Source organism: Saccharopolyspora sp. NFXS83 (assembly GCF_026241095.1).
Classification (GTDB): Bacteria; Actinomycetota; Actinomycetes; order Mycobacteriales; family Pseudonocardiaceae; genus Saccharopolyspora_C.
The window spans coordinates 1-113,219 of record NZ_JAPFGB010000012.1 but is presented as its reverse complement, the minus strand read 5'-3'; the positions used below and the strand labels follow the sequence as shown (position 1 = coordinate 113,219).

Genomic DNA, 113,219 nt, shown 5'->3' with positions numbered 1-113,219 from the left:
CTGGACGGCATGGACTACCTGTCGGAGAGCCGCGTCGAACTGCGCTACACGCTGCCGTTGGCCGAGATCGTGTTCGACTTCTTCGACCACCTCAAGTCCCGCACCCGCGGCTACGCCTCGATGGACTACGAGGAGTCGGGCACTCAGAGCTCGCAGCTGGTCAAGGTCGACATCCTGATGCAGGGCGAACCGGTCGACGCGTTCAGCGCGATCGTGCACAAGGACGCCGCTTACGGCTACGGCACGAAGATGACCTCGAAGCTGCGCGAGCTGATTCCGCGCCAGCAGTTCGAGGTGCCGATCCAGGCCGCCATCGGTTCGCGGATCATCGCGCGGGAGACGGTCCGCGCCATCCGCAAGGACGTGCTCGCCAAGTGCTACGGCGGTGACATCAGCCGGAAGCGCAAGCTGCTGGAGAAGCAGAAGGAGGGCAAGAAGCGGATGAAGACCATCGGCCGGGTCGAAGTGCCGCCGGAGGCTTTCGTCGCGGCGCTGTCCACGGACGACTCGGCGGGCAAGGACGACAAGTCCAAGCCGAAGAAGTGACCTGCCGCGGTCCTGCCCAGCGGCTCCGGCGTTGAACGAACAGTCGGCGAGGTGCGCGCCATAGGCGGCGGCTATGGCGCGCATCGTGAATCGGTCTTCCCGTCATCGGGACGTGTGATCACCAGGCGCGATGTCGGCCGGATGTGTCGTGGACCTCGCTGACCAGCGGTGTCCGGCTCGTGGGAACCCTTGCTCCCGGCGGCTCGCCGACTAGCATTCGGTCGGCATCGTGGAGACCCGGAATTCGTTGCGCCGCTTGCGGTTTCGTCTCCCGTGCTCGTTCACCGCATCGCACAGGAGGTAGCACATGGGAGCATCCGACGTATCGCGTGAACACCTGCCGATCCCGGACGCCCCGCCCGCTTCAGCCACCTCGCTCGACGTACGAGACCAGGACCCCGCCTTCACCCCGGTTCAGCCGCTGAACGCTCCGGCCGGTGCGCCCAACGTCGTGATGGTCCTGATCGACGACATGGGTTTCGGCGCGTCCAGCTCGTTCGGCGGGCCGTGCGAGATGCCCGCGGCGCAGCGCCTGGCCGACGGTGGACTGCGCTACTCCCGGTTCCACGTCACCGCCATCTGCTCGCCGACGCGTCAGGCGCTGCTGACGGGCCGCAACCACCACTCGGTCGGCATGGGCGTCACGACCGAGATGTCCAGCGCCGCGCCCGGCTACTGCGGAATCCGCCCGCGCAGCGCCGCCACGATCGGCCAGCTGCTCAACGGGAACGGGTACAACACGGCCGCGTTCGGCAAGTGGCACCAGACCCCCGCGCGGGACGTGAGCCCGGCCGGGCCGTTCGACCGCTGGCCCACCGGTGAGGGCTTCGAGAAGTTCTACGGCTTCCTCTGCGCGGAGATGAACCACTGGTACCCGGTGCTGTTCGACGGCACGAATCCGGTGGAGCCGGACCGCCGCCCGGAGGACGGCTACCACCTCTCCGAGGACCTGGTGGATCACGCGATCGACTGGATGCAGACCCAGCACACGCTGAAACCGGACACGCCGTTCTTCACGTACCTGCCGTTCGGTGCGACCCACGCCCCGTACCACGTGCCGCAGGAGTACCGGGACAAGTACCGCGGCAAGTTCGACCACGGCTGGGACCGGCAGCGCGAGATCACGTTGCAGCGCCAGAAGGAACTGGGCGTGGTGCCGCCGGACACCGAGCTCGCGCCGTGGGCCGAGGGCGTTCCGCACTGGGACGAGCTGTCCGAGGAGGAGCGCCGCGCGGCGGCCTCGTTGATGGAGCTCTACGCCGGTTTCGCCGAGCACACCGATGATCAGGTGGGCCGCCTCGTCGATGCGCTGGACGAGTTGGGCGAGCTCGACAACACGATCTTCATCTACATCCTTGGCGACAACGGTGCTTCGGCCGAAGGCGGCTTGGGCGGCACGTTGAACGAGCACCGCTTCGCCACGGGCATCCCGGACAGCGCCGAGTTCATCAACGCGCACCGCGACGCGCTCGGCGACGCCACGACGCACGCGCACTACCCGGTGGGCTGGGCGTTGGCGATGAACACGCCGTACCAGTGGACCAAGCAGGTCGCCTCGCACCTCGGCGGAACCCGCGACGGCATGATCGTGCACTGGCCGCAGGGCATCGAGGAACGCGGCGGTGTCCGCGACCAGTGGCACCACGTGATCGACGTGGTGCCGACGATCCTGGAGGCCGCGGGCATCCCGCACCCGAGTTCCGTGCAGGGCGTGCCGCAGCAGCCCATCGAGGGCACCAGCATGCTCTACAGCTTCAACGACGCCGAGGCACCGGATCGGCACCGGGTGCAGTACTTCGAGATGGTCGGCAACCGCGGCATCTACCACGACGGGTGGATGGCCGTCACCCGGCACGGGACGCCGTGGGAGATGGTGCAGGACGGCACTCGCCGTTCCTTCGACGACGACCGCTGGGAGCTCTACGACACCAACGTGGACTGGAGCCAGGCGCACGACATCTCCGCCGAGCACCCCGGCAAGCTCCGCGAGCTGCAGCAGTTGTTCTTGGTCGAGGCAGCCAAGCACCAGGTGTTCCCGCTCGACGACCGGATGACGGAGCGGGAGAACCCGAAGGAGGCCGGTCGGCTCGACCTGCTCGGCGACCGCAAGACCATCACCTTCCACCCCGGTGCCAAGCGGCTCACCGAGGAGACCGCGCCGAACATCAAGAACCGCTCGCACGTGATCACCGCGCAGGTCGAGGTGCCGGAGAGCGGTGCCGAAGGCGTGATCGTGGCGCAGGGCGGGCGGTTCGGCGGCTGGTCGTTGTACTTCCACGAGGGCCGCCCCAGCTACGCCTACAACTACTTCGGCACCGACATCTACAAGATCACCGGTGACCGGTTGGAGCCGGGCGTTCACGAGGTGCGGCTCGACTTCGGCTACGACGGTGGTGGTGTCGGCAACGGCGGGACGGCCAGGTTGGAGGTCGACGGCGTGAAGGTCGCCACTGGCCGGGTGGACGCGACCATCCCGTACTACTTCGCTTTCGACGAGACGTTCGACATCGGCGTGGACCGGGCCTCTCCGGTGGTGGACGACTACGAGCCGGTGGACAACGCGTTCACCGGGCGGCTGCGGTCGGTGCGCTTCGACCTGGGCGACGACCTGGCCAGCGATTCGGAGGACGTCGAGGCGAGGGAGCGCTTCCGCGCGGCCCACGACTGATCAGTCGTTCTTCGGCCCGGCGGTCGTCGCCGGGCCGAAGCGCTCGCGCAGACCGTCGTGTCCGGGATGGTTACGGTGACCGGATGTGAGGGGAGGCGGTTGTGGAGCGTCGTGAGGTCGAGTACTTCCTGGCCGTCGCTGAACACGGCAGCTTCACCGGTGCGGCGAAGGCGTTGCACGTCGCGCAGCCGTCGCTGTCGGCGGCGATCGGTCAGCTGGAGAACCGCTTGGGAGGCAAGCTGTTCCACCGCCTCCCGCACGGGGTGCGCCTGACCCCGGCGGGCGAAGCGCTGCTGGAGCCGGGCCGCCAGGTGATGCGGGATTTGACCACGGCCCAGGACTCGGTGCGCCAGGTCCTGGGACTGACCTCCGGTCGGTTGGACATCGTCGCGCAGACCACGCTCGCCATCGATCCGCTCGCGGGGCTGATCGGGAAGTTCCTCCACCACCACCCGCAGGTGGACGTGCGGGTGGTCGATCAGGAGTCGGGGAAGTCGCTGACCGGCATCGTTCGTGCGGGTGAGTGCGAACTGGGCATGGTCGACTCGGGAACCGACCCGGAGGGGATGGACGGGATCCGGTTGCCCGGCCGGGAGATCTACGCCGTGCTGCCGCCCGGTCATCGCACCGCCAAGCGGATCGGGCTGTCCGAGCTGGCCGCCTTGGACTTCGTCACCACGCCGGAGGGAACCGCCACGCGCGGGGTCATCGATGACGTGGTCGCCGCCCGCGACCTGCGGCCGAGGGTGTCGGTGGAGACCGTGCACCTGGCGATGGTCGTACCGCTGGTGCTGGCCGGGGCAGGGGTGACCTTGCTGCCGGAGTCGATGGCTGCTGGGGCCGCGCGGGAGGGGGCGACGGTGTTGCCGTTGCGCCCGAAGGTCGTCCGGGCCGGGCGGTTGTTCTGGCGTCCTGGACCGCTGTCCCCGGCGGCGTCCCGGTTCGTCGACTTCGCGATGGACTCGGCCAAGCCGAAGAACCGCCGTGCCCGATGATCGACCCGCGGTGCACGCTTCGAGCCGGTCGCGGTCATCGAAGCGCCGGAGGGTGAGGTCGCTTCGATGACCGCGGTGAGTTCGTCCTGGTCAGCCGCTCTGCGATCGGGGTTCCTCGGTCGGGGAGAAGGCGTCCGGGGCGGTCCCGATCAGTGGGATTCGAGGAAGGAGTAGACGTCGGCTTCGTCCACGCCGGGGAACGTTCCGGACGGCAATGCTGAGAGCACGTGGGAGTGCGCCCGCGCTGACGGCCAGACCATGCCCTGCCACCGGTTCGAGAGCTCCGTCGGCGGGCGCTGGCAGCACTCGCCGTTGGGGCAGCGCGACTTCGAGTGGTTCGTGGTCTCGCGCCCGCGGAACCAGCGGGACTCGGTGTAGGGCACTCCCAGCGTGATCGCGAAATCGCGGCCCCGGTTCGGGTCCACGTGCGCCACGCACCAGTGAGTTGCTCCTGGCTTGTCGGTGTACTGGTAGTGCGTCGAGTACCGGTCCGGCGACGCGAAGACCGTGCGCCCGGCCCAGTGCCGGCACATCCGCTGGCCCTCGATGGCGCCCGCCGGGTCGGTGGGGAAGACGAGGCCGTCGTTCTCGTACGCCTTGTAGATGATGCCGGTCTCGTCGTTGCGCACGAAGTGGCAGACCAGGTCCAGGTACTGCGTCGCGAGGTTGGTGAACCGGTGCGCGGCCATCTCGTAGGACACCGAGAACACGTCCCGCAGGTCCTCCACCGCCAGGTCGCGATCCGCCTTGGCCTGCTTGAGGTAGCTGACCGCCGTCCGCTCCGGCATCAGCACGGCCGCGGCGAAGTAGTTCGCCTCCACCCGCTGCCGCAGGAAGTCCGCGAAGTCCCGCGGCTGGCTGTGGCCGAGGGTCAGGTGCCCCAGGGTCTGCAGCAGGATGGTGCGCGGGCTGTGCATGCCCAGCGATTCCCGGCGCAGGAAGATCCTGCTGTGGCGCAGGTCGGTGATCGAGCGCACCGACCGCGGCAGGTCGGTGACGAACCGCAGGCCGTAACCCATATGCGTGGCGATGGACTGGATGAGGCCCTCGGAGAGCGCGCCGCCGTGGTAGCCGACCCGGTCGAGGATGCCGGAGGCGGCCTTCTCGATGTCCGGGAAGTAGTTGCCGTGCTCGCGCATCATCCGCCGCAGCTCGGCGTTCGCTTTGCGCGCTTCCTCCGGGGTGGCGACCTGCTTGGTTTCCCGGCGCTTCAGCTCGTCGTAGAGCGCGAGCACGTGCTCCAGCGCCTCCGTAGGCACGCGCTTGCCCACCTTCAGCGGTGGCACGTCCAGCCGCTGGTACAGCGGGTCGAGTTGGGCCTGCTCGACGGCGATCTCGAGCTCCGCGCGACGGTTCGGCGGTTTTTTCGACATCAGTTCGTCCACCGAGCTGCCGAGCGCGTCCGCCAGCCCGCGCAGCAGCGAGAGCTTCGGCTCGCGGTGCCCGTTCTCCAGCAGGGACAGCTGCGAGGGTGCGCGGCCAACGCGTTCGCCCAGCTCAACGAGGGTGAGCCCGGCGGCGCGGCGCAGGTGGCGCAACCGCTGCCCGAAGACCAGAAGGTCTTGGTCGGTGGAAAAATTACGGTCTTCTTCAGAGGCGAACTCGGCCATGTCGTTGATGTTAGCAGAAAAATCTACGAAATTTCCATGGATTTCTTCTCGGAACGGGCTGGTTCTCCGGCAACACTGGGTTCAGCAACGCCGCAACGAACATCCCGGAAGGGGAAGAACCATGAGCCTCCAGCCTGGAACCCGCCAGCAGGCGATCAAGGCCGCCGAAGAACTCCAGCACGACTGGGACACCAACCCCCGCTGGAAGGGAATCGAGCGTACCCACACCGCCGCGGACGTCGTCCGGCTGCGCGGTTCCGTGCAAGAGGAGCAGACCCTGGCCCGGCGCGGTGCCGAGCGGCTCTGGAACCTGCTGCACGAGACCGACTACATCAACTCGCTGGGCGCGATGACCGGTAACCAGGCCGTCCAGCAGGTTCGCGCGGGGCTCAAGGCCATCTACCTCTCCGGCTGGCAGGTCGCCGCCGACGCCAACCTGGCGGGCGAGACCTACCCCGACCAGAGCCTCTACCCGGCGAACTCGGTCCCGCAGGTCGTGCGCCGGATCAACAACGCCCTCAAGCGCGCCGACCAGATCAGCTGGTCCGAGGCGCTGGACCCGGAGGCGGAGGAGACCGAGTCGGAGCCGACGCACTGGATGGCCCCGATCGTCGCCGACGCGGAGGCGGGCTTCGGCGGTGTGCTCAACGCCTACGAGCTGATGAAGGGCATGATCCAGGCCGGTGCGGCCGGCGTGCACTGGGAGGACCAGCTGGCCTCCGAGAAGAAGTGCGGCCACCTGGGCGGCAAGGTGCTCATCCCCACCAGCCAGCACGTCAAGACGCTCAACGCCGCTCGCCTCGCCGCGGACGTCGCGGGCGTGCCGTCGCTGGTCGTCGCTCGCACCGACGCGCAGGCCGCGACGCTGCTGACCAGCGACGTCGACGAGCGCGACCAGCAGTTCGTGACCGGCGAGCGCACCTCCGAGGGCTTCTACAAGGTCCGCAACGGCATCGAGCCCTGCATCACCCGCGGCCTGGCCTACGCGCCGCACGCGGACCTGATCTGGATGGAGACCTCGAAGCCGGACCTGGAAGTGGCCAAGCGGTTCGCCGAGGCCATCAAGGACAAGTACCCGGACCAGATGCTGGCCTACAACTGCTCGCCGTCGTTCAACTGGCGCAAGAACCTGGACGACAGCACCATCGCCAAGTTCCAGCGGGAGCTCGGCCACATGGGCTACAAGTTCCAGTTCATCACGCTGGCCGGCTTCCACGCGCTGAACTACGGCATGTTCGACCTGGCCAAGGGCTACGCGGCGGACGGCATGACGTCCTACGTGGACCTGCAGGAGCGCGAGTTCGCCGCCGAGGCGCAGGGCTACACCGCCACGCGCCACCAGCGCGAGGCGGGCACCGGCTACTTCGACCTGATCAGCACCGCGGTGAGCCCGGACTCGTCGACCACCGCGCTGGCCGGTTCGACCGAGGCCGCGCAGTTCTGATCGCGACGTGATCCGGCGCCTCGGGGGCGTCGGATCGAGCGGGGGAGCGGCGGTTCCGGCCAGCGGCGGCCGGGACCTGCCGCGCCGGGCACCTCGGTGCCCGCCTCCGCACTGCAAAACGGTTGAGCGTTTCGTCGCGGGAGCGCTCACCCCAGACGCACCAGCGGCCCTGTGGCGGGGTGTGAGTGATCGCAATGGTGCGAGTGGGCGGGAATCTCCGATGGGGATTCCCGCCCACTTTTTGCGCTCACACCTTCTGGTGACGGCTGTATCAGATCGGCGGGTTCGTCCCTCTTCATCGCAGACCGGTTCTCGTCGGCGCCCGCGCCGACGGGGCAGCAGGCACCAGCGGAAGGGGTGACGATCATGCGGATCGAATCGGGAGCGGGACGGCCGTTCAGCGTGCACGACCTGGAGGGTTCGCCGGAGGACGGCCGGCGTTACGAGCTGATCGACGGCGACCTGATGGTGAGCGCGGCCCCGGGGTGGCCGCACCAGGCTGCGGTGGTGGAGTTGGCCTCGCAGCTGCACATCGCCTGCACCTCGGAGTACCGGGTGCTCGCCGCGCCGTTCGCGGTGCGGCCGGATCCGTTCACGGAGTTGCGGCCCGACGTCCTGGTGGCGCGCCACGACGATCTCACGCTGCGGAACCTGCCCGCGGCGCCGGAGCTCGCGGTCGAGGTGGTATCGGCGAGCAGCAGGCTCAAGGACACGACGTTGAAGAAGGCGATCTACGCGAAGCTGGGCGTGCGGTTCTTCTGGCTGGTGGACCCTGATCTGGAGGAGCCCGAGATCGCGGCGTGGGAGCTCGTGGGCGGGTCCGGTTATCAGCGGATCGCCCGCGTGCGCAACGACGAGGTGTTCGAGGTGCAGCGCCCGTTCCCCGTCAAGCTCACCGCATCGGACCTGGTGGCGGGGCTACGACCATGAAGGCGGGCCGTTGTTCCCGCGGACGATCGGCGCACGGGAGCGGGGCGGGAATCCGCGCCGGGTTCCCGCCCCGCTCGAGTGGGCCGATCGGTTCACCAGGACGCGCGCGAGGTGCGCCCGCCGGTGCGCCGGATCAGGCTGCCAGGCCCAGCGCGTCCAGCGCCGCGCCGATCGAGGACAGGGTGTCGGCCAGCGTCGCGTCCAGCGCCTCGGCGATCGGCGTCAGTTCCGCGGCGTTCGCCGGGAGCGCGAGGCCGACCATGAGGGTGGGGACTGCGACGGCGGCGAACGCGAAGCGCCGGAGACGCGCGCGGGGCTCGGCGGCGGTGTTCTGCTCGGTGGTCGTGTTCATGTGGATCACCTGTTCTCGATGTGGATTGCCTGATGTGCCAAGAGATTCGCCGCCGCGATGACGAGGGGCAAGGTCGTTTACAGCTCGTTTTCCCGTTCGGTACACGTTCGGTGAACTCGTGTCCCGTGGCACAGACCTTCGGAGGTGGCGCGGTGCGCGTTGACCGAGCCGCTCAACTCGGTCGGCGGGTCGGCGGCACGCGTCGGGTGCTTCGGGTCGTTCGGGGCGCGCGGACCGAAGTCATCGCGCAGATCGGCCGAGCGCGGCGGTGCTGTCCGGGCTCGCCCGGTGTCCGCGGTGCGAGGTCGGCGAACCCGTTCCCGCGTGGGTTCCCTCACGAGCCGGGCAGCGGTGATCGCGCGGCGGCCTCGTGAACACTAGGGTCCGGGCATGATCGAGCGGCGGACTTCTCCGGTGATCGCGGCGCCGATGGCGGGCGGGATCTCCACTCCCGAACTGGTGGCGGCTGTCGGTGGCGCGGGCGGATTCGGTTTCCTGGCGGCGGGCTACCTCGCGGAAGAGGCGCTGGCCGGGCAGATCCGGCGGGTGCGCGAGCTCACCGACGAGCCGTTCGGGGTGAACCTGTTCGTTCCGGGGCGGCGAGCCGACCTCGACCTGGGCGACTACCGGGAGCGGGTCGCGGCCGAGGCCGAGCGCTACGGCGTGCGGGCGGGATCCGGGCACTGGGACGACGATCTGTACCAGGCGAAGGTCGAGCTGGTGATCGCCGAACGGATTCCCGTGGTGTCGTTGACCTTCGGCTGCCCTGAGAAGTCCACCGTGGATCGTCTGCGCGGGGCTGGCGCGCAGGTGATCTGCACGGTCACCACTCCCGCGGAGGCGCGGCGGGCCGCCGCAGCCGGGGTCGACCTGCTGTGCGTGCAGGGTGCCGAGGCGGGCGGACACCGCGCGGTGTTCGACGACGACGCGGATTCCGCGGCCGGTGGGGAGTTGTTCGGCCTGCTCGGTGCACTGCGGGTGATCTCCGGAGCGGTCGATCTCCCGCTGATCGGCGCCGGGGGCATCGTGTCGGGCGCGGACGTGGCCGCGGTGCTCTCGGCCGGTGCGGTGGCGGCGCAGCTCGGTACGGCGTTCCTGCTCTCCGACGAGGCGGGGACCGCGCCCGCGCAGCGCGCGGAGCTCGCGGCCGGAACCAGGGGTACCGCGATCACCCGCGCGTTCAGCGGGCGCCCGGCGCGCGGCTTGGTCAACCGGTTCCTGCAGGAGCACGGTCCGCATGCCCCGGCCGCCTATCCGCAGCTGCACCACCTGACGAAACCGGTGCGGGGTGCGGCGAGCGCAGCCGGGGATCCGGAGGCGATGTCGCTGTGGGCGGGGCAGACCTACGCGCAGGCGACTCCGCTGCCCGCCGCCGAACTGGTTCGGACGCTCGACGAGCAGGCCAAGAACGCGCTCGACGCCGCGCGCACCCGCTTGTCCTGAGAACTTCTTCCCGGCGGGCTCGCGCCGGTGCTCAGCGGAACCTCAGCGGCCTGTTCGCTGCGGGATTCGGCGGAGTGTGGGCGAAATCCGGGTGCGTCGCCAGGCTCGGCGCACATAGGTTGACCCGGTGGGTCATGTGCAGTCAGTGAACGTCGCCGTGCTCCGGACCGGCCAGTGGACCGGCCGCATGGGCAGCACGGGCATCGACAAGCGGCCGGTGCCCGGCCCGATCCGGTTCACCGAGACCGGGGTGGGTGGTGATCGCGTGATCGACACCAAGCACCACGGCGCCTGGTACCAGGCCGCCTACGCCTTCGACGTCGAGGATCTCCGGTTCTGGTCGGTGGAGCTGGGCAAGGAACTCGTGCCCGGCAACGCGGGCGAGAACCTGAGCCTGAGCGGCTGCGACTCCAGCTCCGCGCTGGTCGGAGAACGGTGGCGGGTCGGCGGCGCGGTGCTGCGCGTGACCGGGCCGCGCACCCCGTGCCGGGTCTTCGCCGGGTTCTGGGACGTCGAGGGCTTGGTGAAGCGCTTCGCCGAGGTCGGGCGTCCCGGCGCCTACCTCGCGGTGGAACGGGCCGGTGAGATCACCGCGGACGATCCGGTCGAGGTGCTCAGCAGGCCCGACCACCTGGTCACGGTCGCCGACGTGCTCGCGCTGGGCATGGGAGACCGGGAGCGCAAGGAGCACGTCGCGGCTGCCGCCGCGGATCTGCCGGAGAAGTGGCGGGCGTCGCTCGGGCTCGCGGAACTCAGCGGTCGGGAAGGCATTCGATGATGCCGTGGCCGTCGTCGAGCGGCGTGACGGCGGCGACGAACAGCCCGGCGGCGGCGGTGATCCGCTCCGTCCGGTCCAGATCGCGCATCCGGCCGCCCACGTAGATCATCATCCGCAGGTCCATCTCGGTGAACTCGCCATCCGGGTCGGGCAGCAGCTCGATGATGATCACGCTGCTCTCCGGGCCCGCCGCCTCGGCGCAGCGGGTCAGGATCCGCACGGCGTCCTCGTCCTCCCAGTCGCCGAGGACGTCGCACAGCACGTAGGCGTCGGCACCGGCGGGCAACGGGTCGAAGAAGTTGCCGACCACCACGTCCGCCCGGTTCCGCACGCCGCGGGATTCCAGGTAGTCCTCCGCGGCACGGGCCGGACCGGCCAGGTCCACGACCGTGCCGCGCACCGCGGGATAGCGCTCCAAGATCTCGGCGACGAGCACGCCCTTGCCGCCGCCCACATCGGTGACCTGGTCGAAGCGGTCCCACGCCAGCGACGCAGCCACGGACGGGACGAACTCGCCGGACTTGGTCTCCATCAGGTCGTCGAAGGAGTCCGACAACTGCGGGCTGTGCGCCAGGTCTTCCCAGAACGAGCGCCCGAACGCGGCCCGGTAGGCGGGGTGGCGCCCGCGGACCTGCTCGATGAGCTCCACGAAGGCCAGGTCGGCGCGGCCGACGGCCCCGTCGAGGTCGAGCCACTCCCGGCTCCCGCCCGGCGCGTCGCTCTGCAACGAGCGGGAAGCCTCGTTGGGGCCGAACACGTCCGGTTCGGTCTCGGTGAAGACCCCGCGCCGCACCAGGAATCGCAGCACCCGGCCGAGCGGATCGGCTCGGGTCTCGGACCGCTTCGCGATCTCGTCGAGCGGGACCGGGCCGTCCTGGACGATGTCGGCCACTCGCAGCGTGGCCACGGTCCGCACGGCGAAGGGCGTGACCAGGTCGGCCATCGCCCAGACGTCCACCGGCTCAGAGGCCATGCGGGCAGGATAGGCGCGGCTCCGGCACCTGGCAGGGGGGGCGCCGGTCCCGGTCAGTCCTGCAGAACCGACACGATCCGCTCCGCCGTTTCCCGCATGTGCTCGCGCACGACCTCGCGGGCCTTGGTGGAGTCCCCGGCCTCGATGGCGTCCACGATCGGGGAATGCCGCTGCCAGGCCATGTTGCGCACGGCCAACTCCGGCCCGGAGCGGACGATGGTGGCCCGGGTGAGTCCGGAGATGTGCTGCCAGGACTGCACCAGCGCGGCGTTGCCCGTGAGCTCGCACATCCGCTGGTGGAAGGCCAGGTCGGCTTCGACCAGCGTCGCCATGCTCTGGTCGAGGTCCCGCAGCCGGTCCACCGATTCGCGGAGCTCGGCGACGCTCGCGCTCCGGTCGGGCGCATCGCAGAGCGCCTCCACCGCCAGTGATTCCAAGGCGGCGCGCACGGCGAAGATGTCCCGCACCTCGGCCGTGGTCAGGGCGCGCACGAGCAGCTTGCCGCGTTCGTCGGCGACCACGAGCCCTTCCTGCACCAGGTGCCGCAGGGCTTCGCGCAGCGTTCCCCTGGAGACCGAGAGCGCATCGCTGAGCTCGGTCTCGATCAGCCGCCTGCCGGGTTCGAGCTGGCCGCTGCTGATCGCCTCGCGCAGCTTCCGCAACGACTGCTCGCGCAAGGTCTGCCGGTCGACGCCGCCGAGCGCCGGAACATCCAGGGACACTTGTGCATCGCCTCTCTGCTGGTGGTCGCGCCCATCGTAATCCACCTCCGCCTCGACGAATAACGGTCGACTGTTGACAGTCAACGAGACGCGACGTTAACTGTGCGCTACCTAACGCACGAAGGGGTGAGGCAGATGCCGGAGTTGGGCTGCTCGACGATCTCGTTCCGGCAGCGGCCGGTGAGCGAAGCGCTCGCCGTCATCCGGGAACTCGGCTTCGACGGCATCGACCTCGGCGGCCTTCCCGGCGTCTGCGACCACATACCCACTCCGCTGACCGGGCCCGCGGACGAGCTCGTGGACGTGGTCCGGGCGTCCGGGTTGCGCACCTGGGCGATCAACGTGGACCCCGGCCCGCTGAACGACCCGAGGCTCGGCGAGCACGACCTGCTCGACTCCGGCCGGGCACTGGTCGGGCTCGCCGCGAGCCTGGACGCGGCGATGATCGTGCCGTGCGGGGCCCAGCACCGAGAACCGTTCGTGGACGAGGCCACCGATCTCGACCGGATCGCGCGCGGCTTGCGCCTGCTCGGCGGGCTCGCCGCCGACAGCGGGGTGCGGCTGCTGGTCGAAGGGCTGCACCACTACCGGTTCTGCCACACGGCCGAGCGAGCCGAGGCGCTGCTGGACCGGGTTCCGGCGGCATCGGCGGGCTTCGTCTTCGACGTCAGCCACGTCGTGGCGGGCGGGTTCGACGAGGTCGCCTTCGCGCGGGAGTTCGCCGAACGCATCGAGCACGTGCACTTCCGCGACGCCGAACCCGGCGACATCAACCTCAGCATCGGCCGCGGCCGAGCCGACTTCGCCGGGGTCGTCCGGACGCTGCGCGAGCACGGCTACGACGGCCGCTACGTGCTCGAACTCGAAACCCACGACGTCGCCGAGCAGGACCGGCCCGCCGAGGCCGCGGCGGCACGAGCGGACATCGCCGCGCTGCTGGCCGGCTGACCCGCGCGTCAGTCCCGGCCGCACTCCCAGATTCCGGCGTCAGCGCACGAGCCTGGCGACCGACCGCAGATCCGACCCGCTTTGGAGGACCCGCATGTCCGAATCCGCTCGCACCGCCCTGATCACCGGCGCAGGCTCGGAACGCGGCATCGGTCGGGAGACCGCACGCCAGCTCGCCGCCGCGGGCTTCGACATCGCCGTGCTCGACCTCGACGGCGAGGCCGCGCAGCGCACCGCCGCCCTGGTCGCCGAGGAGCACGGCGTCCGCGCGCTGGGCGTGCAGGCCGACGTCACCGATCAGGCGTCGGTGGACGCCGCGGTCGGCGCGGTCGAAGCCTCGGAGCTTCCCGCGGTCGCCGCCCTGGTCAACAACGCGGGGATCACCCGCCCCACCCGCTTCCTGGACATCGAACCCGCGGAGTGGGACCTGGTGTTCAAGGTCAACGTCACCGGCACCTACCTGGTGACCCAGCGCGTGCTGCCGGGCCTGGTGGAGCGCGGGTACGGCCGCATCGTCAACGTCTCCTCGGTCAGCGCGCAGCGCGGTGGCGGCGTGTTCGGCGGCTCGCACTACTCCGCGGCGAAGGCCGCCGTGCTCGGCCTCACCAAGGCGCTGGCGCGGGAGGTCGGCGCGAACGGGGTCGTGGTCAACGCGGTCACGCCCGGACTCATCGACACCGACATCACCGGCGGCCTGCTGACCGGTGATCGCAAGGAGAAGCTGATCGCCGACGTGCCGGTCGGGCGCAACGGCCGCACCACCGACGTCGCCGCCACCATCGCGTTCCTCGCCGGTGACGCCGTCGGCTACATCACCGGCGCCACCTTCGACATCAACGGCGGCTCGCACATCAACTGATCACCGCACTTCGGGCGCGGCGTGCCGCGTCGCTTCCAGGGGGTGTTGTGACGTGCGAAAACGTGCTCCTGGAAGCTCGACCGGCCGGTGACCGCCCATCCACCGCACCGCCTCAACGACGAGGATCACGGAAAGAACGAGTGGTATGCCCAACTCCCTCATCCTGCTGCACACGGCCATCACCGTGGTCGGCATCGTCACGCTGATCGTGGCGGCACGGCTCAACCCGGTCATCGTGCTGGTGCTGGGTTCGCTCTACCTGGGGCTGGCCACCGGCCTCGGGTTCGAGGAGACGGCGAAGGCCGTCACGGACGGCTTCGGCGGCTTGATGGCCGAAGTCGGCCTCATCATCGGGTTCGGCGTGCTGCTGGGCTCGCTGCTCTCGGCGACCGGGACGTTGCAACGCATCGTCGAGCTGTTCTTGAAGGCATTCGGCAAGTCCCGGTCGCCGTACGCGCTCGGACTGTCCTCCGGCGTGGTGTTCCCGGCGATCTACTTCGACGTGGCGCTGGTGATGCTGGCGCCCATCGCCCGGTCGGTCGCGGCGCGCACCGGGGCGAGCGTCGCCGCCGTCGGCGGGGCGCTGGCCATCGGCTTGGAAGTGGGCCTGCTGATGGTGCTGCCGGGCGCGGCGGCGCTGGCGATCAGCGGCTCGCTCGGCGTCGGGCTCGGCATGATGTTGCTGTGCGGCATCGGGATCGGGGTGCTCTCGATCGTCATCTCGGTGTTCCTGCACGGCAGGCTGATGCGCCGCACGTGGGATCCGGCGAAGGACGAGGTCGCCGCCGACGGCGGTCCGCAGGGCATGCAGGTCGCTCCGGAGGAGGCGCCGCGCCGCGCCTTGCCGCTGATCGTGCTGGTCCTGCCGGTCCTGGTGCCGCTGGCCCTGATCGTGCTGGGCACGGTGACGGAGACGGCGGGTGTGGAGATCGGCTGGATCTCGTTCCTGGCCGATCCGGTGGTGGCGCTGCTGCTCGGCCTGCTCATCGGATGCGCGCTCACGGCGTGGACGTTGTCGCGCGACGCCGTGGAGCGAGCGTTGACCAGGGGTGCTTCGACGAGCGGCACGATCCTGCTGTTCACCGGTGTCGCGGGTTCGCTCGGCGAGGTGATCAGCCGGACCGGGGTGGGCGACATCGTCTCCGGCCTGTTCCACGCGGGCAGCGCTTCACCGCTGCTGCTGGCGTGGGCGGTGGCGGCGTTGCTGCGGCTGGCGCAGGGGTCGGGGTCGGTCGCGGCGATCACCGGCGCGACGCTGCTCGCCCCGGTCGTCGGCGAGCTCGGCACCCCCGCCGTGCTGGTGGCGCTGGCCGCCGCCGCGGGCGCGAGCTTCGGCGGGCACGTCAGCGACAACACGTTCTGGATGTTCCGCACGATGCTCGGTCTGTCCACCCGCGGCGCGTTCCAGGTCTACACCGTCGCCCAGTCGATCATGTCCGTGGTCGCGCTGGCGCTGGTGCTGGCCGCGGACCTGGTGCTGTGAGCCGCTGACGGTCGCGCGTTCACCCGGCGGGGGAGGGCGGGCCGGACGCACCCTGGTTGGTCGACGTGCTGCCCGGACCGGGGGCGCGCTTCGAGAGCGGTGGCGCCGCTGCGCGGGCCGCTTGGTGCGAAGCCGTGGCAGGGTGGGGAAACGATGACGCGCTTGTTCAACGATCCGGCTTCGTTCGCCGAGGACGCGCTCGCCGGTTTCTGCGACCTGCACGCCGCTCGCGTGCGCAGGGTCGAGGGCGGAGTGGTGCGAGCGGTCCCGTCGCCGCAGGGCAGCGTCGCCGTGGTCGTCGGAGGGGGCTCCGGGCACTACCCGGCGTTCCACGGGCTCGTCGGCGCGGGGATGGCGGAGGGCGCGGTGGTGGGCGACGTGTTCACCTCGCCGTCGTCGTGGGCGGCGAGGTCGGTGGCGCGGGCCGCGCATCGCGGGGGTGGCGTGCTGTTCGCCTTCGGCAACCACCCGGACGCCGCCGAGAACTTCGGGGTCGCGCGGGATCGGCTGCTCCGGGACGGCATCGACTGCCGCGCGGTGGCGATCACCGACGACATCGCCTCGGCGGAGGCGCCGTCGCGGCGCGGCGGTGCCACCGGGAACTTCGCGGTGCTCAAGATGGCCGCCGCGGCGGCGGACGAGGGCCTGGTGCTCGACGAGGTGCAGCGGATCGCGGTCCTCGCCAACGAGCGCACCCGCACCCTCGGCGTCGCTGCCGACGGGCGCGCCTCGTCGGGGCGGGACGGGCCGCTGTTCGCGGCGCCGGTCGGCAAGATCGGCCCGGGCGTGCGCGGCGAGCCGGGGTCGTCCGATGCGGACTTCTCGACGGCGGCGGAACTCGCCGACGTCGTCGTCGACGGCGTGCTGGCGGAGTCCCCGGCGGGCGCGGGCGTCCGGGTCGGCGCGGTGCTCAACGGCTTGGGGCGCATCGGGCACGAGGAGCTGTTCGTGCTGTGGTCCCGAATCGCGGCGCGGTTGCGCGGCGCCGGGTTGGAGATCGTGGAACCGGAGTCCGGTGAGCTCGTGACCAGCCTCGACACCGCGGGGGTGTCGCTGACCCTGGTCTGGCTGGACGAGGAGCTGGAGCGGTTCTGGCGCGCCTCGGCCGACGCGCCCGCGTACCGCAAGCGTGCCCGGCCGCGGGCCGCGACGGTGCGGGCCGTGCCGGATCGCGCCCCCGCACGGGTGCGCGTGTACCCCGGCGCCCTCCTCGAATCCCGCCGGGCCGCGACGGCGACGGCCTCGGTGCTGGGCGAGATCCACCGGGTGATCGAGGCGCACGCCGAGGAGATCGGCCGGATCGACGCGGTGGCCGCCGATGGTGGTCACGGCCGCAGCATGGTGCGGGGGACCGGCGCCGCGCACGAGGCCGCGCTGATCGCGGTGCGGGCGGGCGCCGGGGTCCGTTCGGCGTTGGCGGAGGCGGGCGATGCCTGGGCTGCGCGGGCGGGCGGGACTTCGGGCGTGCTGTGGGGCACCGGCGTGCGCGCCTTCGCCGGTGAGCTCTCCGACGGGGAGGCGCCGCGGGCCGCCGAGCTGGCGGCCGGGGTGGCGGCGTTCGCGGAGTCGATCGTGCGCACCGGTGGGGCGCAGCCGGGGGACAAGACGATGGTGGACGCGATCGCACCGTTCGCGGCGGAGATCGCCGGTTCCGGTTCGTGGACGCGCGCGGCCGAGGCGGCCCGGGCGGCGGCCGGGGAGACGGCGTCGTTGCAGCCGAAGGGCGCCCGGACCCGGCCGACGGCGGAGCGCAGCCTCGGTTCGCCCGATCCCGGAGCGATCTCGTTCGCCTTGATCGCCGAGACGATCGCGGCGGCGCTCGAGACCACCGGCTGAACCGGATGCCGCTCGGTTCGCGAGCACGTGCCCGGTGGCCCGCTCGCCGCGTGCGGCGGCACCCGGGCGCCGCGCAGGCCGACGCTCGTGAAATCCGGACCTTCTCGCTGCTCACGGCGGTGCAGGCCGCGCCGGTAGCCGCTTCGGCGGATCGGTCGGACGAGGTCTTCACCCGTTCGAATGCTGTGACGTGCAGCACCTGTAGCGGCCGGATCGACTAGAGTGATGATTGGGTGACCGAAGGTTGGAAGCCCGACTAAATTGCGAACCGGGGAAGGCTTGATCCGGCGAGCGCGGGCGCGTCCGGGATCAACGGTGAGATCGGCGAAAGGTGCGGTGCGGTATGCCCCAGGAGTTGGAGCACTTCATCGGCGGCAAGCGGGTCGCCGGAACCTCCGGGAACTTCGGTGACGTGTTCGACCCGAACACCGGGCGGGTGCAGGCCAAGGTGCCGCTGGCGTCGACCCAGGAGGTCTCCGCCGCGATCGCCAACGCCGCCGAAGCGCAGCCCGCGTGGGCGGCGCAGAACCCGCAGAAGCGCGCCCGGATCATGATGCGCTTCCTGCAGCTGGTCAACGAGGAGATGGACTCGCTGGCCCGGCTGCTCTCCGCCGAGCACGGCAAGACCGTCCCCGACGCCAAGGGCGACATCCAGCGCGGCCTGGAGGTCGCGGAGTTCGCCGTCGGCATCCCGCACCTGCTCAAGGGCGAGTACAGCGAGAACGCGGGCACCGGCATCGACGTCTACTCGATGCGCCAGCCGCTGGGCGTGGTCGCGGGCATCACGCCGTTCAACTTCCCCGCGATGATCCCGCTGTGGAAGGCCGCGCCGGCCATCGCCGCGGGCAACACGTTCGTGCTCAAGCCCTCCGAGCGCGACCCCTCGGTCCCGCTGCGGCTCGCGGAGCTGTTCATCGAGGCCGGGTTGCCGCCGGGCGTGCTCAACGTGGTCAACGGCGACAAGGTCGCGGTGGACGCGGTGCTCACCGATCCGCGCATCGAGGCCGTCGGGTTCGTCGGTTCCTCGGCGATCGCCGAGTACATCTACAGCACCGCCGCCGCCCACGGGAAGCGCGCGCAGTGCTTCGGCGGCGCCAAGAACCACATGATCGTGATGCCGGACGCCGACCTGGACCAGGTGGTGGACGCGCTGGTCGGCGCGGGTTACGGCTCGGCGGGCGAGCGCTGCATGGCGATCTCGGTGGCGGTCCCGGTGGGGCAGGCCACCGCGGACGCGCTGGTGGACAAGCTCACCGAGCGGGTCCGCAAGCTCAAGATCGGCACCAGCTTCGACGAGACCGCGGACTTCGGCCCGCTGGTGACGAAGCAGGCGCTGCAGCGGGTCGACGAGCTCGTCGCCGCCGGGGTCGAGGAAGGTGCGGAGCTGGTCGTCGACGGCCGCGGCTTCTCGCTGGAGGGCCACGAGGACGGGTTCTTCGCGGGGGCCTCGCTGTTCGACCACGTCACGCCGGACATGCGGATCTACCGCGAGGAGATCTTCGGGCCGGTGCTGTCGATCGTGCGCGCCGCCGACTACGAGGAAGCGCTCCGGCTGCCAAGCGAGAACGAGTACGGCAACGGCGTCGCGATCTTCACCAGGGACGGCGACGCCGCCCGCGAGTTCACCAGCCGCGTGAACGCGGGCATGGTCGGCGTGAACGTCCCGATCCCGGTGCCGATCGCCTACCACACCTTCGGCGGCTGGAAGCGCTCCGGATTCGGCGACCTCAACCAGCACGGTCCGGACTCGATCAAGTTCTACACCAAGACGAAGACGGTGACCTCGCGCTGGCCCTCCGGGCTCAAGGAAGGCGCCAGCTTCACCATCCCGACGATGAACTGACTCGGCCGCGGGCAGGGTCGGCCGAGCCACGTCGGCCGGTCCTGCCCGGAAACTCGAAGTTGAGGAGTGAACGTGTCGGTAGCAGCGGTTTCCGGACCTTCCGGCGCGGTGTCGCCGTTCGCACTGACCGAGGACCAGCGGGCGATCCAGCAGCTCGCCCGCGAGTTCGCGGTCGAGCAGCTCGCGCCGCACGCGGTGCAGTGGGACCAGGACAAGCACTTCCCGGTCGACGTGCTGCGGGCCGCCGGTGAGCTCGGCATCGGCGGCATCTACGTCGACGAGGCCTACGGCGGCACCGGGCTGAGCCGGTTCGAGTCGGTGCTCATCTTCGAGGCGCTGGCCTCCGGTGATCCCTCGGTGGCGGCGTACCTGTCGATCCACAACATGGTCGCGGGCATGATCGACCGCTTCGGCGACGCCGAGCAGCGGACGCGCTGGCTGCCGTCGCTGTGCTCGCTGGAGGCCCGCGCCAGCTACTGCCTCACCGAACCCGAGGCCGGGTCGGACGCGGCGGCGTTGCAGACCCGCGCGGTGCGCGACGGGGACGACTACGTGCTGACCGGGGTGAAGCAGTTCATCTCCGGCGGTGGCAGCTCCGACGTGTACGTGGTGATGGCGCGGACCGGCGAGAGCGGTTCGAAGGGCATTTCCACGTTCATCGTCGAAGGCGGCGCCGAGGGGCTCTCGTTCGGGCCGAACGAGAAGAAGATGGGCTGGAACGCGCAGCCCACCCGCCAGGTGATCCTCGACGGCGTGCGGATTCCGGAGAGCCAGCGCCTCGGTCCCGAGGGGATCGGGTTCAAGATCGCCATGGCCGGGCTGGACGGCGGCAGGCTCAGCATCGCCTCCTGCTCGCTGGGCGGTGCGCGGGCCGCGTTGGACCAGAGCCTCGGCTACGTGCGGGAACGCAGCGCCTTCGGCTCGAAGCTCAGCGAGTTCCAGGTGCTGCAGTTCAAGCTCGCCGACATGGCCACCGAGCTGGAGGCCGCGCGGATGCTGCTGTGGCGCGCCGCGTGGGCGCTGGACTCCCGCGACGGGGACGCGACGAGGCTGTGCGCGATGGCCAAGCGGCTGGCCACCGACGTGGGCTTCACCGTGGCGAACGAGGCGCTTCAGATCCACGGTGGATACGGATACCTTGCCGAGTACGGCCTGGAGAAGATCGTGCGCGACCTGCGCGTGCACCAGATCCTCGAGGGCACGAACGAGATCATGCGACTGATCATTTCCCGTGGACTGCTGGAGTCGGCATCATGACAACACCCGCCCCGGAGCAGGTTCTGCTCAGCGTCGAGGGCGCGCTCGGACGCATCACGCTCAACCGCCCCAAAGCGATCAACTCGCTGACCCTGGAGATGGTCCGGGCGATCACCACGGCCCTGCTGCAGTGGAGCTCCGACGACCAGGTACGCGCGGTGCTCATCGAGGGCGCCGGCGAACGCGGCCTGTGCGCGGGCGGCGACATCCGGGCGCTCTACGACGCCGCGAAGGCGCAGGACGACTCGCTGCCGAAGGCGTTCTGGAGCGAGGAGTACCGGCTCAACACGATGCTGGCGCACTACCCGAAGCCGGTGGTGGGGCTGATGGACGGCGTCTGCATGGGCGGCGGGGTCGGCATCTCCGCGCACGGCTCGCACCGGGTCGTGACGGAACGGACGAAGATCGGCATGCCGGAGGTCGGCATCGGCTTCGTGCCCGACGTCGGCGGCACGTTCCTGCTCTCGCAGACCCCCGGCGAGCTCGGCACGCATCTGGCGCTGACCGGGGCGCCCGTCGGCGGCGCGGACGCGGTGGCGCTGGGACTGGCCGACCACTACCTGCCCAGCGACCGCATCGACGACCTCGTCAAGGCCCTGACCGCGGGGGACGCGGACGCGGCGCTGGCCAGGTTCGCCGAGCCCGCGCCGGAGTCCCCGGTGGCGGCGCAGCGGGAGTGGATCGACGCCGCCTACGCGGGCGACGACGTGGCGGAGATCCTCGCGCGGCTGCGCGCCCGGCCGGAGGAGGCCGCGGCGAAGGCCGCGGACGCGATCGAGGTGAAGTCCCCGACCTCGCTGAAGCTGACGCTGCGCGCCTTGCGCAGCCGCCCCGAGACGCTGGAGATCGCGCTCGACCAGGAGTTCCGGATCGCGCTGCGCTGCCTCACCGCGGGCGACTTCGTGGAGGGCGTGCGCGCCACCCTGGTCGACAAGGACCGCGACCCGAAGTGGTCGCCGAACCGGCTGGACGACGTGGGCGAGGACCAGGTGCAGCGGTTCTTCGCCTCGCTCGGCGCGGACGAACTGGGCCTGTCCGGCTGAGCACCCGGGCCGCGCGCCCGGATCGAATCACCGCACCCGCAGAAGGGAACATGACAATGGCTGTCATCGGTTTCATCGGGCTGGGCCACATGGGCGGCCCGATGTCGGCGAACCTGGTCAGGGCCGGGCACACCGTGCGCGGGTTCGACCTGGTCCCCGCGGCGCTGGACGCGGCGCGGGCGAGCGGGGTGACCGTGGCCGCCTCGGCCGCCGAGGCCGTGGCCGGCGCCGAAGCGGTGATCACGATGCTGCCCAGCGGCAAGCACCTGCTGGACTGCTACGAGCAGGTGCTGCCCGCGGCGGAGCCGGGTGCGCTGCTCGTCGACTCCTCGACGGTCGACGTCGCCGACGCCAGGGCCGCGCACGAGCTGGCCGAGGCGGAGGGCTTCGGCTCGCTGGACGCGCCGGTCTCCGGCGGCACGGCGGGCGCCGAGGCGGGCACCCTCACGTTCATGGTCGGCGGTGCCGAGGAGCACTTCCAGCGCGCGGAGCCGCTGCTGGAGCCCATGGCCCGCAAGGTGATCCACTGCGGCGGTCCGGGCAACGGCCAGGTCACCAAGATGTGCAACAACCTCATCCTCGGGGCCTCGATGGTCGCGGTCGGCGAGGCCTTCGTGCTGGGCGAGCGGCTGGGCCTGAGCAACCAGGCGCTCTACGACGTGGCGTCGATCTCCACCGGCCAGTGCTGGGCGCTGACCACGAACTGCCCGGTGCCGGACCTGGTGGAGACCAGCCGCGCCAACCACGACTACGAGCCGGGCTTCTCGGCGGCCCTGATGCTCAAGGACCTGAAGCTGGCGGAGTCGGCGGCGCGGCAGAGCGGCACCGACGCGTCGATCGGACGGCTGGCCACGGAGCTGTACCAGCGGTTCAACGAGGAAGGCGGCGGCGGGTACGACTTCGGCGCCATCATCCGCTCCATCCGGGAGCACTCGGAGCGGTCGGCGGAACCGTCCCCCGAGGCCACCGGCACCCCGTGACCGCCACCGCCGCGCGGCACGGCCCGGACGCCGTGCCGCGACCGGGGCGGGATGAGGGCCGGAAGGTCCGGGCGTACGCTGGCGCCTCGTGATGGACTGGCTGTTCGAGTGGTGGGACGGCGTCGAGCTGTGGCTCGTGCAGCTGTGGTACCCGCTGCTGGTGACCTTGGTCCTGGTCGTGCTGCTGCCGGTGTGCTGGTACCTGGCGCGTTTCCTCGACCGGGCCATCGATGGGATCGGCGCGAAGCTGACTCGAGTGCGCGACGCCGAACCGCCGGTGCGGACCCCGCGCGGAACGGACGTGTCGTGAGCAGGATGAGTTCGCGCAAGCGCATCACCATCGCGCTGGTCGGCCTGATCGCACTGGTCGTCATCGGCTGGTTCGTCCAGCAGGGCACGACGGGGCATCGTTCCGCGACGCCGGTTGACGGCGGGGGCACCCTGGTGTGGCAGGCTGTGCCCGTTCTGCCGGATTCAACGGTGTCGGCGGTGCCGTGGCGAGCGTTCGCCCCTCTCGGGCCGTCCGCGTCGCTCGCGTGACCGTGCGGGCTCCGGACCGTGGCGCATCGCCTCGGCATTGCGGTGAACAACACCTGTTCCCGGTTGTTGACGTGTGTGGTTGAGTGGGATGTTTGCGACGAAAAAGCCTCAGGTAATCCGGAAGGAGCCGGCGGTGGGCAAGCTGGAGCAGCCTGGCGTGAGCGCGAAGACGGCGGCTGAGGACGCCGAGCGGCGCGGCGCGTCCGTGCACGTGCTCGACGGCAGCGATCTGATCAGCAAGCGGACCGCGCTGGACGGCATCGCGGCGGTGCTCTCGTTCCCCGAGTGGGCCGGGCGCAACCTGGACGCGCTCTACGACTGCCTGACCGACCTGTCCTGGTTGCCGGAAGGCGAGCACGTGCTCATCTGGTCCGGGGCGCAGAACCTCGCGGAGCACGACCCGAAGGCCTACGCGAAGATCAACACGGTGCTGCAGGACGCCGCCAGCAACACCATCTGCGGGCGCGGCTTCGCTTCGGTCCTCACCCGCGACTGACGAGCCCTCCCGGGACGATCACTCCGGGCGCCGAGGGATCCAGGAGGCCGGGCGCTTCTCGGTGAAGGCGCGGATGCCTTCCTGGCCCTCTTCGGAGGCGAAGTGGCTCGCGGAGAGCTCCAGGACGGCGTCGAAGTCATCACCGATGGTGGCCGCGCGGGGGCGTCGGAGCAGTTCCTTGGTGGCGGCCAGCGCGTTCGGGGCGCCACGGGTGAGCATGTCGGTGTAGCGGGCGACCTCCGCGTCCAGCGACTCGGCGGGGACCGCGGAGTTGAGCAGGCCGATCTCGACGGCGCGAGTCGCGTCGAAGTTCTCCCCGGTCAGGAACAACTCGTGAGCGGCGCGCGGCTGCAGCCGGGGCAGCACGGTCAGCGAGATGACCGCGGGCACCACACCGATGCGGACCTCGGAGAAGCCGAACGTCGCGGTGTCGGCCGCCACGGCGAGGTCGCAGGCCGCGACGATGCCGACACCACCGGCCCGCGCCGGCCCCGCCAGCTTCGCGATGACCGGTTTCGGGCTGGTCCACAGCGTTTCGAGCAGCTCGGGCAGTTCCCGCACCCCTTGCCGGTCCGCGTCGGCGGACCGGGACTCCTTGAGGTCCATCCCGGCGCAGAACACCGGGCCGGTGTGGGCGAGCACGACGACCCGCACCGATTCCTCGGCCAGCGCCGCGGCCAGGTGATCGCGCAGTTCGCGGCGCAACCGCGCGGACAGCGCGTTGCGGTTGTGCGGGGAGTCCAGCGTGATCGTCGCGATGCCCGCGTCGACGGTGCGGTGCACGAGTTCTTCGCCCATGCGCCGCACGTTAGCCGCACCGGTGGGCTCGGAGCCAGGACCGGAACGTCACGTCGGCGGGTAGCGCGTCGTCCAGTCGTCGGTGTCCGGCGGGTGCGGGCCGAACTCCAGGCTCGCGTCGTGGGCGAGCTGTTCGATCACGTCGTGCAGTTCGAGTTCGGTGCGCCAGCGGTCCGGGATCTTCGCCGCGCCCGCCTGCGCGCCGACGAGGCTGCCGCAGACGGCGCCGGTGGTGGCGGAGTTGCCGGAGTGGTTGACCGCCAGGGGCAGCGCGACGTCGATGTCGCCGTCGGCCACCAGCGCGGCGTACAGGCCGATGCCGAGAGCGTCGGCGGCGCTCCATCCGTTGCCGATGCCGGTTTCCAGGTGGGTGGGCGTGGTCTCGGCGGAAGCGGCGTAGCGCACCGCCGCGGCGACCTTGCGGGAGACCTCCTGCTGGCCGCGGTGCCCGCTGAGCTCGTCCAGCGCCTCGTCGACGGCCGTGGCGAGGTCGCAGCCGGTGAGCAGCCGGGACACCAGGAACGCGAGCGTGCCCGCGCTGAGGTAGGCGACGGGGTCGCCGTGGGTGAGCGCGGCTGTGTTCTGCCCGACGCGGAACACCTCGGCCGGGTCGTCGCTCCATAACGCCGCCGGGACGGCCCGCATCACCGCCGTGCTGCCCTGCGAGTCGCTGATCGGGTGGTCCGGGGTGCCCATCGGCTGCTGGCCCTTGGCGAACGCGATGAGCGTGCGCATCATGGTGCGGCCCGGATTCCGGGTCTGGTAAAGGGCGCGGTGCCCGACCAGCCAGCCGTCGGGGGCGGGGGTGTGCTTGAGAAATTCGCCCGCCGCGCGTCCCCAGCTGAGGTGCTGGGTGTGCAGCCAGCGCTGGTAGGCGTGCTGGATGTGCCGGGACGGGTCGGCGACCTCACCGGTGCGGCGGCTCACCCCCGCGCGGATGGTGCCTTCCAGCGAGAACAGCAGCAGCTGGGTGTCGCTGCCGAGCCGTCCCGCCGGGTGCCCGGCGGGCACGTAGTTGCGCAGGCCCTGCGGCCCGTGCCGGTCCTGGATGTCGTCCCAGCCGCTGCCCGCGATGGGCGTGCCGAGCGCTTCACCGATGGCGCATCCCAGCACCGCGCCGAGGAAGCGGTCCCTGGAGGCGGCGAGTCTGGGCACGGCGTGCAGGCTCCTTCTCCGGTCGGGGGCGTGCGCAGGGGCGCCGACGGGGTACCGATGGAGCCACTCGGCGGATTCGTCCGGGTAGGGACCGAATTCGGTGGCGGCGTCCTCGGCGAGCCGTTCCAGCACCGCGAGCGCGGCGGGTTTCTCGGCCCACGGTAGGGGAATCACGGCGGGCCCGTGGGCGGCTCCGAGCAATTGGCCGCACAGCACGGCCGTGGTCCGGGTGTCGCCGCCGTGGTCGGCCGCGGCGGCGACGGCGGTGGCGAAGTCGTCGGGGCAGGCGGCGGCGACGCGCAACGCCACGGCGAGCGCCTCGGTTCCGGTGCGGCCCGCGCCCATCGCGTCGAGCTGGGCGGCGCCGGGGGCGAAACCGACCGGGCTGGTCGATCCGAGGCGCAGCGCGCGGTCCAGCAGCGCGGGCCGGGAGTCGGCGGGTTCCCAGGACGCGACCGCTCGCGACAGGCTCTCGTGCAGCGGAATTCCGCGCAGCAGCAAGGAGATCGCGACGCCGAGCACTCCGGCGGGGCGGTGCCCGTCCGGGTGGCCGTGCGATAGCGCGGCGATGTCCTTGGCGGGGCCGAACACGTCGGTGCCGGACCACAGCGCCGCCACGGCGCCCAGCGGCACGCCCGATGCGCCGGACGCGTGCGCGGAGGCCCTGCCACCGGCGGCGATCCTGGTCAGCGCGGTGAGCAGCGCCGGGTCGTCCACCGAGTCGGCGCGCAGCTCGGGCCGGTCGACCAGCCAGCCGTCCGGTTCCTCCGCCGGATCGGCGACGCAGTCCTGCCAGGGGAGCCCGCGGGTGTGCAGCCACCGCTGGAGTCCATTGAGGACGGATGTGGGGACGTCGGCCGCGCCGTGCACGCGCAGCGCCGTGTGCGCGCGGATCACGCCTTCCAGCGCGAACAGCGCGGACGTGGTGCGTTCGCCGATGCGGCCCGCGACGGTGAACTCGGCGCAGGCGGCGCCCAGCAGCATCCCGGCGAACCGGCTCGCGGCGTCCGCCCGGTAGCCGGAGTCGTCGGCGAGGCCGGTCGCGGGGACCGGCGGCGCCGGATCGGTGCCGATGCGCTGGCGCAGCGCCGCGAACCACGGCGGCCGGGTCAGCGGGCGGTCCCGCCACGAACGCCACTTCTCCAGCAGCAGCCGCTCGTCGGCGTCGGCGGGCTCCGCCGAAGCCGCGGCGGACGAGGCGTCCGGGCCGGTCGCGTCGGATCCCGCGCCCTCGGCGGCACCCGAGCGCGCGGTCGCCGAATCCGGCGTCGCCGAACGGCGCCGCTCCCGGTATGCCGCCAGCAACGCCCGTTCCGCCTCGGTGAGCCCGTCGGAGGCCCTCGCGTCCGTCACCCGTGCAACGTTACTGCCTGTCTTCGATCTTGTTCTGCGTGGCGGGTCGGGTGGCGGAACCTCAGCGGCCCTCTCGCGGCGGGATCGATTTCCGATGCCCGTCCGACGCACGGCGAAATCGCTGTCCTCGCGAGGAGGCCGCGGGGAACCCGCGGCGGTGCCGGTTGGTCGAGCGGTCGCTGCTCAGCGGCTTCGCCGCTGAGACCACGAACCCCGAGCACGCACCGGAGTTCGAGGAGGGGCTCTCATCCCGCGTACCGCTTGGCCCAGTCCGGTGCCGTGCCGTCCGGGACGAGATCGGTCTCGGCGCGGCGTGCGTCCGCGATCAGCTGCTCCACCTGGTCGTGCAGTTCCAGCTGATCGAGCCACTCCGGCGGGATCCCCGCCGCTCCGCGCGCCGCTCCGAGCAGGCCGCCGCAGAGCGCCGCGGTGGCGGCGGAGTCGCCGGAGTGCGTCGCGGCCAGCGCGACGGCGTCCGAGAACGAGTCGGGGTGCGTCAGGGCCGCGGCCACCGCGACGCCGAGGGCGGCCGGGGCGTGCCGTCCCGCGCCGAGCTTCTCCAGCGCGGGCACCGGAACCGGGCCGTGCTCGGCCAGTTCGAGCGCGTCGCGCAGCGAGCGGATCGTGTTCTCGTTGCCTTCCCATGCCTTCAGCTCGTTGAGCGTGGTGTGCACGCTCTCGGCCAAGGTCTGGCCGTCGCGCAGCGCGGCGACCATCGCGGCGACCGCTGCCGCCGGGAGGTAGCCGTCCGGGTGGCCGTGGGTGAGCACTCCGATGGTGATGCCCAGTTCGACGGCCGCGCCGGGCGTGTCGGCGTGCAGTCCGACCACGGCGCCCCGCGCCGCGGCGGCGGCACCGGTGGCCTGGTTCGGCGGGGTGCTCGGCGTGGGGGCGGCGCTCTCGCCGTCCCACCCGGCGAGCGCGGTGAGGGTGGCCTCGTCGGGGAAGCGCTGCACGCGCAGCGCGGACTGCTCGGCGAGCGCGGCGGGCCGCACGGCGGGCTCGATCGGCGCGCCCTGGGTGAGCACCCAGTGCTGCAGGGTGCCGCGGACCAGGTCCACCGGCGAGGTGCCGGGCCGGTTAAGTCCCTTGTGGACGGTGGAGCGGAGCAGGCCGTCCAGCACGAAGACCGACTGCTGGCCCACCGCGGTGGACCGGCCACGGCCGCCGAGGTACTCGGCCGGTTCGCGGACCCCGTCCGGATTGCGGCGCAGGATCGCACGCTGGGACAGGAACGTCCACGGCGCGCCCAGCGCGTCGCCCGCGAGCACGCCCAGGGCGCACCCGGCGAGCCGGTCCAGCCGGTCCAGCGCCGCCGGGACCTCCTCGGCGAGCTCGCCCTCGCCTTCGCCCGCGGCCACCAGCTGCGCGGCGCGTTCCGCGCCGAACGCCTCCTGGAGCAGCTTGTGCAGGCCTTCGGAGAGGTCGTTGGGGGTGTCGTCCTCGCCGTCGCGGAACTTGCGCCACGCGGCGAGCAGCCGCAGCTCCTCGTCGTTGAGGCCGTCACCGGCCTCCTCGTCCGCGGGAGCCTCGGCCGCGGCAGCGTTCTCGGCCGGTGCAGGGGACTCCGCCGCAGCGGGGGCTTCCGGGGTGACGGGAGTCTTCGGCGTGGCCGGGGCTTCCGGCGTGGCGGGAGTCTTCGCCGCCGCAGGAACTTCCGGCGTGGTCGGAGTCTTCGCAGCCGCAGGAACCTCCGGCGTGGCCGGAGACTCGGGCGCCGCGGGAGCCTTGGAGGCCGCAGGAGTCGCGGGCGCCGGGGGAGTCGCGGGTTCGTCGTCGGTGATGGCCGGGATCGGGGCGATCACCGCGGTGGTCTCCGCCGCGGTCTCCGGCACCGCCGTCCGCTGCTTCGGCTCGGCGGGGCGCTCGGGCTTGCGCGGCGCGGTCGCCGCCTTCGCCGTCGGCGCGCTGCCCGCGGGGTAGCGGCGCAGCCACTCCGGAACCGAGGGCGGGTGCTGCCCGAACTCCTCCGTCGCGTCCCGCGCGAGCTGCTCGATGACCTCGCCCAGCTCCACCCGCTGCCGCCACGCGTGCGGGACGGCGCTCGCGGTGTGCGCGGCGCCCATGATGTTCCCGCAGATCGAGGCGGTGGCGTCGCTGTCGCCGGAGTGGTTCGCGGCCAGCACCACGGCGTCGGCGTAGGACGATGGCCGGGCGAGCGCGGCGCACACCGCGATGGCCAGAGCCTGCTCGCCGACCCGGCCCTCACCGAGCCGGTGCTGGATCTGCTCCGGGGTGGGGGTGCCCTCGGTGGCGAGTTCGATCGCCCGGCGCAGCGCGCTCGTGGTCTCCTCGTGACCTTCCCAGCCGGACAGCTCGGTGAGCGCCCGATCCACGCCCTCCGGCAGCGAACGGCCGCTCAGCAGCTGCGCCACGATCACCGCCAACGCCCCGGCGGGCAGGAACCCGCTCGGGTGACCGTGGGTCAGCGCGGCGGTCGCCGCACCCACCCGGAACGTCTCGGTGGGGTCCGCCGACCAGAAACCGGCCGGTGCCGCGCGCATCACGCCGCCGCAGCCCTTGGAGTCGTTGATCCGGTTCGTGAGGGTGCCAAGCCGGCCGCTGGTGGCGTAGGCGTGCAAGGCCTGCACGCAGGTGGCGCCCGGCGCGCGGCGCACGAACAGGCCCTTCTCCCGGATCAGCCAGCCGTCCGGCGGCGCGGAGGCGATCGGGCCGCCCGCTTCCTTCCAGTCGAAGCCCTGGGTGTGCAGCCAGCGCTGGTAGGCGTGCTGGACCTGCGGCGCCGGATCGGTCTCGTCGTAGAGCCTGCGGCGGATCGAGGCGCGGATCAGGCCGTCGGTGGTGAACAGGGTCAGCTGCGTGTCGTCGCTGATCGAGCCGCCGGGGCGGTGCGCGTCGACGAAGTCGACCACGCCAGCGGCACCGTGCTTGGCGCGGATGGCCTCGATCGAGTCGTCCTCGACGGGGTAGCCGAGGGCGTCGCCGACCGCGCCACCGAGCAGGCAGCCGAGGATGCGGGCGCCGCGTTCGGTCGCGGGCTCGCTGAGGGTGCGGGTGGGGCCGCTGTAGGAGGGCTGGGCCGTCGCCGGGCTGGCCACCGGTTGCTTCGTCGCCGGTGCGGTCTGGGTTTTCTCCTGCGGCGGGGCGGTTTCGCCGTTCGCCGGGGAGGAAGTGGGCCAGGAGCCCATGGTGGGCAGCGGCGGGGTGGCGGACTGCTCGGCGTCGGCGGGAGCCTGCGCCGCCTCGTCGTCCGCCGCGGCCTTCTCCTCGGCCAGAGCCGAGGGTTCTTCTTCGGCCTTCGCGGTCTGCTGCGCCACCGCGGGCTCGTCCGCGGACGCCGCTTCCTCGGCGGGAGCGGGTGCGGCGGATTCCTCGGGCCGGTCCGCCGGGACGGCGGCAGCGGTCCGGCCGCCGGGCGCCAGCTCGGCCGCCGAGTCCGAAGTGGACTGCGCGACCGATGCGGACTCGTCCTGCTTCGCCGGCGTCGAACCGCCGGTGGCGTCGGCGGAACCCTTCGCGGCCTCGGTCTTCCCGGCGGAATCGCCCGCCGGAATCGGGAACCGCGCCACCGGATCGGGCTTCCCGGCGGTCTCCGGCGCGCTCGTCGTGGCGGTGTCGTTGCCCGCGTCCGCCTTCGCGGCAGCGGGTGTCGCGGCCTGCTCGCCGCTCGCCGAACCGGTGGCCTTCGCGTCGTCCGGCTCCCGGACCGCGGGCTGCTCCGAGGTCCGCGCCACGGCGTTGTTCCGCACGGTGCGCGGCAGCTCGGAGTCGAAGTCCAGGTCGATGAGGTCCCGCTCGGCGGGGTAGCGCTGCGACCAGGTCTCGTCGGTGCGCGGTTGCGGACCGAACTCCACCAGCGCGTCGGTGGTCAGCTTCTCGATCGTCTCCCGCTGCTTGAGATCGCGCAGCCACACGCCCGGCATCGCGGACACGCCTTCGCGGGCGCCGACGATCGCACCGCAGATCGCGCCCGTCGAGTCGCTGTCGCCGGAGTGGTTCACCGCGGCCATCACGGCCGGGCCGATGCCGTCGTTGCTCAGCGCCGCGCACACGGCGATGGCCAAGGCCTCGTGGCCCGTCCAGCCGCCGCCCAGCAGGTCCTTGATCTGCTCCGCGGTCGGCGCGCCCTGCGCGGCGAGGTCCTCGGCGACCAGCAGCAACCGCTCGGTCTGCTGGTGCCCGTCGCACTCGACCAGCAGGTCGCGGGCCGCGCTCAGCGCGTCCGGCAGCGGCGCGCCGCCCAGCAGGCCGTGCACCAGCACCGCGAGCACCCCGGCGGGCAGGTAGCCGCTGGGCTTCGAGCAGGTCAGCGCGGCCCCGGCCGCGGCGAGCCGGAACACCTCGCGCGGGTCCTCGGACCACAGCGCGAACGGCGCCGCGCGCACCACGCCGGTGTTGTCGTCGGAGTCGTTGATGGGGCGCTGGAACGTGCCCGGCGCGCCGATGGAGGCGAACTCGCGCAGCGCGGTGATGCACTCGCTGTTCGGGGACCGCACGGCGAACAGGTCGCGCTCGGCGATGAGCCAGCCGTCGGGCTCCGGGTGGCGCTCGGCGAACGGTCCCGCGGCCCGCGACCAGGCGTGGCCCTGGGTGTGCAGCCAGCGCTGGTAGCCGAGCTGGACGGCGGGCAGCGGGCCGCCGGTGGCACCGCCGCGAGCCGCGACGTGCCCGCGGATGAGGCCTTCCAGCGTGAACAGGATCAGCTGCGTGTCGTCGGTGAACTCGCCGGGGTGGTCGCCGCCGCGCTCGTAGTCGGTGACGCCGCGTTCGCCGAAGCGGCTGCGGATCTGCTCCACCGGGTACGTCTCGATCGGTGCGCCCAGCGCGTCGCCCGCCGCGGCGGCCAGCACGCTGCCGAGGAAGCGCTGCCCCCGGTCGCTGGTGATGGGGTCCGGGGCCTGCTGCTCGGTGGTCGGCACCTTCGCGGGCTGCGTGACGTCCGGTGCGGGGTTCGCGGGCGCGGGGGACGGGGCGCTGCGGGAACCGGCGGACTTGATCAGGTCCTCGCCCGGGATGCGCGCTTTGACCTGGCTCGTCGGGTTGATCTGCAGGTCCATGCCGGTGGGGTTGCGCTCGACGAGCTGCCTGCCGGTCATGCGCTGCCAGCTCGTCCAGTTCGCCGGGAGGTAGGCCTCCGAGGTGAACAGCTGCAGCTGCCGCCGGCCCGAGTCGTGGTCCATGGTGAACAGGCCGCTGCCCTGCGGCTGCGCGAACAGGATCAGCTCGGCGTCCAGCAGCGCCGCCAGCAAGGTGGGGGCCTGCGCGTAGCCGGTGGTGGTCAGCTGCAGCGCGCGCTCGACGTCGTTGGTCGGCGCGGGCAGCCGCAACGCGACCGGGGAGGGGCGGTAGTTCGGGTTCGGGGAGAAGTCGTCGGTGAGCTCGCCGCGTTCATCGACCCGGTAGCCGCCGATGAAGCCCCAGGGCGGCACTTCCGCGTTCGGGTCGCTGAAGATCGGATCCACCACGTACAGCCAGGTGTTCGGCTGTTTGGCGGCCTGCTCGCGCATGGCCGGCGTGATCACCGGCCGGCTCGGCTGCTGGGTGTTCATCTCCCGCACTCGCCCCCGACTTGTCGTTGCACCTTGATCCTTGCCGCCGAGGTTCACCTGACTCACCCGAAAGTGTGGTTTCGCGCCGCGATACCGCTCGGCTGCGCTGCGACGCACCACCGTCGCGTAGTTGATCCGCACTCTCTCATGGCCACTTGGGGTGAAGTTTAGTGTTCCACAAAAACACCCTGCGTCAGCGAGGGTGATATCCGCCGGAGGTGTGAGGAACCGGGCGGCGCCGGACGAACCGGGCCACCCGGCGGCGACCCGAAGTCGGGGTAACCGGGCCGCCGCCGGGCGTCGGTGCGCCCATGTCGGGGCCGCACGGATCGCATCTTGCCCGGATGGTTGCGCACCTGGGCGAACTTGTCGGAATTCCGCAAGAACGGCCCAATCCGTTGCCCCGCTCGGTGCCGCGCGCTGCGCCGAACGCCGAACCGGAAATCAGGCGATTCGGCCATGCGAGTGGCCGGGTCACGCGACGCCGGTGGCGTCCTCGTCGCGGTCCAGGGCCTGCGCGTGGCGGGTGAGGACGAGCTCGGCGACGGCGGGGGAGTCGGCCATCGGTGCGGCGATCAGCGGGGAATCCCCCACGGCATGGGCCTGTGCGGCGTGGATGACGCGGTCGGTGAGCAGGCCGGGTGCGAGGAACCAGAACGCCACTGCGATCCGGCGGGCACCGCGCTCCCGCAACCGGGAGATCGCGGCGGGAACGTCGGGTTCGGCGGCGGTCGCGAACGCGGCGACCGCGCCCGCCCACGAGGTCCGCTCCTGCCACCGCTCGGCGACCCGCGCGACGAGCCGGTTCGCCGGGGCGTGCGCCGAGCCGACCCCGGCGAGCACCACGCCGAGTTCGGAATCAGCCGTGGTAACACCGGTTTCGCCGAGCCGGTCCAGCGCAGCGGCCTCCAGCAGCGGGTCGGGGCCGAGCACGTCCGCGGTGCGCAGCCGCAGCCCCGGCAGCCGCGCGCCCGCCTCGGCGACGACGGCTGGCAGGTCGACCTTCGCGTGGAAGGCGCTGCCCAGCAGCAGTGGCACGATCACCGCCTCGCGGTGCCCGTCGGCGTGCACCGCGCTGAGCACATCGCCCACCCGCGGCGCGGACAGGTCCAGGAAGGCCGCGCGCACGTCCAGGTCCGGGCGCTCGGCGCGCACCACGTCCAGCAGGGCGTGGACGGTGCGCGCCGAGCGCGGATCCCGGCTGCCGTGCGCGACGGCGATCAGAGCGGGCCGCACCGCGTCAGCTCGCGACGGCCGCCGCGAGCGGCGCCAGCGGCAACCCGATCAGGCCGGCCGCCAGCGTGGTGCCGTCCGCCGGATCGATCACCAGGAACGAGCCGGTGCGCCGGGACTCGGCGTACTCGTCCACCGGCAGCGGTTCGGCGGTGCGCAGCTGCACGCGGCCGATCTCGTTGAGCTGCAACGAATCCGGAGTGTCCACACTGGCCAGTTCCTGTTCGTCGAAGCGCGCGGACAGCTCCGTCACCATGGCCTGCACGGTCCGGGTGCCGTGCTTGACCAGCACCCGTGCGCCCGGCTGCAGCGGCTTCTCGGCCAGCCAGCACACGGTGGCGTCGAGCTCGTCGGTGACCCGCGGCGCGGAGTCCGCCGCGGCGATCAGATCGCCCCTGGACAGGTCCACGTCGTCTTCCAGCAGCAACGTCACCGAACGCCCGGACGCGGCGCGCGGCACCGGCCCGTCCGGAGTGTCCACTTGGGACACGCGAGTGCGGATGCCCGCGGGCAGCACGACGACCTCGTCGCCCTGCGCGATGACGCCCGCCGACACCTGGCCCGCGTAGCCGCGGTAATCCGGGAGCTCGGCCGTGCGCGGCCGGATCACGTACTGCACCGGCATCCGGAACGGCGCGTCGAACGGGTCCGGGGCGACCGGCACCGTCTCCAAGTGCTCCAGCAGCGCGGGCCCGGAGTACCACGGAGTGCGCTCCGACCGCTCCACCACGTTGTCGCCGTGCAGCGCCGACACCGGGATCGTGACCACGGCGTCGTCGGCGTAGCCGAGCGCGCGGGCGTGCCCGGTGAACTCCGCGGCGATGCGCTCGTAGATCGCGCCGTCGTAGTCCACCATGTCGATCTTGTTGACGGCGAGCACCAGCTGCGGCACACCCAGCAGCGCCAGCACCGCCGCGTGCCTGCGGGTCTGCTCGATGACGCCCTTGCGCGCGTCCACCAGCAGGATCGCCAGCTGCGCCGTGGACGCGCCGGTCACCGTGTTGCGGGTGTACTGCACGTGCCCCGGGGTGTCGGCGAGCACGAACGTCCGCTTCGGCGTCGCGAAGTACCGGTAGGCCACGTCGATCGTGATGCCCTGCTCGCGCTCCGCGCGCAGGCCGTCCACCAGCAGCGACAGGTCCGGTGTCTGCAGGCCCCGGTCCGCGCTGGCGCGGTGCACCGCGTCCAGCTGGTCGGCCAGCACCGACTTCGTGTCGTGCAGCAACCGGCCCACCAGCGTCGACTTGCCGTCGTCGACCGAACCGGCCGTGGCCAGCCGCAGCAGGTCGGTGTGCACCGGCAACACCACTTCGGCACCGGAATCCGGTGCGGTGCGGGTCGTGGTCTCGGTCATCAGAAGTAGCCCTCCCGCTTGCGGTCCTCCATCGCGGCCTCCGACATCCGGTCGTCGGCCCGCGTCGCGCCGCGTTCGGTGAGCCGGCTCGCGGCGACCTCGGCGATCACGTCGTCCACGGTGTACGCCTCGGACTCCACGGCGCCGGTGCAGGAGCCGTCGCCGACGGTGCGGTAGCGGACGATCTTCTCCTCGACGGTCTCGCCGTCGCGGGCACCGCCCCACGGACCCGAGGTCAGCCACATCCCGTCGCGCTGGTACACCTCGCGGCGGTGCGCGTAGTAGATGTCCGGCAGTTCGATCTTCTCGCGCTGGATGTAGCGCCAGATGTCGAGTTCCGTCCAGTTCGACAGCGGGAACACCCGCACGTGCTCGCCGGGCCGGTGCCTGCCGTTGTAGAGGTTCCACAGCTCCGGGCGCTGGCGGCGCGGGTCCCACTGGCCGAAGGCGTTGCGCAGGCTGAAGATGCGCTCCTTCGCCCGCGCCCGCTCCTCGTCGCGCCTACCGCCGCCGAAGACCGCGTCGAACTTGTTCTCCGTGATCCCGTCCAGCAGCGGCGTGGTCTGCAGCGGGTTGCGGATGCCGTCGGGGCGCTCGGTGAGCCTGCCGTCGTCGATGTAGTCCTGTACCGAGGCCACCACGAGCCGCAGGTCGTGCTTCGCGACGAGCCGGTCGCGGAACGCGATGACCTCGTCGAAGTTGTGCCCGGTGTCCACGTGCAGTAGCGGGAACGGCACCGCCGCCGGCCGGAACGCCTTGATCGCCAGGTGCGCCAGCACCGTCGAGTCCTTGCCGCCGGAGAACAGGATCACCGGCCGGTCGAACTCCCCGGCCACCTCGCGGAAGATGTGGATGGCCTCGGACTCCAGGGCGTCGAGGTTGTCGACCTGAGGCGGTGCCCCCGTGGACACCGGGTCCTCCGGCAGGTCGAGCTGTGGCTCGGCGGTCATACCCATCCTCTCCGGGTGTGCGTGCTAACAAGTCCTTGCAAAGCGGTCGTTGTTCCGTGGCTCGTCAGCGGCGGAGCCGCTGAGCAGTGACCACGCGCGCAGCCGGACCAGTGCTGAGGTTCCGCTACCTGACCCGCTGCGCGAATCACTCCGCGAAGACTCCGTTCTGATCAGCCGTGCAGGCCGCATTCGGTCTTCGAGGTGCCCGCCCAGCGCCCGCTGCGCGGATCGGCGCCCGGCGCGGGCTTCGCCGTGCACGGCGCGCAGCCGATCGACGGGAAACCCGCGGGCACCAGCGGGTTCACCAGCACGCCGTGCTGCTCGATGTAGGCGTTCATCTCGTCGTCGCTCCACGCCGCGATCGGGTTGATCTTGACGAGGTTGTTGCGGTCGTCCCAGGTCACGATCGGCGTGTTCGCCCGCGTCGGGGCCTCCACCCGGCGCACCCCGGTCACCCAGGCCTCGTAGCGGGCCAGGGTGTCGCGCAGCGGCACGACCTTGCGCAGGAAGCAGCAGCGACCCGGATCGCGGTCGTGCAGCTTCGGGCCCTCCGCCGCGTCCTGCTCGGCCACCGACTGCTCGGCCTGCGCGTTGACGATGTTCACGTCGTAGACCTGCGCCACCGCGTCGCGGGTGCCGATGGTCTCGGCGAAGTGGTAGCCGGTCTCCAGGAACAAGACGTCCACACCCGGCTGCTGCTTCGCCGCCAGGTCGACCAGCGCCGCGTCCTGCATGTTGGAGGCGACGATCAAGCCGTCGCCGAAGGTCTCGGCGGCCCAGCGCAGCGCCTCCTCGGCGCTCGCCCCGGCCAGGCGGGGAGCGGCTTCGTCGACCAGCGCGCGCAGCTCCTCGTCGCTGCGGCGCACGCCGATGCCGGTGGCGGGGATGTCGGTGGTGGTCTCGGCAGTCATGAGTCTCCGTCTCCTCAGCCGCTCGCCAGTCCGACGAGCCGTACGGTGAACACCCGCAGGCAGGCCGCGCATTTCCAGGCGCCCGCCGGTTCCGCCTCCGGGACCAGTTCCTCGTCGCCGCAGTAGGGGCAGTAGAACGGCACCGCCCGGCCTTCCGGGGCGGCGCCGCCTTCCGCGCTCACTTGAGCGAGTCCTCGTCGGCGCGGCCCACCCACTGCGCGAACCGCTCGTCCTGCTCGCGCTGGGCGAGGTAGTTGCGCACCAGGCGCTCCACGTAGTCGCCGAGGTCCGTCGAGGTCACCTTGTGCCCGCGGATCTTGCGGCCGAACCCGGCGTCGAGGCCGAGCCCGCCACCGAGGTGCACCTGGAAGCCCTCGACCTGGTTGCCCTCGTCATCGCGCACCATCTGGCCCTTGAGGCCGATGTCGGCGGTCTGCGTGCGGGCGCAGGCGTTCGGGCAACCGTTGAGGTTGATCGTCACCGGGTCCTGGACGTCGCCCTGGATGTCCTCCAGCCGCTGCTCCAGGTCGTTGATCAGGTCGATGGCGCGCTGCTTCGTCTCGACGATCGCGAGCTTGCAGAACTCGATGCCGGTGCAGGCCATCACGTTGCGCCGCCACGGCGTCGGCGTGCTGTGCAGGCCCAGCTCGGCCAGGTCCGCCACCAGGCCCTCGACCTGCTGCTGCGGCACGTCCAGCACCAGCAGGTTCTGCTCCACCGTCGTGCGCACCCTGGCGGAACCGACGCGCTCGGCGGCCTTCGCGACCTCCACCAGCGTCGAGCCGCTGACCCGACCGGCCTGCGACTTCACGCCGACGTAGAAGTTGCCGTCGCGCTGCGGGTTCACCCCGAGGTGGTCGCGGTGCCCGCCGGGCGTCTCCGGCGCGGGGCCGTCGAGCAGCTTGCGGCCGAGGTACTCGTCCTCGATGACCTGCCGCGTCTTCTCCGCACCCCAGTCGTCGACGAGGAACTTCAACCGCGCCCGGTGCCGCAGCCTGCGGTAGCCGTAGTCGCGGAACAGGGAGGTCACCGCGTGCCACACCTCGGCGGCCTCCTCGATCGGAACCCAGGCGCCCAGCCGCACGGCCAGCTTCGGGTTCGTCGACAGGCCGCCGCCGACCCACAGGTCGAAACCGGGGCCGTGCTCCGGGTGCTCCACGCCGACCAGCGAGATGTCGTTGATCTCCGGCACGGTGTCCCAGCGCGGGGAGCCGCTGATCGCGGTCTTGAACTTGCGGGGCAGGTTCGACAGCGACTTGTCACCGATGTAGCGCTCGGTGATCTCCTTGATCGCAGGGGTGGCGTCGATGATCTCGTCCGCGGCGACCCCCGCGACCGGGGAGCCCAGCAGCACTCGCGGGCAGTCGCCGCAGGCCTCGGTGGTGTAGAGGCCGACCGACTCCAGCTTCTGCCAGATCGTCGGCATGTCCTCGACCCGGATCCAGTGCAGCTGCACGTTCTGCCGGTCGGTGATGTCCGCGGTGTCGCGGGCGTAGGTCTGCGAGATCTCACCCACGACGCGCAGCTGCTCGGTGGTCAGCGCGCCGCCGTCGACGCGGACCCGGAGCATGAAGTAGGAGGCGTCGAGCTCTTCCGGCTCGATCGTGCCGGTGCGGGCTCCGGGGATCCCGGCCGCACGCTGGGTGTAGAGACCCCACCAGCGGAAACGTCCGCGCAGATCGGCGGGGTCGATGGAGTCGAAGCCGCCGTGCGCGTAGATCGTCTCGATGCGGTGGCGGACGTTGAGCGGGTTGTCGTCCTTCTTGGACCGCTCGTTCGCGTTCAGCGGTTCGCGGTAGCCGAGCGCCCACTGGCCCTCACCACGCGTCTTGCCCTTGCGGGCTGGGGCGCGGCGCTCGGTACGGCTTTGAGCTTCCGTCGGGGGGACCATGGCCCGACCTCCGTGGTGGTGGACGAGGCACTCGGGGCGACGCCGCGCGGAGGCCAGTCAGGAGGTCTCGCAGTCAGCGCGTCCCCGGCGCCGACTGGACAGTTCGGAACGCGACGGCGGGTTCAGCCCGTAAGACGGCACAGTGCGCTGGAGACTCGTCGCAGATCCAGGTAGCGACGAGCGACCAACAGCAGCCTTGTTGCGGGCGCACCCATGACGGCCAGCGTGCCACGCGTCCACCCTGTGGTCCAACGTCAACCGGATAGTGAGACGAGGGTCAAACTCCGGCGCGCTCCGGCTGCTCACGCGCACTTTGGGACACTGGGCAGGTGCCTTCGCAGCCACCACCAGGTGAACCGGCTCCGCCGGATGGATCACTGCCCGCGAGCGCCCTGACCGGGCTCGGCGAGCGCCCCTTCGGCGTGTACGTGCACGTCCCGTTCTGCGCCACCCGTTGCGGCTATTGCGACTTCAACACCTACACCGCCGATGAGCTGGGCTCTTCGGGTGGTTTCGCGGACTGGCTGGACGGGTTGCGGGCGGAACTCGACCTCGGCGCCCGGACGCTCGCCGCCGGTGGCGGGACGGTTCCGGCGGCCCGCACCGTGTTCGTCGGTGGCGGCACGCCGTCACTGCTCGGCGCCGAGCGGCTCTCCTCCGTGGTGTCCGCCATCCGGGATTCGTTCGGCCTCACCGCCGACGCGGAGATCACCACAGAGTCCAACCCCGAATCCACGTCACCCGAGTTCTTCGCCGGTCTCCGCGAGGGCGGTTACACGCGGGTGTCGCTGGGCATGCAGTCCGCCGCCGAGCACGTCCTGCGGGTGCTGGAGCGCAACCACACCCCGGGGCGGGCCGTCACCGCGGCGCGCGAGGCGCGGGCGGCGGGCTTCGACCACGTGAACCTGGACCTGATCTACGGCACTCCGGGGGAGACCGACGACGACCTGCGGGCCTCGCTGCGCGCGGTGCTCGACGCGGGCGTGGACCACGTCTCGGCGTACTCGCTGATCGTCGAGGACGGCACCGCGATGGCCCGCAAGGTGCGCCGCGGCGAGCTGCCGATGCCGGACGAGGACGTGCTCGCCGACCGCTACGAGATCATCGACTCGACGCTGGCCGAGGTCGGTCTGCGCTGGTACGAGGTCTCCAACTGGGCCACCGACGACGCCGCGAGGTGCGCGCACAACCTCGGCTACTGGCAGGGCGGCGACTGGTGGGGCGCCGGTCCGGGCGCGCACAGCCACGTGGGCGGCGTGCGCTGGTGGAACGTCAAGCACCCGGCGCGCTACTCCGCGCTGTTGGCGGAGGGGCGTTCGCCCGCGCTGGCCAGGGAGCTGCTCGACGCCGAGGACCAGCGGGTGGAGCGGATCATGCTGGAGCTCCGCGTCGCCGAGGGGTTGGCGCTGTCCGCGCTCACCGCGGACGGGGTCCTGGCCGCGAAGCAGGCCGCCGAGGACGGGCTGCTGCGCCCGGAGGCCCTGAGCGCCGGCCGCTGCGTGCTCACCGACCGGGGCCGCCTCCTCGCCGACGCCGTGGTCCAACGCCTGCTGTGAGCGCCGCGAAGACCGCTCCCCGCGCGCGTTCACGTGGACGGCGGCGTCGCCGACGTCGCCGGTGCCCGAGCAGGATTCCGGCTGAGGGCGTCGGAGCGCGGGTGCGAGCACCGTAAACTTGCCGGGTGGGAGCACCGCAGCGGTGCGTGGCCTGGGGCGATGCGGAGGTGACGTGGTGAACGCCGATCAACGGCGGTTCGAGGTCCTGCGGGCGATCGTGGCCGACTTCGTGTCGACCAACGAGCCGGTCGGATCGAAGGCCCTGGTCGACCGGCACAACCTCGGCGTCTCCAGCGCCACCGTGCGCAACGACATGGCCGCGCTCGAAGAGGAAGGGCTGATCGTCCAGCCGCACACCAGCGCCGGACGAGTGCCCACCGACGCGGGCTACCGGCTGTTCGTCGATCGGCTGCACGAGATCAAGCCGCTCACCACCGCCGAACGCCGGGCCATCGGCGCCTTCCTGGAAGGCGCCCTGGACCTCGACGACGTGATGCGCCGCAGCGTCCGGCTGCTGGCGCAGCTGACCCAGCAGGTCGCGGTGGTGCAGTACCCGACGTTGACGCGGTCGACCGTGCGGCACGTCGAGGTGGTCACGATCACCCCGGCGCGGCTGATGCTGGTGCTCATCACCGACACGGGCCGGGTGGACCAGCGGATGGTCGACCTCGGCGACGTGATCACCGACGACGACGTGGCCCGGCTGCGCAACGTGCTGAACTCGGCGATGACCGAGAAGCGGCTCGCGGACGCCTCGGCGGCCGTGGCGGAACTGCCGGACCAGGCGCCGCCGGAGCTGCGCGACGCCATGACCCGCGTCGCGAGCGTGCTCATCGAATCCCTCGTGGAACATCCCGAGGAACGCATGGTGCTCGGCGGCACGCCCAACCTCACCCGCAACGTCACCGACTTCCCCAACTCGCTGCGCCAAGTGCTCGAAGCGCTCGAAGAGCAGGTCGTGGTGCTGAAACTGCTCGCGGCGGCCCGCGATTCGCGGACCGTCACCGTGCGCATCGGGATGGAGAATGAGGCGGAGGAGATGCAGACGACGTCGGTGGTGTCCACCGGCTACGGCACGCATGGGATGGTGCTGGGTGGCATGGGTGTCGTCGGCCCCACCCGGATGGACTATCCGGGAACGATGGCGGCGGTCCGCGCCGTTGCCGCTTATGTGGGTGAGATCCTGGCAGGCCGTTGACGCCTAGCCGGACGATCACTCGTCCACGTGAACTCGCAGACCTAGCAGAGGAAGATCGCACAGGTGGCCAGGGACTATTACGGGACCCTCGGGGTGGCCAAGGACGCTACGCCGGAGCAGATCAAGCGCGCTTACCGCAAGCTCGCCAGGGAATTGCACCCCGACGTGAACCAGGAGGCCAACGCCCAGGAGCGGTTCCGTGAGGTGACGACCGCCTACGAGGTGCTGTCCGATCCGAAGAAGCGCCAGGTCGTGGATCTCGGCGGCGACCCGCTGTCCCAGGGCGGCGGCGACGGCGGCATGGGCGGTGGTGATCCGTTCGCCGGATTCGGCGGCCTCGGCGACATCATGGACGCCTTCTTCGGCGGCTCCGGCGGCGGTGGAGGTGGCGGGCGCGGCCCGCGCAGCCGCGTGCAGCCGGGCTCCGACGCGCTGCTCCGGCTGGAGCTGACGCTGGAGGAGTGCGCCAGCGGGGTCAACCGGGACATCACCGTGGACACCGCGGTGCTCTGCGACTCCTGCGACGGCGGCGGTTCGCGCGTCGGCAGCGCGCCGTCGACCTGCGACACCTGCGGTGGCCGCGGCGAGGTGCAGTCGGTGCAGCGCTCCTTCTTGGGCCAGGTCATGACGTCGCGCCCCTGCCCGGTGTGCCGCGGCTTCGGCGAGGTCATCACCGATCCGTGCCAGCAGTGCAGCGGCGACGGCCGGGTGCGCGAGCGCCGGACGATCACCGTCAAGATCCCCGCGGGGGTCGGCGACGGCATGCGGGTGCGGCTGGCCGGTGAGGGCGAGGTCGGCCCGGGCGGTGGCCCGGCGGGCGACCTGTTCGTCGAGGTCGAGGAGCAGCCGCACGAGCGGTTCATCCGGGACGGCGCGGACCTGCACTGCAACGTCGAGGTGCCGATGACGGCCGCCGCGCTGGGCACGGTGCTGACGCTGGACACGCTCGACGACACCGAGGAGCTCACCGTGGAGCCGGGCACCCAGCCGGGCACCGAGCACGTGCTCACCGGCCGCGGCCTGCCGAAGCTGCGTTCCAACGGGCGGGTCAGCGGGCACGGCGATCTGCACGTGCACCTCGACGTGCAGGTGCCGACGCGGCTCGACGAGGAGCAGATCGAGCTGCTGCGCCAGCTGGCGACGCTGCGCGGCGAGGAGCAGCCGGAGCCGACGGTGACCGCGAACGGGAACGGCCAGCGGCAGGGGCTCTTCTCCCGCTTCAAGTCCTTCGGGCACCGCTGAGTCCCGATCGTGATCTGGAGGCCGGTCGCCGCCGGTCCTGGTTCCGCTCCGCCTCGGCGAGGCGCCTGACCAGGCCCGGTGGCGACCGCCGTTCGGGTACTTTCGGCGACAATCGCGTCACTGAATCGGAGTAATGGCCACGCGTTCGTGCGTTTTCTAGCGCGCAGGGATGACGCGGGGTTACGGTGGTTCTGATGCCTGAGGGTCACGGGTTCACCGCCTCAGGTAGCTCGCACAGCGAGCCCAACCGGGCGCTCGCCGGACACTCCCCCCTCGGTCCGGCGAGGCCGCGCCGTAGCCGGGCCACCCCCAGCCCCACTACGGCGCGGCACCCGGCTCGGGGAGCTTCCTCGCCGGACCTGCTCGGCGGAACCTCACCGGCTTCCTCGCTGCGGGACCGATGTCACCAGTTGCTCCGCCACGAGGAAACGATGTCCTCGCGCGGGAGCCGCTGAGAAACCGCGGCGGTGCCGGTGTCCGGGGTGGCCGCTCAGCGGCTTCCTCGCTGACAGGCCCGTGCCGCGGAGGCGGTCAAGGCCCGCCCCCGAAGACGGCGGGTGGAAGTCCGGGGCGCCGGGTGCGCGGATAGCCTTCCCGGCATGACCGACAGCGACCTGGATTCCCTGTTCCTGCGCATCATCGCCGGGGAGATCCCCGCGGACGTCGTGCACGACGGCGAGCGGGTGCTCGCGATCCGCGACATCAACCCGCAGGCGACGACCCACGTGCTGGTCGTGCCGAAGACGCGCTACCGCAACGCGGCCGAGCTCGCCGCCGCCGAGCCGGACCTGCTCGCCGAACTCGTGCGCGTCGCCAGTGACATCGCCGAGCGCGAAGGCATCGCCGAGTCCGGATACCGGCTGCTGTTCAACACCAACGCCGACGCCGGCCAGACCATCTTCCACGTGCACCTGCACCTGCTCGGCGGCGAGCCGCTCGGCGGGCTCACGGGCGGCCCGCTGAAGGGTTGACCGGGTGGGGAGGGCAGGAATGGCGACGCGACCGCGTTGCCGGTTGCTCTACCATCGAGAGCAGGAAGAAACGACCGACTTCGCGCGCCGAGCGCAGAAAGCAGGCCCGAACACACGTGGCCGGAATCGCAGCGGGTGGATCCGCCCAGTCCGGACAACAGCAGTCCAGGGACGTTGAGAACCAGCAGGGCAGCGCAACGCCGGACGGGACCGCGCGCAACGGCACGGCGTCGGAGCCGGACCTCTCCGCCCAGCGCCTGTCCGCGCAGCAGAACCGGCCGCAGGACCGGCCCGTCCAGTCGAAGGTCACCGTTCCGGACAGCGCGGTGCTCGCCCTCGTGGGCACCCGCGACGCGAACCTCCGGGCCGTCGAAGAACTCCTCGTGGCCGACGTGCACGTGCGCGGCAACGAGGTCACGTTGACCGGCGACCCCGGCGACGTCGCCTTCGGGGAACGGGTGTTCGCCGAGCTCATCGCGATGGTGGACAAGGGCGGCCAGCCGGGGCCGGACGCCGTGCGCCGCGTGGTGGACATGCTCTCCGCCGACGACGGCGAATCACCCGCCGACGTGCTCAGCCTGGACATCCTGTCCCGGCGCGGTCGCATCATCCGCCCGAAGACGCTGAACCAGAAGCACTACGTCGACGCGATCGACCAGAACACCGTGGTGTTCGGCATCGGGCCGGCGGGCACCGGCAAGACCTACTTGGCGATGGCGAAGGCCGTGCAGGCCTTGCAGTCCAAGCAGGTCAACCGGATCATCCTCACCCGGCCTGCCGTCGAGGCGGGGGAGCGGCTCGGGTACCTGCCGGGCACGCTCTACGAGAAGATCGATCCGTACCTGCGGCCGTTGTACGACGCGCTGCACGACATGATCGACCCCGAGTCGGTGCCGCGGCTCACCCAGGCGGGCACGATCGAGGTGGCCCCGCTGGCGTACATGCGCGGGCGCACCCTCAACGACGCCTTCATCATCCTCGACGAGGCGCAGAACACCACGCCGGAGCAGATGAAGATGTTCCTGACCCGGCTCGGGTTCGGCTCCCGCGTCGTGGTCACCGGCGACGTCACCCAGGTCGACCTGCCCGGTGGGCAGCGCAGCGGCCTGAAGGTCGTGCGCGAGATCCTCGACGGGGTCGACGACGTGCACTTCGCCGTGCTCGACAGCGGGGACGTCGTACGTCACCGGCTGGTCACCGACATTGTCAACGCCTACGATCGCTGGCAGGCCGAGCAGGACGCGGACTCCGAGCAGTTCACGCGCCGCTCCGGTCGCGGCGGTCAGTTCCGGGAACACGCATGAGCATTGAGATCGCCAACGAATCCGGGGTCGAGGTCGACGAGGGAACCATCGTCGCCGTGGCCCGCTACGCGCTGGACCGGATGAGCGTGAGCCAGCTCGCCGAGCTGTCCATCGTCCTGGTCGAGCTGAACGTGATGTCCGACCTGCACGAGCGCTGGATGGACCTGCCCGGTCCGACCGACGTGATGGCCTTCCCGATGGACGAGTACGACTCGTCGCGCCGTCCGGACGCGGTCGGGTCCGGCCCGGCGCTGCTCGGCGACATCGTGCTGTGCCCGGCGTTCGCGAAGGACCAGGCGCGCAAGGCCGGTCACGCCCTGATCGACGAGCTGCACTTGCTCACCGTGCACGGCGTGCTGCACCTGCTCGGCTACGACCACGCCGAGCCGGAGGAGGAGCGCGAGATGTTCGGGCTGCAGAACCGGATCCTCGCCGACTACCGGACGGCCCGGGACGAGGCGGAGCGCGCCGCCGCGCAGCGCGACGCGGACAACCGGGTGCTGGGGGCCGTGGGACTGGATCAGGGCGCCGAGCCCGACGTCCCGCGCGACTGAAGCGGTGCCGCGCGCGAAGGCTCGTGCGCCGCGCACGAGCAGTGCCGCCGTTGAGCGGAACAGGACGACGACGGGCGGGCCGGCCGGGTGCGGGCTTCGCGGGGTGAGAAGGCGGAGATCGTGTTCATGAGTTCGGCCGCACTGGTCGTGTGGGCTGTGCTGCTGGTCCTCGGGGCGGGGGTGTTCGCCGCCGCCGATTCGGCGGTGGGCACGGCATCGAGGGCGCGGGTCGAGGAGCTGCTGCGGGAGAACCGCGGCGGGGCCAGGCAGCTGGCGCTCGTGCTCGACGACCGGCCGCGGCACGTCAACCTGCTCATCCTGCTGCGCCTGGCCTGCGAGCTGGGCGCCACGGTGCTCGTCGCCGTGGCCGTGCAGCGCGGGGTCGAGTCGGACGCGCTGGCGGCGCTGTTCGCGATCCTGATCATGCTCGTGGTGTCGTACGTGCTGGTGGGAGTGGGGCCGCGGACCATCGGCAGGCAGCACCCGTACGGGGTGGGCCTGCTGGTCGCGGCGCCGGTTCGGGTGCTGGCGAGGGTGCTCAACCCGCTCACCCGGCTGCTGATCCTCATCGGCAACGGGCTCACTCCCGGCCGCGGGTTCCGGGAGGGGCCGTTCTCGTCGGAGGTGGAGCTGCGGGAACTCGTCGACCTGGCAGGTGAGCGCGGCGTGGTCGCCGCCGGTGAGCGCGAGATGATCCACTCGGTGTTCGAGTTCGGCGACACCATCGCCCGCGAGGTCATGGTGCCCCGGACCGAGGTCGTCTGGATCGAGCAGACCAAGTCCGCCCGCCAAGCCCTGGCGCTGTGCCTGCGATCCGGTTTCTCCCGCGTGCCGGTGATCGGGGAGAGCGTCGACGACATCGTGGGCGTGGTGACGCTGCGCGAGCTGACCCAGGCCCTCGCCGAGCAGGGCGACCTGAACCAGGCGGGCCCGGAACTCGGCGAGCTGATGCGCCCGGCGAGCTTCGTGCCCGACACGAAGCGGCTCGACGAGCTGCTCAAGGAGATGCAGCTGTCCCGCAGCCACCTGGCCATCGCCGTCGACGAGTACGGCGGCACCGCCGGTCTGCTCACCATCGAAGACGTCATCGAGGAGATCGTCGGCGAGATCACCGACGAGTCCGACCTCGAAGAGCACCGGCCGATCGAGCACCTCGACGACGGCACGGTCCGGGTGTCCTCCCGGCTTCCGGTGGAGGACCTGGGCGCCCTCTACGACGTGGAGCTGGACGGCTCCGAGGTGGAGACCGTCGGCGGGCTGCTCGCCCAGCGCCTCGGCCGGGTCCCGCTGCCGGGAGCCGAAGCCGAGATCGAAGGCCTGCGGCTGCGCGCCGAAGGCGGCAAGGACCACCGCGGCCGGATCCGCATCAACGCGCTGCTCGTGCGCCGCGCGAACGGCGAATCCGCATCGCACCGCGGTGCCGATCAGGAAGGAAGCAGCACCCGTGGCTGAGCAAGTGCAGGAATCCGCGGCACCGCAGGAACTCGACCCGGAGGACGCCAAGATCGTGACGCTGGCCCGCTCGGCCCGCGCGCGCATCGGCGCCGCCGAAGGAGCCGCCGTGCGCGACACCGACGGCCGGACCTACGCGGGCTGCACGGTGGAGCTGGCCTCGCTGCGGCTGACCGCGTTGCAGGTGGCGGTCGCCACCGCGGTCGCCAGCGGCGCCGAAGGTCTGGAGGCCGCCGCGGTGGTCACCGACTCGGCCGAGGTCTCCGCCGACTCCGTCGCCGCCGTGCGCGACCTCGCCCCGTCCGCTCCGGTGCTGCGCGCCGACGCGAGCGGTGCGGTCGCCGGAGTGCTGCGCTGAACAGGGCCGGTTCGTCCGCGGGCGTGCCCGGCGGTGACAATGGGCGGGTGAGCAGCACTCCAGACGCAGGTTCCGCCGATGAGCACCGTTCCGGGTTCGCCTGCTTCGTCGGCCGCCCCAACGCGGGCAAATCCACGCTGACCAACAGCCTCGTCGGCTCGAAGGTGGCGATCACCTCCAGCAAGCCGCAGACCACCCGGCACGCGATCCGCGGCATCGTGCACCGGCCCGACGCGCAGCTGATCATCGTGGACACGCCGGGACTGCACCGGCCGCGCACGCTGCTCGGGCAGCGGCTCAACGACCTGGTCTACGAGACCTGGTCCGAAGTGGACGTGGTCGGTTTCTGCGTGCCCGCGGACCAGAAGGTCGGCCCCGGCGACAAGTTCATCGCCGAGCAGCTCGCCAAGGTCGCCCGCCGCACCCCGGTGCTCGGCGTGATCACCAAGACGGACCTGGCCACCAAGCAGCAGGTCGCCGAGCAGCTGCTCGCGCTGCAGCAGCTGATGGAATTCGCCGACCTGGTGCCGGTTTCCGCGGTCGACTCCTACCAGATGGACACCCTGGGCGACCTGCTCGTGGGACACCTGCCGGAGGGGCCGCAGCTGTACCCGGACGGCGAGCTCACCGATGAGCCCGAGGAGACGCTGATCGCGGAGATGATCCGTGAAGCCGCCTTGGAAGGCGTCCGCGACGAACTCCCGCACTCGCTCGCGGTGAGCATCGAGGAGATGAACCAGCGCGAAGGACGCGACGACCTGGTCGACGTGCACGCGATCGTCTACGTGGAGCGGCAGAGCCAGAAGTCGATCGTGATCGGGCGCAAGGGCGAGCGGCTGCGCGAGGTCGGATCGCAGGCGCGCCAGCACATCCAGCGGCTGCTGGGCAGCAAGATCTACCTGGACTTGCACGTCAAGGTGGCCAAGGACTGGCAGCGCGACCCGCGGCAACTGCGCAAGCTGGGGTTCTGATCACAAGTTCGCCGCGGATTTTCCGGAAACGCCATCGGGGAACGTTCCTCTCGATTACGTTCCTGCTCAGGTCGTCGCGCTAGCCGCGCGACCGACACGACTTTCTGGGAATCGAACTAAGGAACCACCGTGACGAATCCGTACGGCGGCCCGCCCTCGGGGCCGAACCCGCAGCAGCCCCACGGCCAGCAGCCCTATGGTCAGCAGCCTCAGCCGGGCGGGCAGTACCCGCAGTCCGGTCCGCAGCCGGCTCAGCCCTACGGGCAGGCGCCGTACGGTCAGCAGCCTTACGGCCAGCCCGGTTACGGCGCGGGCGGCCCGCCGAACAACAACATCGGCTGGGGCATCGGATCCATCTTCCTGTGCTGGCCGTTCGCGATCCCGTCGCTGATCAAGGCCACCTCGGTCCAGCAGCTGTGGCAGTCGGGCCAGGCCCAGCAGGCGCAGGAAGCCGCCGATGAGGCCAAGAAGTGGGGCAAGATCGGCATCATCGCCGGTGCCAGCCTCTGGGCCGCGCTGATCCTGTTCTACGTCATCATCTTCGTCGTCATCATCGGTGGTGCGGCCAGCACGTCCGGTTACTGAGGTCATGCGGCCTGCCGTCGTTGACGGCAGGCCGTTGCTTCGTTCCTCCATGAAAGGACCCCCGTGACCAACCCCGATCCCGGTGCTTCGGGCCCGATCGGTGACCCGGGGCAGACCGGGCAGCCTGGGGCCGATCCGTACGGTTCCTATCCCGCGCACTCCGATCCGGCGCGAGCGGGCCAGGTCCAGCCGCCGCCGTACCAGCCCGCGGGCTACGGCCAGCCGAACCCCGCTTCGCTGCAAGCCCAGGCCGGTCTGGCACCTGGTGCGCCGATCAACAACAACCTCGGCTGGGCGATCGGTGCGATCATCGCTTGCTGGCCGTTCGGCATCCCCGCGCTGATCAAAGCGCTGAACGTGAACACGCAGTGGATGCAGGGCCGCCCCGACCTCGCGCAGCAGAGCGCGGACGAGGCGAAGAAGTGGGGCAAGATCGGCGTGTTCGTCGCGGCCGGGTTCCTCGGCCTCTACGTCCTGTTCTTCATCGGGTACTTCATCTTCCTGTTCGCCATCGTGGGCGCGGGAGTCGCCGGGTCATGATCAGCGCGCGGTCGCGGGCGATGGTGCTGCCCGCCGCCACCGCGCTCATCGGTGGCGCGGGCCTCGCGGCCGTGTGGTTCGCCGATCCGACCTCGGACGCCGGGTTCCCGCTGCCGCCGTGCCCGGTCAAATGGCTGTTCGGACTCGACTGCCCCGGCTGCGGCTGCGCCCGCATGATCTACAGCCTGTTGCACGGGGACCTGCTCCCCGCGTTGCACTACAACGCGCTCGCGCTGCTGTTCATCCCGTTCTTCGCGTGGTCCTGGACGGGCTGGGCCCTCGGCAGGTGGCGGGGCCGCGAGGTCAAGACGTGGGAGAACTGGCGCTGGTCGCCGCTGACCGCCCTGGTCCTGCTCGGGATCTGGTCCGTCGTGCGCAACCTCCCGTTCGCGCCGTTCACGTCGTTGTACGTCTGATGCCCTGAGCCCGGCCGCGATCCGGCATCGACCGCTCGACACGGCCGGACGTCGGCGAGCACCCTGCGTTCGCGCCAAGCGGCTCACCCGGAGCAGTCGGGTAGCCCGGTAGTGGGACGATGGGCGCGTGAGCCTCTACCGGGATACCGGCGTCGTGCTGCGGGTGCACAAGCTGGGTGAGGCCGATCGGATCATCACCCTGCTCACCCGCCGCTACGGGAAGGTGCGTGCAGTCGCCAAGGGCGTGCGCCGCACCACCTCGCGCTTCGGTGCCCGCGTCGAACCGTTCTGCCACGTCGACGTGCAGCTGCACACCGGGCGCACCCTCGACGTGATCACCCAGGTGCAGACGCTGGACGCGTTCGGCGTGCACATCGTCGACGACTACCAGCGCTACACCGCGGGCTGCGCCGTGCTGGAGACCGTCGACCGGCTCGCCGCTGAAGAAGGCGAACCCGTGCTCCGGCTGTACCTGCTGGTCACCGGCGCGCTGCGGGCGCTGTCCGGGCGGGAGCGGGACCCGTCGCTGGTGCTCGACGCGTTCCTGCTGCGCGCGATGTACTACGCGGGCTGGGCGCCCGCGCTCAGCGAATGCGCCCGCTGCGGCAGCGCCGGGCCGCACGCCGCGTTCAACGTGCAGGGCGGCGGGACGATGTGCGTCGACTGCCGGCCCACCGGCTCCGCGCGCCCCGCACCGCAGACGCTGCCGCTGCTGGAAGCCCTGCTGCACGGCGATTGGGACGGCGCCCAGCAGAGCACCGAGGCGGTGCGCCGCGAGGGCAGCGGGCTCGTCGCCGCGCACCTGCAGTGGCACATGGAGCGGCAACTGCGCTCGCTGCCGCTGGTGGAACGCCAGGAGCACCGCTCGGCCGTGCCCGAGATCATCCGGGAGCGCGCGGCGGTCGTCGACACCACGAGCGCGGAGACGGCGGACGGAGCCACCGGTTGATCGTGCGCAGCTGGCGTCCGCGCGACGCCGAGGCGGTGCACCGGATCTGCGTGGCCACCGGCGACAGCGGCGAACCCGTGCACCACATCCTGCGCGACCCGGACCTGGCCGCCTACGTCTTCGCCGACCCCTACCTGTTGCTGCACCCCGAACTGGCCTTCGTCGTCGAAGGCCGCGGCGCGGTGCTCGGGTACGTCGTGGCGGCGCTGCACACCGAGGAGTTCTACGCGCGCTGGCAGCTCGAATGGGCGCCGCGGTTCGCCGCCAGCCACCCCTCGGCGCGGGTCGTCGACGGCCGCAACGGCGACAGCCAGCTGCGGGCGTTCCTGCACCGCCCGAGGCTGATGCTGCCCGCGAACCTCGACCGCTACCCCTCCCACCTGCACATCAACCTGGTCGCGAGCGCTCGCGGGCAAGGGATGGGCAAGCGGTTGCTGCACGCGGTGTTCCAGCAGCTCGCCAGCGCCGGCTCGCCCGGCGTGCAGCTCGGCGTGAATCCGGGGAACACCAGGGCACAGGCGCTCTACCAGCGAATCGGGATGGTCCGGCTGCCGTCGGACACCCGGCTCGAAGTCCGCTACGGGACACCACTGAACGGGTGACACGCGGGTCCGGGAGAATGGACGACCGGCCGCGAACGAAGGAGAAGGCACAACATGCTGCGACGCCGTGGACGCGGGAGCGACGACCCGAGCGTGAAGGCGCCCGCACCGCACGCCGAGGGAGCCACCCCGCCGGACTTGCCGGCCGAACTGGTCCCGAAGCACGTGGCCATCGTGATGGACGGCAACGGGCGCTGGGCGAACGAACGCGGTCTGCCCAGGGTCGAAGGGCACAAGCGCGGCGAGCAGGTGGTGCTCGAACTAGCCAGGGGCGCCATCGAGATCGGCGTGAAGTGGCTGTCGCTGTACGCCTTCTCCACCGAGAACTGGAAGCGCAGTCCGGACGAGGTGAAATTCCTCATGGGCTTCAACCGGGACGTCATCGCCCGGCGCGTCGACGAGCTCGACGAGCTCGGCGTGCGCGTGCGCTGGGCGGGCCGCAAACCGCGGCTGTGGCGCAGCGTGGTGAACACGTTGCAGGCGGCCGAAGAGCGCACCAGTCGCAACGAAGTCATGAACCTGACCATGTGCGTGAACTATGGTGGCCGGGCCGAGGTGGGGGACGCCGCGCGGGAAATCGCCCGGCTCGCCGCCGCAGGCAAGATCAATCCAGAGAAGGTGGACGAGCGGACAGTGGCCCGGCATCTCTACCAATCGGAGATGCCCGACGTCGACCTGTTCATCCGGCCGTCCGGGGAGCAACGCACCTCCAACTTCCTGCTCTGGCAGTCCGCATACGCCGAGTTGGTGTTCCAAGACACCCTGTTCCCCGACGTGGATCGTCGTCACCTGTGGCGCGCGTGCGAGCAGTACGCACGCCGGGACCGGCGCTTCGGCGGCGCCGTCGATCGTGCCGCGCAGGACGAGAGCACCACCGAAACCGCCCAGGAGGGCATCTCATGACCCAGGAGGCCGCTACTACCGCGGAGCTGTTGACCGCGGCGAAAGAGGCGCTGGAGACCTATCACGAGGTGAACGTCGACGACGACGGAGCGTTGACCTTGCGGCACGGGGACGTGCCGTGCGCGGTCCAGGCGATGCAGCTCGCCGAGGGACTCACCGTGCTCAGCCTGACCTGCGTCGTGGCGTGGGACCTGCCGTTGAACGACAAGCTGGCGCAGTCCGCGGCGGAGCGGGCGGGGCAAGGCCTGTTCGGCACGCTCGGCGTGGTGCGCACCGAACGCGGCATGGACGTGACCTTGCGCTACGCGTTCCCCGCCGAAGGCATGGAGCCGCAGCCGCTGGGCACGTTGCTGATGCTGGTGGTGTCCACCGCTTCGCAGCTGCGCGGCGAACTGCTGACCGAGGTGGAGGAGGACACTCCGGTCGACTGAGCGCCGCCGGGCTACGAGCCTCCTCCGGATTCCGGAGGGGGCTCGCCGCCTGTTCGGACAGGTCGGCCCGGGGCGATCCCGCGCGGTCGGACACGCGTCGGCGTGTCGGAGCGAAGGACGTTCCGGATCACCGGATACGGCGGCGGTGCGGGGATCCGGGATGAACGCGTCCACGACGTGCTCACGGGGCGTGGCGAGTCGCTGGGCGATCCGGGCGACCCGGCTCCTGCACGGGTGGTCGGCGGCGGCTCCTCGCCGGGGGTAGCTGCGAACGATTGCCAGTTGCTGCTGGCACGATGAGGCCCGTGACCACGACCTTGCGCCGCTCCGGCCGTGATCCGGTGCGGCGCCGCCGGGTCACCTCGATGGAAGTGCTGTGCGCGCTGCTGCTGGCGGCGCTGCTGTTCCAGGCGCCGATCAGCGCGCTGCTGGACGCGCCGGGACTGCGCACCGGGTCGACGGTGTTCGTCGCGGTGTGCGTGCAGGCGCTGCCGTTCCTGGTCCTCGGCGTGCTGATCAGCGGTGCCATCGCGGCTTTCGTGCCGCCGAGCGCGCTGCGGCGGCTGCTGCCCGGGCGCCCCGGCGCGGCGGTGCCCGTCGCCGGTCTCGCCGGGGTGGCGTTGCCGGGCTGCGAGTGCGCCTCGGTGCCGGTGGCCCGCCGGTTGATGCAGCAGGGCGTGGCCCCCGCCGCGGCGCTGGCGTTCCTGCTGGCCGCGCCCGCCGTGAACCCGATCGTGCTGGTCTCGACCGCGGTGGCGTTCCCGGGTGATCCGCTGATGGTGCTCGCCCGGTTCCTCGGCTCGCTGCTGACGGCCTGCGCCATGGGCTGGTTGTGGTTGCGCGTCGGCAAGGCCGACTGGATCGCGGAGCGCGCCCTGCGGCGCGTCGAGCAGCGCTCCGCGACGGGCGCTGGCCGCTGGGTGCTGTTCACCGAGACCGCCCGGCACGACCTGGTCGAAGCGGGCGGGTTCCTCGTTCTGGGCGGGCTCACCTCGGCGGTGTTCAACGTCCTGGTGCCCGCGGAGTGGATGAGCTCGCTCGGCGGTCAGCTGGTGCTCGGGGTGCTGGTGATGGCGGTGCTCGCGGTGGTGCTCGCGCTGTGCAGCGAGGCGGACGCGTTCGTGGCGGCCTCCATGGCCGGGCTGCCGCTGATCCCGAAGCTGGTGTTCCTGGTGGTCGGGCCCGCCGTGGACCTCAAGCTCATCGCGTTGCAGGCGGGCACTTTCGGGCGCTCGTTCGCGCTCCGGTTCGCGCCGCTGACGTTCGTCGTCGCCATCACCTGCTCGGTGCTGGTGGGCCTGTTGCTGCTGGGAGGCGCGTGATGCGGCGCGAAACGCAGAACCTGCTGCTGGTGCTGCTCGGCGGCGCCCTGCTCAAGATCGCGTTCACCGGGACGTACCTTCGCTACGTCAAACCCGCGCTGTTCCCGTGGCTGGTGGGCGCGGGTGTGGTGATGATGCTGCTGGCCACCGTCGCCATCGTGCGCGACATCCGGGCGGCGCGGGAGCAGGCACGTGCGGAGGACCCGTTCGCGCCACCTCCCTCGACCGGGCACGACGAGCACGAGCACCAGCACGAGCACCGCACCCGGAGTCCGTGGATGCTGCTGCTGCCGGTGTTCGCGATCTTCCTGATCGCCCCGCCCGCGCTCGGCGCCGATTCGATCGGCCGCGGCGGCCAGCAGGCCGCCGCCCCGGAGCGGCCGGGGGACGACGCGCTGTTCGACGCGCTGCCACCGGGACCAGCTCCGCTGCTGACGGTCTCCGAGTTCATCACCCGCGTGGTCTGGGACGGCAGCGGTTCGCTGGAACGGCGAGCGATCCGCCTGGAAGGTTTCGTGGTGCACCCGGAGGACGATCCGGGGCGCACCCAGCTGGCCCGGATGCGCATTAGCTGCTGCGCGGCGGACGCCGCACCGGTGCTGATCGACCTCGCCGGGCCCGCCGCCGCAGCGCTGGCGGCGACACCGCCCGACACCTGGATCGAGGTGACCGGGACCTTGCGCGCGGGCACCGCGACCCCGGCCAACGGTCAGGTGCCGACCTTCGACATCACCGCGGTGCACGGCATCCCGGCACCTGATGATCCCTACGAGTACTAATCGACGATCATGCTCGCCCCGGATGTTCGCGGGGACGCGCGTGCACCGGGCGGCCGGTCAGGCGGCGCTCATTCGGCGGCGGCGCACTCCGGGCAGACACCGATGATCTCCACGGTGTGCCCGACGTTGGAGAAGCCGTGCTCGCTGGCGATCCGCTCCGCCCACTGCTCCACCGGCGGGTCGGCCACCTCCACGGTCCGCCCGCAGTGCCGGCACACCAGGTGGTGGTGGTGCTCGGTGGAGCAGCGCCGGTAGATCGCCTCGCCGGATTCGGTGCGCAGCACGTCGATCTCGCCCGCGTCGGCCAGCGTCTGCAGGGTGCGGTAGACGGTGGTCAGGCCGATGCCCTCACCGCGGCGCCGCAGCTGCTCGTGCAGGTCCTGCGCCGATCGGAAGTCGTCGACCTCGCTGAGCAGGCGGGACACCGCCGCACGCTGCTTGGTCGCCCGCAGCCCAGGCACGCCGGCCGCGGAACGCTCACCGGTGGTCACGCTGTCTCCGTTTCCTCTGCAGTGTTCTGGGTCGAGCGCGCGCCGCGCCCGCGCGGGCGCGTGCCCGACAGCTCCTCCGCGTGCGTGGCGGCATCGACGACGATGTGAGCGAGGTGCTCGTCGACGAGCCGGTACATGACTTCCCGCCCGTGCCGCTCCCCGTACACGACCCCCGCCGACTTCAGCACCCGCAAGTGCTGGCTGATCAACGGCTGGGTGACGCCGAGCGCGTCGACCAGTTCGTGCACGCACCGCTCGGCCGTGCGCAGCTGGAGCACGATCGCGATGCGCACCGGGGCGGCCAGCGCCCGCAGCAGTTCACCGGCCTCGACCAGGGTCTGCTGGTCGTGCACCGGCACCAGCCGCGGCGCTCCGCGCTCCGGGGAGTGCACGTGTTCTTCGGCGCGGTCCGGGTGACCGTTGCCCGCCTCGGCCACTGGCGACGCGGCCTCGGCCGGGTCGGTACCGGCCGGTTCGCCGAGCGGGTCGGGGCTGACGGCGGGCATGGTGTCCTTTCCAGTGGGCCTGGAGATGTCGGGAGCCGCCTTCGAGTGAGGCGGTGGCTCTCCACCGCCCATCCTACGGGTCGGGCGAAACGCGCAAGCACCTCGCGGGGCCGCCCGATCCGCCGCGGAGCCGATCATGGCAGCGCACATTCCCGCACCGCACCGCGGGCACCACCGGCCGGTCGACGAGATACCGCCCGCGGCGTGGACGAGATCGCCGACGAGATGGGTGGGGCCACCGATGCGGCAGACCTCATCGGTACGCTGGGAAACCCCAGGACGGAACGCGTGCGATGGCATAGCCTGCGCAGCATCGGAGATCGTCGAACCGCCGGACTCCGAGCCTGGACGGCCTTCCGCTCGGGGACCGCCGAGGCGGCGAAGGCCACCGGGAGCACCCGCCCGACACAACCCGGCACCGGGAACCGACGAGCGCAGTCGGGCCCCGGCCGCAGACAACCCCCGTCGAGCACCCGACCACCGCGGTCGAGCCTCGGCCCGAAGCAGATCGTCGAGTCCCTCGACCTGAGATTCCGGAGTGACCGTGCCCGCCGATCAGATCGACACGATCGTCAACCTTTGCAAGCGCCGTGGCTTCGTCTTCCCGTCCGGGGAGATCTACGGCGGTACGAAGTCGGCGTGGGACTACGGGCCGCTCGGCGTCGAGCTCAAGGACAACATCAAGCGCCAGTGGTGGAAGTCGATGGTGCAGGGCCGCGACGACGTCGTCGGCCTCGACTCCTCGGTGATCCTGCCGCGCGACGTGTGGGTCGCCTCCGGCCACGTCGGCGCCTTCCACGACCCGCTGGTCGAGTGCATCTCGTGCCACCACCGGTTCCGCGGCGACCACCTGGTCGAGGAGTTCGCCGAGCGCACCGGCAAGGAGGTCGCCGAGGGAGACCTGTCGCAGATCCCCTGCCCGAACTGCGGCAACCGCGGCCAGTTCACCGAGCCGCGCGAGTTCAACATGATGCTCAAGACGTTCCTCGGCCCGGTCGAGAGCGAAGAGGGCATGCACTACCTGCGCCCCGAGACCGCGCAAGGCATCTTCGTGAACTTCGCGAACGTCATGACCACCGCGCGCAAGAAGCCGCCGTTCGGCATCGGCCAGATCGGCAAGTCGTTCCGCAACGAGATCACGCCCGGCAACTTCGTGTTCCGCACCCGCGAGTTCGAGCAGATGGAGATGGAGTTCTTCGTCGAGCCGGGCGAGGACGAGCAGTGGCACCAGTACTGGATCGACGCCCGCACCGAGTGGTACACGAGCCTCGGCATCGACCGGGACAACCTGCGGCTCTACGAGCACCCCAAGGACAAGCTCTCGCACTACTCGAAGCGCACCGTCGACATCGAGTACCGGTTCCGCTTCGCGGGCAGCGAGTGGGGTGAGCTGGAGGGCGTCGCCAACCGCACCGACTTCGACCTCACCACGCATTCCAACCACTCGGGCGTGGACCTGTCGTACTTCGACCAGGCCAGCAACTCCCGCTACCGCCCGTACGTGATCGAACCCGCCGCGGGCGTGGGCCGACCGATGATGGCGTTCCTGGTGGACGCCTACCACGAGGACGAGGCCCCGAACGCCAAGGGCGGCGTCGACAAGCGCACCGTGCTGAAGCTGGACCGCCGGTTGTCGCCGGTGAAGGCCGCGGTGCTGCCGCTGTCGCGCAACTCCGAGCTGTCGCCGAAGGCGCGGGACCTCGCTGCGCAGCTGCGGCGGAACTGGAACATCGAGTTCGACGACGCGGGCGCCATCGGCCGCCGCTACCGCAGGCACGACGAGATCGGCACTCCGTTCTGCGTGACGGTCGACTTCGATTCGCTCTCCGACCACGCGGTCACCGTGCGCGAGCGCGACACGATGTCCCAGGAACGGGTGGCGATGGACAAGTTGGAGGAGTACCTCGCCGTCCGCCTCATCGGTTGCTGACCCTCCCGAGGAGTCCTCGCCGAGGGGCTCAGTGATCATTCCGCGAGGACTCCTCACCCACCAGGAACGCGTGTCCCATGTCTGAAGTCGGTTCCGCCCACCGCGGCTCCCGGAGCGGTCGGGTGTTGCGCCGCACCGCGCTCGGTGCGGTCCTGATGGTGCTGTTGCTGCTGGGCGGCACCGGATTCCGCGTGTGGCAGGTGGCGCGCACCGACGACCGCCGCCCGGTGGACATGATCGTGGTGCTGGGCGCGGCCCAGTACCACGGCAAGCCGACCCCGGTGCTGCGCGCGCGGCTCGAACAGGCCTTGGAGCTCTACGAGCAGGGCCTGGCCGAGCACGTGGTGACCGTCGGCGGCAGCCAGGAGGGCGACGAGTACACCGAAGCCGAAGCGGGCAAGTTGTGGCTGGCCAAGCACGGCGTGCCCGAGTCGAAGATCAGCATCGAGCCGACCGGCAGCGACACCCTCGGCAGCTTGCGGGCCGTGGGGGCGATGGCGAAGCAGAACAACTGGAACTCCGCGCTGATCGTCAGCGACCCGTGGCACTCGCTGCGGGCGCGGACGATGGCGGGCGACTTCGGGCTCGACGCGTGGGCCTCGCCGACCCGCTCGGGGCCGATGGTGCAGACGCGGTCGACCCAGCTGCACTACATCATCCGGGAGACCGGCGGGCTGCTGTTCTACCGGTTGACCCACGCCCCGGCAGAGGTCGTCGGCGACGGCTTGGGCTGAGGAACCCCTCCGATGCGCGTTCAGCGCGCGTTGGTGGGCGTTTCAGCTGGCGGGGCGTGCTGACACCGTAGGCTGGGCGCGGTGAACGCCTCGTCGCCCGGGTACGGAGAGCACGACCTCGCCCGGTTGTCCGCCGAACCGCCGAAGGCCGCCGCGTTGCCGGGAGCGCACCAGGAGGCCCGCACTCCGTTCGCGAGGGACCGGGCTCGGGTGCTGCATTCGGCGGCGCTGCGCCGGCTGGCGGGCAAGACGCAGGTCATGGGGCCGGAAGAGGGCGACGTCCCGCGCACCCGGTTGACGCATTCGCTCGAAGTGGCGCAGATCGGCCGCGGGATCGCCGTGACGCTGGGCGCGGACGCCGATCTCGTGGACACCGCGGGACTGGCGCACGACATCGGGCATCCGCCGTTCGGGCACAACGGTGAAGAGGCGCTGAACGAGCTCGCCGATTCCTGCGGCGGATTCGAGGGCAACGCGCAGACCCTGCGGATCTTGACGCGCCTGGAGCCGAAGCTGCCGGGCGAACCGGGCGCGGGCAGCGGCCTGAACCTGACCCGCGCCTGCCTGGACGCGGCGACGAAGTACCCGTGGCCGCGCCGTCCCGGCGAGGTGAAGTTCGGCGTCTACCCGGACGACCTCGGGGTGTTCACCTGGATGCGCCAGGGCGCGGTGGGCGATCGCCGCTGCCTGGAGGCGCAGATCATGGACTGGGCCGACGACGTGGCGTACTCGGTGCACGACGTGGAGGACGGGGTGCACTCGGGCCGCATCTCGTTGCGGGAGCTCTCCCGGCCGGGGGAGCGCTCGGAGATCGTGCGGTTGGCGGCGAAGCACTTCTGGGCCGACGGCGACGCCGGTGAGCTGGACGCCGCGGCGGGTGGGCTGGCGGTGCTGCCCGCGGTCGCGGCCGTGGCGGACTACGACGGCACGCTCGGCGCGCAGGTGGCGTTGAAGCGGTTGACCAGCGAACTCGTCGGCCGGTTCACCTCGGCGGCGGTGTCGGGCACTGCCGAGGCGCACGGGCCGGGCCCGTTGACCCGGTACGCGGCGGACGTCGTGGTGCCTCGCCGGGTGGCGGCGGAGGTCGCGGTGCTCAAGGCGGTGGCGGTGCACTTCGTGCTCAGCGATCCGCGTCGGCTGCGGATGCAGGAGCGGCAGCGGGAGCTGCTGGCGGAGCTGGTGGAGGTGCTGGTGCGGCGCGCGCCGGAGGCGCTGGACCCCGCGTTCCGGCCGGATTGGTCGGCGGCGGCGGACGACGCGCGGCGGTTGCGGGTCGTGCTGGACCAGGTGGCGTCCCTGACGGATGCGCAGGCCGTGTCCTGGCATGCACGCCATGTACGCAGCGGAGCCAATTCAGTGTGAAATACGTCTGATCGGGGGGTGTTGAGCCCCAAGTGTCCGGCATAGTGTTCACCCAGCGTGTCGGCCGTTCGGGACCCCCGACCTGAACGGCCGACTGCTGTGCGTGCGGCGCGATCCCCGACCCGTCCCCGTGCCGCAAGGAGATCCCCGATGCCGAACCGGCACTACATCCAGAAGCTCGTCGCCGACGGCGAGCCGTACGTGAACACCGACAACCTCGCAGACTGGGTGACCGACCTGCGCTGGCGCGACCCCGAAGCCCGGCGCGCGGCCGAGTACATCGCCCAGGAACTGCGGCTGATGGGCTTGTCCGACATCGAGGAGTCCCTGCGCTGAGCGCCTGTCCTCGAACTCGTGCCGCGTGGGTGTCCGGGTAGCGGAACCTCAGCGATGTCGCGAGCAGCTCCCTGCTCGGTGGAGTCGCGGCTCTCGCGAGACGGCCGCCGGAGAACCCGCCGGTGGTTCAAGATCGAAGACAGGCTCCGGGCGTGCGGCGGCGCGACGCGCGATCTCGCTCCCGCCGGATCGTGCTGAGCGGATTCCCGAGCGTTCAGGTGGCCCCGCCGGGGCGGTCCGGGTGGCAGACTCGGCGGCAGTCCTGAGTGAGCAGCCGACGCGCTGAACGGAGTCCACGCGGCCGTGACCGAGCATCTCGATTTCAGCCTGGCCCTGCACCACCGACTCGCCCCGGAGGCGAACCGCCCGTTCACCTGGTCGCCGTACTCGGTGGCCAGCGCGCTCGGACTGGCCGCTGCGGCGGCGGGCGGCGACACCCGCGGTGAGCTGCTGTCCGCGCTGCGCGCCGAGAGCCCCGAAGCGGTGCGCGGCTCGTTGTCCCCGGCGGCGGAGCTCCCCAGCGCCGGCTCGGCCGAGCCGCCGGAGCTGGCGGTCGCGAACACGCTGTGGGCGCACGACGAGCTGCCGGTGCACGAGGCGTTCCTGCGGTCGCTGAAGGAGTGGCCGGGCAGCGCCGTGCGCACCGCGCCGTTCCGCACCGCTCCGGACGAGGCCCGCCGCTTGATCAACTCCGATGTCGCGGAGACGACGCGCGACCTGATCCCCGAGCTGCTGGAGCCCGGCACGGTCGATGCCGACACGGTGGCGGCCCTGGTCAACGCCCTGTACCTCAAGGTGTCCTGGCGCGAGGCCTTCGACGCCCACAAGACGACGGACCAGCCGTTCCGAGCCCCGTCGGGGGAGCGGGCGGCGCCGACGATGACCGCGACCCGCCGTCTCGGCTACGCGGCGGCCGGTGGCTGGCAGGCGGTGACCTTGCCCGCGGCGGGCGGTGTGGAAGCCGTGGTCCTGCTACCCGACGAGGACCTGGCCACCGCGGAACCGGCGCTGGGCGCCGCCGAACTCGGCACCCTGCTGGCCTCGGTGCGCGACGAGCGGGTGGAGTTGTTCCTGCCGCGCTTCGACGTCGACTGGGACGCCGAGCTCAACGCCCCGCTCGGCCACCTCGGTGTGCACCGGCTGTTCACGCCCGGCGCCGATTTCAGCCCGCTCGCCGACGCGCCGCTGAAGATCTCGACGATCGTGCACCAGGCGGTGCTGCGGGTCGACGAGTCCGGGTTGGAGGGCGCGGCGGCGACGGCGGCGATGATGCGGCTCACCGCGATCGTGCGCGAACCCGACCCGATCCGGGTGCGGGTGGATCGGCCGTTCCTGTTCCTGGTGCGGCACCGGGAGTCCGGCGCGGTGTACTTCCTGGCTCGCGTCGTCGACCCGTCCTGACCCGCGTCGCTGTCACGTTCCCGGGTGCCATCTCGTCCCGGTGGTGAGTCCCCGCACCGGGCGGGGAACGGCACCCGGGAGTGACCATGCCGCGCATCGACCCCGTTCCGACGCACCGAGCGGGTCCGCTGACCAAGCTCCTCTACCGGTACCTCCGCCGTCGCTTCGGCGCGGTGCCGGAGCCGATGGCGGTGACCGCGCAGCACCCGAAGCTGCTGCTGGCAGCGGGCGTCGGGGAGCTGGCGGTGCAGCGCGCGACCCGCGTCCTGCCCGCGAGCGTCCGCGAGCTCGCCGTGTTCCGGACGGCGACCCGGATCGGCTGCTCGTGGTGCGTGGACTTCGGCACCATGCTGCAGCGCGACGAAGGCCTCGACGTCGAACGGCTCCAGGAGATCGACGACTACCGGACGTCGCCGCGGTTCACCGAGCTGGACCGGCTGGTGATCGACTACGCCGACGCGATGACCGACCTGCCGATGACGGTGACCGATGACCAGGTGGCGGAGCTGGACCGCAGGCTGGGCCACCAGGGCGCGGTCGAGCTGACCTACATGATCGCACTGGAGAACCAGCGCACCCGGTTCAACCACGCCCTCGGCATCACCGCCCAAGGCTTCACCTCGGGAGAAGCCTGCCGGGTCCCCATGCCCTGAGAAGTCGGCGCGGTGGGCCGTGCTCCGGCACGGCCCGTTCCCCGTCAGAGGGCCAGGCCGGTCAGCTTGTCCGGGTTGACCACGTCGTGCAGCTCCGCGATGCGGTCGTCGTCGACGGTGAACACGAGCACTCGCCGCGGCGAGGTGCGGCCGGTGGGATCGGTGGGATCGCCCGGCACGAACATCCCGAGATCGCCGTTGACCAGCACCGGGCGCGCCCCTTCCAGCGCGGTCGTGCCGTACTTGGTGGCGAGGCCGAGCATGAACCGGGCGATCTTGCCGCCGCCGCGGATCGGGCGCCGGGCCGTGGACGCCTTGCCGCCGCTGTCGCCGAACAACGCGGCCTCCGGGTGCAGCAGCCGGGTCAGCTCGGTCAGGTCGCCCGCGTGGACGGCGGCCAAGAACCGCTCCACCACCTCCTGCTGGCGCGGCAGCGGAGCGCGGGGCGGCGTGTCCGCGGCCAGCGCCTTGCGGGCTCGGGACGCGTGCTGGCGCGCGGTGGCGGCCGGGCAGTCGAGAAGCTCGGCGATTTCGGCGAACGGCACCTGGAAGCCGTCGTGCAGCACGAACGCGAACCGCTGCTCGGCGGGCAGCTCGTGCAGCATCCGCAACGCGGCCATCCGCAGGTCGTCGCGCCCCACGACGGCCTCCAGCGGATCCCGCGCGTCGAGCGGCGTCACCACGGGTTCCGGCAGCCACGGCCCCACGTACCGCTCCCGCCGATGCGCTGCCGAACGCGTCCTGTCCAGGCAGATCCGTCCGACCACGGTGCTCAGCCACGCCCCGAGATCGCGGATCTCCGCCGCCTCACCGGCCAGCCGCAGCCACGCCTCCTGCACGGCGTCCTCGGCGTCGGCGAACCGGCCGGTGAGCCGGTAGGCGAGCGCGGTCAGCCGCGGGCGGTGCGCGTCGAACTCGGCGGCTCGCGCCGGACCGGCATTGGTCATGGGCCGATTGTGCTCCCCGCGGGGACACCCGTCGGTGTGTTCTGCGCGACGCCTAGACTGGCGGTGTGGCTGGGAGGATCCGAGATAGCGACGTCGCCGAGGTACGTGATCGCATCCGGATCGACGAGATCGTCGGCGAGTACGTGGCGCTGCGCAACGCCGGCGGGGGCGCGATGAAGGGGCTGTGCCCCTTCCACGACGAGAAGACGCCGTCGTTCAACGTGCGCCCGAGCCACGGCACCTTCCACTGCTTCGGTTGCGGTGAGGGCGGCGACGTCATCGCGTTCCTGATGAAGTCCGAGCACCTCGGTTTCGTCGAATCCGTGGAGCGGCTGGCCGACCGCGCGGGCGTCCAGCTGCACTACGAGGGCGGGGTGCCGAGCGAGAAGCGGGATCGGGGCACCCGAGCGCGGATGGTGGAGGCGCACCGCGTCGCCGCCGAGTTCTACGCGGAGCACCTGCGTTCGCCGGAGGCGTTGCAGGGCCGCGAATACCTCGCGGAGCGGGGTTTCGACGAGGCCGCCGCGATCCGCTTCGGCTGCGGATTCGCCCCGTCCGGGTGGGACAAGCTGACCAAGCACCTGCTGGGCAAGGGCTTCGAGCTCGACGAGCTCTACAAGTGCGGTCTGTCGAAGGAAGGCAGGCGCGGCCCGCTGGACCGGTTCCACCGCAGGTTGCTGTGGCCGTTGAAGGACCTGGCAGGCGACGTGGTCGGGTTCGGCGCGCGCCGCATCTTCGACGACGACCCGATCGAGGCGAAGTACGTCAACACCTCGGCGACGCCGATCTTCAACAAGTCGCAGGTGCTGTTCGGCATCGACCTGGCCAAGCGGGAGATCGCGAAGCGGCACCAGGCGGTCGTCGTCGAGGGCTACACCGATGTCATGGCGATGCACCTGGCCGGTGTCCCGACGGCCATCGCGTCGTGCGGGACCGCGTTCGGCGACGACCACATCTCGGTGCTGCGGCGGCTGATGATGGACGACAACGCGTTCCGCGGCGAGGTCATCTTCACCTTCGACGGCGACGCCGCCGGGCAGAAGGCGGCGTTGAAGGCCTTCGACGGCGAGCAGCAGTTCGCGACGCAGACCTACGTGGCGATCACGCCGGACGGCATGGATCCGTGCGAGCTGCGCCAGGCCAGCGGGGACACCGCGGTGCGGGACCTGGTGGCGCGGCGGAAACCGCTGTTCGAGTTCGCCATCCGAAGCCTGCTCACCGAATACGACCTCGATTCGGTGGACGGCCGAGTGGACGCGCTCAAGCGCACCGTGCCGCTGGTCGCGCAGATCAAGGACTTGGAGCGCCGCGACGGCTACGCGGTGCAGCTGTCCGGCTGGGTCGGCTGGAACGACGAGAACCAGGTGGTGCGCCGGGTCCGCGAGTCGGCGGGCGCCCCGGTCAAGCAGCAGCCGCGACGCCGCGCGCAGCGCAATCCGGATCAGGATTCGCTGGGTGTGGACGTGGAGTTGCCGCGGCGGCCGAGCCGGGACGATCCCCGCTGGTGCCAGCGGGAGACGTTGAAGCTCGCGTTGCAGGTGCCCGCGTTGGCGGGCCCCGTCTACGACTCGTTGCCGGACGAGGCGTTCACCGAGCCGTCCTACTCGCGGCTGCACCAGGCGATCGTCGCGGCGGGCGGCACGATGTCCGGCCTGTCCGGCGCCGGACTGGTGGACGCGGTGGGGCGGGAATGCCCGGACGAGGTGACGCGCCGCCTGCTCACGCTGCTCGCGGTGGAGGCCCCGGACACGAAGTCCGAGGAGGATCCGCGCTACGTGGCCGGGGTGATCGCCCGCTTGCAGGAGATCATGGTCGGCCGCGAGATCGCGGACATCAAGTCGCGGGTGCAGCGGATGTCCCCGACGGAGCAGCCGGAGGAGTACAACTCGCTGTTCGGGGACATGTTGGCGCTGGAGCAGTACCGCCATTCGCTGCTGCACCAGGCTTCGGGAGCGTTGTGATGTCTTGGTTGCGCGGTTTCCTCGCCCGCCTGTCCGGCACGGCCGAACTGCCCGCGGACTTCGCCGGTGAGCTCACCGGCGATGAGCGGGTGCTGGCGGTGGGGCGCTCGGCCGACGGCCCGCTGGTCGCCACGCATCTGGGGCTGTGGCTGCCGTCCGGGCGCCGCCTCGGCTGGCACCTGGTGAGCAAGGCGACCTGGAACGACGGCACGCTGACCTTGATCGAGTCCGCGGAGTCCGGCCCGGCGGGTGAAGCGGTGCTGCTGCGGGACCTGCCGCCGCAGCGCGTCGCGCTCACCGAGCCGGGCAGGGTTCCGGAGGTTGTGCACGAGCGCGTGACCGGATCCATCCGCGGCACGCAGCACCGGGAGTTCCCGTCGGGCGGCGCCCGGTTCGTGCAGCGGAAGGTGCCCGGCCGCAACGGCTTGGTGCTGCAGGTCCGCGCCGACTCCGGCACCGACGAGGCCGCGCTCGCACCGGTGGCCGCCGAGGTGGCGCAGCGGCTGCGCGGCTCGGCGATCTGACGGCTGGACAACCCAACAGTACGACCGTACTGTTTCTCGGGTGTGGGATCCGCAGAAGTACCTGTCGTTCAGCGAGCACCGCGACCGCCCCGCGCACGACCTGATGGCCCGCGTCCCGTCGCGCCGGGCCCGCCGGATCGTCGACCTGGGCTGCGGCGCCGGCAACCTCACGAGGCTGCTCACCGACCGCTGGCCGGACGCCGAGGTCGAGGCCACGGACTCCTCGCCGGAGATGGTCGAGGCCGCGCGGGCCAACGGGATCGACGCGCGTCGCCAGGACGTCCGCGACTGGGAGCCGCGGCCCGACTCCGACGTGGTGCTGTGCAACGCGGTGCTGCAATGGGTTCCCGAGCACGTCGACCTGCTGCGCTCCTGGCTCCCGGCGCTGCCCGCGGGAGCCGCGTTCGCCTTCCAGGTGCCCGGCAACTTCGACTCCCCGTCGCACCGGGAGATCCGCGACCTGCTCGGCGAGCGGGAGGTGCCGGGCCTGCTCGACGCCGACGCGGTGCGCTCGCCCGCGGAGTACGCCGAGATCGTCGCCGACCTGGGTCTGTCGGTCGACGCCTGGGAGACGACCTACGTGCACCGCCTCAACGGCCCGGACCCGGTCCTGGAGTGGATCAGCGGCACCGCGCTGCGGCCGGTGCGGGCGGCGCTGAGCACCGAGGAGTGGGCGTCGTTTCGCGCCGAACTCGGCGCCCGGCTGCGCTCGGCGTACCCGGCTCGGCCGGACGGCACGACGTGGCTGCCCTTCCGGAGGATCTTCGTCATCGCCCACCGTCGTTGAGCGTGATGCTGTGACCTGCGGTGTTCGCGGGCGCAGGGGGGGTGTGAAAAGGGCTTGGGGGATGCGTTAAAGTAGTACACGTCAGCGAGCAAGGGGCTGGCGAGCACAACTGATATTCCTCCATAGCTCAATTGGCAGAGCATTCGGCTGTTAACCGGAGGGTTACTGGTTCGAGTCCAGTTGGAGGAGCAGTTCAGTCTAAAACCCCAGGCCACAGGCCTGGGGTTTTGTGCATGTTCTCCCACGTCAAGGGTGATCCCACTTAAACCCCGCAAAAACGATCGAGGATGCGGCAGCGGGGTCACCCCGTGTCGGCGGTATCCCCCCATCACGTTTTCGAGTGCGGCGACGGTCCGCGGGTCGGCGATCTTGCGCGCGGCGTAGTGCCGTTCGGCGACCCCGCCGGTTGCCGAGCTGATCGGCGACATCGCCGATGGGCGCCCCAGCTTTGTCGAGTGCCGAGCCGACGGTCTTGCGGAACACGTGGCTGGCCGCCCGGTCGTAGTCACATCCGGTGAACGCGCCGCCTGGCCCGGTTGATCACGTTGCCGGGGCGATCCACCCGAGGTTCCAGGAGAGAACCCCGCCCGTAAGCGAGCTCGCGCCGACGCCACATGGGCACCGATCAGTGCGGCACCTGCAGGAGCACCCCGCGTGCGCGGCCGTTGCGATGGCGCACCCGGAGTCCGCGGCCGGTGACGCGGACGAGCCGGTGATCGACCGCGACCACCGGCCCGGCGAGATCGACATCGTCGTCGATCAGGGCGCGGAACTCGCCGATCCGCATTCCGGTCGAGAGCCTCGCTTCCATGACCTCCGGCAGATCGCGCCAGGCCGACGCACGCTTGCCCGAGGGCGCCCGTCGATCGAGACGACCATGGGCCGCCGACGCGCGAGCGCCTGGTCCCACCGCAAGCTCGGGGCTGGGTGAAAATCGATCTACGCGCGCGGTGAGAGCGGCGATGCCGACGGATTCATCGGAGAAGTCGGGAGGCTTTCGGGTCACTTCTTCGCGACTCCGCCCAGGAGGAGCTGTTCGCCGTTGGTGAGCGGTTTCAGGCGCGGGCCGTCCGGCCACCAGTCGAAGAGGAACGACAGACCGGGCTCGACGAGTTCCAGGTCACCGAACAGCGCCTCGATCTCCTCCCGCTGCCGGAAGTAGCAACTGCCCATGAGGGCGTTGAACTTCTCTTCCGCGTCCCGGGCGAGCTTGCTCTGCTCACTGCCGTCCTCCGGAGCGAACAGGTGCGAGATCGCCACGTAGGACCCGGGGGCGAGCCCCTCGATGTAGGACTGCATGATTTCGACGGGCTTCTCGGCGTCCTTCACGTGGTGCAGCGTGTTGCACTGGATCAGGGCGACCGGCCTGGTCAGGTCCAGGTTGTCCGCGACGACGGGGTGCTCGAACAGTTCCTCCGGGTACCGGAAGTCCGCGAAGCCCAAGTGGGTGTGGTCGTTCTCCTCGAGCAGCGCGCGTCCGTGCGCTGCGACCGACGGGTCGTTGTCGATGTAGATCACTTGCGCCGCGGGGTTCAAGCGCTGCGCGACCTGGTGGGTGTTCTCCGCAGTGGGCAGTCCGGAGCCGAGGTCGATGAACTGGTCGATCTCCGCCTGACCGGCGAGGAACCGCACGACGCGGATCAGCCACGCCCGGCACTGTCGGCCGACCTCTGCCGACTCCGGCGCGATTTCCAGGAGATGCCGGTAGACCTCGCGATCGACCTCGAAGTTGTCCTTGCCACCCACGAACGCGTCGTAGACGCGGGCGATGCTGGGCCGGCTGGTGTCGATCTGGGGTACGGCGTCGTCTGTGTGTGACATCAGGCCTATCGATGTTCGGAGGGAAAGGGTCGGCTCGAGCGTATTCAGATGCACGCACGGCGTAAACGATCAGGTGGTCGAAGGTTGTCTTGGCAGCCGCCGTCAGCGATCTCGTGCGCGCCCCGGTACTGCTGATCGGCACCAGAATCCGTGTAGGCGCGGCAGCCGTCGCGGTCGCCCGGTCACGGCGGCCGATCGCGACCGTCAACCGGGTGTCGGCGTCGATGACTGATCACCTGCAAGTTGGTCGGATAGCGGTAGTTGTTCGACGACGCATTCATTCTCCGGTCGTGAGCGGGCACCAAGGTGTCGCCCACGATCGCTTGCGCGTAGCCGGCGACAACGTGAGATGCGGGGCAACAGGGTCCACGGTCGTCCTGGTCGCCGCCTCGGCGCGTGCCCTCCAGGCGGGGCCGGATCGGAGCCGGCTGCGGACGCCGCGGAGAGCCCACTCGCCCGCTACCGCTCGGCGGCGACGGGGGCGTGGTGGTCCTCCGGCTGACCAGGCCGCGCTCACGTGCCTCGCACCGCGGCGCGGTCGTCGGCGGCACTACGGCGCCGCCCGGGCAGTGGCAGCTGCGGCGGCACGTGCGCCACATCGACAGGCGACGACGTTCGGCAACGTAAGGCGGACGTGCTGGCGCACTGCGTCCCCGGGGTCGCGCGCGGCACTTCGTGGAGGTCATCGAGAACTCGCCGTGGCCGGAATGAGCACGCTCCGGCCGCGGTGGGCGGAACTCCGCCACGACGCACGCGGGGCCGGCGCGACGCTCAGGTCGCACCGGCCCCGGTGTTCGGCGGAAGGTCAGTCCGTGCCCACCTCGATGGCGGCGTGGTCGAGCGCCTCGGACTCGACGCCGTCATCGCCGGTGCGAGCAGCGATCGCCGTGGCCCCGCCCGGAGCCAGCTCGCCGACGAGTTCGCCCCACGCGGTGAGCGAGCCGTGGCCGCCGCCCTCGTACAGCTCCAGCATGCTGCGCGAGTCGGCGATGTCCAGGTTGCGCATGGACAGCTGGCCGATGCGGTCGTTCGGGACGAACGCCTGGTCCTTGCTGCGTTCCATGGACAGCTTGTCCGGGTGGTAGCTCAGGCGCGGGCCCTCGGTGTTCAGGACCGTGTAGTCCCAGCCGCGGCGCAGGCGCACGGTGACGCTGCCGGTGATCGGGTAGCCGATCCAGCGCTGCAGGGACTCCCGCAGCATCAGCGCCTGCGGGTCGAACCAGCGGCCCTCGTAGAGCAACCGGCCGAGGCGGCGGCCCTCGGTGTGGTACATCGCCACGGTGTCCTCGTTGTGCACCGCGTTGAGCAGCCGCTCGTAGGTGATGTGCAGCAGCGCCATGCCCGGCGCCTCGTACACGCCACGGCTCTTCGCCTCGATGATCCGGTTCTCGATCTGGTCCGACATGCCGAGGCCGTGCCTGCCGCCGATGGCGTTGGCTTCGTGGACCAGGTCGACGTCGGAGTCGAAGGACTTCCCGTTGATCCGCACCGGGCGGCCGTGCTCGAACTCGACGGTGACGTCCTCGGCCGGGATGTCGACGGCGGAGTCCCAGAAGGGCACGCCCATGATCGGGTCGACGATCTCGAGCGGCGTGTCGAGGTATTCGAGCTTCTTGGCCTCGTGGGTGGCGCCCCAGATGTTGGCGTCGGTGGAGTACGCCTTCTCCGCGGAGTCGCGGTAGGGCAGCTTCCGCTCGACCAGCCAGGCGGACATCTCGTCCCGCCCGCCGAGCTCGCTGACGAAGTCCTCGTCCAGCCAGGGCTTGTAGATGCGCAGGTCCGGGTTGGCCAGCAGGCCGTACCGGTAGAAGCGCTCGATGTCGTTGCCCTTGTAGGTGGAGCCGTCGCCCCAGATGAACACGTCGTCCTCGCGCATCGCGCGCACCAGCAGCGTGCCCACCACCGCGCGACCGAGCGGCGTGGTGTTGAAGTACGCCTGCCCGCCGGAGCGGATGTGGAAGGCGCCGCAGGCCAAGGCGGCGAGGCCTTCCTCGACCAGCGCGGCGCGGCAGTCGATCAGCCGGGCGCGCTCGGCCCCGTAGACGCGCCCGCGTTCGGGCACGTCGGACAGGTCCGGCTCGTCGTACTGGCCGATGTCGGCTGTGTAGGTGTACGGCAGGGCGCCGCGCTCGCGCATCCACGCCACCGCGACCGAGGTGTCCAGCCCGCCGGAGAAGGCGATGCCGACCCGCTCACCCACTGGAAGATTATTCAGGACCTTCGACATGTATTCATCATAACAAGTGCCGCTGGGCTTCTCGAGAAGAGTCCTCGCATCTGGTGCAAGGGGTGCGCGGTCCGGCGTCGGCGCGCCCGGTTCCGGCGGAGATCATCGCGTATAAATATGCAAATCCGAGGTGACGGCTGCATACGAACGGCACAGTCCCGGCGGGCCGAGCGGGTTGGGGGCGCGAGTTCCGGCTGGTCCGAGCGGGAGTGACCTGGATCATCCGCCCGGAAGGTTGAGCGTGCCGCGACGGCCGGGTGTTCGGTCGGAGGCATGACCCCGAACCACTACGCCGAGCCGGCGATCCGGCTGACGAACGCGGACTACGCCCGCGCGGAGATCATGCAAGACCCGTACCGAGCGCGGCGGGTGCCCGGCGGCTCGGTGCAGCCGCGGTGGCTGTCCGGCGGACGCCGCTTCTGGTACCGGGTGGGCGCCCGCCACGTCGTGGTGGACCCGGTCGAGGGCACTCGCCACGACGCGTTCGACCACGACCGGCTGGCCGCGGCGCTGTCGGTGGCGGCGGGCCGCGCCGTCGCGGCGGACGACCTGCCGATCACCTCGATCGACCTCGACGTCCCCGAGCACGAGGCCTGGACGGTGCGGTTCTCGGCGTTCGAGTCCCGCTGGGAGTGGTCCGACAGCGCGGGTTCCTGCGCTCGCGTCGACTACGCCGAGCCGCTGCCCGGCGAGGTCGCGTCGCCGGACAAGGCGTGGATCGCCTTCCGCCGCGACGGCGACATCGTGGTCCGCTCCCGCGACGGGGCCCAGGAGTTCGCGCTCACCGAGGACGCCGAGCCGCACTTCGACTACGGCGGACTGCCCGAAGCGCTGGGCATGCGGGCACTGATGCGCAACCTCGGCCTGCCTGCCCCGCTGGTGGTGTCCTGGTCGCCGGACTCGACCCGCCTCCTGGTGCACCGGCTCGATCAGCGCGACCTGCCCGAGCAGGTGCTCGTGGAGTCCGCGCCCCGCGACGGCGGCAGGCCCGTGGAACACCGGTCCCGCTACCCGATGCCCGGCGATGCGGCGCAGGCGACGATGGAGTGGGCCGTCCTGGACGTCACCACGCGCGACGTCGTGCGCCAGCAGGACGAGCCCTGCGTGATCGTGCATCCGGCGGGCATCGCCTACCAGTGGTGGTCGGGGGAGAAGGGCGACGCGGTGCACTTCCTGCGCCACTCCCGCGACGCCCGCACCTTGGAGCTGCGCCGCCTCGACCCGGCCACCGGCGAGGTGACCACGTTGATCAGCGAGAGCGGCGCGACGCGGATCGATCCGACCCCGCAACTCGGGGAACCGGCGATGGTGCACGTGCTGGACTCCGGCGAGATCCTCTGGTGGTCGCAGCGCGACGGGTGGGGCCACCTCTACCTCTACTCCGCCGACGGTGAGCACGTGGCGCAGGTGACCTCCGGTCAGTGGCTGGTGCGCAAGGTCCTCTGGGTGGACCAGGAGGCGCGGCAGGTGTGGTTCCTGGCTTCCGGGCTCGTCGAGCACGATCCCTACGTCCGCCAGATCTGCCGGGTCGGCTTCGACGGCACCGGTTTCACCCGCCTCACCGACGACGACCTCGACCACGACGCGGTGAGCCCGGCGGAGGGCGGCTACCTCGTCGACCGGGCCTCCACGGTGAGCGCCCCACCCCGCTCAGTCGTGCTGGGCGGTGACGGGCAGGTCCTGGTCGAACTCGAAGCACCGGACGCGGGGCGGCTCGAATCCGTCGGCTGGCGCCCGCCGGAACGGTTCCGCACGACCGCCGCCGACGGGAAGACGTCGATCCACGGACTGCTGTGGCGACCGCACGGCTTCGACCCCGACCACCGCTACCCGGTGATCGACTGCATCTACCCCGGTCCGCAGGTCCACCGGTCCGGGCCCGCGTTCGACAGCGCCGTACCGGGCGAAGCGGAAGCGTTGGCGGCGTTGGGATTCGCGGTCGTCGCCGTCGACGGGCGAGGCACGGCAGGCCGCGGCAAGGCGTTCCACGACCACTCCTACGGCGCTCTCGACGAGGCCGGTTCGCTCGTCGACCACATCGCCGCGATCCGCGAGCTCGGCCACCGGCACCCGTGGCTCGACACCGAGCGGGTCGGGATCACCGGTCACTCCGGCGGCGGCTTCGCCACCGCGCGCGCCATGCTCGCCCACCCCGAGTTCTACTCGGTCGGAGTCGCGCTGGCCGGCAACCACGACATGGGCGTCTACGTTCCGATGTGGCCCGAGCAGTACCACGGGGAGATCAACGACGAGAGCAAGCGCGCGTTGTCGAACCCGGCGTTGGCCGCGAACCTGCAGGGCAAGCTGTTGCTGATCCACGGCGAACTCGACGACAACGTGCTCCCGGCGCACACCCTGCGCCTGGTCGACGCGCTCATCGAGGCCGACAAGGACGTCGACGTGCTGCTGATCCCCGGAGACGAGCACGCGCTGCTGCGCCGCAAGCACTACGTCACGCGCCGCACGTGGGACTACTTCGTGCGCCACCTGCACGGCACCGAACCGCCCGCCCACCGCCTCGCGCCCCACCCGCTCCCGCTCGGCGAGGGATTCTGACCCGAGGCCTGCGGATCGCAGGTGAGCGTTCAGCCGGGTGCACGATCGCGATGTCCGAACAGTCCGCTCCAGTGCGCAACTTCCTGTTGCGCAAAGGGAAAGTGGAGGTCGCGCGATCGGCCGCTGCGGGGCCGGCGACGGTGGCGGCCGGAGCAGGGCGCCGGGGGCTTGCTGGTATGCTGATCGCAGAGTCTGAAGCCGGTTGAACCAGGCAGAATCAGGGTTCGCGAAGGCACGAAGATGTGTCGACATCCCTGGATCGGCCGACATCGAACGGCGCTCGGATCGGTCGGCTAACCAAGGTTTGACGAACCGCGAAGGGGTGCCAATTCGGCACCTTTTTTGATGTTCATGGACCAGTTCCACCCTTTCGGGCGATTCAGTCTCGGGTTGATCAGGGTCGGGTAACGATTCTGATGAGCTCGGCGATCTGATTCGTGCAGCTCGACGACACCCCGCTTCCCCCTGAGGTTTTCCCGCAGGTCACAGCGGGCATGGATGATCAGGATCGGCTCGTGGTCCAGGCCACGCGGCATGAACCAAATCGATTCATGATGCATGAGAACCAACGAAACTCCCACTGCTCTCCGTCCTCGGGGCAGTGGTGCACAAACGGGGACGACAAGAAGGACGGGGGAAGTCGGGATGTCCGCTCCAGGAATCGGTAAGGAAAACCACTTCGCGCTGCCCGATCTGGCCACGGTGGCGCAGCTGCCGAAGCCGATCAGGGCTCTGGTCTATTTGGTCATGCTGTCGCTGCTGACGGTGGCCGGGCTCAGCGCCCTGCTGGCCACCATCGTGATCATCGGTCAGCTGACCGGTGCCTTCAGCATCACGGCGTTCATGTGACGCTGCGACGAGAACGGGCCGGCACCCACGGGGTGCCGGCCCTTTTTGTTGCCACGACCGGATTCGCCGCCACCGGCCCGCATCGCGGGCCAGGCCTCGTGGTTTCGCCCGGTCGTGCGGGCAACCCAACGAGCTTCTCACCGCCCAGCCTCGCTACGATCACCCAGAGGAGCGTTTCATCACGCCATCGGGGGCAGTAGCTCAGTTGGTTAGAGCAGCGGACTCATAATCCGTCAGCCGTGGGTTCAAGTCCCACCTGCCCCACCATCTGACCTGCGGCGGCTTTCGCTTTGAAGATCGAATGGTGCTCGCGTGCGCGGAAACGGGGTGTGAATCCTGTTCCGGCGTGCGGGTGTCGGGCCGGGGGGGGGCCCCGCCGACGTCGGGTCACTTGACCTCGAGGAGTTCCACGTCGAAGTGCAGCGTGGCGTTCGGCGGGATGATCGGCGGGACGCCGCGCTCGCCGTAAGCCATGGCGGGCGGGATCACCAGGGTGCGGGTGCCGCCGACGCGCATGCCGGTGACGCCGCGGTCCCAGCCTTCGATGACCTGGCCGGAACCCAGGGTGAAATTCAAGCCCTCGCCCCGGTCGTGGGACGAGTCGAACTTCGAGCCGTCGCTGAGCGTGCCCGTGTAGTGCAGGGTCACGTCGTTGCCCGGCTGGGCCTCGGCGCCGTCGCCGACCTTGGTGTCCTCGACCTGAAGATCGCTCACATCATCCTCCTCGGTTTGCGGACCGCTCAGTCTGCCTTGCCCGGAACGCCGTGAACGGGGCGGGTCTGCGGTCTCGTGCGGGGAAAAGCGGGACCGAGTTGTTCGCGCCGGAAATGGTCGGCTGCTTTTCCGGTTTCTGGATCGGTGGTGTGGGGTGGTTCATTCTGCCCGCTCGTTGTGCCGGTGCCGGTTGCGTGGTCATCGTGAAAGGGGCGTTCCGATTTCCGGGAAGGGTGGGCGATGAGCAGGTACGCGCGGCTGGCGTTCACCGACGCGGTGCGTAACATGCAGGTGGAGCAGGGGAGTCGTCCGGCGCACCGGAAGGACCTGGGGGCGGCGGTAGGGCTCGAAGCCGATCCGCTGGGTGATCGGGAACGCGAGTTCATCGCGGCGCGCGACGGTTGTTATCTCGCTTCCGTCGGGGAGACCGGATGGCCGTACGTGCAATTCCGCGGTGGTCCCGCCGGATTCGTGCACGTCCTGGATTCCGGCACCCTCGGATACGCCGATGTGCGGGGGAACCGCCAGTACATCACCGATGGGAACGTGCGCGGGGACGATCGGGTGGCGCTGTTCTTCATGGACTACGCGACGCGCACCAGGCTGAAGCTGTTCGGGCACGCCGCGGTGCGCGACGCCGCCGCGGAGCCGGAGCTCGCGGCCCGCTTGGATGACCCGCGCACCGAAGGCCGGGTCGAGCAGCTCGTGCTGATCGCGGTGGAGGGCTACGACTGGAACTGCCCGAAGCACATCCCGCACCGCTACTCGGAGGCCGACCTGGCCAGGGTGCACGCACGCCTGAACAGCGCGGAGAACGAGAACGCAGTGCTCCGCGCCCGCCTCGCCGCCCTCGGCCAGCCCTTGCCGGAGTGAGTGAACGGACCGTTCGCCCAACGAGATCGGACGAACGGTCCGTTCACCCCGCAGCGATGTGGGCTAGGCGTAGGCGCGGCGGAGGGCGTTGAGGTCGAGCTTGCGCATGGTGAGCATTTCCCGCATGACGCGGTTGGAGCGGTCCGGATCGGGGTCGCGCAGCATGTCGGTGAGCTCGCTGGGGACGACCTGCCAGGACAGCCCGTAGCGGTCCTTGACCCAGCCGCACGGACCTTGCTCGCCGCCCGCGACGAGCTGTTCGGTCATCCGATCCACTTCTTCTTGCGAGTTGCAGTCCACGTGCAGCGAGATCGCCTCGGTGAACGAGAACTCCGGGCCGCCGTTGAGACCGAGGAACTGCTGACCGGCCAGTTCGAACGTCACGAGGAGCACCGTGCCGGGCTCACCGGGGCCCGCTTCGCCGTAGTGCTGGATCTCGGTGATCCGCGAGTTCGCGAAGACCGACGTGTAGAACCGCGCCGCCTCTTCCGCCTGGCCGTCGAACCACAGGCACGTGGTGATCTTCTGCATGATGCCCTCCTGGCCTCCGCCGCGGCACGGCGAATCCGCCGCACCTGCACAGGACGACCGTCCTCGCCGGGAGAACTCATCGCAGCCCGAGGGCGGGTAGCGGTGACCTCCCAGGCGTCAGAAGGCCAGGGCGGCCATCGCGAGGAAGAACAGCGCGACCACGGCGATGAACCCGTTCTCGCGAAGCGCGGGCGCCAGCGATGCCACTTCTGCCTGCTGCGGCCGAGCCCGCCGGTAGACGACCGGAACTCGGGCACCGGCGCGCTTGCCGGTGTGACCGCTCGTGAACTGGATCCGGCGGCCGTCGTGGTCGACGAAGTCGACGAGCCAGCGGTTCGAACGGTCGGCCTCGCGGACCACCACGCCCTCCGTGCGGATCCCGGTCCGGCGCAGTCGCACGAGCCGGGTGATCCGCACGACGGGGATCGCCAGCACGAGCAGCGGCACGCCCACCAAGCCGAAGATCATGACCAGCGGTGGCGAGCTCGTGGTGTGAAATCCCCCGGCTGGGATGAACAGCAGGCAGGCCATGAACGCGACGGTCCCGAGGCACATGGCCGCGCCGATTGCGAACGCCGGCGTCGCGCCTTTCCACGGGGTGCCCTCCGACTCCGCCAATCTGGAGGTCTCGGGGTGTTCCGGGAGGTAGAGCACGTCCGCTCGGTCTCCGACGGGCGTGAAGGTGTTGTGGATCCTGCCCGGTTCGAGGGTGAACCGGGCACCGCGGTGATCGGTGTAGCCGTACACCGGCTGATCGAGCGCGGAACCCGGCTTGTGCCTGATCACGGTCGCCGTCGTCCGGACACCGCGGTCCTGCAGGCGTCGAGTGACCCGCACTTCGCGCCCGCCGTGCCACAGGCAGCCCAAGCCGAGGGCGAAGAAGACCGAGCAGATGATCCAGGCGAGGATCGATCCGGGCAGCCCGTCCATCGTGATCATCACCTCCGAGGATCGCGCCGACTCCTACGACGCGATCTCACCAGAGGAGTCACCCGAGCCGCCAGGGACCGTGCCCGAACGGCCGGCCGACCTTGCCCGCCCGGCTCAGCAGCAGCGGGAGCCGGGGTGGGTGTCGCCGCGGTCGACGTGGCGCCGCCAGAACTCGCGCTCGCCCAGCGGCGCGCTGCCGGCGTGGTGTCGGCGGTGGTGCTCCAGGTACCGCTCGTAGGCGGTTTCGCCGACGATGCCGCGGGCGATCTGCCAGGCCTCGCGGGCGGACCGTCCCAGCCGGGACAGCACCGCCCGCGAGGAAGGCGTCCGGGAACTCACGTACCCGCGCCCACTTCCTGGCGGTCCTCCGGTTCGCGGCGTTCCCGCTGGATGCGCCGCTCCTCGGCGGTGGGGATCAGTCCGGCCGGTGCCCACAGCGCCGACTCGGTGTGCGGCGTCTCGGTGTCCTGCAGCGGCCGGGTGCTGCGCAGCGCCTGGGTCCACACCCGGATCGCGTCCACCAGCACGATGAGGATCAGCACCGCGAACAGCACGCTGAGCACACCGCACACCGTGGAGTTCGTGACCACTTGGCGCATCTCGTCGACGGTGCTCGCCGAGCCCTTGCTGGTCTCCCCGGCGTCGATCGCCGCCTGGTACGCGGCGCGCTGGGAGAAGAAGCCCAGCTTCGGGTCCGCGGAGAACACCTTCTGCCAGCTCGCGGTCAGCGTCACGACCGCGTCCCAGACCAGCGGGACGATCGTCACCCAGGCGTACTTCGCGCGCCCGGACTTGATCAGGACCGTGGTGGCCACCGCCAGCGCCACCGCCGCGAGCAGCTGGTTGGCGATGCCGAACAGCGGGAACAGCTGGTTGATGCCGCCCAGCGGGTCGTTCACACCGGTCCACAGGAAGTAGCCCCAGCCGCCGACGATGGCGGCGCTGGAGATCCAGATGCCGGGCTTCCAGGTCACGTCGCCGAAGCGCTTCCACACGTTGCCGACGGTGTCCTGCAGCATGAACCGCCCGACGCGGGTCCCGGCGTCCACCGTGGTGAGGATGAACAGCGCCTCGAACATGACCGCGAAGTGGTACCAGAAGGCCCGCATCGCGTCCCCGCCGAGGACCTGCGAGAACACTTCCGAGAGCCCGAGCGCGAGCGTCGGGGCGCCGCCGCTGCGGCCCACCAGGGTCTCCTCGTCCACGGCGTTGGCCGCGGCGGCGAGCTGTTCGGGAGTGATCTGGAAGCCGATCCCGGCCACGGCTTGCGAGGCGGACTCCAACGTGTCACCGAGCGCCGCGCTGGGCATGTTCATCGCGTAGTACATGCCGGGGTCGATGATGCACGCCGCGGCCAGCGCCATGATCGCCACGAACGACTCGGTGAGCATCCCGCCGTAGCCGATGACGCGGACCTGCGACTCCTTCTCGATCAGCTTCGGCGTGGTCCCCGAGGACACCAGCGCGTGGAAGCCGGAGAGCGCACCGCAGGCGATCTGGATGAACACGAACGGGAACAGCGTGCCCGCGAACACCGGGCCCTGGCCGTTCCAGGCGAACTCGGTGATCGCCTCGGTCTTCATCACCGGCATCGCGATCAGGATCGACACCGCCAGCATGACGATGACGCCGACCTTCATGAACGTGCTCAGGTAGTCCCGCGGCGCCAGCAGCATCCACACCGGCAGCACCGAGGCGATGAAGCCGTACACCACCAGCGCCAGCACGACCTGGTTACCGGAGAGCGTGAACGTCTCGGCCAGCGCCGAGTCGGCGACCCAGCTGCCGCCGATGATGCTCAGCAGCAGCAGGCCGATGCCGATGATCGAGGTCTCGATGATCCGGCCGGGCCGCAAGTAGCGCAGGTAGATGCCCATGAACAGGGCGATCGGGATGGTCATCCCGATGGAGAAGGTGCCCCACGGCGAGTCCTTCAGCGCGCCGACCACGACCAGCGCCAGCACCGCAAGCAGGATGATCATGATGGCGAGCACGGCGATCAGCGCCGCGATGCCGCCGACCGGACCGATCTCCTCGCGGGCCATCTGCCCGAGGCTGCGGCCGTCGCGGCGGGTGGAGAAGAACAGCACCACCATGTCCTGCACGGCGCCGGCGAACACCACGCCGACGATGATCCAGATCGTGCCGGGCAGGTACCCCATCTGCGCGGCCAGCACCGGGCCGACCAGCGGGCCCGCGCCCGCGATGGCGGCGAAGTGGTGCCCGAACAGGACTCTGCGGTCCGTGGGCTGGAAATCCGTGGCGTTGTTCAGCCGTTCCGCCGGTGTCGCGCGGGTGTCGTCCACCCGCAGCACCCGGTAGGCGATGAACCGCGCGTAGAACCGGTATCCGATCGCGTAGGAGGCGAGCGCGGCGAACACCAGCCAGGCGGCGGAGATCTCCTCACCGCGGCCGAGCGCGATGACTCCCCAGGCGATGGCCCCCACCACGGCCACCAGTGCCCACACGACGATCTGCTTCGGACTCCACTTGCGTTGCGGCGACGCCTCGTCCGTCGGCGCCGTCGTCGTCGTGTTCCCCACCGTCCCCGGTCTCCGTTCCGCGATCAAAGCAGTTGTGCATGCAACTTGCTGTTGTGATCGCACCGATCTGCAAAGCAGTCGCAAGGATCTGCCTGCGATGTCCCCCATGTCCAGTGCAAGACCGGGAAGTAACCAGGATGTAAGGGGCCGCCGCCGCACCAGCGGCCCCTCACGGCTCAGCTGTGCTTGGTCACCACGCCGGCGAGCAGGTCGAGCCGCTCCAGCGACTCGTCCCGCGGCTTGGTCGGCAGGTAGAACAGGAGCCGATCCACCCCGGCCTCCGCGTACTCCTCGACCACCGAGTCCTTCGGCGCCGCGTACAGCGACACCGGAACCCGCCAGCCCGCGTGCTCGCGCACCTTCGCGATCAGGTCGCCGAGGTTCTCGGTGTCCGCGCGGGGCAGCCAGCCCCCGCCGTACTCGGCGACCCGGTCGAAGGAGCGCTTGCTCTCGCCGCCGATGTAGATCGGCGGATGCGGCTGCTGCACCGGCTTCGGCCACGAGTAGATCGGGTCGAAGTCCACGTGCTCGCCGTGGAACTCCGCGAGCTCCTTCGTCCAGATCTCCCGCATGGCCCGGATCCGCTCGTCCATCAGCGCGCCGCGCCTGCCCGGATCGGTGCCGTGGTTGCGCATCTCGTCGCGGCTCCAGCCGGCGCCGATGCCGAAGATCACCCGCCCGTTGGAGACGAGGTCGAGGCTGGCGACCTCCTTCGCGGTGGTGATCGGATCGCGCTGGATCATGAGCGCGATCCCGGTGCCCAGCAACAGGTTCTCGGTCACCGCGGCAGCCGCGGTGAGGCTCACGAACGGGTCCAGCGTGCGGTAGTAGATCCGCGGCAGGTCGCCGCCGCCGGGATACGGGGTGTCGCGGCTCGCGGGAACGTGGGTGTGCTCGGCGAGGAAGAGCGAGTCGAAACCGCGGTCCTCCAGCGCGCGCCCGAGCTCCGCGGGGCCGATGCCCTCATCGGTGTTGAACGTCGAGATGCCGAACTTCATGGCCGGTTGAGGCGGCCGGGAGGCCGCCTATCCTCCCATCGGTTGCCGGGTGCGGAACCGTGCTGTCCCGCTGCCGACGGTAGTCGAACGAGCACCCGGCGGCATCGGCTGCCAAAACGGGCGAGTGAGGGTGCCGATGATCGGCTGACCAGCGACGACGGCAAACGGGTGATCTTGTGGTGTGGTGATTCTTACGCGGCGCCGCGGCCCGGGGGTGCGGCCTGCGCGTCCGGTGCGGTCCTTTGTGGAGGAACGCCTGGCCCGGACGGCCAGCGCGCCCGCGCGCGGGCGCGCTGGCCACCCGGACGAGGCGCTCGCGAGCTCCGGCTCGCCCGCCCCGCCCCGCGGTCGGCGGCCGATCCGGACGATCACTCCGCGACCGCACTCGTGGCGGACGGTAAGCTGCGCCTCTCCGCCGGTCGGAGCTTCGATCGGGAAATCTGGTCCGCGTCGGCTGCCAACCGCGAAGGGGGTCTCGGGCGTCATGCAGAGATGTGACGGTTTCGATCGCATTGCCCGTGACCGCCTGGCCGGGCGACGGGCTGGCGGCCATGGATGAACTGACGACCAAACTCACCGAGCTCTACCAGGAGAACTACCGGCAACTGCTGCGGATAGCGGTGCTGCTCGTCGATGACCGGGCTTCGGCCGAGGACATCGTGCAGGACGCGTACGTGCGGGTCTTCGACTCCAGGACGCGGCTGCGCGACCCGGACAAGGCGCTGGCGTTCTTGCGGCAGGCGGTGCTCAACCGGGCTCGGTCGGTGCTGCGCCGCCGCATGGTCGCCAAGCGCTACCAGCCTCGGATCGCCACCGAGGATTCGCGTCCGGACGACACCGGACGCGGCCTGGACCGCGCGGTGCTCGCGGACGCCCTCACCCACCTGCCGCGCAGGCAGCGGGAAGCGGTGGTGCTGCGGTACTACGCCGACTTCAGCGAGGCGCGGACCGCGCAGCTGATGGGCGTGAGTCAGGGTGCGGTCAAGTCGTACTGCTCGCGGGGAGTGGCTCGGCTTTCGGATTTGCTGCGGGAGCGGGTGTGAGGGATCCAGACGACACGCAGGCCGTCGACGAGCTGCGCAGCGGGCTGCACGCGCTGGTGGACGACGTCGAGCCGCGCGGCGACACGCTGCCGCGGCTGCTCGCGGCCCGCCAGCGCCGATCTCGACGCCCGTCCCGGCGCCCGCTGATCGCAGCGGGAGGGGTGGCGGTGGCCGCCTCCGCGGTGTTCCTGGTCGCGCTGGCGGTGGTGCCCGGCACCAGTCCGCGCCAGGCGGAACCGGTGAGCATCGCGCCGAACAGCTACGTCGCGGCACCGAAACCGGGCACGCTCGCCTCGTTCGACGTGCTCACCGGGAAGCAGCACGAGGTGCTCGCCGAGGTCGGAGCACCCGTGCAGGGCGGGCTCGCGGCCGACGGGGACCGCGTCTACGCGACCGTCCCGGCCGCGGGGGGCAGCGACATCGTCGTGCTCGGGCCCGACAGGATCATCAGGCCGGTCGCGCACCGCACCGGAACGGGCACCGCGCTGGCGGCCGGTGGTGGGCGGTTCGCCTACGCCGAGGGCGACGGCGTGGTGGTCGAAGGAACCGGTGGGCCGCGGCGGATCGGCTTGCCCGCGGGAGAGCAGGCGCTCGACCTGGCGGTGGACCACGATGGACGGCTCGCGGTGCTCACGTCCCGGTCCGAGATCCACATCGTGGCTCCCGGCGGCACCGAACTGGGCGCACCGATGCCGACGCCGCCCGCAGGGGCGTGCGCCCCGCAGGCGTTGGCCTGGTCCGACAGCGACGTCGCGGTGCTCACCCCGGCCGAATGCGGCAACCCGCCCGCCGAGCGGATGCGGATCAGCACGCTCGACGGGGACAGCGGCGCCGCAGTCGGTGGCGGCGTCCCGTTCGACACCGGCGGCGCGCTCGGGGCGGAGCAGGTGCAGCTGTCCGTCGACCGGGTCGGGCGGTACCTGGTGTCGGTCGCGGACGGCCGGCAGTGGCTGGTGGACGGCGCGGACGCGCGCCCGGTGGCTCCGGCGTGCGCCGACACCGGGTGCGTCCCCGCGACCTTCTGGGGCTGAGTCGGGGAGCCGGTGGGATCCGCGCTCGGCGGGTTCCACCGGTGCTTCGCGGCGGGCCTACTCCGGCGTGCGCAACCGCAGTCCGCGTTCGGCGAGCACGCGCAGCGAGACGTCGCCCGGATCGGATTTCCCGGAGGCCCAGGCGGCCTGCACGATCCGCACCTGCGAACCGGTCTGCTGCACCGCCTGCGCCGCGCCGTCGAACTCGGTCGGCGGACCGGGCTCGGCGGCCGGGTCGGAGATACCGCCCGAACCAGGTGTGTTCAGCAGCTCCCGCAGGTTCCGCGCCGGGGTCGCGTCGCCCAGGTCCACCACGGCGAGGGAAACGGTGGCCGTCCGGCTCGCGGCTTCGCTGTCGAAGACCTGCCTGGACAGCGCCTCGCACGGATGCCGCTGGAACCAGGCCCGCACGTCGCCGAACGAGGCTTCGGCGCAGTCGCCGCCGAGCTCGGCCGCGGTGCGCTCGAACGAGACCCCGTCCACCTGCTGCGCGGTCATGTCCTGGGCCGAACCCGAACCGCCCGCCCACACCGAGGACAGCACCGCCCCGGTGAGCACGACGGCGGCCACGCCGAGCGCGGTCAGCACCGTGCGCCGCGACAAGCCGCTCAGCCGAGCCCGCAGCGCGTTCGGCGCTGCGGCCGGAACCGGTGCCGGAGCCTCGTCACGCACCTTCGGGATCAGCAGCGTGCTCGCCGACGCGAGGTCGGGGGTCACCGAGTCGGGGAAGCCCTCCGCGGTCAGGTCCGCGACGGAGATCCGGCCGGCGCGCTCGTCGAGGATGCGCAGCACCTTCCGCGCCGGCTCGACCCCGCAGGCGCGTTCGTAGGTGGCGAGTTCGCGGGCGGCGGCGAGCATGCTCGTCGTCGACGGGTACAGCACCCGCACGCCGCGGTACAGGTCGTTCGTCGGCTGGGTGATCTGGGCGACGTAGGGGCCGACGGCGACGATGGCGGCGACGGGCATCGGTTCCGCGTCGCGGGACTGCAATGCGCGGGCCAGCGCGGCGGCCGACTCCAGCGCTTCCAGCGCCGGGTTCATCGCGGCGGTCTGGCGCAGCAGCGGCCAGCCGTCGACCGTCCACGGGGTCTGCACCGGCGCCTCCAAGGTGAGCGCCGACTCCGGGAGATCGGTTCCGACGACGACCACGATGCCTCGCGGCAGCACCAGGACCGCGTCCAGCGTGCGCGGCGCACCCGGCGGTTCGGCGCCGAAGACGGCGACTCCGCCGAAGACACCGCTGCCGGGGCCCCACGCCGCGATGGCCGCCCGGATGTCCGCGCCGATCTTGGTCGGCTCCTTGCCGAGCCGCACCACCCGCATGGTCGTCTCCGTTCCCGCGATCGAGCTCCACTCGCCCGGTCGGTCTACGGCCGCCGGGTCCGGCAGGCATTGTCGCCTACTGCGCGTGCTCCCCCATTCGAGTGGTATCTGACACTCATCCGCACCTGCGGGATTGGGCCGTCCGAGGCACCCGTTCGTCCGCTCGGGCGGGCCTGGAACTGCGAGGACCTCGCTCCGGCAGGAGCGGGGGGAGTCCTGCGAACGGTAGCGGAACGACGTGCCCCGGTCGGGCAGTTCATCAACTTCATGTGGCGGCCGTGGTCAACGCCCGTGCAGAATGACGCCGCACGCCGCCGATCTACCGCGACCGCGGTGATCGGGGGCCGGGCCACCGCCGGACGAGGTCGTAGGGGAAGACGTCCCTCGTCGAACAGCGGAGGTCAGCAGTGAGCACCCGTGGCAGCACCAGTGGCGTGATCTACGTCCACTCGTCGCCGTCTGCGGTCTGTCCGCACATCGAGTGGGCCGTCGCCGGCGCACTCGGCATGCGGACCGAACTCCGCTGGACGGCGCAACCCGCGGCGCCTGGGCAGTTGCGCGCCGAACTCACCTGGACCGGAGAACCCGGCACGGGGTCCCGCCTGGTCACCGCGTTGCGCGCGTGGCCGATGCTCCGGTTCGAGATCACCGAGGACCCCAGTCCGGGCATCGACGGGCAACGGTTCTGCCACGTCCCAGGGCTCGGCCTGTGGAACGCCCGCACCAGCGCCAACGGCGACATCGTGGTGAGCGAAGACCAGTTGCGCACGCTCGCCGCCAACAGCCGCGGCTCCGAGTCGTTCACCCACCGCGTCGACCAACTGCTGGGCGCGGCCTGGGACCAGGAGCTCGAACTCTTCCGCCACGCCGGAGACGGAGCCCCGGTCAGCTGGCTGCACCGAGTCGGCTGACCCCCACCGAATCACGCCCTGCGGCCGAAGGCCGTCCCTTGGGCCGCGGAGCAAGCCTGCCTGGCGGCCGGCGGCCGTGCCTGGATGCGCGTCAGCGCATAGTCCACGTCGAAAGCCGCTCACCCGCGGGTTCTCAGCAGCCTTCTCGCGAGACGACTTTTTCCTTCGTGGCGGATCCACTTGGGAAAAAAATCCCGCAGCGAGAAGACAGCTGAGGTTCCGCCACCCGGCCCCCGAGCAAGACGAGCCCGGAGAACCTCGAACACGCCTCACTGTGGGAAGCTGATCGGTGTGCAGTCGACTTCTCCGGTAGGCCGTTCGCGCAACTCCTGGCTGAAATGGGGCGTGCCGATCGCCGTCGTCATGCTGCTCGCGGCGGGCGCCGGCGGCATCGCGGCGCAGCGCTACTACTCGGAGCCGTCGGGGATGCCGGGGGCGATGGAGGGCGTGCAGGAGCAGGGCGGCCAGTACGCGAACATCGAATTGAGCCCGGACGCCGAAGCGCACCCGGACAGCGCCGACATCCGCTGGACGCTGCAGATGCACTTCAACGCGATCAACATGCGCCGGTACGAGACGTGGAAGGCCACCGTCGTCACGGAGAAGCAGCGGCAGCTCCCGGAGGACAAGTGGCAGCAGGAGTACGCCACGACGCGGGACGCGGCGGTCAAGGTGCACCGCGTCGAGCCCGGGCCGAGAGATTCGCTGCGCATCCTGATGACCTTCGTGAGCACCCAGGATCCGCACGATGCCCCGCCGGGACTGGAATCGCAGTGCCTGCGCTGGTCGGTGGTGTACCCGATGGTGGTCGACGCCGGTGGCTTCCGGCTCGACACGAACAGCCTCCCCGGTAGCGCGCTCGCCGTCCGCTGCTAGCCGCGGCGGGTCAGCGCGTCACAGCGGGATGTTGCCGTGCGCGCCGCGGTTCGCCGGAGCCGCGGCCAGCGCCTCGGCTACCCGGCGCCGGGTCTGCGCAGGCTCGACCACCTCGTCGACCACGCCGATCGACATGGCCCTGCCGACGCCGCCCGCGGCCCGTTCGTGCTCCTCGGCGAGCTTGTCCTGCAACGCCTCCCGCTCCTCGTCGGGTGCCGCCGCCAACGCCTTGCGGTGCAGGACGCCGACCGCGGCCTTCGCGCCCATGACCGCGACCTCCGCCTCCGGCCAGGCGAACACCGCGGTCGCGCCCAGCGAGCGGGCGTTCATCGCGATGTAGGCGCCGCCGAAGGACTTGCGCAGCACCAGCGTCACGCGCGGCACCACCGCCTCGCCGAACGCGTGCAGCAACTTCGCGCCACGCCGCACGACTCCGCCCCATTCCTGGCCGACGCCCGGCAGGTAGCCGGGCACGTCCACCACGACCAGCAGCGGAACGCCGAACGCATCGCACATCCGCACGAACCGGGCCGCCTTCTCCGCCGACAGCGAATCGAGGCAGCCGCCCTTGCGCAGCGGGTTGTTCGCCAGCACGCCGATCGCACGGCCGCCGAGCCTGCCCAGTCCGACGACCATGTTCGGCGCCCACTTGGCCTGCAGTTCCTCGAAGTCCGCGGAGCCGTCGGCGCGGGTGTCCAAGACTCCTCGGATCACCGGTTTGATGTCGTAGGCGCGTTGCGGCCGATCCGGCAGCAGCGCCCGCAGGTCCGATCCGTCGGCGATCGATGCGGGGTCGAACGAGCCGGGAGTCGCGAACAGCCCGGTGAGCCGCCGGGCGCGGGCGTAGGCGTCGGGTTCGTCCTCGGCCACGACGTGCACCACACCGGACTTCGTGCCGTGCGCCTCGGTGCCGCCGAGCCCTTCCTGGTCGATCTGCTCACCGGTGACGCTGCGCACCACGTCGGGCCCGGTGATGAACACCCGCCCGGCCGGCGCCATGATCACCACATCGGTGAGCGCCGGGCCGTAGGCCGCACCTCCGGCGGCGGGACCGACCACGACCGACAGCTGCGGCACCCGGCCGGAGGCGCGGATCATCGCCGCGAAGACCTGGCCGACGGCGTCCAGCGCTTCCACGCCCTCCGCGAGCCGTGCGCCGCCGGAGTGCCAGACGCCGATGACCGGGCAGCCGTCCCGCACCGCGGCGTCGATGGCGTCGACCACGTGCCGGCACCCCTCGGTGCCCATAGCGCCGCCCATCTTGGTGCCGTCCGTGCAGTAGGCGATCACCGGGACGCCGTCGATGCGACCGCGCACCGCCCGCACACCGCTGTGATCGCGGTCGTGCAGCGGGGTGATCGACTCCTCGTCGAGCAGCAGGCCCAGTCGCAGCCACGGGTCGCGCGGGTCCGCGGTGGCTGTTCCCGGCATGCCGGGGCGGTCGTCCAGTGCGGTCATCGGGTCCCCTCGGGTGGCGCGACGATCTGTGCGTGGCGAAGCCCGCCGCGTACTCCGACGAATACCGGCGATGGCTGGATCAATGCTCGAATGCCGCTGGAACGGCTGAACTTCCCCCGCCCGGTCGGATGACCTACGCGGGTGGGAGGCACGCGCGGCGCCGGGACGAGGTCGCCGGGGGCGGTCCCGAGGACAGCCCCGAAGTGAGATGCACTCGACTCGGGGCTGTCGAACAGGTCCTGGCACGCCGCCTGAGGTTCCGGGCTCCCGCACGGGGTGGCCGCGAACGGATTCGTCAGGCCTTGGCGAACGCGAGCGCTACGTTGTGCCCGCCGAAACCGAAGGAATTGTTCACCGCGGCCGACAGCTCGACCTGCCGCGGCTTGTCCGTCACCACGTCCAGTTCGACCTTCGGGTCGAGCTCGTCGAGGTTGCGGGTGGGCGGGATCTGCCCGTGGTAGATCGACAGCAGCGTCACGATGCTCTCCACCGCGCCCGCGCCGCCGACGAGGTGCCCGAGCGCGCTCTTCGGCGCGGTCAGCGCGACTCCGTCGCCGAACGCCTTGCGGATGGCCGCCGCCTCGCCCACGTCGCCGACCACGGTGGAGGTCGCGTGCGCGTTGACGTGCTCGACCTCCGAAGTGGACAGATCCGCGGTGCGCACGGCCTGCGTCATGGCGTTGACCTGGCCGACGCCGTCCGGGTGGCTGCCGGTGATGTGGTAGGCGTCCGAGGTGATGCCCACCCCGGCGAGCCGCCCGTAGATCCGCGCTCCGCGGGCCTTGGCGTGCTCGGCGCTCTCCAAGATCACCACGCCCGCGCCTTCGCCGAGCACGAACCCGTCCCGGCCCGTGTCGAACGGGCGCGAGGCCAGTTCCGGCTCGTCGTTGCGGGTGCTCAACGTTCGCGCCTGGCAGAACCCTGCGACGGTGATCTGGTGGATGCAGGACTCCGCGCCACCGGCGACCACCACGTCGGCCTGCCCCGACCGGATCATGTCCCAGCCCCGCGCCAACCCCTCGGCGCCGGAAGCGCAGGCGGAAGCGGGGGAGTGCACACCGGCCCGAGCGCGCAGGTCGATGCCGACGTGCGCGGCGGGCCCGTTGGGCATGAGCATCGGCACGGTCAGCGGCGAGATCTTGCGCAGCCCGTGCTCCTCCAGGAGGTCGTCCTGGTTGAGCAGCGTGACCGGCCCGCCGATGCCGGTGCCGAGCGCGACGCCGAGCCGATCCGGATCCACCGACTGGTGCTCGTCGGTGGGCATGTCGTAACCGGCGTCGTTCCACGCCTGGCGAGCCGCGATGATCGCGATCGCCTGGCAACGGTCCAGCCGTCGCAGCTGCACCCGAGGCAGCACCTCGGAAGGCTCCACGACCAGCGGTGCGCCGATCTTGGCGGGCAGGTCGTACTTGTCGACCCACTCCTCCGTGAGCCTGCGAACGCCGCTGCGTCCGGCCAGCAGACCGTCCCAGGTGGACGCGACGTCACCACCGAGTGGTGTCGTCGCGCCCATCCCGGTGATGACGACGTCGGTCGCCGTCATGCGTTCTTGGTGATGTAGTCCACCGCATCACCCACGGTCTTGAGGTTCGCCAGCTCGTCGTCGGGGATCTTCACGCCGAACTTGTCCTCCGCCTGCACGGCGATCTCGACCATCGACAGCGAGTCGATGTCGAGGTCGTCGACGAACGACTTCTCGACCTTGACGTCCTCGGCGTCCACGCCGGCGACCTCTTCGACGATGCTGGCGAGACCCTGCGCGATTTCCTCGTTCGCCACGGTGGTTCCTTTCCTCTGTTGCGGTCTCACCACGGGCGCGCCCGCGGTGGTATCGGTGAGCGCGAACGCTCAGGGGCAGATCACGACCTGGCCGGCGTAGGACAGTCCAGCCCCGAAGCCGACCAGCAGCAGCACGTCCCCGCTGGAGAGCTCGCCCGCCGACCGCATGTGGTCGATGGCGAGCGGGATCGAAGCGGCGGAGGTGTTGCCGGAGTAGACGATGTCACGAGCGATCACCAGGTCATCGCGGGCACCCTGGCTCTGCAGCTTCTTGGCGATGCCCTCGACGATGCGCAAGTTCGCCTGGTGCGCGACCAGCGCATCCACATCGGACAGTTCCAGGCCCGCGAGTTCCACGGCGCGCTTGGCGACCGGGGCGATCTGCGTCGTCGCCCAGCGGAAGACCGCCTGGCCTTCCTGGTAGATGTACTTGCCGTCGCGCAGGTAGATGGTGTCGACGAGGTCGCCCGCGCTGCCCAGAGCGGCCGGGCCGATGCCGGGCTCGTCGGACGGTCCCACGACCACCGCGCCGGCACCGTCGGCGAAGATGATGCAGTTCGCCCGGTCCTGCCAGTCGATGGTCTCCTGGAACCGCTCGGCGCCGATCACGAGCACTCGGCGGGAGGACCCGGCCAGCACCATGTCGGAAGCCATGTTGAGCGCGTAGCAGAACCCGGCGCACGCGGCGTTGAGGTCGAAGGCGCCCGCGGGCTTGATGCCGATCTGGTCGGCGACCTGCGCGGCGGCGTTCGGGATCCCGCCCGGCATCGTGCAGGTGGCGATGATCACCTGGTCCACGTCGGCCGGGGTCAGGCCCGCGTCGGCGATCGCCTTCGAACCGGCCTCGACCGCCATCGCGACCACGGTCTGGTCCTCGTCGCCGAGGCGGCGGTGCACGATGCCGACGCGCTGCTGGATCCACTCGTCGTTGGTGTCGACGATCTTGGCCAGATCGTCGTTGGTGACGATCCGGTTGCCCTGGGTGCTACCGAAACCGAGCAGCTTGGTGGCTGCCGGGCCGGTGGACTGGCGCAGGGTCGGTGTGCTCACGCGTCGCTCCCAGAGGTGTTCGCGTCCTGGGCGGACTCCTCGGAGTCCGCTGCCAGCAGGTCGGCGACCTTGTCGAGGTCTTCGGGCTTCTTCAGCGCCACGGTCTTGGTGCCCTTGAGCTCGCGGCGCACCAGACCGGTCAGCGCGCCGGCTGGGGGGAACTCCACCACGGCCCGCACTCCCCGCTCCGCGAGGGTGGCCATGCAGTGGTCCCAGCGCACCGGCCGGGTGATCTGCGCGACGAGGCGGCGCACGAACTCGTCGCCCGCTCCGACGACGGAACCATCCGAATTGGACAGGAGCGGGAACGCGGGATCCTCGACCGCGACCTTGTCGGCCTGCGCGCCGAACGCGTCCTGCGCGGGTGCCATGAACCGGGTGTGGAAGGCCCCGGCGACGGCCAGCGGTCGCACCTTCGTCCCGGTCAGCGGTTCCTCGGCCAGCGCCTCCAGCGCGGGCTTGCGGCCCGCGGCGACGATCTGACCGGCGCCGTTGCAGTTCGCCGGGTCCAGGCCGAGCGACTCCAGGTGGCTCACGACGGTTTCCGGGTCGCCGCCCATCACCGCCGACATCGACGTCGGCTCCAACGCGCACGCGGCGGCCATCTCCCGGCCGCGCACCGCGGCCAGCGCGACGGCGTCGCCCGGCGAGAGCACGCCCGCGATCGCGGCGGCGGCCAACTCGCCCACCGAGTGCCCCGCGACCGGAGTCTCGGCGGGCACCTCGAACCGAGACCGCAGCTGCTCGGCCGCCAGCAGCGACAGCGCCACCACCAGCGGCTGCGTGATGGCGGTGTCCTTGATCTCGTCGGCTTCGGCGGTGGTTCCCAGCCGCACCAGGTCCAGTCCCGCGCGCTCGGACCAGGCCTCCACGCGCTCGCGGGCGCCGTCGAGTTCGATCCAGGGCGTCAACATGCCAGGGGCCTGGGAGCCCTGGCCTGGGGCGAGGAGCGCGATCACCCTGCTACTACACATCCCCGACCCGGATCGGCGTGATGTCGACACGGACGAAGTCCGAGGCGCAATCTTGTGGAGTGTCTACAACGGCGTGCCTGATTCGGGCATCACGGAGCGTGAATCATTGTTGCCCGTGTCGGTTCGATCACTTCAGGCCACGGCGCCGCACCGGTGTTCGCCGAACCGTCGCGGGGCGGTGACCAGCGGTGCGGCGCGCGCTCACCACAGGCCGCGAGCCCGTGCCAGCCTGCCCACCGACAGCGCCACTCGCAGCACCAGCGCGTCGCGCGCGTTCGACGGAGTGCGCCCGGTGAGCTCGGCGACCCTGCGCAGCCGGTAGCGCACCGTGTTCGGGTGCACGTAGAGCTGCCGGGCGCAATTCTCCAGGACCCCGCCCAGCTCCAGGTAGGTGTCCACGGTCTCCAGCAGCGCGCCGCCCGCGTCCACCAGCGGCAGCACGATGCCCTCCACGAGCTGGCGCTCCGCTTCCGGATCCCCGGCCAGCGCCCGCTCCGGCAGCAGGTCCTCCGCGAGCACCGGACGCGGTGCCGTCGGCCACGCCACCACCGCGCGCAGACCGGACATGGCGTCCGAAGCGGATCGGTGCGCCTCGGAGAGGCTGGACGCGGTGGGGCCGACCACCACCGGCCCGTCGTCGAAGGCCTCCGCCAGCTTGGTCGCCGCCTCGTGCGTGGCCCGGTCGTTGGACGGCCCGCCGAACACCACCACGAGCCGGGTGCCCTGCACCCCCAGCAGCACCGGGCGACCGGCGCGGGCCGCGCGGCTGCGCACCTGGTAGACGATCGTGGGCGGATCGTCCGAGGGGGCGGTGCCGACCAGCACCGTCGCCTCCGAGCCCGGTTCCCAGCCGAGCGCCGCGGCCCTGGACAGCAGCGACTCCTCCGGGTCGCCGCGCACGATGCCGTCCACGACGAGCGCCTCCAGCCGCGCGTCCCACGCCCCGCGCGCCTCCGCCGCCGCGGCGTACGAAGTGGCCGCCGCGAACGCGATCTCCCGCGTGTAGCGCAGGATCAGCTCGGTGAGCGCGGTGCGCTCCTCGTCCTGTTCGGCCAGTTCCGGCAACTGGTGCTCGAACACGTCGATCGCCGCGCGCACCAGGTCCAGCGTCTGGCGCAGGCTCACCCAGCGCGACAGGTCCTTCGGCGCGGTGCGGAACGCCTCCGCGGTCAACCGGATGGCTTCGGTCGGGTCCTGCAGCCAGGCCACGAAGTTCGAGACGCCGGTCTGGGTCACCAGCAGCACGCTCGCCCGCTGGTCGGCGGGCAGCCGGCGGAACCACGGCAGCCGATGCTCCATCGCGTTGACGCTCGCGGTGGCCAGGTCCCCGGATGCCCGTTCCAGTGCGCGCAAGGTGATCGCGGAAACGCGTTCGCCTTGTTCACCTGCGCCTTCGGAATTCATACCGCCAGAATCGCACGGGCCCTCCGAGCGCGGCGCCGGGCACCGCGTGCGCCGGACATCCGCCGTGGAGCGAGCCCGGTCGTCCCGCCGGGCGGGTCCGATGTGGAGGGTTCGCCGGATGCCGCCGTCCGAGGTTCCGACACGCCCGTGAACCACCCTTCGTCGGGCCGATGACCACCGGTCGACCGCAATTCATCCGATCAGGCGTGGTCGGGGCGGCTGATCGCAGGACACGATGGCAGCAGGCAAGCGACGCGAACGCGGCTCGGACGGGCCGCCAGGGGAGTGATCAGCATGGCTCTGCCGCTGGTGTGGCTCGGTGACGTGTTGCGAGCGGCGGGGTTGACCGTCGTCGAGGCGCCGGGGTGGCAGGAGCGCACGGCGAACTCCGGCGCGCAGCCCGAGCCGGTCGGGGTGCTCCAGCACCACACCGCCACCGTCGCCTCCTACGAGGACCCGGCGCCCAGCCTGCAGCTGGTGATCGACGGCCGGTCCGATCTGGCCGGACCGCTGTGCCACGGGCTGATCGGGTTCGACGGGGTGGTGCACTTGATCTCCGCCGGGCGCGCCAACCACGCTGGGAGGGCGCAGGCCTCCGGGCCGGTGCCCGCGGGCGACGGCAACGTGCTCTACGTCGGGTTCGAATGGGACTACCAGGGCGTCGAGCAGGGCCCGAGCCCCGAGCAGTACACCGCCGCGCTCGTCGCGACCAAGGCGGTGCTGGACCACCTGGGCGCGCCGTACGAGGCCTCGCGCGGGCACAAGGAGACGAGCGTGACCGGCAAGATCGATCCGGGGCACGTCGACCTGGACCGCTTCCGGGCCGAACTCGCCACGAACGAACAGGAGAACGCCGACATGACGCCCGAACAGGACGCGATCCTGCGCCGCATCGAGAACGAACTGCTCGGTCCGCGCGGGCCGGAGGGGCAGATCGCCGGGTGGAACACCGCGCTCGGTCCGCGCACGCCGGTGGCGATGCTGGTGGACCTGGTCAACGGTCTGCTCGCCACGCAGACCCCCGCACCGATGCAGGCGCCCGCGGTACCGCAGCAGCAGACCGCGTCCGGCGAAGCCCCGGCACCGGCGCAGCCCGCCGACCCCGAGTCGATCAAGGCCGCGTTCTCCGCGCTGCCACCGGAGCAGGCCGCCCCGCTGCTCGCCGAACTGGTCCAAATCCAGCAGGACCGCCAACTCACGCCGGAGCAGCAGGCCCGCACTACGGCCTGAGAATTCGCAGCGGACGGGCGGAACTTCAGCGGGGAGCTCAGCGGCGAGGTGCGGCGGCTCTGCGGTCCGATCGTTCCGCTCGTCTGCGTAACAAGCGGTTGACCAGCACGGGCTGTTGGGCCAACGCCTCCGGCTCGTCCAATAACCGGTTGAGGCGCTGGTAATACCGCGTCGGCGAGATCCCGAAGCGCTCCTGGATGACGCGATCCTTGCTGCCCGGATAGCGCCAGAACTCGCTCTCGAACGCCAAGATGGCGTGATCGACGTCGTTCACCCGGCTACCCCCTTCGCGTCGAGCGTTCGTCGCCTTGCCGTCTGATCGATTCCACCCGCGATCGCCGAGTCTACCCCGCGTCGCACCCCTGTTCGATCACCTGATCGACGATTCGATCGCTGTGATTCGAACCACGACGGGCCCGCGGAACAAGCTCGGCGACCGACGATGTTGACAGCAGTACGAAACGTCGTGCGCTCCGGGGCTCGGTGAGATTCCGAACCGGCGGTGACAGTCCGCGAACCGGTGACTCCCGGCCGAACCCGGCCAGGAGCTCCGGCCGATCCGGTGGAACTCCGGAACCGACGGTGACAGTCCGGATGGGAGGCGGCGCACGGGCACTCGACCGCGACCGGTCGCCATGCGTGGCACCGGTGGCCGCCGCGTTCCCGCTCAGCCCCGGTGCCAGGACCGGCTGGGAGGAGTGGGGTTGTGCGCGCTGTCGCGGAATGGGTGCTCGGCAACGGAATCACCGTGCTGGGCCAGCAGATCTCCTGGGCGGAACTGGTCGGGCAGCTGTGCGCGCTGGCGGTCGTCTTCCTGGCGCAGCGGCGCACCCTGGCCACCTGGCCGGTGCAGGTGACCGCGACGGTGCTGCTGTTCGCCGTCTACGCCTCCGCGGAACTCGGCGGCCTCGCGGTGCGGCAGATCGTGATCCTGCTGATCTCCGTCTACGGCTGGTGGGCCTGGAGCCACCGCAGCGACCCGGTCTACGGCGTCGCGGTGCGCAAGGGCACCGCGCGGGAACGTCTGGTGCTGCTGGGAGTGCTGGCCCTGGCCACGACGGGTTTCGCGTCGCTGCTCACCGCGATGGACGCGTCCTGGGCGCCGTGGCCGGACGCCTGGATCTTCGTCGGCACGGCCGTCGCGTTCTGGGCGCAGGGTCGCGGGCTCGTCGAGTTCTGGTTGGTGTGGCTGGCGGTGGACGCCGTCGGCGTGCCGCTGCAACTGGCGTCCGGGCTCTACTTCAGCGCCGCGATCTACGTGGTGTTCGCCGCGCTCGTGATCCACGGCTGGTGGAGCTGGAACCGCACCGCCCGAACGCAGACGCTCGCCCCGGCTCGGGCCTGACCCGCACCGCTCCGGGTGGCGGTTCGGCCACCCGGAGCGGGAGTGCTCAGGCGTCGCCCGGATCCGAGGTCTGCGGGCCCGCGGCCCGCACGTCGTCCAAGCGGTACCGCCGGGTCGCCTCGGTGACGTGCGACCCGTCGATCACGCCGCGCCGGGCCAGCGCCGAGAGCGTGGCGACCACCGTGGACTCCGCGTCCACGAGGAACACCCGGCGCGCCGCCGGACGGGTGTCGGAGAACCCGAAGCCGTCCGCGCCCAGACTCACCATGTCCCCCGGCACCCAGGAGCGGATCAGGTCCGGCACCGCGCGCATCCAGTCGCTGACCGCGACGACCGGTCCTTCGGCCTCCGCCAGCGCGCGGGTCACGTACGGCACCCGCGGTTGCTCGTCCGGGTGGAGCAGGTTGTGGCGGTCCACCGCTTCGGCCTCGCGCCGCAGCTCCGTCCAGGACGTCGCCGACCACACGTCGGCGCGCACGTCCCACTCGTCGGCGAGGATCTGCTGCGCCCGCAAGGCCTCGGGCATCGCGACGCCCGAGGTGAGGATCTGCGCGGGAACGGACCCGGCCGAACCGCGGCGGAACAGGTAGAGCCCGCGCAGCAGACCGTCCACGTCCATCCCGTCCGGCTCGGCGGGTTGCTGGTACGGCTCGTTGTAGATCGTCAAGTAGTAGTAGACGTTCTCGGCGTCCTCGCCGTACATCCGCCGCAGGCCGTCCTTGACGATGTGCGCGATCTCGAACGCCCACGCCGGGTCGTAGGCCACGACCGCGGGGTTCGTCGCCGCCAGCAGCAGCGAGTGCCCGTCGGCGTGCTGCAGTCCTTCGCCGGTCAGCGTGGTGCGCCCGGCGGTGGCGCCGAGCAGGAATCCGCGCGCCATCTGGTCCCCGGCGGCCCACAGGCTGTCGCCGGTGCGCTGGAACCCGAACATCGAGTAGAAGATGTAGATCGGGATCATCGGTTCGCCGTGCGTCGCGTAGGACGTGCCCGCGGCCGTGAACGACGCGCTCGACCCGGCTTCGTTGATGCCCTCGTGCAGGATCTGGCCCTGTTCGCTCTCCCGGTACGCGAGCATCAGCCGGTAGTCGACCGGCGTGTACGACTGCCCCATCGGGTTGTAGATCTTCTGCGACGGGAACATCGAGTCCATCCCGAAGGTGCGCGCTTCGTCCGGGATGATCGGCACGATGCGCGGCCCCACCTCGGGGTCCTTGGCGAGGTCCTTGAGCAGCCGGACGAACGCCATCGTGGTGGCGACCTCCTGCTTGCCGGAGCCGCGCCGGATCACGTCGTAGACCTTGTCGCCCGGCAGCACCAGCGGTTTCGCCTTCACCCGCCGCTCCGGCAGGTAGCCGCCGAGCCGATGGCGGTGTTCCCGCAGGTACTGGATCTCGGGGGCGTTCTCTCCGGGGTGGTAGTACGGCGGCAGGTACGGGTCTGCTTCGAGCTGCTCGTCGCTGATCGGGATCCGCAGGCTGTCCCGGAACAACTTCAGGTCGTCCAGGGTCATCTTCTTCATCTGGTGCGTGGCGTTGCGGCCCTCGAAGTGCGGCCCGAGGCCGTAGCCCTTGATCGTCTTGGCGAGGATGACCGTCGGCTGCCCGTGGTGCTCGGTCGCGGCCTTGTACGCCGCGTAGACCTTCCGGTAGTCGTGGCCGCCGCGGCGCAGCGCCCACACCTGCTCGTCGGTGAGGTCCTTGACCATGTCCTTGGTGCGCGGGTCGCGGCCGAAGAAGTGCTCGCGGACGAAGGCGCCGTCGTTGGCCTTGTAGGTCTGGTAGTCGCCGTCGGGCGTGGTGTTCATGAGGTTGACCAGCGCGCCGTCCCGGTCTGCGTGCAGCAGCGAGTCCCACTCGCGGCCCCAGATGACCTTGATGACGTTCCAGCCCGCGCCCCGGAAGAACGACTCCAGCTCCTGCACGATCTTGCCATTGCCGCGGACCGGCCCGTCGAGCTGCTGCAAGTTGCAGTTGACCACGAAGGTCAGGTTGTCCAGCCCTTCGTTCGCCGCAACGTGCAACAGGCCGCGCGATTCGGGCTCGTTCATCTCCCCGTCGCCGAGGAACGCCCATACCCGCTGCTGGCTGGTGTCCTTGATGCCGCGATCGTGCAAGTAGCGGTCGAACCGCGCCTGGAAGATCGCGTTCATCGGGCCGAGCCCCATCGACACCGTCGGGAACTCCCAGAAGTCCGGCATCAGCCGCGGGTGCGGGTAGGACGGCAGTCCGCCGCCGGGGCCCGCGTGCGAGTGCTCCTGGCGGAATCCGTCCAGCTGATCGGTGGTCAGCCTGCCTTCGAGGAAGGCGCGGGCGTAGATGCCGGGGGAGGCGTGGCCCTGGATGTAGAGGTGGTCCCCGCCGCCGGGGTGGTCCTTGCCGCGGAAGAACCAGTTGAACCCGACTTCGTAGAGGCTGGCCGAGGAGGCGAAGGACGAGATGTGCCCGCCGACGCCGATCCCGGGCCGCTGTGCACGATGCACCATCATCGCGGCATTCCACCGCATCCATGCGCGGTAGCGGCGTTCGGTCTCCTCGTCGCCGGGGAACCACGGTTCCTGCTCGGTGGCGATGGTGTTCACGTAGTCCGTGCTGGTCAGCGACGGCACACCGACGCCGCCCTCCCTGGCGCGCTGGAGCAGCCGGAGCATCAGGTAGCGGGCGCGCTGCTGGCCCGATTCACCGAGCATCGTGTCGAACGACTGCAACCACTCTTCGGTCTCCTCTGGATCGATGTCCGGGAGATGCGAGGCGAGACCGTCTCGGATGACCCGCACCCGTTGCGGGGCGCCGCCGACGTCGTTGTTCTGCGCGGGCAAAGGAACTCCTCGACTGCTTGCGGTGCTTGTCGCGGGCATGGGTGACGCCCGACACGTGCCATCGTCCCCCATCTTCGTGGCCGCTGCGTACACCGCGGTGATTACTTGCCGGTACCGTTCTAGCCTGACCTGGATGTGGGCGCCTACAGTCGAGTTCCACGCCGGATACCGGCGTGTCGTGCGCCCAGCAGTTGCGCCGGAAGCGGTTCGCAGTGTTCGCTATCGGCCAGATCTGCCCAACCTGGGTGTGGCGTTCGCGCCGCACCGCTGCATTGGAGGAGTGAGAACGCCGTGGTCGCCGCGGGAGACGCCGGCAAGAGCGAAGTCGACGTCGCCGACAGGCTCGACATCGAGCCGGAGATGGTCGTTCAGGAGATCGGTTGGGACGAGGACGTCGATGACGCCGTTCGTGCCGCGATCGAGGAGCGTTGCGGGAGCGAACTGCTCGATGAGGATGCCGACGAGGTCGTCGACGTCGTACTGCTGTGGTGGCGGGACGACGACGGTGATCTGACGGACACGCTCCTCGACGTGATGACGCCTCTTGCCGATGAGGGGGTGATCTGGGTGTTGACGCCGAAGACCGGTCGTGACGGTTACGTGGAGCCCAGTGACATCGCCGAGGCAGCGTCCACGTCCAACCTTGCCCAGACCTCGAACGCGAGTCTGGGGGAAGCCTGGATGGGTACCAGGCTCGCTTACCGCAAGGCCAAGTCCAAGCGCTGACGAGCTCGGCCTCGAGTCGAGCGGATCGCCGATCCCACGTCCCGGGCACCGGTGGCGACCCGCCACCGGTGCCCGGGTGCGTGTGATCGGTGTAGGTTCGGCGTCGTACGTGCACAGGCCGAACAGAAGGGTGCGCGCATGACGCTCGAGGTCGGCGCCGACGCTCCGGACTTCACGCTGCCGGACTTCAACAAGGAGCAGGTCTCCTTGTCCAGCTTCAAGGGCAGCAAGAACGTGCTGCTCGTCTTCTACCCGTTCGCGTTCAGCGGGGTCTGCCAAGGCGAGCTGTGCCAGGTCCGCGACGACCTGGCCGATTTCCAGAACGACCAGGTCCAGGTGCTCGGCGTGTCGGTGGACACGCCGTTCGCGCTGAAGGCCTGGGCGGAGCAGCAGGGCTACGCATTCCCGCTGCTGTCGGACTTCTGGCCGCACGGCGAGGTCGCCAAGGCCTACGGCGTGTTCCACGAGCAGGCCGGCATGGCACTGCGCGGCACGTTCCTCATCGACACCGCGGGCAAGGTGCGGTTCGCCGAGGTCAACCAGCCCGGCGAGGCCCGCGACCAGAACGTGTGGAAGAAGGCGCTGGCCGAACTGGCCGCGTGAGGACCGGTGGTGGCCGGACCGGTACAGTGATCCGGCCGGTGTGCGGTTGATCTTCGGACGGCCACCACTCGGGGCGCATAGCTCAGCGGAAGAGCACTTGCCTTACAAGCAAGGGGTCGCTGGTTCGAACCCAGCTGCGCCCACCGTAGGCCTGTGACCAGCGGTGATGCTTCATCCTATCAAGAATTACAAGGTCGGGCTCGTAGGCGAGCTCGGCAGGATGCTGACGTGCGAGAACAAGCAAGGGCTCGTTGGCGCTGGCCCCAACGTAGTGCTGTGACCTGCGTAAACGAGATGTATGTTCGTAGCTTCTTCCTATCGCACAGCGTTCAGCGAGCCCTTAATTTTGCCCTGGTAGGTAATGCGCGGCGTTCAGATCAGTGGCTTTGACAAGGGACTGAAGCGAGCTGGCAGCTGTCTTGAACGAGTGGTGGGTAAGGAGGGCGCGAACTGGTTCGCGCGCTTCCGCACAGTGCGCGCGCCGCGGCGAACGTGCGTTGCTCAATCCGGAGACGACACATGTCGCGGTCGAGATTTCCAGCGAAAGCTCCGCCATGAGCACGATGAGCTGGTTCAGCGTGTCCGCCGTCCTCACGCCCTGCTGCTGTGAAGGTCAGCGGCGTGTAACAACTTCATCGGCGTGCGTTCGTTTCTCCAAAGACGGCCGAAGCGTGGGAGTGGCGATCCCGCAGAACCGAGAGATACCAAGGGGGCTGACATTCTACTGCCCGCTACGTAAGTACGTACACGCCTTGACCACCAGTGCGGGCAAAGACATCGAGGCGCTCTTCACGAGGACGCCGAGTATCACGAGTGGCTGTACGAGACGGACTGGATCGGCCGGGGCGAGATCGTGCAGGGCTGGCGGAGCCGCGACGGTGGGCGGCGCAACGGCTGGATCTTCGAATAGGCGGTCTTGATGGTCACCGGCGATACTGCCGCCGTGCGCGGGCTCGGTACCTACACCGACTTCGGCAGGTTCGACAACCTCTGGGCCCTGACTTTCGCGCCGAACGGCCGCGTGGGCGCCTTCCGCCTGGGGAACGACGCCGCCGAGGAGGGAATGTCCGCTGTGCGCATTACCATCGAGCCGTGTGATCGGTACGTCGTCGCGTCTGCTGCGCTTGCTGTCGTTGCTCTCGTCGCGGCCGAGCTGGACCGCGGGCGAACTCGCCCGGCGGATGGAAGTCACTGACCGCACCGTGCGTCGGGACGTCTCGCGGTTGCGTGATCTCGGCTACGACGTCGAGTCCGATCCCGGTCGCTGGGGTGGGTACCGGCTGCGGCCGGGCAATAAGCAGATCCCGCTCGTTCTCGACGACGAAGAGTCGCTGGCCGTCGCGGTCGCGCTGCGCGAGGCGGCCCGAACCGGGGTGCTCGGGGACGACCAGGCCGTGCTGTCGGCGTTTCTCAAGCTGCGGCAGTTGCTGCCCGCCCGGGTGGCGTCGCAGTTGGGTGCCATGGACGACGTGTTCGAGCACACCGCCCGGGCTGGCGGCCAGCCGTTGTCCGCTGGCCTGCTCGCGGGTTTGGCCGCGGCCTGCCGCCGCAGCGAACGGCTGCGGCTGTCCTATCGGGACATGCGCGGTAGCGACAGTGAACGCGCGGTCGACCCGCACCGGCTGGTGTTCACCGGCAACCGCTGGTATCTCGTCGCACGCGATGTCGAGCGCGGGGCGTGGCGCACCTTCCGGGCCGACCGCGTCCTCCACGCGGAGCCGACCGGCCGGGTGGTGCGCATCGACGACCCACCGGCTGCCGCGCGGCTCGTCGCCGAAACCCTCACCAGCGACTACCCGCTCTACGCGAAGGTGCGGCTGCACGTTGCCCTGGACGAGGCGATGCGTGCGATTCCTCCGACGGCCGGGGTCCACCGAGCGGACGGGCCGGGCGCCACGGTCGTCGAGGTCGGCGGCACGGATGTCGAGTCGCTCGCCACCCGGTTGGTCAAGCTCGGCGTGCCGCTGACGGTGCTCTCGCCCGCGGAGGTCCGCGCGGCGGTCCGGCGGCATGCGCTCGCGCTAGCCGAGACCAACGAACCCGGCGAGGGCTGACCGCCCTCTTGACTGTAACCAGAGCTGTTATATATTCATTTAATGTAACCAAGTTGGTTTCATATTTAGGGGGTTCGATGCATGTCGTCACGTTCGACGAGCCGGGTGGTCCGGAGGTCCTGCGCGTCACCGAGGTCGACACCGCCGACCCGGGCCCGGACGAGGTTCGGATCCGGATCGAGTACCTCGGCGTCAACCGGCCCGACGCGTTGTTCCGTGCCGAGCTCTACCCGGACCGGCCGACCTTCCCGCGGTCCCGGCTGGGCATCGAGGCGGTAGGCGTCGTGGAGGCGCTGGGTGGCGAGGTCACCGGGCTCGCTCCTGGGGATCGCGTGGTGGCGGGCCCGATCGCGCAGCAGAGCCGCCACGGCGTGTACGGCGACGTCGCCGTCGTGCCCGCCGCCGAGGTCGTCCCGGCTTTCGACGTGGTCAGTGCCGAGACCACTGCTGCGGTGTGGATGGCGTACTTCACGGCTTTCGGCGGCCTGGTCGAGACCGGCGGTCTCCTGGCGTGGTCACCGCCGCCACCGGCGGCGTCGGGTTGGCCGCGCTCGATGTCGCCAACCACGCGGGTGCGGTGCCGATCGCGACCACCCGGTCGGTCGGCAAGCGCGACCGGCTGCTCGCCGCTGGAGCGGCACACGTCGTGGTGACGTCCGAAGAGGATCTGGAGGCCGAGGTCCGGCGGATCACCGGCGGCCGTGGCGTCGATCTCGTCTTCGACTCCGTCGGTGGCCCGCGGTTCCCGGCCACCGCCGCCGCAGCCGCCGACGATGGCGCCGTCGTCACCTACGGCTGGTACGGCGCCGAGCCCGCGGTGCTACCTACGCGCTGGCCGGTGAAGATCCTGGGACACAACGGATTCACCTACAGCACCGATCCGGCCGCCTTGTCGCGGATCCGGGGGCACCTCGCCCGAGGGCTGGCCGAAGGCGCGTTCCGGCCTCGCATCGACCGGATCTTCGACGGCTTGGACCAGGTGGCCGACGCGCACCGCTACATCCGCTCCGGTCGGCAGGTCGGCAAAGTCCTCATCAGGGTCGGCGAGTGAAAGGATCTCGATGACGCAGAAGTTTCCGACCATGTCGTTCGGGCTGCACGGCGTGAACGCGGGCACCGGCGCAACCCCGGCCGCCGCCCGCGGACTCGCCCGGCGGGCCGAAGAACCGGGCTTCGACTCGCTGTGGGCGATCGACCACGTCGTCATCCCCTCCGGCTACCGGACGCACTACCCGTATGACGAGTCAGGGAAGATGTTGGGCGGCGCCGAGGAATTCGACCTGATCGACCCCCTGGCGTGGCTGACGTTCGCGGCCGCCGTGACGTCCCGGATCCGGCTCGCGACCGGCATCCTCGTTCTCCCGCAGCGCAATCCCACCGTGCTGGCCAAACAGCTGGCATCACTGGACGTGCTCAGTGAAGGCCGCGCCGTCGCAGGCACCGGCGTCGGCTGGCTCGAGGAAGAGTTCGACGCCGTCGGTGTGCCCTTCCACGGCCGTGGCCGCCGCCACGACGACTACGTCAACACCATGCGGGCGCTGTGGACCCAGACCCGCGCCACGATCGAGACGACCCACACGCGCTTGTCCGAGGCCATCAGCTTGCCGCATCCGGCCAACCGAACGGTGCCCATCGTGATCGGCGGCAGCGGGCCGCGATCCGCCCGCCGCGCCGCACAGCTCGGCGATGGCTACTTCCCGACCGTGCAGAACCCCGAGCAGCTCGAAACCTTGCTGAACATCCTCCGCACCGAAAGCGCGCGGGTCGGCAGGGACCCGCACGACATCGAGATCACCATCCCCTTCCCGGGCCTCGTAGCAGGCACGTCTGGCTACGAGGACTTCCTCGAGGAGGCGCACCGCTACGCGAACCTGGGTGCGCACCGAATCGTGCTCCCCGTACCACCCGACGACGTCATGACCGAGCTCGCCACCGAACTCGGCCTGCACGCACCGAAAGGACGGCCATGACCCAGCCCGAGGCTCCGCTCAGCCGGTACTACGACGCCGCGACCCGTGACGACGCGGAATTCGCCGAGCACTTCGCCCACCGATTCAGCACGATCGACGGCGTGCAGATGCACTACGTCATCGGCGGAACCGGCCCGCAGCCCATCGTGCTGCTGCACGGCTTCCCGGAAACCTGGTACAGCTGGCGACCGCTGATGACCGAACTGCTGCCCGGGCACACGGTGATCGCCGTCGACCTGCCGGGACTCGGAGACTCCACCGGCGAGATTTGCCGCCACGACAAGGCTTCCCTCGCCCGCTACGTCCACCTGCTGCTCGAGCGGCTCGGCTACACCAGCGGTGTTCAGCTGGTCGCACACGATTTCGGCGGCGGGATCGCGTTCGCGCTCGTCACCGGCTGGCGGGAGCAGTTCGGTGGGCTGCTGCTGATGGACTTCCCCGTCGCGGGCGGCAGCCTCACCTACGACACGATCAGGCCGCTGTCGTTCCACTTCTCCTTCCACAGCCAGGAACCGTTGTTCGAGCAGCTCGTGGCCGGCCGCGAGCGCATCTACCTGGAGTACTTCTACCAGGCGAACTCGCCGGCGACGCCCGAGCCGATCCCGGCCCATGCCGTGGACGAGTTCGTCCGCGCCTACTCCAGGCCCGGCGTCCTCCACCACGGGTCCCGGTACTACCAGGTTTGGCCCCAGGACGAACTCGACAACCGCGAGCAGATGCGGACCCCGCTCACCATCCCGGTGCACCTGCTCGCGCAAGCGCCACTGTTCGACACCTTCCTCGCGGCGATCCGCGGTGGCGCACCGGATGCGACGGGCACCCCCGTGGCGAGCGGGCATTGGATGCAGCACGAGGCCGGTGAGCAGGTCCTGGCCGAGATCAAGCGCTTCTACGGCTACCCGGCCTGACCGGCGTCAGAAGCGTGCGGGCGCGAACCCTTGCGACTCCCACAGTTCCGGGAAGTCGGCAAGGGACTCGCGCAGCACGTCCCGGATGGTCTTGGCCTCCAGCACCCGGGTCATCGCCTGGTTGGCCTCGGCGTAAATTCCGGTGAGCGTGGCTTCGATGCCGTGACCTACGTAGCACTCGGCGTCCGGCGGCGTGGTGTACATGCCGAAAATCGGCTCTTCGCCGAGCGCCCGGTACACGTCGAGCAGTGTGATCTCCGTAGCGTCCCGGGCCAGGATCCAGCCACCGCTGCGGCCACGCTGGGCTTCGACCAGTCCGGCGGCCTTCAGCTCGGTCAGGCAGCGCCGGATCACCACGGGATTGGTGTTGACGCTGGTCGCGATTCGCTGCGAAGTGGCGATCTCCTTGTCGGTGCCGCGCCGGTCGAACGCCATCCACGTCAGGATGTGCACGGCCATGGTCATCCGGGAGTTCGCGCTCACCCTTCGACTGTAACCGCTCCGCACTCGAATACGTAACTGCCTTTGTTGCGGATCTTCAGGTAAGGCTCCTAGCGAGACGTCTCGCGCAGCGAGTTTTCGAGTCCGGTGCGGATCTTGTCCATAGTGGACTCATACGCTGCCGGGACGTCCACGCCGAGGCGGTCGCCGAGCACGAACACCCACCACAGGCACTCGGCCAGCTTGTGCCGCAACTCGGCGTCGGCATCGCCATCGATGCCCCAGGTCTGCTCGGCGGCGAGCACCAGGCGGCCGATGTAGGCGGCGTCGTTGGTAAACCCCACCGCCAGCTCGGGCAGGGTCCAAGTGCGGCCCAACAGGCGGTTCTCGAGCTGCTCGTACAACCCGCGCACCTGCAGGGCCCGGTCGTCGGCTTCGGCGAGATCCATGGAAAACGCTCCTGTGGTCGTTCGTCGTGACGAGCGCGACCGTAGCTACCAATCCGGACAGATCCGGTCCGGGTGATGTTCGGGGTGTACGTCGGATCACACGATCGGGCAATTTCTTGCGGACACGACCTGTCCGGGTCATTTCCTAATCTCGCCGGCATCACTCCGATGAAGGGAACGCGATGATGAACGGACGTCTTCTCGTCTACGGCGCGACCGGCTACACCGGACGGCTCGTCGCCCAGCACGCCGCCGCTATAGGCCTCGACGTCACCGTGGCCGGCCGCGATCCCGGCCGCGTCACGGCCCTCGCGGACGAACTCGGCGTCGAAGCCCGGACTTTCGGCACCGGCGACGCCCGCGACGCGCTGGCGGACGTCGACTGCCTGCTCAACGTTGCCGGCCCGTTCCGGCACACGGCCCGTCCGCTCATGGACGCCTGCCTCGACGCCGGAGTCCACTACCTCGACACCACCGCGGAGTTCGCCACCTTCGCCCTCGCCCAGTCACTGGACGAGCAAGCCACGCACGCGGGGATCATGCTGATGTCCGGCACCGGCTGGGACGTCGTACCCAGTGACTGCCTGGCCCTGCACGCAACCCGCCGCGTCACCGAGCCGGAAACGCTCACCATCGCCCTGTGCGTCACCGGCGGCTTCTCCCGCGGCTCCCTCGCCAGCGCGGCCGGGATCGAGGATCTCGGCACCTACGTCCGCCGGAGCGGCCGTCTCGCCCGCCTCGAAACGGCCGCACCCCGGGCGTTCGACTTCGGCAACGGCCCGGAGGAGTGCCTGCCGGTCTCGATGGGCGACCTGATCACCGCCCCGAAGTCCACCGGGCTCGGCGACGTGGAGGTCTACCTCGGCACCGACAAAGGGTTTTCCGCCACCGAAGCCGACGGGCCCAGCGAAGCCGAGCGCGCCCGGGGTCATTACCTCGCACTAGCGGAGGTGACCGGCGGCGACGGCCGGGTCGCGCGTTCACTGGTCACCACTCCGACCGGCTACACGTTCACCCAGCACAGCTCCGTCGAGATCGCCCGCCGCGTGCTCAGCGGGCAGTTCCGCCCCGGTTTTCAAAGCCCCGCGTCGGCCTACGGGCCTGAGCTCGTCACCGCGATCGACGGCACGACCGTCGTCGACCTGGACTAAATGTAACTATCTCTGCTACATTTAAAAATAGAATGTACTTGGTTACAGATGGGGAGCTCATGGGACAGCTCGACGGCCGCACGGCTCTGGTGACCGGAGGATCCAGCGGCATCGGCCTCGCGATCGCCCGCCGCCTCATCGAGAAAGGTGCGACCGTTCACGTGTCGGGCCGCCGATCGGACACGCTGCACGCGGCGGTCTCGGACCTCGGTCCACGCGCGCACGGCATCGTCGGCGACGTGGGTGACACCTCCGACCTCGATCGGCTCTTCTCGGCGATCACCCGGCTCGACATCGTCGTGGCCAACGCTGGCGGCGGTCGCCACACACCATTCGAAGAAGTGACGGAGGCGGAGTTCGACGCCACCTTCACCACCAACGTCCGCGGCCAGTTCTTCACCGTCCAAAAAGCACTCCCGCTCTTGACCGACGGAGCCTCGGTGATCCTCGTTTCCTCGGTCGCCGGCGTCAACGGGTCCCCCGGGCAAAGCGTCTACGCGGCCACGAAAGCAGCCTCACGGAACCTCGTCCGTTCCTGGGCGGCGGAGCTGGCGCCACGCCGCATCCGAGTCAACGCGCTGTTGCCCGGCCCGACCGCGACCCCCGGAATTGAGCAGTCGCGCCGGGAAGTGTTCGCCAAAGGCGACACCTGGACGCACACCACGCCACTCGGTGACCTGGTCCCCGTCGAGCAAGTCGCCGCGGCCGCGCTCTACCTCGCGTCCGACCACAGCACCTATATCACCGGAACCGATCTCATCGTCGACGGCGGCAACCTCGTCGCCTGCCCCGTCAGGTGCCCCTCATTACCCAGCCGACCGCGGCCGACGAGCCGGATATCGCCACCATCGACGCCGCCACCTTCCTGCCCGTGAGCGGCCACGGGTCACCCGGCACCGACGAGTTCTACGCCAGCAAAGAGAAACTCAGTGCGGCAGTGCAGCAGCTCGGCCACCCCGGCCCGATCGAAATCCTCTACTGGTTCGACCCCGAACACGGTGACATCGGCATCGCCGACTTCTACTGGACCATCCCACTGGAGCACCTGCGCTGGCGAATGCTCGTCCGCATGCCCGACGACATCGAGCTCCCCGAGGAACTCGCCAGCACAGGACTAGTCCTGTTCCCTTACACCGAGGGCAAAGTCGTCCAGATCATGCACCACGGACCGTTCGCCGGAGAAGACGAAACGATGAAACGGCTCGGCGCCTACGCCGACGCGCACGGACTCCGCCGCCGCGGACCTCACCACGAAATCCACCTCGACACCTTCGACCGCACGTCACCACAAGACGGATTCCGCACCATCCTGCGCGATCCCGTCGCATGATCGCGGTACCCCGCTGATCTGCGCGACCCGGCCAGATCTTGGCTGCAACGCCCAGCATGCGCGGTTCGTGTCCTGCTCTTGGTGCTCGTCGTCGTGGGATGCTGCGTTGGTGCTGCGGATCAGCTGCTCTGTTCGGGTGAGATTCGCGCCGATCAACGCCGCAAGGCGTTGCAACTCGCCGTGGACGAGCTCGCACCGGGCGGCACCTTGCTGGTAGTGGCCCACGACAGCACCAACCTCGCCGAGGGGTACGGCGGCCCACAGGACCCAGTGTTGCTGTACACGCCATCGGACGTGGTAGCCGATCTCCGCGGTCTTCCCGGCCTCGGCGTGGAGAAGAACGAACGCGTCCTGCGCCAGGTGCAAAGCCCCGAGAGGGAGCGCACCGCGATCGACGCGCTCGTACGCGTGCACCGAGCCCCCTGACAGCCCAGCAGCGTAATGGTGAGTCCTTTCGCGTTCTGCGCAGTGCTGTCCTGGGCTCGGCTTCAGCTCCTCGCGGAGGCGGCACCGCGCCTGCGTTTGCTCGGCTTGCCTGGCGTGCTGATCGGAGCAGCACGTGCTCAACGGCAGTTGAGCCTGCCGTGGCCCGTGGGATAGCGGGTCGCTCGCCGTCAGCCAGCGCGAGCGGCACGCAGGTACCCCCGGCGCGCTCCTTCCCCCGGACACTGGAGCGACCGCGCCGGTCGCTGGAGTAGATGACCCATTGGGTGCCGAGCAGGCCTCGGGTCCGGTGGCGGACCTGGGCGATCTTGGCTTGTGATCGCAGTCGTCATCGGCTTACTGAACGGCCGGCCGCGAGCGGGGTGGGCAATCCCAGCCTGCTACCGCTCGCGGCGGCTGCGTCGGTCGCGTTCGACTCCGTCGAGCTGATTCTGCCGCCCTTGCAAGGCACACGCCTGTGCGGATCGGGTGTCGCGGCGAGCGTCCTGTGCCGGGTCGGGAGAAGCGACGTCGTCGACCTTGCGGGCTGGAGCGGGAAGTCGGTCAGCCGGTCTCGCAGCGCTTCGCTCTGATGAGGCGCGTGCCACCCGATTGGAATACCCCCGGGGGTTTGTTAGGTTGAGGAGAGAGAAGGGAGATGGTCGTCGTGGAGATGAAGCCGGAAATGGTGGGCGACGCCTTGACGCGGTTGCGCCGGGCCAGGGGCCAGTTGAGTGGTGTCATCGAGGCCATGGAGGAAGGACGGGACTGTGCTGAGGTGTTGACCCAGTTGGCTGCGGTTTCGCGTGCCTTGGACCGTGCTGGGTTCAAGATCGTGGCCAGTGGGATGCGTTACTGCCAGCAGGCCCGCGAGGACGGCGATGAACCGCCGATGACCGAGCAGGAGCTGGAGCGCTTGTTCCTCGCGCTTGCTTGAGCGGATGTTCTGCGGTGCCGCTCTTTCGATGGTGTGCACCCGTGTGGATTGTTGATACCCCCAGGGGTAAGGAGGATCTGTTGTCTGAGCAGGCGCCCGAAGTAAGCGTGGACGTCTTCGCCGGGACGTGGCGGCGGGGTACCCGATTGGTCGATGTGCGTGAGCCGGAGGAGTACGTCTCGGGCCACGTGCCGGGCGCGGTGAACGTGCCCTTGGCGGACGTGCTGGCCACGCCGGGGCGGTTCGCGGATGAGGAGTGCTACGTCATCTGTCATTCGGGAGGGCGCAGCCTGAAGGCGGCCGAGGCGATGAACGCCGCCGGTGGACGAGCGGTCTCGGTGTCCGGTGGGACATCGGGCTGGATCGAAGCAGGACACGAAGTCGAAAGGGGTGCGCAACGGTGACGGCTATGGATGCGGTGAAGCAGGAGGACCGGCTGGCAGGTGGTCTGGCGGTCGAGGTGATCGAGACCTCGTCACTGGGGGACCGCAGCTATCTGGCCACCGATGGCGAGGTGGCCGTGGTAATCGACCCGCAGCGGGACGTGGATCGGGTGATCGCCACCGCCGGTAGGTTGGGCGTGCGGATCGCCTTGGTGCTGGACACGCACGTGCACAACGACTACGTCTCCGGCGGGTTGGAATTGGCTCGCCTGACCGGGGCGGAGTACGGGTTGGCGGCTGCTGACGAGGTGCCGTTCGACCGGCGCCCGCTCGCCGACGGCGAGGCGGTCGAGCTCTCGCCGCGGATGCAGGTGCGGGCGGTGGCCACCCCGGGGCACACCTTTCACCACTTGTCCTACGTGCTGGAGGGCGTGGATGGCCCGGCGGGGGTGTTCACGGGCGGGTCGCTGCTGTTCGGGACGACCGGGCGCACCGATCTGCTGGGTGAGCAGCACAGCGAGAATCTGGCCCGGCATCAGCACGCCTCGGCGCAGAAGCTGGTGTCGACCCTGCCGGATGGTGCGCAGATTTGGCCGACCCACGGGTTCGGGAGCTTCTGCTCGGCCACGCAGGCCTCGGGCGACTCCGCGACGCTGGGCGAGCAAAAGCGGATCAACCCTGCCCTGACGCTGGCCGAGGGAGATTTCGTCGAGCAGACCCTCGCAGGGCTGGATGCCTACCCGGCGTACTACGCGCACATGGGTGTGCAGAACACCGCGGGTCCCGAGCCGCTGGACCTGCGCGAACCGGTTCGTGCCGAGCCGGCGGAGTTGCGGCGCCGGTTGGAGCACGGGGAGTGGGTGGTCGATCTGCGCTCCCGCAAGGCCTACGTGGTCTCGCACCTCGCTGGCACGGTCAGTCTCGGGCTGGATGGTCCGATGGTGACCTGGCTGGGGTGGATGATCGACTGGGGCGCTCCGATCACGCTGTTGGGTGAATCGCGTGCGCAGGTCGGCGAGGCCCAGCGCGAGTTGGCCCGCATCGGAATCGACAAGTTCGCCGCGGCGGCCGTGGGTTCCCCGAAGGAGCTGGCGGTCGACTCCGGCCAGCTGCGCAGCATTCCGACCGCGACCTTCGGTGATCTGGCCGCGGCGCTGGCCGGTAATTCCAACGGGCTTCCGGCGCCGGAGGTCGTGGTGGACGTGCGTACCAACAACGAGTTCACCGCCTCCCACGTCGCCGGTGCGGTGCACGTTCCGCTCTACGAGCTCAAGGACCGCCTCGGCGAGGTTCCGGCGGGTGCGGTGTGGGTGCACTGCGGCAGCGGTTACCGCGCCACGGCGGCGGCCTCGCTGCTGGAAGCGGCCGGCCGCACGGTCGTTCTCATCGACGACATGTTCGACGGCGCCGCCGCGGCAGGTGTGCCGATGACCGACGGAAGCTGATTTCACAACCCGAAAAACGATCGCCGAGGTATCCCGAGAAATGACACAGGTCATGCCCAAGACCGTCGACACCGCTCAGGTCCGCGCTTTACGCGAGGCCGACCCCCAGATTCGGCTGATCGACGTGCGCGCGCCCGGGGAGTTCGCTTCGTCGCACATCCCGGGCTCCTACAACGTGCCCCTCGACCTGCTGCGGGAACACCGCGACGAGCTCACCGCTTCGCACGGCGACCCGGTGGTGCTGGTGTGCGCCTCCGGTGGTCGCGCCGAGCAGGCCCGCACCCTGCTGGCCGACGCCGGTCTGGACCGGCTCAGCGTGCTGAGCGGCGGCATCACCGGCTGGCAGCAGCAAGGAGGCGAGATCAACCAGGGGCGCGGCACGTGGGCCATGGAGCGGCAGGTGCGTCTGGTCGCCGGACTGCTCGTGCTCACCGGCGTCGTGGCCAGCACCGTCTACGAACCGCTGAAGTGGGGCGCCGGCTTCGTCGGCGCAGGGCTGACCTTCGCCGCGGTGAGCAACACCTGCGCGATGTCCCGCGTGCTCGGACTGCTGCCCCACAACCGCACTCCCAGCACGGACGGTCGCGCCCTGCTCGAGGCCCTCACTGGCGGGAACGGGCCGCGCGGCTGAGGGCTGCTCTCTGGCAAGTACGTGCACGGCGTTGACGGCGGCGGCGGGCGATGAGTCCGCCACCTCGGATAGGTGGTTTCGTTGTTGCTGGCAGTGGTGTTCGGCGCAGTGATCGGGTTGGCACTGGGACTGCTCGGTGCTGGTGGTTCGATCCTCGCCGTACCGGCGCTGGTCTACGGGGTCGGACAGCCCTTGCAGATGGCGATCCCCACTTCGCTGGCCGTGGTCGCGCTGTCCTCGTCGGGGGCCCTGCTGCCCCGCGAGCGGCGCAGCGCGGTGCGGTGGCCGGTCGCGCTGGTCTTCGGCGCGGCCGGCATCCCGGCCGCCTTCGGTGGCGCCGCCCTGGGCAAGCTCTTCCCCCAGCGCTGGCTGCTGCTGGCCTTCGCCGCGCTCATGGTCATTGTCGCGGTGCGCATGCTGCGCGGAGGCGAGAACCACACCGGTGCTTGCCGCACCCAGCAGGGCGGAATCAACTGGCGCACCTGCCTGCCCAAATCCGTGCTCGCCGGTGCCTCCGTCGGTGTGCTCACCGGACTGTTCGGCGTCGGCGGCGGCTTCATCATCGTCCCCGCGCTGTCACTGCTGCTGGGCTTGGGAGCGCAGCAAGCGGTGGCGACCTCGCTGGTGGTCGTTTCAATCAACTCGGGAGCTGGACTCGCCGCGCACGCCGGCTCGATCGCAACCATCGATTACCGGGTCCTGTTGTTGTTCGCAGGCACGTCCCTGGTGGTTTCCATCGTGGCCGCACGGCTGTCGGCACGGCCGAACTCGTCTACCGTGCGCCGCTGGTTCGCCTTCGTCGTGCTGGCCGTCGCGGTCTTCGTCGCTGTGGCCGCCGTCGTTAACCCCTCAGCTCTCGGATGAGAGCCGCCCAGGCCCGAATCGGCAAGTCTCTCAAGGAAGAGAAAGAAAGGGGGGAACATGTGTCGTCGCGTTGAGTGCCGCAAGTGCGGCAAACCGACATACGCAAGGTGCGGCCAGCACGTGGAACAGGTGCTTGCGGAAGTATCGAAATCCCAACGGTGCGACTGCGCCCCGAGCACCCAGCACGGAAGCCTCGGTGGGTTCTTGCGGAAGTTCGTCGGCCGCGGGTGACCGAACAGCCAAGAAGGTAATGAACGATGCACCTGAAGGCACGTCGAAGGACGTGTCCGTTCAAGAGGGGTACCGGAAGTTCAGCCCACTCTTCCTGCTTCACCACGTTGGCTTCCCGCCGAAGACTGGCTGTCGGGTCGCCGACCCGACACTCCCCTGGCCAGATGTTTCTCGGTCAATGTCCTTCGGCGCCACCCGTTACGGCCGTGCTACACGTCCGCTTGGCCGAGTAGGCCTGCCACGTGCCGGAGGAAGGAGGCGGGATGCCAGCGGACCGCATACGCACGGATGGGGCGAGTACGGCAGCCGCTGGAACGTGCCGGGGAACGAGTGCAGCTCCACGCTGACGCCCGCCTGCAGCAACGCCGTCGCATAAGCGATGCCCTCGTCCCGCAGCGGGTCCAGCTCCATGGTCGAGAGGTAGGTCGGGGGCAGGCCGCGCAGGTCCTGCGCCCGCGCCGGGCGGCGTACGGCGGCACATCCCGCCGTGCGTACCGCACGCAGGTCTGTGCGGTGGCTCGATCTCGCTGAGGTCGCGCACGCTCTCTACGTGGAATGGGTGGAGATCACAGCCGAGGGACAAGGCCGAAGAGCATTGCGATGATGCCCGCCCGTGTATCAGCTCGGCGAGATGACGAGAAAGGAACGGGCACTTCCGCTCGGAGTGCCAACAACCATCAGGCATTCCGCGAGGTGGCCTCGGCGCGGGCAACGCGGATGGAAAAG

111 protein-coding genes, 3 tRNA genes and 1 riboswitch (1 of these 115 running past the window's edge) are annotated in these 113,219 nt (G+C 70.6%); of the genes, 75 read left to right on the top strand and 39 right to left on the bottom strand.

The window, feature by feature from the left end:
* The 3 genes from lepA to OOZ19_RS15430 form a co-directional block, all read left to right on the top strand.
* Window positions 1–546 carry the 3' portion of a translation elongation factor 4 gene (gene lepA / locus OOZ19_RS15440; protein ID WP_266090794.1) on the top strand. It extends 1,311 nt beyond the left edge of the window, so the window shows 546 of its 1,857 coding nt (coding positions 1,312–1,857); its start codon lies beyond the left edge, outside the window; the stop codon is at window positions 544–546.
* A 307-nt stretch (window positions 547–853) separates the two neighbouring features.
* Window positions 854–3,214 (top strand): arylsulfatase, encoded by a 2,361-nt coding sequence (locus OOZ19_RS15435; protein ID WP_266090793.1) that lies wholly within the window; start codon window positions 854–856, stop codon window positions 3,212–3,214.
* A gap of 101 nt (window positions 3,215–3,315) precedes the next feature.
* Complete coding sequence (locus OOZ19_RS15430) at window positions 3,316–4,209, top strand: LysR family transcriptional regulator (protein ID WP_266090792.1); 894 nt, start codon at window positions 3,316–3,318, stop codon at window positions 4,207–4,209.
* A 149-nt stretch (window positions 4,210–4,358) separates the two neighbouring features.
* On the opposite strand, the gene OOZ19_RS15425 is transcribed toward OOZ19_RS15430, so the two are convergent.
* Window positions 4,359–5,819, bottom strand: a complete 1,461-nt coding sequence (locus OOZ19_RS15425; protein ID WP_266090791.1) for an XRE family transcriptional regulator — start codon at window positions 5,817–5,819, stop codon at window positions 4,359–4,361.
* A 121-nt stretch (window positions 5,820–5,940) separates the two neighbouring features.
* Between OOZ19_RS15425 and aceA the strand changes: the two genes are divergently transcribed.
* Both aceA and OOZ19_RS15415 read left to right on the top strand, forming a co-directional pair.
* Window positions 5,941–7,263: an isocitrate lyase gene (gene aceA / locus OOZ19_RS15420; protein WP_266090790.1), complete on the top strand. Its 1,323-nt coding sequence runs from the start codon at window positions 5,941–5,943 to the stop codon at window positions 7,261–7,263.
* 366 nt (window positions 7,264–7,629) lie between these two features.
* On the top strand, window positions 7,630–8,193 hold the full coding sequence (locus OOZ19_RS15415) for a Uma2 family endonuclease (protein ID WP_266090789.1): 564 nt from the start codon (window positions 7,630–7,632) through the stop codon (window positions 8,191–8,193).
* A gap of 133 nt (window positions 8,194–8,326) precedes the next feature.
* Here the strand turns inward: OOZ19_RS15415 and OOZ19_RS15410 are convergent, their stop codons facing one another.
* Window positions 8,327–8,545 carry a hypothetical protein gene (locus OOZ19_RS15410; RefSeq protein WP_266090788.1) on the bottom strand — a complete coding sequence of 73 codons (219 nt, stop codon included), beginning with the start codon at window positions 8,543–8,545 and terminating at the stop codon, window positions 8,327–8,329.
* Window positions 8,546–8,935: 390 nt separating this feature from the next.
* Between OOZ19_RS15410 and OOZ19_RS15405 the strand changes: the two genes are divergently transcribed.
* Window positions 8,936–9,988 (top strand): NAD(P)H-dependent flavin oxidoreductase, encoded by a 1,053-nt coding sequence (locus OOZ19_RS15405; RefSeq protein WP_266090787.1) that lies wholly within the window; start codon window positions 8,936–8,938, stop codon window positions 9,986–9,988.
* A 136-nt stretch (window positions 9,989–10,124) separates the two neighbouring features.
* Window positions 10,125–10,766 (top strand): MOSC domain-containing protein, encoded by a 642-nt coding sequence (locus OOZ19_RS15400; protein ID WP_266090786.1) that lies wholly within the window; start codon window positions 10,125–10,127, stop codon window positions 10,764–10,766.
* Here the strand turns inward: OOZ19_RS15400 and OOZ19_RS15395 are convergent.
* Entirely contained in the window at window positions 10,741–11,739 is a 999-nt protein-coding gene (locus OOZ19_RS15395) for a methyltransferase (protein ID WP_266090785.1), read from the bottom strand. The genes OOZ19_RS15400 and OOZ19_RS15395 overlap by 26 nt on opposite strands.
* 53 nt (window positions 11,740–11,792) lie before the next feature.
* Window positions 11,793–12,461: a GntR family transcriptional regulator gene (locus tag OOZ19_RS15390; protein WP_266090784.1), complete on the bottom strand. Its 669-nt coding sequence runs from the start codon at window positions 12,459–12,461 to the stop codon at window positions 11,793–11,795.
* Window positions 12,462–12,596: 135 nt separating this feature from the next.
* On the opposite strand from OOZ19_RS15390, the gene OOZ19_RS15385 reads away from it, so the two are divergent.
* From OOZ19_RS15385 to OOZ19_RS15335, 11 genes are all read left to right on the top strand, one after another.
* On the top strand, window positions 12,597–13,409 hold the full coding sequence (locus tag OOZ19_RS15385) for a sugar phosphate isomerase/epimerase family protein (protein ID WP_266090783.1): 813 nt from the start codon (window positions 12,597–12,599) through the stop codon (window positions 13,407–13,409).
* A 94-nt stretch (window positions 13,410–13,503) separates the two neighbouring features.
* Window positions 13,504–14,268 carry an SDR family NAD(P)-dependent oxidoreductase gene (locus OOZ19_RS15380; RefSeq protein ID WP_266090782.1) on the top strand — a complete coding sequence of 255 codons (765 nt, stop codon included), beginning with the start codon at window positions 13,504–13,506 and terminating at the stop codon, window positions 14,266–14,268.
* A gap of 145 nt (window positions 14,269–14,413) precedes the next feature.
* The gene (locus OOZ19_RS15375) at window positions 14,414–15,751 is read left to right on the top strand and encodes a GntP family permease (protein WP_266090781.1); all 1,338 of its coding nucleotides are present in this window, start codon (window positions 14,414–14,416) and stop codon (window positions 15,749–15,751) included.
* Between the two features lie 153 nt (window positions 15,752–15,904).
* Window positions 15,905–17,587: a dihydroxyacetone kinase family protein gene (locus OOZ19_RS15370; RefSeq protein ID WP_266090780.1), complete on the top strand. Its 1,683-nt coding sequence runs from the start codon at window positions 15,905–15,907 to the stop codon at window positions 17,585–17,587.
* A gap of 343 nt (window positions 17,588–17,930) precedes the next feature.
* Entirely contained in the window at window positions 17,931–19,430 is a 1,500-nt protein-coding gene (locus OOZ19_RS15365) for a CoA-acylating methylmalonate-semialdehyde dehydrogenase (protein ID WP_266090779.1), read from the top strand.
* 72 nt (window positions 19,431–19,502) lie between these two features.
* On the top strand, window positions 19,503–20,687 hold the full coding sequence (locus OOZ19_RS15360; protein ID WP_266090778.1) for an acyl-CoA dehydrogenase family protein: 1,185 nt from the start codon (window positions 19,503–19,505) through the stop codon (window positions 20,685–20,687).
* Window positions 20,684–21,730 (top strand): enoyl-CoA hydratase/isomerase family protein, encoded by a 1,047-nt coding sequence (locus OOZ19_RS15355; protein ID WP_266090777.1) that lies wholly within the window; start codon window positions 20,684–20,686, stop codon window positions 21,728–21,730. The genes OOZ19_RS15360 and OOZ19_RS15355 overlap by 4 nt, the downstream gene beginning before the upstream one ends.
* Before the next feature lie 56 nt (window positions 21,731–21,786).
* A complete protein-coding gene (gene mmsB / locus OOZ19_RS15350; RefSeq protein WP_266090776.1) occupies window positions 21,787–22,710 on the top strand; it encodes a 3-hydroxyisobutyrate dehydrogenase in 924 nt (307 codons plus the stop codon).
* Between the two features lie 91 nt (window positions 22,711–22,801).
* Window positions 22,802–23,020, top strand: a complete 219-nt coding sequence (locus tag OOZ19_RS15345; RefSeq protein ID WP_266090867.1) for a hypothetical protein — start codon at window positions 22,802–22,804, stop codon at window positions 23,018–23,020.
* A complete protein-coding gene (locus OOZ19_RS15340) occupies window positions 23,017–23,250 on the top strand; it encodes a hypothetical protein (RefSeq protein WP_266090775.1) in 234 nt (77 codons plus the stop codon). The genes OOZ19_RS15345 and OOZ19_RS15340 overlap by 4 nt, the downstream gene beginning before the upstream one ends.
* A 133-nt stretch (window positions 23,251–23,383) precedes the next feature.
* Window positions 23,384–23,746 carry a barstar family protein gene (locus OOZ19_RS15335; RefSeq protein ID WP_266090774.1) on the top strand — a complete coding sequence of 121 codons (363 nt, stop codon included), beginning with the start codon at window positions 23,384–23,386 and terminating at the stop codon, window positions 23,744–23,746.
* An 18-nt stretch (window positions 23,747–23,764) separates the two neighbouring features.
* Here OOZ19_RS15335 and OOZ19_RS15330 read toward each other — a convergent pair whose 3' ends face one another.
* The 10 genes from OOZ19_RS15330 to OOZ19_RS30165 all read right to left on the bottom strand — a co-directional run bounded on the left by OOZ19_RS15330 (window position 23,765) and on the right by OOZ19_RS30165 (window position 39,116).
* Window positions 23,765–24,544 carry an enoyl-CoA hydratase-related protein gene (locus tag OOZ19_RS15330; RefSeq protein WP_266090773.1) on the bottom strand — a complete coding sequence of 260 codons (780 nt, stop codon included), beginning with the start codon at window positions 24,542–24,544 and terminating at the stop codon, window positions 23,765–23,767.
* A 48-nt stretch (window positions 24,545–24,592) separates the two neighbouring features.
* Window positions 24,593–27,052, bottom strand: coding sequence for an ADP-ribosylglycohydrolase family protein (locus tag OOZ19_RS15325; protein ID WP_266090772.1), 2,460 nt, complete (start codon window positions 27,050–27,052; stop codon window positions 24,593–24,595).
* 245 nt (window positions 27,053–27,297) lie between these two features.
* Complete coding sequence (locus tag OOZ19_RS15320; protein ID WP_266090771.1) at window positions 27,298–32,562, bottom strand: type VII secretion system-associated protein; 5,265 nt, start codon at window positions 32,560–32,562, stop codon at window positions 27,298–27,300.
* A 474-nt stretch (window positions 32,563–33,036) separates the two neighbouring features.
* Complete coding sequence (locus tag OOZ19_RS15315) at window positions 33,037–33,798, bottom strand: sirohydrochlorin chelatase (RefSeq protein WP_266090770.1); 762 nt, start codon at window positions 33,796–33,798, stop codon at window positions 33,037–33,039.
* Between the two features lie 4 nt (window positions 33,799–33,802).
* Complete coding sequence (locus OOZ19_RS15310; protein WP_266090769.1) at window positions 33,803–35,149, bottom strand: sulfate adenylyltransferase subunit 1; 1,347 nt, start codon at window positions 35,147–35,149, stop codon at window positions 33,803–33,805.
* Window positions 35,149–36,099, bottom strand: a complete 951-nt coding sequence (gene cysD / locus OOZ19_RS15305; protein ID WP_266090768.1) for a sulfate adenylyltransferase subunit CysD — start codon at window positions 36,097–36,099, stop codon at window positions 35,149–35,151. Before cysD ends, OOZ19_RS15310 begins: the two co-directional genes overlap by 1 nt.
* 170 nt (window positions 36,100–36,269) lie before the next feature.
* On the bottom strand, window positions 36,270–37,010 hold the full coding sequence (locus tag OOZ19_RS15300; RefSeq protein WP_266090767.1) for a phosphoadenylyl-sulfate reductase: 741 nt from the start codon (window positions 37,008–37,010) through the stop codon (window positions 36,270–36,272).
* Window positions 37,011–37,024: 14 nt separating this feature from the next.
* Window positions 37,025–37,192, bottom strand: a complete 168-nt coding sequence (locus OOZ19_RS15295) for a hypothetical protein (RefSeq protein ID WP_266090766.1) — start codon at window positions 37,190–37,192, stop codon at window positions 37,025–37,027.
* Entirely contained in the window at window positions 37,189–38,901 is a 1,713-nt protein-coding gene (locus OOZ19_RS15290; protein ID WP_266090765.1) for a nitrite/sulfite reductase, read from the bottom strand. Before OOZ19_RS15290 ends, OOZ19_RS15295 begins: the two co-directional genes overlap by 4 nt.
* 122 nt (window positions 38,902–39,023) lie before the next feature.
* Entirely contained in the window at window positions 39,024–39,116 is a 93-nt protein-coding gene (locus OOZ19_RS30165) for a putative leader peptide (protein WP_416309439.1), read from the bottom strand.
* 114 nt (window positions 39,117–39,230) lie between these two features.
* Here OOZ19_RS30165 and hemW point away from each other — a divergent pair, with 114 nt between their 5' ends.
* The 18 genes from hemW to OOZ19_RS15200 all read left to right on the top strand — a co-directional run bounded on the left by hemW (window position 39,231) and on the right by OOZ19_RS15200 (window position 55,034).
* On the top strand, window positions 39,231–40,457 hold the full coding sequence (hemW, locus tag OOZ19_RS15285; RefSeq protein WP_266090764.1) for a radical SAM family heme chaperone HemW: 1,227 nt from the start codon (window positions 39,231–39,233) through the stop codon (window positions 40,455–40,457).
* Window positions 40,458–40,629: 172 nt separating this feature from the next.
* Window positions 40,630–41,655 (top strand): heat-inducible transcriptional repressor HrcA, encoded by a 1,026-nt coding sequence (gene hrcA, locus OOZ19_RS15280; protein WP_266090763.1) that lies wholly within the window; start codon window positions 40,630–40,632, stop codon window positions 41,653–41,655.
* A 63-nt stretch (window positions 41,656–41,718) separates the two neighbouring features.
* Window positions 41,719–42,897: a molecular chaperone DnaJ gene (gene dnaJ, locus OOZ19_RS15275; protein WP_266090762.1), complete on the top strand. Its 1,179-nt coding sequence runs from the start codon at window positions 41,719–41,721 to the stop codon at window positions 42,895–42,897.
* 599 nt (window positions 42,898–43,496) lie between these two features.
* Window positions 43,497–43,868: a histidine triad nucleotide-binding protein gene (locus tag OOZ19_RS15270; protein WP_266090761.1), complete on the top strand. Its 372-nt coding sequence runs from the start codon at window positions 43,497–43,499 to the stop codon at window positions 43,866–43,868.
* Between the two features lie 116 nt (window positions 43,869–43,984).
* On the top strand, window positions 43,985–45,172 hold the full coding sequence (locus OOZ19_RS15265; RefSeq protein ID WP_416309438.1) for a PhoH family protein: 1,188 nt from the start codon (window positions 43,985–43,987) through the stop codon (window positions 45,170–45,172).
* On the top strand, window positions 45,169–45,726 hold the full coding sequence (gene ybeY, locus OOZ19_RS15260) for an rRNA maturation RNase YbeY (protein ID WP_266090760.1): 558 nt from the start codon (window positions 45,169–45,171) through the stop codon (window positions 45,724–45,726). Before OOZ19_RS15265 ends, ybeY begins: the two co-directional genes overlap by 4 nt.
* 126 nt (window positions 45,727–45,852) lie before the next feature.
* Window positions 45,853–47,178 (top strand): hemolysin family protein, encoded by a 1,326-nt coding sequence (locus OOZ19_RS15255; protein ID WP_266090759.1) that lies wholly within the window; start codon window positions 45,853–45,855, stop codon window positions 47,176–47,178.
* A complete protein-coding gene (locus OOZ19_RS15250; RefSeq protein WP_266090758.1) occupies window positions 47,171–47,536 on the top strand; it encodes a cytidine deaminase in 366 nt (121 codons plus the stop codon). Before OOZ19_RS15255 ends, OOZ19_RS15250 begins: the two co-directional genes overlap by 8 nt.
* Window positions 47,537–47,583: 47 nt before the next feature.
* Window positions 47,584–48,507, top strand: coding sequence for a GTPase Era (gene era, locus OOZ19_RS15245; protein ID WP_266090757.1), 924 nt, complete (start codon window positions 47,584–47,586; stop codon window positions 48,505–48,507).
* Between the two features lie 129 nt (window positions 48,508–48,636).
* The gene (locus OOZ19_RS15240) at window positions 48,637–49,092 is read left to right on the top strand and encodes a CD225/dispanin family protein (RefSeq protein WP_266090756.1); all 456 of its coding nucleotides are present in this window, start codon (window positions 48,637–48,639) and stop codon (window positions 49,090–49,092) included.
* Between the two features lie 63 nt (window positions 49,093–49,155).
* A complete protein-coding gene (locus OOZ19_RS15235) occupies window positions 49,156–49,632 on the top strand; it encodes a CD225/dispanin family protein (protein ID WP_266090755.1) in 477 nt (158 codons plus the stop codon).
* Window positions 49,629–50,048 (top strand): DUF2752 domain-containing protein, encoded by a 420-nt coding sequence (locus OOZ19_RS15230; protein WP_266090754.1) that lies wholly within the window; start codon window positions 49,629–49,631, stop codon window positions 50,046–50,048. The genes OOZ19_RS15235 and OOZ19_RS15230 overlap by 4 nt, the downstream gene beginning before the upstream one ends.
* 127 nt (window positions 50,049–50,175) lie before the next feature.
* On the top strand, window positions 50,176–50,997 hold the full coding sequence (recO, locus tag OOZ19_RS15225) for a DNA repair protein RecO (RefSeq protein ID WP_266090753.1): 822 nt from the start codon (window positions 50,176–50,178) through the stop codon (window positions 50,995–50,997).
* Window positions 50,998–50,999: 2 nt separating this feature from the next.
* Window positions 51,000–51,599, top strand: coding sequence for a GNAT family N-acetyltransferase (locus tag OOZ19_RS15220; RefSeq protein ID WP_266090865.1), 600 nt, complete (start codon window positions 51,000–51,002; stop codon window positions 51,597–51,599).
* Between the two features lie 54 nt (window positions 51,600–51,653).
* Window positions 51,654–52,502, top strand: a complete 849-nt coding sequence (locus OOZ19_RS15215) for an isoprenyl transferase (RefSeq protein ID WP_266090752.1) — start codon at window positions 51,654–51,656, stop codon at window positions 52,500–52,502.
* Window positions 52,499–52,933 (top strand): hypothetical protein, encoded by a 435-nt coding sequence (locus OOZ19_RS15210; RefSeq protein WP_266090751.1) that lies wholly within the window; start codon window positions 52,499–52,501, stop codon window positions 52,931–52,933. Before OOZ19_RS15215 ends, OOZ19_RS15210 begins: the two co-directional genes overlap by 4 nt.
* Window positions 52,934–53,229: 296 nt before the next feature.
* Complete coding sequence (locus OOZ19_RS15205; protein ID WP_416309437.1) at window positions 53,230–54,255, top strand: permease; 1,026 nt, start codon at window positions 53,230–53,232, stop codon at window positions 54,253–54,255.
* Complete coding sequence (locus OOZ19_RS15200) at window positions 54,255–55,034, top strand: TIGR03943 family putative permease subunit (protein ID WP_266090750.1); 780 nt, start codon at window positions 54,255–54,257, stop codon at window positions 55,032–55,034. Before OOZ19_RS15205 ends, OOZ19_RS15200 begins: the two co-directional genes overlap by 1 nt.
* 68 nt (window positions 55,035–55,102) lie before the next feature.
* Here OOZ19_RS15200 and OOZ19_RS15195 read toward each other — a convergent pair whose 3' ends face one another.
* On the bottom strand, window positions 55,103–55,525 hold the full coding sequence (locus OOZ19_RS15195; RefSeq protein WP_184477725.1) for a Fur family transcriptional regulator: 423 nt from the start codon (window positions 55,523–55,525) through the stop codon (window positions 55,103–55,105).
* Window positions 55,522–56,031, bottom strand: a complete 510-nt coding sequence (locus OOZ19_RS15190) for an ArsR/SmtB family transcription factor (protein ID WP_266090749.1) — start codon at window positions 56,029–56,031, stop codon at window positions 55,522–55,524. The genes OOZ19_RS15195 and OOZ19_RS15190 overlap by 4 nt, the downstream gene beginning before the upstream one ends.
* Before the next feature lie 544 nt (window positions 56,032–56,575).
* Here OOZ19_RS15190 and OOZ19_RS15185 point away from each other — a divergent pair.
* The 6 genes from OOZ19_RS15185 to OOZ19_RS15160 all read left to right on the top strand — a co-directional run bounded on the left by OOZ19_RS15185 (window position 56,576) and on the right by OOZ19_RS15160 (window position 62,447).
* Window positions 56,576–57,961: a glycine--tRNA ligase gene (locus tag OOZ19_RS15185; protein ID WP_184477726.1), complete on the top strand. Its 1,386-nt coding sequence runs from the start codon at window positions 56,576–56,578 to the stop codon at window positions 57,959–57,961.
* Window positions 57,962–58,038: 77 nt separating this feature from the next.
* Window positions 58,039–58,695 (top strand): YdcF family protein, encoded by a 657-nt coding sequence (locus tag OOZ19_RS15180; protein ID WP_266090748.1) that lies wholly within the window; start codon window positions 58,039–58,041, stop codon window positions 58,693–58,695.
* 81 nt (window positions 58,696–58,776) lie between these two features.
* Window positions 58,777–60,057 (top strand): deoxyguanosinetriphosphate triphosphohydrolase, encoded by a 1,281-nt coding sequence (locus OOZ19_RS15175; protein ID WP_266090747.1) that lies wholly within the window; start codon window positions 58,777–58,779, stop codon window positions 60,055–60,057.
* Window positions 60,058–60,207: 150 nt separating this feature from the next.
* A complete protein-coding gene (locus tag OOZ19_RS15170; protein ID WP_184477728.1) occupies window positions 60,208–60,393 on the top strand; it encodes a hypothetical protein in 186 nt (61 codons plus the stop codon).
* Between the two features lie 303 nt (window positions 60,394–60,696).
* On the top strand, window positions 60,697–61,794 hold the full coding sequence (locus tag OOZ19_RS15165; protein WP_266090746.1) for a serpin family protein: 1,098 nt from the start codon (window positions 60,697–60,699) through the stop codon (window positions 61,792–61,794).
* 86 nt (window positions 61,795–61,880) lie between these two features.
* Window positions 61,881–62,447: a carboxymuconolactone decarboxylase family protein gene (locus tag OOZ19_RS15160; protein WP_266090745.1), complete on the top strand. Its 567-nt coding sequence runs from the start codon at window positions 61,881–61,883 to the stop codon at window positions 62,445–62,447.
* A gap of 44 nt (window positions 62,448–62,491) precedes the next feature.
* On the opposite strand, the gene OOZ19_RS15155 is transcribed toward OOZ19_RS15160, so the two are convergent.
* Complete coding sequence (locus OOZ19_RS15155; RefSeq protein ID WP_266090744.1) at window positions 62,492–63,394, bottom strand: sigma-70 family RNA polymerase sigma factor; 903 nt, start codon at window positions 63,392–63,394, stop codon at window positions 62,492–62,494.
* 65 nt (window positions 63,395–63,459) lie between these two features.
* Here OOZ19_RS15155 and dnaG point away from each other — a divergent pair, with 65 nt between their 5' ends.
* From dnaG to OOZ19_RS15135, 4 genes are all read left to right on the top strand, one after another.
* Window positions 63,460–65,355 (top strand): DNA primase, encoded by a 1,896-nt coding sequence (dnaG, locus tag OOZ19_RS15150; protein ID WP_266090743.1) that lies wholly within the window; start codon window positions 63,460–63,462, stop codon window positions 65,353–65,355.
* Complete coding sequence (locus OOZ19_RS15145; RefSeq protein ID WP_266090742.1) at window positions 65,355–65,879, top strand: hypothetical protein; 525 nt, start codon at window positions 65,355–65,357, stop codon at window positions 65,877–65,879. Before dnaG ends, OOZ19_RS15145 begins: the two co-directional genes overlap by 1 nt.
* Before the next feature lie 40 nt (window positions 65,880–65,919).
* On the top strand, window positions 65,920–66,666 hold the full coding sequence (locus OOZ19_RS15140; RefSeq protein ID WP_266090741.1) for a trans-aconitate 2-methyltransferase: 747 nt from the start codon (window positions 65,920–65,922) through the stop codon (window positions 66,664–66,666).
* Window positions 66,667–66,782: 116 nt separating this feature from the next.
* A tRNA-Asn gene (locus OOZ19_RS15135) sits at window positions 66,783–66,855 on the top strand.
* A gap of 436 nt (window positions 66,856–67,291) precedes the next feature.
* Here OOZ19_RS15135 and OOZ19_RS15130 read toward each other — a convergent pair.
* From OOZ19_RS15130 to argG, 3 genes are all read right to left on the bottom strand, one after another.
* On the bottom strand, window positions 67,292–67,672 hold the full coding sequence (locus tag OOZ19_RS15130; protein ID WP_266090740.1) for a site-specific integrase: 381 nt from the start codon (window positions 67,670–67,672) through the stop codon (window positions 67,292–67,294).
* The gene (locus OOZ19_RS15125) at window positions 67,669–68,487 is read right to left on the bottom strand and encodes an SAM-dependent methyltransferase (protein WP_266090739.1); all 819 of its coding nucleotides are present in this window, start codon (window positions 68,485–68,487) and stop codon (window positions 67,669–67,671) included. Before OOZ19_RS15125 ends, OOZ19_RS15130 begins: the two co-directional genes overlap by 4 nt.
* A gap of 805 nt (window positions 68,488–69,292) precedes the next feature.
* Window positions 69,293–70,714, bottom strand: a complete 1,422-nt coding sequence (gene argG, locus OOZ19_RS15115; RefSeq protein WP_266090738.1) for an argininosuccinate synthase — start codon at window positions 70,712–70,714, stop codon at window positions 69,293–69,295.
* 273 nt (window positions 70,715–70,987) lie between these two features.
* Between argG and OOZ19_RS15110 the strand changes: the two genes are divergently transcribed.
* Window positions 70,988–73,270: a S9 family peptidase gene (locus OOZ19_RS15110; RefSeq protein ID WP_266090737.1), complete on the top strand. Its 2,283-nt coding sequence runs from the start codon at window positions 70,988–70,990 to the stop codon at window positions 73,268–73,270.
* Window positions 73,271–73,563: 293 nt separating this feature from the next.
* Here OOZ19_RS15110 and OOZ19_RS15105 read toward each other — a convergent pair whose 3' ends face one another.
* Window positions 73,564–73,851 carry a hypothetical protein gene (locus OOZ19_RS15105; protein ID WP_266090736.1) on the bottom strand — a complete coding sequence of 96 codons (288 nt, stop codon included), beginning with the start codon at window positions 73,849–73,851 and terminating at the stop codon, window positions 73,564–73,566.
* A gap of 64 nt (window positions 73,852–73,915) precedes the next feature.
* Here OOZ19_RS15105 and OOZ19_RS15100 point away from each other — a divergent pair, with 64 nt between their 5' ends.
* Both OOZ19_RS15100 and OOZ19_RS15095 read left to right on the top strand, forming a co-directional pair.
* Window positions 73,916–74,119 (top strand): hypothetical protein, encoded by a 204-nt coding sequence (locus OOZ19_RS15100; RefSeq protein ID WP_266090735.1) that lies wholly within the window; start codon window positions 73,916–73,918, stop codon window positions 74,117–74,119.
* Between the two features lie 190 nt (window positions 74,120–74,309).
* Window positions 74,310–74,386: transfer RNA gene (locus OOZ19_RS15095), tRNA-Ile, on the top strand.
* Between the two features lie 120 nt (window positions 74,387–74,506).
* Here the strand turns inward: OOZ19_RS15095 and OOZ19_RS15090 are convergent.
* A complete protein-coding gene (locus tag OOZ19_RS15090; protein ID WP_266090734.1) occupies window positions 74,507–74,833 on the bottom strand; it encodes an FKBP-type peptidyl-prolyl cis-trans isomerase in 327 nt (108 codons plus the stop codon).
* Between the two features lie 240 nt (window positions 74,834–75,073).
* Here OOZ19_RS15090 and OOZ19_RS15085 point away from each other — a divergent pair, with 240 nt between their 5' ends.
* Window positions 75,074–75,706 carry a pyridoxamine 5'-phosphate oxidase family protein gene (locus OOZ19_RS15085; RefSeq protein ID WP_266090733.1) on the top strand — a complete coding sequence of 211 codons (633 nt, stop codon included), beginning with the start codon at window positions 75,074–75,076 and terminating at the stop codon, window positions 75,704–75,706.
* Between the two features lie 63 nt (window positions 75,707–75,769).
* Here OOZ19_RS15085 and OOZ19_RS15080 read toward each other — a convergent pair whose 3' ends face one another.
* The 5 genes from OOZ19_RS15080 to OOZ19_RS15060 form a co-directional block, all read right to left on the bottom strand.
* On the bottom strand, window positions 75,770–76,237 hold the full coding sequence (locus OOZ19_RS15080; RefSeq protein ID WP_266090732.1) for a VOC family protein: 468 nt from the start codon (window positions 76,235–76,237) through the stop codon (window positions 75,770–75,772).
* Between the two features lie 117 nt (window positions 76,238–76,354).
* Window positions 76,355–77,176, bottom strand: coding sequence for a DUF3592 domain-containing protein (locus OOZ19_RS15075; protein ID WP_266090731.1), 822 nt, complete (start codon window positions 77,174–77,176; stop codon window positions 76,355–76,357).
* Window positions 77,177–77,281: 105 nt separating this feature from the next.
* Window positions 77,282–77,506 carry a YbdD/YjiX family protein gene (locus tag OOZ19_RS15070; protein ID WP_266090730.1) on the bottom strand — a complete coding sequence of 75 codons (225 nt, stop codon included), beginning with the start codon at window positions 77,504–77,506 and terminating at the stop codon, window positions 77,282–77,284.
* Window positions 77,503–79,641 (bottom strand): carbon starvation CstA family protein, encoded by a 2,139-nt coding sequence (locus tag OOZ19_RS15065; protein ID WP_266090863.1) that lies wholly within the window; start codon window positions 79,639–79,641, stop codon window positions 77,503–77,505. Before OOZ19_RS15065 ends, OOZ19_RS15070 begins: the two co-directional genes overlap by 4 nt.
* A gap of 245 nt (window positions 79,642–79,886) precedes the next feature.
* On the bottom strand, window positions 79,887–80,708 hold the full coding sequence (locus OOZ19_RS15060; protein WP_266090729.1) for an LLM class F420-dependent oxidoreductase: 822 nt from the start codon (window positions 80,706–80,708) through the stop codon (window positions 79,887–79,889).
* A 518-nt stretch (window positions 80,709–81,226) separates the two neighbouring features.
* Here OOZ19_RS15060 and OOZ19_RS15055 point away from each other — a divergent pair.
* Both OOZ19_RS15055 and OOZ19_RS15050 read left to right on the top strand, forming a co-directional pair.
* Window positions 81,227–81,751 (top strand): SigE family RNA polymerase sigma factor, encoded by a 525-nt coding sequence (locus tag OOZ19_RS15055; RefSeq protein ID WP_266090728.1) that lies wholly within the window; start codon window positions 81,227–81,229, stop codon window positions 81,749–81,751.
* Window positions 81,748–82,782 carry a hypothetical protein gene (locus tag OOZ19_RS15050; protein WP_266090727.1) on the top strand — a complete coding sequence of 345 codons (1,035 nt, stop codon included), beginning with the start codon at window positions 81,748–81,750 and terminating at the stop codon, window positions 82,780–82,782. The genes OOZ19_RS15055 and OOZ19_RS15050 overlap by 4 nt, the downstream gene beginning before the upstream one ends.
* Before the next feature lie 57 nt (window positions 82,783–82,839).
* Here OOZ19_RS15050 and OOZ19_RS15045 read toward each other — a convergent pair whose 3' ends face one another.
* Window positions 82,840–84,105, bottom strand: coding sequence for a hypothetical protein (locus OOZ19_RS15045; protein WP_266090726.1), 1,266 nt, complete (start codon window positions 84,103–84,105; stop codon window positions 82,840–82,842).
* Between the two features lie 407 nt (window positions 84,106–84,512).
* Here OOZ19_RS15045 and OOZ19_RS15040 point away from each other — a divergent pair, with 407 nt between their 5' ends.
* Window positions 84,513–85,016, top strand: coding sequence for a DUF3145 domain-containing protein (locus tag OOZ19_RS15040; RefSeq protein ID WP_266090725.1), 504 nt, complete (start codon window positions 84,513–84,515; stop codon window positions 85,014–85,016).
* Window positions 85,017–85,307: 291 nt separating this feature from the next.
* Complete coding sequence (locus OOZ19_RS15035; RefSeq protein ID WP_266090724.1) at window positions 85,308–85,892, top strand: hypothetical protein; 585 nt, start codon at window positions 85,308–85,310, stop codon at window positions 85,890–85,892.
* Window positions 85,893–85,910: 18 nt separating this feature from the next.
* Here the strand turns inward: OOZ19_RS15035 and OOZ19_RS15030 are convergent, their stop codons facing one another.
* The 6 genes from OOZ19_RS15030 to OOZ19_RS15005 all read right to left on the bottom strand — a co-directional run bounded on the left by OOZ19_RS15030 (window position 85,911) and on the right by OOZ19_RS15005 (window position 92,557).
* Complete coding sequence (locus tag OOZ19_RS15030; RefSeq protein ID WP_266090723.1) at window positions 85,911–87,350, bottom strand: acyl-CoA carboxylase subunit beta; 1,440 nt, start codon at window positions 87,348–87,350, stop codon at window positions 85,911–85,913.
* A 295-nt stretch (window positions 87,351–87,645) separates the two neighbouring features.
* A complete protein-coding gene (locus OOZ19_RS15025) occupies window positions 87,646–88,893 on the bottom strand; it encodes a beta-ketoacyl-[acyl-carrier-protein] synthase family protein (protein WP_266090722.1) in 1,248 nt (415 codons plus the stop codon).
* The gene (locus tag OOZ19_RS15020) at window positions 88,890–89,129 is read right to left on the bottom strand and encodes an acyl carrier protein (protein ID WP_266090721.1); all 240 of its coding nucleotides are present in this window, start codon (window positions 89,127–89,129) and stop codon (window positions 88,890–88,892) included. The genes OOZ19_RS15025 and OOZ19_RS15020 overlap by 4 nt, the downstream gene beginning before the upstream one ends.
* 69 nt (window positions 89,130–89,198) lie before the next feature.
* A complete protein-coding gene (locus OOZ19_RS15015; RefSeq protein ID WP_266090720.1) occupies window positions 89,199–90,179 on the bottom strand; it encodes a beta-ketoacyl-ACP synthase III in 981 nt (326 codons plus the stop codon).
* The gene (locus OOZ19_RS15010) at window positions 90,176–91,153 is read right to left on the bottom strand and encodes an ACP S-malonyltransferase (RefSeq protein WP_323055141.1); all 978 of its coding nucleotides are present in this window, start codon (window positions 91,151–91,153) and stop codon (window positions 90,176–90,178) included. Before OOZ19_RS15010 ends, OOZ19_RS15015 begins: the two co-directional genes overlap by 4 nt.
* Before the next feature lie 201 nt (window positions 91,154–91,354).
* Entirely contained in the window at window positions 91,355–92,557 is a 1,203-nt protein-coding gene (locus tag OOZ19_RS15005) for a PucR family transcriptional regulator (RefSeq protein ID WP_266090718.1), read from the bottom strand.
* Between the two features lie 294 nt (window positions 92,558–92,851).
* On the opposite strand from OOZ19_RS15005, the gene OOZ19_RS15000 reads away from it, so the two are divergent.
* Window positions 92,852–93,787, top strand: a complete 936-nt coding sequence (locus OOZ19_RS15000) for a peptidoglycan recognition protein family protein (RefSeq protein ID WP_266090717.1) — start codon at window positions 92,852–92,854, stop codon at window positions 93,785–93,787.
* A 37-nt stretch (window positions 93,788–93,824) separates the two neighbouring features.
* Here OOZ19_RS15000 and OOZ19_RS14995 read toward each other — a convergent pair whose 3' ends face one another.
* Window positions 93,825–94,061: a DUF3263 domain-containing protein gene (locus tag OOZ19_RS14995; protein ID WP_184477755.1), complete on the bottom strand. Its 237-nt coding sequence runs from the start codon at window positions 94,059–94,061 to the stop codon at window positions 93,825–93,827.
* A 192-nt stretch (window positions 94,062–94,253) separates the two neighbouring features.
* Window positions 94,254–94,397, top strand: a riboswitch (FMN riboswitch).
* 96 nt (window positions 94,398–94,493) lie between these two features.
* Here OOZ19_RS14995 and OOZ19_RS14990 point away from each other — a divergent pair.
* The gene (locus OOZ19_RS14990) at window positions 94,494–95,132 is read left to right on the top strand and encodes a nicotinamide mononucleotide transporter family protein (RefSeq protein ID WP_266090716.1); all 639 of its coding nucleotides are present in this window, start codon (window positions 94,494–94,496) and stop codon (window positions 95,130–95,132) included.
* Between the two features lie 46 nt (window positions 95,133–95,178).
* Here the strand turns inward: OOZ19_RS14990 and aceE are convergent, their stop codons facing one another.
* Window positions 95,179–97,947, bottom strand: a complete 2,769-nt coding sequence (gene aceE / locus OOZ19_RS14985; RefSeq protein WP_266090715.1) for a pyruvate dehydrogenase (acetyl-transferring), homodimeric type — start codon at window positions 97,945–97,947, stop codon at window positions 95,179–95,181.
* 291 nt (window positions 97,948–98,238) lie between these two features.
* On the opposite strand from aceE, the gene OOZ19_RS14980 reads away from it, so the two are divergent.
* The 9 genes from OOZ19_RS14980 (at window position 98,239) to OOZ19_RS14940 (ending at window position 104,208) form a co-directional block, all read left to right on the top strand.
* Entirely contained in the window at window positions 98,239–98,673 is a 435-nt protein-coding gene (locus OOZ19_RS14980) for a DUF3052 domain-containing protein (RefSeq protein ID WP_184477758.1), read from the top strand.
* Window positions 98,674–98,811: 138 nt separating this feature from the next.
* A complete protein-coding gene (locus tag OOZ19_RS14975; protein ID WP_266090714.1) occupies window positions 98,812–99,276 on the top strand; it encodes a peroxiredoxin in 465 nt (154 codons plus the stop codon).
* Between the two features lie 71 nt (window positions 99,277–99,347).
* Window positions 99,348–99,419: transfer RNA gene (locus tag OOZ19_RS14970), tRNA-Val, on the top strand.
* Window positions 99,420–100,195: 776 nt separating this feature from the next.
* On the top strand, window positions 100,196–100,471 hold the full coding sequence (locus tag OOZ19_RS14965) for a hypothetical protein (RefSeq protein WP_266090875.1): 276 nt from the start codon (window positions 100,196–100,198) through the stop codon (window positions 100,469–100,471).
* A complete protein-coding gene (locus OOZ19_RS14960) occupies window positions 100,371–101,330 on the top strand; it encodes a helix-turn-helix transcriptional regulator (RefSeq protein WP_266090713.1) in 960 nt (319 codons plus the stop codon). The genes OOZ19_RS14965 and OOZ19_RS14960 overlap by 101 nt, the downstream gene beginning before the upstream one ends.
* A gap of 77 nt (window positions 101,331–101,407) precedes the next feature.
* Complete coding sequence (locus OOZ19_RS14955; protein ID WP_266090712.1) at window positions 101,408–101,983, top strand: alcohol dehydrogenase catalytic domain-containing protein; 576 nt, start codon at window positions 101,408–101,410, stop codon at window positions 101,981–101,983.
* Entirely contained in the window at window positions 101,908–102,381 is a 474-nt protein-coding gene (locus tag OOZ19_RS14950) for a zinc-binding dehydrogenase (protein WP_266090711.1), read from the top strand. Before OOZ19_RS14955 ends, OOZ19_RS14950 begins: the two co-directional genes overlap by 76 nt.
* A gap of 31 nt (window positions 102,382–102,412) precedes the next feature.
* Entirely contained in the window at window positions 102,413–103,300 is an 888-nt protein-coding gene (locus OOZ19_RS14945; protein WP_266090710.1) for an LLM class F420-dependent oxidoreductase, read from the top strand.
* Window positions 103,297–104,208 carry an alpha/beta fold hydrolase gene (locus OOZ19_RS14940; RefSeq protein ID WP_266090709.1) on the top strand — a complete coding sequence of 304 codons (912 nt, stop codon included), beginning with the start codon at window positions 103,297–103,299 and terminating at the stop codon, window positions 104,206–104,208. The genes OOZ19_RS14945 and OOZ19_RS14940 overlap by 4 nt, the downstream gene beginning before the upstream one ends.
* 6 nt (window positions 104,209–104,214) lie before the next feature.
* On the opposite strand, the gene OOZ19_RS14935 is transcribed toward OOZ19_RS14940, so the two are convergent.
* Together OOZ19_RS14935 and OOZ19_RS14930 are read right to left on the bottom strand one after the other, a co-directional pair.
* Window positions 104,215–104,673, bottom strand: coding sequence for an Rrf2 family transcriptional regulator (locus OOZ19_RS14935; protein ID WP_266090708.1), 459 nt, complete (start codon window positions 104,671–104,673; stop codon window positions 104,215–104,217).
* A gap of 86 nt (window positions 104,674–104,759) precedes the next feature.
* A complete protein-coding gene (locus OOZ19_RS14930; protein WP_266090707.1) occupies window positions 104,760–105,098 on the bottom strand; it encodes a nucleoside triphosphate pyrophosphohydrolase family protein in 339 nt (112 codons plus the stop codon).
* 182 nt (window positions 105,099–105,280) lie between these two features.
* Here OOZ19_RS14930 and OOZ19_RS14925 point away from each other — a divergent pair, with 182 nt between their 5' ends.
* From OOZ19_RS14925 to OOZ19_RS30260, 10 genes are all read left to right on the top strand, one after another.
* On the top strand, window positions 105,281–106,249 hold the full coding sequence (locus OOZ19_RS14925; protein WP_266090706.1) for a saccharopine dehydrogenase family protein: 969 nt from the start codon (window positions 105,281–105,283) through the stop codon (window positions 106,247–106,249).
* A gap of 59 nt (window positions 106,250–106,308) precedes the next feature.
* Window positions 106,309–107,124, top strand: a complete 816-nt coding sequence (locus OOZ19_RS14920; RefSeq protein WP_266090705.1) for an SDR family NAD(P)-dependent oxidoreductase — start codon at window positions 106,309–106,311, stop codon at window positions 107,122–107,124.
* A complete protein-coding gene (locus OOZ19_RS14915; protein ID WP_266090704.1) occupies window positions 107,046–107,579 on the top strand; it encodes a GyrI-like domain-containing protein in 534 nt (177 codons plus the stop codon). Before OOZ19_RS14920 ends, OOZ19_RS14915 begins: the two co-directional genes overlap by 79 nt.
* 81 nt (window positions 107,580–107,660) lie before the next feature.
* Window positions 107,661–108,005: a hypothetical protein gene (locus tag OOZ19_RS14910; RefSeq protein ID WP_266090703.1), complete on the top strand. Its 345-nt coding sequence runs from the start codon at window positions 107,661–107,663 to the stop codon at window positions 108,003–108,005.
* 664 nt (window positions 108,006–108,669) lie between these two features.
* On the top strand, window positions 108,670–108,939 hold the full coding sequence (locus OOZ19_RS14905) for a metal-sensitive transcriptional regulator (protein ID WP_266090862.1): 270 nt from the start codon (window positions 108,670–108,672) through the stop codon (window positions 108,937–108,939).
* A gap of 80 nt (window positions 108,940–109,019) precedes the next feature.
* The gene (locus OOZ19_RS14900; RefSeq protein ID WP_266090702.1) at window positions 109,020–109,343 is read left to right on the top strand and encodes a rhodanese-like domain-containing protein; all 324 of its coding nucleotides are present in this window, start codon (window positions 109,020–109,022) and stop codon (window positions 109,341–109,343) included.
* A 5-nt stretch (window positions 109,344–109,348) separates the two neighbouring features.
* The gene (locus tag OOZ19_RS14895) at window positions 109,349–110,767 is read left to right on the top strand and encodes an MBL fold metallo-hydrolase (RefSeq protein ID WP_266090861.1); all 1,419 of its coding nucleotides are present in this window, start codon (window positions 109,349–109,351) and stop codon (window positions 110,765–110,767) included.
* A gap of 40 nt (window positions 110,768–110,807) precedes the next feature.
* Window positions 110,808–111,398, top strand: coding sequence for a rhodanese-like domain-containing protein (locus OOZ19_RS14890; RefSeq protein WP_266090701.1), 591 nt, complete (start codon window positions 110,808–110,810; stop codon window positions 111,396–111,398).
* Window positions 111,399–111,479: 81 nt separating this feature from the next.
* Window positions 111,480–112,262 carry a sulfite exporter TauE/SafE family protein gene (locus tag OOZ19_RS14885; protein ID WP_266090700.1) on the top strand — a complete coding sequence of 261 codons (783 nt, stop codon included), beginning with the start codon at window positions 111,480–111,482 and terminating at the stop codon, window positions 112,260–112,262.
* A 57-nt stretch (window positions 112,263–112,319) separates the two neighbouring features.
* Window positions 112,320–112,493, top strand: a complete 174-nt coding sequence (locus OOZ19_RS30260) for a DUF8730 family Cys-rich protein (RefSeq protein WP_507028812.1) — start codon at window positions 112,320–112,322, stop codon at window positions 112,491–112,493.
* Window positions 112,494–112,691: 198 nt separating this feature from the next.
* On the opposite strand, the gene OOZ19_RS30160 is transcribed toward OOZ19_RS30260, so the two are convergent.
* Window positions 112,692–112,904, bottom strand: a complete 213-nt coding sequence (locus OOZ19_RS30160; RefSeq protein ID WP_416309436.1) for an alpha/beta hydrolase fold domain-containing protein — start codon at window positions 112,902–112,904, stop codon at window positions 112,692–112,694.
* Window positions 112,905–113,219: the final 315 nt, after the last annotated feature.

Bases quoted from the DNA above. Each gene is read 5' to 3' on its own strand.
- argG (WP_266090738.1), bottom strand. From the start codon at position 70,714: ATGTCGAAGGTCCTGAATAATCTTCCAGTGGGTGAGCGGGTCGGCATC.
- cysD (WP_266090768.1), bottom strand. From the start codon at position 36,099: ATGACCGCCGAGCCACAGCTCGACCTGCCGGAGGACCCGGTGTCCACG.
- OOZ19_RS15160 (WP_266090745.1), top strand. From the start codon at position 61,881: ATGCCGCGCATCGACCCCGTTCCGACGCACCGAGCGGGTCCGCTGACC.
- OOZ19_RS14920 (WP_266090705.1), top strand. From the start codon at position 106,309: ATGGGACAGCTCGACGGCCGCACGGCTCTGGTGACCGGAGGATCCAGC.
- OOZ19_RS15380 (WP_266090782.1), top strand. From the start codon at position 13,504: ATGTCCGAATCCGCTCGCACCGCCCTGATCACCGGCGCAGGCTCGGAA.
- OOZ19_RS15405 (WP_266090787.1), top strand. From the start codon at position 8,936: ATGATCGAGCGGCGGACTTCTCCGGTGATCGCGGCGCCGATGGCGGGC.
- OOZ19_RS15100 (WP_266090735.1), top strand. From the start codon at position 73,916: ATGTCCGCTCCAGGAATCGGTAAGGAAAACCACTTCGCGCTGCCCGAT.
- OOZ19_RS15060 (WP_266090729.1), bottom strand. From the start codon at position 80,708: ATGAAGTTCGGCATCTCGACGTTCAACACCGATGAGGGCATCGGCCCC.
- OOZ19_RS14890 (WP_266090701.1), top strand. From the start codon at position 110,808: ATGACACAGGTCATGCCCAAGACCGTCGACACCGCTCAGGTCCGCGCT.
- OOZ19_RS15375 (WP_266090781.1), top strand. From the start codon at position 14,414: ATGCCCAACTCCCTCATCCTGCTGCACACGGCCATCACCGTGGTCGGC.
- OOZ19_RS15210 (WP_266090751.1), top strand. From the start codon at position 52,499: ATGACCCAGGAGGCCGCTACTACCGCGGAGCTGTTGACCGCGGCGAAA.
- OOZ19_RS15385 (WP_266090783.1), top strand. From the start codon at position 12,597: ATGCCGGAGTTGGGCTGCTCGACGATCTCGTTCCGGCAGCGGCCGGTG.
- OOZ19_RS14945 (WP_266090710.1), top strand. From the start codon at position 102,413: ATGTCGTTCGGGCTGCACGGCGTGAACGCGGGCACCGGCGCAACCCCG.
- OOZ19_RS15415 (WP_266090789.1), top strand. From the start codon at position 7,630: ATGCGGATCGAATCGGGAGCGGGACGGCCGTTCAGCGTGCACGACCTG.
- OOZ19_RS15200 (WP_266090750.1), top strand. From the start codon at position 54,255: ATGCGGCGCGAAACGCAGAACCTGCTGCTGGTGCTGCTCGGCGGCGCC.
- OOZ19_RS15170 (WP_184477728.1), top strand. From the start codon at position 60,208: ATGCCGAACCGGCACTACATCCAGAAGCTCGTCGCCGACGGCGAGCCG.
- OOZ19_RS30165 (WP_416309439.1), bottom strand. From the start codon at position 39,116: ATGGGTGCGCCCGCAACAAGGCTGCTGTTGGTCGCTCGTCGCTACCTG.
- ybeY (WP_266090760.1), top strand. From the start codon at position 45,169: ATGAGCATTGAGATCGCCAACGAATCCGGGGTCGAGGTCGACGAGGGA.
- OOZ19_RS14965 (WP_266090875.1), top strand. From the start codon at position 100,196: ATGGTCACCGGCGATACTGCCGCCGTGCGCGGGCTCGGTACCTACACC.
- OOZ19_RS15300 (WP_266090767.1), bottom strand. From the start codon at position 37,010: ATGACTGCCGAGACCACCACCGACATCCCCGCCACCGGCATCGGCGTG.
- OOZ19_RS15425 (WP_266090791.1), bottom strand. From the start codon at position 5,819: ATGGCCGAGTTCGCCTCTGAAGAAGACCGTAATTTTTCCACCGACCAA.
- OOZ19_RS15365 (WP_266090779.1), top strand. From the start codon at position 17,931: ATGCCCCAGGAGTTGGAGCACTTCATCGGCGGCAAGCGGGTCGCCGGA.
- OOZ19_RS30160 (WP_416309436.1), bottom strand. From the start codon at position 112,904: ATGGAGCTGGACCCGCTGCGGGACGAGGGCATCGCTTATGCGACGGCG.
- OOZ19_RS14925 (WP_266090706.1), top strand. From the start codon at position 105,281: ATGATGAACGGACGTCTTCTCGTCTACGGCGCGACCGGCTACACCGGA.
- OOZ19_RS14935 (WP_266090708.1), bottom strand. From the start codon at position 104,673: ATGACCATGGCCGTGCACATCCTGACGTGGATGGCGTTCGACCGGCGC.
- OOZ19_RS15030 (WP_266090723.1), bottom strand. From the start codon at position 87,350: ATGACCGCACTGGACGACCGCCCCGGCATGCCGGGAACAGCCACCGCG.
- OOZ19_RS15270 (WP_266090761.1), top strand. From the start codon at position 43,497: ATGACCGACAGCGACCTGGATTCCCTGTTCCTGCGCATCATCGCCGGG.
- OOZ19_RS15215 (WP_266090752.1), top strand. From the start codon at position 51,654: ATGCTGCGACGCCGTGGACGCGGGAGCGACGACCCGAGCGTGAAGGCG.
- OOZ19_RS15000 (WP_266090717.1), top strand. From the start codon at position 92,852: ATGGCTCTGCCGCTGGTGTGGCTCGGTGACGTGTTGCGAGCGGCGGGG.
- OOZ19_RS15155 (WP_266090744.1), bottom strand. From the start codon at position 63,394: ATGACCAATGCCGGTCCGGCGCGAGCCGCCGAGTTCGACGCGCACCGC.
- OOZ19_RS14975 (WP_266090714.1), top strand. From the start codon at position 98,812: ATGACGCTCGAGGTCGGCGCCGACGCTCCGGACTTCACGCTGCCGGAC.
- OOZ19_RS15435 (WP_266090793.1), top strand. From the start codon at position 854: ATGGGAGCATCCGACGTATCGCGTGAACACCTGCCGATCCCGGACGCC.
- OOZ19_RS15310 (WP_266090769.1), bottom strand. From the start codon at position 35,149: ATGACCGAGACCACGACCCGCACCGCACCGGATTCCGGTGCCGAAGTG.
- OOZ19_RS15330 (WP_266090773.1), bottom strand. From the start codon at position 24,544: ATGGGCGAAGAACTCGTGCACCGCACCGTCGACGCGGGCATCGCGACG.
- OOZ19_RS15370 (WP_266090780.1), top strand. From the start codon at position 15,905: ATGACGCGCTTGTTCAACGATCCGGCTTCGTTCGCCGAGGACGCGCTC.
- OOZ19_RS15230 (WP_266090754.1), top strand. From the start codon at position 49,629: ATGATCAGCGCGCGGTCGCGGGCGATGGTGCTGCCCGCCGCCACCGCG.
- OOZ19_RS15290 (WP_266090765.1), bottom strand. From the start codon at position 38,901: ATGGTCCCCCCGACGGAAGCTCAAAGCCGTACCGAGCGCCGCGCCCCA.
- OOZ19_RS14930 (WP_266090707.1), bottom strand. From the start codon at position 105,098: ATGGATCTCGCCGAAGCCGACGACCGGGCCCTGCAGGTGCGCGGGTTG.
- OOZ19_RS15395 (WP_266090785.1), bottom strand. From the start codon at position 11,739: ATGGCCTCTGAGCCGGTGGACGTCTGGGCGATGGCCGACCTGGTCACG.
- OOZ19_RS15355 (WP_266090777.1), top strand. From the start codon at position 20,684: ATGACAACACCCGCCCCGGAGCAGGTTCTGCTCAGCGTCGAGGGCGCG.
- OOZ19_RS15075 (WP_266090731.1), bottom strand. From the start codon at position 77,176: ATGATCACGATGGACGGGCTGCCCGGATCGATCCTCGCCTGGATCATC.
- OOZ19_RS15010 (WP_323055141.1), bottom strand. From the start codon at position 91,153: ATGTGTAGTAGCAGGGTGATCGCGCTCCTCGCCCCAGGCCAGGGCTCC.
- OOZ19_RS15125 (WP_266090739.1), bottom strand. From the start codon at position 68,487: ATGTCACACACAGACGACGCCGTACCCCAGATCGACACCAGCCGGCCC.
- OOZ19_RS15005 (WP_266090718.1), bottom strand. From the start codon at position 92,557: ATGAATTCCGAAGGCGCAGGTGAACAAGGCGAACGCGTTTCCGCGATC.
- OOZ19_RS15180 (WP_266090748.1), top strand. From the start codon at position 58,039: ATGTCTGAAGTCGGTTCCGCCCACCGCGGCTCCCGGAGCGGTCGGGTG.
- OOZ19_RS15080 (WP_266090732.1), bottom strand. From the start codon at position 76,237: ATGCAGAAGATCACCACGTGCCTGTGGTTCGACGGCCAGGCGGAAGAG.
- OOZ19_RS14895 (WP_266090861.1), top strand. From the start codon at position 109,349: ATGGATGCGGTGAAGCAGGAGGACCGGCTGGCAGGTGGTCTGGCGGTC.
- OOZ19_RS14955 (WP_266090712.1), top strand. From the start codon at position 101,408: ATGCATGTCGTCACGTTCGACGAGCCGGGTGGTCCGGAGGTCCTGCGC.
- OOZ19_RS15145 (WP_266090742.1), top strand. From the start codon at position 65,355: ATGTCTTGGTTGCGCGGTTTCCTCGCCCGCCTGTCCGGCACGGCCGAA.
- aceA (WP_266090790.1), top strand. From the start codon at position 5,941: ATGAGCCTCCAGCCTGGAACCCGCCAGCAGGCGATCAAGGCCGCCGAA.
- mmsB (WP_266090776.1), top strand. From the start codon at position 21,787: ATGGCTGTCATCGGTTTCATCGGGCTGGGCCACATGGGCGGCCCGATG.
- OOZ19_RS15205 (WP_416309437.1), top strand. From the start codon at position 53,230: ATGAGGCCCGTGACCACGACCTTGCGCCGCTCCGGCCGTGATCCGGTG.
- OOZ19_RS15045 (WP_266090726.1), bottom strand. From the start codon at position 84,105: ATGCGGGTGGTGCGGCTCGGCAAGGAGCCGACCAAGATCGGCGCGGAC.
- OOZ19_RS15345 (WP_266090867.1), top strand. From the start codon at position 22,802: ATGGACTGGCTGTTCGAGTGGTGGGACGGCGTCGAGCTGTGGCTCGTG.
- OOZ19_RS15025 (WP_266090722.1), bottom strand. From the start codon at position 88,893: ATGACGGCGACCGACGTCGTCATCACCGGGATGGGCGCGACGACACCA.
- OOZ19_RS15320 (WP_266090771.1), bottom strand. From the start codon at position 32,562: ATGAACACCCAGCAGCCGAGCCGGCCGGTGATCACGCCGGCCATGCGC.
- OOZ19_RS15410 (WP_266090788.1), bottom strand. From the start codon at position 8,545: ATGAACACGACCACCGAGCAGAACACCGCCGCCGAGCCCCGCGCGCGT.
- OOZ19_RS15190 (WP_266090749.1), bottom strand. From the start codon at position 56,031: ATGCCCGCCGTCAGCCCCGACCCGCTCGGCGAACCGGCCGGTACCGAC.
- OOZ19_RS30260 (WP_507028812.1), top strand. From the start codon at position 112,320: ATGTGTCGTCGCGTTGAGTGCCGCAAGTGCGGCAAACCGACATACGCA.
- OOZ19_RS15255 (WP_266090759.1), top strand. From the start codon at position 45,853: ATGAGTTCGGCCGCACTGGTCGTGTGGGCTGTGCTGCTGGTCCTCGGG.
- OOZ19_RS15110 (WP_266090737.1), top strand. From the start codon at position 70,988: ATGACCCCGAACCACTACGCCGAGCCGGCGATCCGGCTGACGAACGCG.
- OOZ19_RS14940 (WP_266090709.1), top strand. From the start codon at position 103,297: ATGACCCAGCCCGAGGCTCCGCTCAGCCGGTACTACGACGCCGCGACC.
- OOZ19_RS15085 (WP_266090733.1), top strand. From the start codon at position 75,074: ATGAGCAGGTACGCGCGGCTGGCGTTCACCGACGCGGTGCGTAACATG.